Origin of the sequence: Streptomyces sp. NPDC087859 (genome assembly GCF_044742595.1) — a bacterium.
Classification (GTDB): domain Bacteria; phylum Actinomycetota; class Actinomycetes; order Streptomycetales; family Streptomycetaceae; genus Streptomyces; species Streptomyces canus_F.
The window spans coordinates 226,815-340,785 of the sequence record NZ_JBIUUU010000007.1 but is presented as its reverse complement, the minus strand read 5'-3'; the positions used below and the strand labels follow the sequence as shown (position 1 = coordinate 340,785).

The window sequence follows — 113,971 nt, the reverse complement described above, 5'->3', positions numbered from 1 at the left end:
CAGGGCCTTCTCGACCGCGGCCGCGTCGGCCCGCGGATCGCCCAGCTCCTCGCGCACCTGCACGACGGCCCGCGCCACGTCCGGATCGTCGGCCCGCTCGTTCAGCAGCGCGCCGAAACGCGCGCGCGAGTACGGGTAGAGCACGTCGACGACGAAGCCCGTGGCGCTCGTGGTGCCCTCGATGTCGAGCACCACGGCGTCCACGTCGTACGTCAGGCCCCGCTGCGTCACGCCGCGCCCTCGCCGGCCGCGTAACCCGCCGCGATCGTGTCGTAGTCCGGGAAACGGGAGGCGATCGTCGAGCCGGTGAAGTTGCCGATCCAGCCGTCCTCCTCGTGGAAGAAGCGGATCGCGGTGAACGACGGGCTGGTGCCCATGTCGAACCAGTGGGTGGTGCCGCGCGGCACGCCCAGCAGGTCGCCCTTCTCGCAGAAGACCGCGTGGACCTCGCCGTTCACGTGCAGATAGAAGATCCCGGAGCCGGAGACGAAGAAGCGGACCTCGTCATCGTCGTCGTGCGTGTGCTCCTGGAGGAACTTCGCGCGCGCGGCCGCGGCCTTCGCCGGGAACTCCGGGTCGTCGCTCGGGTGCAGGCCGAGGACGTCGACGGTGGTGAAGCCCTCCTCGGCGTTCAGCTTGTCGATCTCCGGGCCGTACGCGGCGAACACCGTGTCGCTGTCGGCGTCGAACGGGACGTCCTCACGGACGGGCCACTGCTCGTAGCGCACACCGAGCGGCTTGAGGGCCTCGGCGATCTCGGCGGGGTCCGAGGTACGGCGGACCAGCGTCTCGGGGCCGGACTCGGACCAGGTCGTCAGCAGGGTCATGGGAACAACTCCAGGCGTCTGGAAGGGATGTCCGGATACCGAGACAAGCACCGGACGGGCAGGGCAGGAAGAGGGCGGCGACGGACAGTCGGTCAGCCGCGACACGCGGCGCCGGGACAGCGGCGAGGCATGCGGGGCATGCGCAGCGCTGTCGCGTGTGGTGTCGTCATCAGGGCCTCACTGGTCCGGGTGGGGTGCCGGTTCCGCGATGGTAACTCGACCCGGCAGGTCAACCCGGTGTGACGAAGTTGTTGTCTCAAGCAGTGAGAAAGCGTGTTCAGTGCTTTGACGAATGGCCGGAATCGTTCCCATGATCTGTGCATGAAGACGCTGCTGCTCGTGCGGCGGCTGCACGTGGATCTGCTCCGGACGGCCACGGCCAGCTGTCGCTGACCCCACCCGGAGCCCCGCACACCCTTGTCACCGCGGGCCACCGCCCCTGCTCGGGGTGGCGCATTCCTTTCCCTCGCTCCGGGTCGCGCGTTCCCCTCCGCTTCACCCCCCTTCGCACCACCCCGCACCTGGAGCCCCTCATGTCCCGTGTCCGCCTCCCCCTTGCCGCGCTCTCGCTGGCCTCCGTCTCCGCACTCCTGCTCGCCGGCTGCTCGCAGTCCACGGACGCCTCGAAGGACACCGGCAGCACCGCCGCCTCCGCGTCGGCCGCCACCGGCAAGAAGCCCGCCCCCTTCAGCGACGGCGCGGTCAAGGTCGCCCTGGTCCGCCAGAGCGGCGCCGGCGACTACTTCGAGCAGTGGGGCAACGGAGCCAAGGCCCAGGCCAAGGCCCTCGGCATCGACCTGACGGTCTACGACGCGCAGGCCGACAACGCCAAGCAGGCCACCGACCTCTCCTCGGCGATCAACTCCGGCGCCAAGGCGATCATCATCGACCACGGCTTCCCGGCGACCATCCAACCGGAGATCGACAAGGCCGTGAAGAAGGGCATCAAGGTCGTCGTCTACGACGTCGAGACGGCCACGAAGGGTGTCGTCTCGACCAAGCAGGACGACGCGAGCATGGCCCAGGCCGTCCTCGACGTGATGGCCAAGGAGGTCGGCAAGGACGCCAAGGTCGGCTACGTCAACGTCGCCGGCTACGCGGCCCTCGACAAGCGGAACACCGTCTGGACCAAGGAACTCGCCGCGCAGGGCTGGAAGCAGGAGTTCAAGGTCGGCAAGGTCACCGACTCCACGGCCACCGACAACGTTCCCCTGGTCTCCGCCGCGCTCACCCAGCACTCGGACGTGGCGGGCGTGTTCGCCCCCTACGACGAGCTGGCCAAGGGCACCGTCCTCGCCGTCCAGAACAAGAAGCTCCAGGACAAGGTGAAGGTCTTCGGCGCGGACGTCTCCAACGCCGACATCCAGCAGATGACCGCCGCCGACAGCCCGTGGGTCGCCACGGCCGGCACCGACCCGTCCGCGGTGGGCGCCGCCGTCGTCCGTACGACCGCCCTGGAGCTGGCCGGACAGCTGAACAAGACCTCCGTCGAGTTCCCGGCCGTCGCCATCACCCAGGACTTCCTGAACAAGAACAAGATCGAGAACATGGACCAGCTCCGCACGGCGCTGCCCGCGCTGAACCTGTCCCAGGTCTCGACCGCGGACTGGATCTCGAATGTCGCCCACTGAGACGACCCGGACGCCCGCGGTCGGCCTCACCGACGTCAGCATGGCCTTCGGAGGCAAGACCGTCCTCGCCTCCGTCTCCCTGGACATCGCACCGGGCAGCGTGGTCGCGCTGCTCGGTGCGAACGGCGCCGGCAAGTCCACGCTGATCAAGATCCTGTCCGGCGTGCACACCGACCACGGCGGCGAGGTGCGGGTCGCGGGCGAAACCGCCGCTCTCCAGTCGCCGCTGGCCGCACGCCAGCTGGGCATCCAGACCGTGCATCAGCGCATCAGCGAGGGCATCGTGCCCGGCCTCACGGTCGCCGAGAACCTGGTCTTCGAGGAGCTGGCCCAGAGCCGGGGCAACCCGTTCCTGAACGGGGGCAGGCTGCTGGCCCGCGCCCGCGAGATCCAGGCCGGCCTCGGTCTGGACTGGAGCGACAGCCTCCTCAAGCGCGATGTCACCGAACTCGGCATCTCCGACCGCCAGTTGCTCATCCTCGCCCGCGCCCTGGCCACCCGGCCGCGCTTGCTCATCCTCGACGAGCCGACCTCCGCCCTCTCCGCCGCCGAGGCGGAGCGCCTGTTCGCGTTGGTCGAGAAGATGCGCGACGACGGCATCGCGGTGCTCTACGTCTCCCACCGGCTCGGCGAGATCGACGCGCTGGCCGACCGTCTGGTCGTCCTGCGGGACGGACGTCTCACCGAGGACCAGACCAAGCCCTTCGACTGGGACGCGGCCCTGCGGGCGATGCTCGCCCAGGCCCACGAGACGACCACGGCCCGCCCGGTCCGGGAGGGAGCGGCCGGCGCTGCCGTGCTCTCCCTTCGGGGGGTACGGCTCTTCGCGGGCCGCGCACCTCTCGACCTGGACCTCCGCGCCGGCGAAGTCACCGGTGTCGTGGGCCTGTTGGGCGCGGGCAAGACCGAGCTGGCCCGCGGCCTGTTCGGCGCCGAGCCCTTCGCGTCCGGCTCCGTCGAACTCGACGGCAAGGACTTCGCGCCCCGGCGGCCCGCCGACGCGATCCGGGCCGGCATCCACCTGGTCCCCGAGGACCGGCACGCCGACGCCCTCGTGCCCGGCTGGTCGCTGGCGCAGAACATCTCGCTGCCGTTCCTGAAGTCCCTGTCGAGAGCAGGGCTCGTCCAGCGCGGGAAGGAGGACGCCCTCGGCCGCGCCACCATCGAGGCCCTCGGCGTCGTCGCCCGCGACGAACACAGCACCGTGGAGGAGCTGTCCGGCGGCAACCAGCAGAAGGTCGTCGTCGGCCGCTGGCTGGCACACCCACCCCGAGTCCTCATCCTGGACGAGCCGTTCCGAGGCGTGGACATCGGCGCCCGGCGCGACATCGGCCGCCGCGCCCGGTCCCTCGCCGCCGAGGGTGCCGCCGTCCTCGTCCTGTCCGCCGACGTCGACGAGATCCTCGAGATCGCCGACCGGGTCGTCGTCCTCGCGTCCGGTGAGATCCATCTCGACGCGTACGGCGAGGACGCGGAACGCGACCGTGTGATCCAGACCATCGCCGTGTCCGTCTAGCCCCGGCTGACACCGGCCGCCGAAGGAAGCAGTCCCCCCATGACCACCCAGCAGAGCACCGAGGTCCCGGTCAAGGCGGCGATCCCGCCCGCCACCACCACCGCCGCGCGCGCCCAGAACGCCGTCATCAAGTACGGCTTCATCTTCGTGACGGTCGCGCTCTTCCTCTACTTCGCGCTGAGCGAGGGCTCCTTCCGTGAGTCGGCCACCCTCCTCGACACCCTGCGGTACGTCTCCGTCGCCGCCATCCTCGGCCTCGGCGTCACCCTCACCATGGCCGTCGGCGGAATGGACATGTCCGTCGGCGCGGTCGCCGGACTGGGTGTCTCCGTCGCCGCGCAGACGATGGTCGTCCACAACCAGGTCGGCACGGTCGCGATCATCGCGGTGATCGCGGCGGGCGCCGTGGCAGGTCTGCTGAACGCGCTCCTCATCGTGGTCCTGAAGATCCCCGACATGCTGGCCACGCTCGGCACGATGTTCGTCATCCAGGGCACCAAACTCATCCTGGTCGACGGCCAGTCCATCACCCCCGGCATGACCCTCGACGACGGCTCCACGGCACCCGGCAAGTTCACCGAGGGCTTCCTGAAGATCGACCGGGGCACGGTCCTCGGCATCCCCATCTCCGTCCTCGTCTTCGGCGGCCTGACGATCGCCGCCTGGGTCTTCCTCGCCCGCACCCGCTGGGGCCGCGTCCTGTACGCCATCGGCGCCAACCCCGAGGCCTCCCGGCTGGCCGGCATCCGCGTCGGCGCGTACCGCTCCCTCGCCTACGTCCTCTCCGGCGTCCTCGCCTCGATCGGCGGCCTGATCCTGGCGTCCCGCATCGGCCAGGGCGATGTGAGCGCCGGAACGTCCCAGCTGCTGGAGGCGGTGGCGGTCGCGCTGGTCGGCACCTCGGTCCTCGGCCGCGGCCGCCCGAACGTCTGGGGCACCGCCCTCGGCGCCGTGCTGATCGGCATCATCACGACCGGCCTCACCATCAAGGGCCTGCCGTACTACACGCAGGACGTCGTCGAGGGCGCGGTCCTCATCCTCGCCCTCGTCTTCAGCTTCACCCTGTCCAAGCGCCGCACCGCATAGGGGAGTTCACCGACCATGGGCTACCGCATCCTGGAGACCGACGACATCCCCGCGTACCTGCGCGAGCGGGGCCACTGGGACGAGGCGGCCGATCCGCAGGTCCGCGAGGTCTCGGACGGCAACATGAACAGGGTGTTCCTGGCGTCCAACGCCGACGGCACCCGCAGCCTCGCCCTCAAGCAGGCCCTGCCCTGGGTCCGCGTCGCGGGCCCCTCCTGGCCGATGAACCCGGACCGCGCCGACGCCGAGGCACGGGCCTACGAACAGGTCGCCCGTGTCGCCCCGGACAAGATCCCGGCGATCCACGGCTACGACCCCGAGAACTACGCCCTCGTCATGGAGGACATGTCGGACCTGGAGGTGCTGCGGACCCTGCTGAACGAAGGCGCGTCCTACGGTCCGCACACCTCGGCCAGGACCGGCGAGTTCGTCGCCCAGTTCTCCTTCGCGACCAGTGACTTCGGCATGGCGTCGGCCGACCGCAAGGCGCTGATCGCCGCCTCGGTCAGCCCCGAGCTCTGCAAGATCACGGAGGACGTGGTCCTGTCCGAGCCGTACATCGAGCACGAGCACAACCACTGGCACGAGGGCCTGGACGACCTGGCGAAGGAGTTCCGCGCCGACACCCGGCTGCGCACGGAGGTCGCCGACCTCCGCCACACCTTCATGACCAGCGCCCAGGCCCTCCTCCACGGCGATCTGCACACCGGCAGCATCATGGTCGGCGAACGCGAAGGCGCCCCCGTCATACGGGTCTTCGACCCCGAGTTCTCCTTCGTCGGCCCGATCGGCTACGACCTCGGCCTGTACTGGGCCAACGCGCTGGTGTCGGAGGAACGAGCCCGCGCGCTCGGCACGCTGTCGGACCACCCCGACCAACTCCGCCTGTCCTGGGAGGCGTTCGAGACGGAGTTCCGCCGCCTGTGGCCGGCCCGTGTCGACACCTTCTTCGACGACGCCTATCTGGACCGCTTCCTGCGCCGGGTGTGGACCGAGTCCGTGGGCTACGCCGGCACGGAGATCATCCGCCGCATCATCGGCTTCGCCCACCTGACCGACCTGACGACTCTCGCGGACCCGGTACCGGCGTCCCGCCGGGCACTGCTGCTGGGCCGCGAACTCGTCGTGCGGCGCGAGGAGCTGACATCACCGCAGGCCGTGCGCGACGCCGTGGCCTCACTCGGCTGACTCGGCGTCGAACCACTCCTTGCCGGCGGCCCAGTGCCCCACCCAGCCGGCGAAGCCGGGCGCGGAGGTCGTGAAGCCGAACTCCGCGCCGAAGGGCATGGCGCCGACGTCCGTGACGTGCCAGATGTGCCCTCGGTGCGGGCCGGTGACGACGAGATGCCAGTTCATCGCGCACCCGTCCGTCCCGAGCACGATCGAACCGTGGTTGAAGACCTGGTCGGTGACGGCTTCGGGGTCCTCGTAGGGCCCCTCGTCCTCCTCCCAGAGCCACGGCTCCGTCAGCGGGAACGGCTCGGCCGGCCTCCGCTCCGCACCGTCGTCACCCCAGTCGGACGGCAGCTCGGCCAGCCCCACCAGCCCGTACTCCGGCGGCCCCTGCAACGAACCGTCGGATATCTCCGCCACGAACGTCCGGTACGGCTCCGGCAGCACGATCCCGTGCTCCGCCTCGAAGGCATGCACCGCCTCCCACCCGAGCGCCGACGCACCGTCATCGTCCACGCCGAACGCCTTCCGGAGCGCGTCGAGATCCTCAGGTGCGGCCTGTTCCAAGTTCATACGCCCATGAGAACACCCGCCACTGACAACGCGGGCACACGAAAGGGGCGGCTCCGTCGGCGCGGAGTCGCCCCTTTCGCGTGCGGGCCCCCATAGGGGAGAGGGGCCGTTTCCCGGTGGTGCCGGCCAGGTCAGGGAGAGGCCGGCCCGAGGTCTACTTCTTGTCGAGCAGATCCTGCACCTTCGCACGGACGTCGTCGCCGGCCAGACCGCGGATCGTCAGCGTCGTACGCCGCCGCAGCACGTCGTCCTGCGTCTCGGCCCACTCGTTGTCCCGCGCGTACACGACCTGCGCCCAGATCTCCGGCGCGTCCGGGTGCACACGCTCACCCAGCTCCGGGTTCTCGTTCGCCAGCCGCGCGATGTCGAACGCCAGCGAACCGTAGTGCGTGGCCAGGTGCTTCGCCGTGTCAGCCGCCATCCGCGGACCCGGCGCCGGGTTGTCCACGAGCAGCCGGTGCGCCACCGCGCGCGGGTTCGCGACACCCGGCAGCGGCAGCTTCTTCGGCAGCGAGGAGATCGGCTCGTAGTCGTCACCCAGCGGAGCGCCCGGCAGCGACTCCAGCTGCTTCATGACCGTACGGCCGATGTGCCGGAAGGTCGTCCACTTGCCGCCCGCGACGGACAGCATGCCGCCCTTGCCCTCGGTCACCACCGTCTCCCGCTTGGCCTTCGCGGTGTCGCCGGGACCACCCGGCAGCACGCGCAGACCCGCGAAGGCGTACGTGATGAGGTCACGGTCGAGCTGCTGGTCCCGGATGGAGAACGCGGCCTCGTCGAGTATCTGGGCCGTGTCCTTCTCGGTGACCGAGACGTCCGCCGGGTCGCCCTCGAACTCCTCGTCCGTGGTGCCGAGCAGCAGCATGTCCTCCCAGGGGAGGGCGAAGGTGATGCGGTACTTGTCGATCGGGGTGGCCAGCGCGGCCTTCCACGGCGCCGTCCGCTTCAGGACCAGGTGCGCGCCCTTCGACAGACGGATCGAGGGGGCCGCGTTCGGGTCCTCCATCTTGCGCAGGTGGTCGACCCACGGGCCGGTCGCGTTGAGGACGAGGCGGGCGCTGACGCCGAACTCGTCACCGGACTGGCGGTCGCGCAGCTCGGCGCCCGTGACCCGGCCCTTGGTGAACCGCAGACCGGTCACCTCGGCGTGGTTCAGGACCACCGCGCCCGCCTCGACGGCCGCGCGGACCGTCATCAGCGCCATGCGCGCGTCGTTCATCTGGTCGTCGCCGTACACCGCGACGGCCTTGAGGTTGTCGGTGCGCAGCTCGGGCACGTCCTGCGCCGCCTTGGCCGGCGAGAGGAGGTGGCCGACGCCGTCACCGAACGCGGAGAGCGCGGAGTAGGCGAAGACGCCCGCCCCGAGCTTCGCGGCGCCGTGCGGCCCGCCCTTGTACACGGGGAGGTAGAACGTGAGCGGGTTCGCCAGGTGGGGAGCCACCTGGCGGGAGACCGCACGGCGCTCGAAGTGGTTCTCCGCCACCAGCTTCACCGCGCCGGTCTGCAGATAGCGCAGACCGCCGTGGAGAAGCTTGGAGGAGGCGGAAGAGGTGGCACCGGCGAAGTCGCCGGCGTCGACCAGGGCCACCCGCAGGCCGGACTGCGCGGCGTGCCAGGCAGTGGAGATGCCCAGGATGCCGCCGCCGATCACGAGAAGGTCGTACGACGCCTTGGAGAGCTGCTCCCGGGTCTCGGCGCGGCTCGGGTTGGAGCCGGAGGCCGGGCGCGTACCGAGGGCAGGCACGGACTGCAGGGTGGTCTGACTGGTCATTTCGGGTTCTTACTCCTCATCAGAGCGTGCTGAGCCTACGAGTGGCTCTCGTCAGCTCTCTTCGTCCTCGAGCCAGCCCATCGTCCGCTCGACGGCCTTGAGCCAGCTCTTGTACTCGCGGTCGCGCTTCTCCGCGGCCATGTTGGGGGTCCACTCGGCGGCTCGGCGCCAGTTGGCGCGCAGGTCGTCGGTGCTGGTCCAGAAGCCGACGGCGAGACCGGCGGCGTAGGCGGCACCGAGGCAGGTCGTCTCGGCGACCATCGGACGGACCACGGGGGCGTCCACGAAGTCGGCGAGGGTCTGCATCAGCAGGTTGTTGGAGGTCATACCGCCGTCGACCTTGACGGCCGCGAGCTCGACACCGGAGTCCTTCGTCATGGCGTCGGTGATCTCACGGGTCTGCCAGGCCGTGGCCTCCAGGACGGCGCGCGCGAGGTGCGCCTTGGTGACGTACCGGGTCAGGCCGGCGATCACACCGCGGGCGTCGGAGCGCCAGTACGGGGCGAACAGACCGGAGAAGGCCGGCACGAAGTAGGCGCCGCCGTTGTCCTCGACCGAGAGCGCGAGCGTCTCGATCTCGGCGGCGGTGGAGATCAGGCCCATCTGGTCGCGCATCCACTGCACCAGCGAACCGGTGACGGCGATCGACCCTTCGAGGGCGTAGACCGCCTTCTGGTCGCCGATCCGGTAGCCGACCGTGGTGAGCAGGCCGTTGTACGAGTTGACCGGCTTCTCGCCGGTGTTCATCAGCAGGAAGGTGCCGGTGCCGTACGTCGACTTGGCCTCGCCCTCGGCGAAACAGGTCTGGCCGAACAGGGCCGCCTGCTGGTCACCGAGCGCGGACGCGACGGGGATGCCACCGAGGATGTCGCCGAGCTTGCCGCCGCTGACCTCGCCGTACACCTCGGCGGAGGAGCGGATCTCGGGCAGCATCGCCAGCGGCACGCCGATGGACTCGGCGATCTTCTCGTCCCACTCCATGCTGTGGAGGTTCATCAGCATGGTGCGGGAGGCGTTGGTGACGTCGGTGACGTGCCGGCCGCCGTTCACGCCGCCGGTCAGGTTCCAGATGACCCAGCTGTCCATGGTGCCGAAGAGGATGTCGCCGTTCTCGGCGCGCTCGCGCAGACCCTCGACGTTGTCGAGGAGCCAGCGGGCCTTCGGGCCGGCGAAGTACGAGGCGAGCGGGAGGCCCGTCTCGCGGCGGAAGCGGTCCTGGCCGACGTTGCGGCCGAGCTCCTTGCAGAGCGCGTCGGTGCGGGTGTCCTGCCACACGATGGCGTTGTGGACGGGCTCACCGGTGTTCTTGTCCCACAGCAGCGTGGTCTCACGCTGGTTGGTGATGCCGATGGCCTTGATGTCGTCGCGGGTGATGCCGGCCTTCTGGATGGCCCCGGCGACGACCTCCTCGACGTTGGTCCAGATCTCGTTGGCGTTGTGCTCGACCCAGCCCGGCTTCGGGAAGATCTGCTCGTGCTCCTTCTGGTCGACGGAGACGATACGTCCGTCGCGGTCGAAGACGATGCAGCGGCTGGAGGTGGTGCCCTGGTCGATGGCGGCGATGAAGGGGCCGGCGGTGTGCGCGTCGGTCACGGTGTGCTCCTGGGAGGTCCTAGGTCGGAAAGCTGTGGGTACCGCGTGCTGCGAGGCTTGTGCTGCGAGGCTTTTCTAAGCAAAAGCGACGTTGTAGATACCCGCAGCGATCGCGCCGCCGATCAGCGGACCGGCCACCGGGATCCACGCGTAGCTCCAGTCCGAGCCGCCCTTGTTGGGCAGCGGAAGGAGGGCGTGCACGATACGCGGACCGAGGTCACGGGCCGGGTTGATGGCGTAGCCGGTCGGGCCACCGAGGGACAGACCGATCGAGACGACGACCAGCGAGGTGATCAGAGCGCCCAGGGTGCCCAGGCCGTTGCCGCCGTCGTTGAGGCCCTGCGTGAGGACGGCGAGCACCAGCACGATGGTGCCGATGATCTCCGTGGCGACGTTCTGCCAGGCGACCCGGATCTCCGGACCGGTGGAGAAGATGCCCAGGACCGGGCCCGCGCCCTTCTCCTGTGCCTCGACGGCCTTGGCCGTGGTGGCCTGTGCGCCCGGCGCGCCGACGATCTCCTTGTCGGTCAGGTGCGCGTGGAACTGGCCGTAGTAGGCGATCCAGACCAGGGCCGCGCCGATCATGGCGCCGAGCAGCTGCCCGCCCCAGTAGATCGGGACGTCACTCCAGGAGATGCCGTTCTTCTTGAGCGCGAGCGCCAGGGTGACGGCCGGGTTCAGGTGCGCACCGGAGAGCGGTGCGGAGGTGTAGACGGCCGTCAGTACGGCGAAACCCCACCCGAAGGTGATGGCGAGCCAGCCCGCGTTGCGGGCCTTGGAGGCCTTCAGCGTGACGGCGGCACAGACGCCGCCGCCGAGCAGGATGAGTATGGCGGTACCGATGGTCTCGCCGATGAAGATGTCGGAGCTGGACACCCGCGACTCCTTTGTCCTTCGTCCAGGGGACCGAACCCCGGGTCCCTCCGGAGGTTCGAGCTGCTCTCGGATGAGAGCTGTGCCGGCCCTTGGCGTTGTCACACTCTAGCGCGTATTGCCGGTAGGTGTTCGACAATGCCGACCGATGGACGGGAGTCTCGCTCCGGCGCGACATGTGCGTCAAGGGTTCTGTTATCGAAAGTGCGATCGTTATTGACGCTGTGAGCTGTCGATCTTCACGGGGGGCTGCTATGAGACCCCGTCCGATATGTCCGCTTCAGGGTACGACCAGAACCGGAACGCCGTCAGGGCGTCCCGGTGTGCTCTTACCGACTTCTAGAAGCGCCCGGCACCCAGGTCCCGCGACACCGCGCGGGCACAGTCCCGTACCGCCGCGATCAGCTCGGGACGCAACTCGCCGTCCCGGCACAGCCGTTCCACGGCCCCCGTGATGCCGACCGCGCCCACCGGCATCCGCCGCCGGTCGTGGATGGGGGCGGCCACACCGGCCACGCCCTCCCAGGTCTCCTCCACGTCCACGGAGTAGCCACGCGCGCGTGTGATGTCGAGGACGTTCTCGAAGGCGTCCAGCTCGGACACCGTGCGATCGGTGAACGCCTTGCGGTCCGCCTCGATGACCTCACTGTGCGCCACCGGGTCGTACGCCGACAGCACCTTGCCCAGCGCTGTGGAGTGCAGCGGCTGCATGGCCCCGATCTCCAGCACCTGCCGGCTGTCGTCGGGCCGGAAGACGTGGTGCACGATCAGCACGCCCTGCTGGTGCAGAACGCCCAGATAGACGCTCTCGCCGCTGGACCGGGCCAGATCGTCGGTCCACACCAGGGCGCGCGCCCGCAGCTCGTGCACATCGAGATAGGTGGTGCCCAGGCGCAGCAGCTCGGCGCCCAGCTGGTACCGCCCGGACGCATCGTCCTGCTCGACGAACCCCTCCAGCTGCAGAGTGCGCAGGATGCCGTGCGCGGTGCCCTTGGCGAGGCCCAGGGCCGAGGCGATGTCCGAGAGGCCGAGCCGCCGCTCGCCACCCGCGAGCAGGCGCAGCATCGCGGCCGCCCGTTCGAGCGACTGGATGTTCCGTGCCATCGCCGTTCTGCCTCCGTCCCCTTCGCCGTCGACCCGCGACGTCGCTGCCGCCGTTCGGCAATGTCGAACACTACTAGTCCATGCCGACCAACCGCCAATGGTCGTGCGACACCTTTAAGTCACTCCCGCTGCACGCGCGCGTCACTCGTATCCCAGGAACGAGCCGCCCAACATCCTCGTCCGTCCCGTGGACGCTCTGACCGTCCGGGTCGGGTCCCGGCTACCCTGACGGCGTGCGCCCGCTGTGGGAAGCCCCGCGGCAGGACGCAAAGCCGACAGCCGTCGCACCCACAGGGAGCCCTTTCATGGCCTCGTTGCCACCGACCCCTTCCGCCGACAGCCGGACCCGCGCGTCCGCCCTCCGCGAGGCACTCGCCACCCGTGTGGTGGTCGCCGACGGGGCGATGGGCACCATGCTCCAGGCCCAGGACCCCACGATGGAGGACTTCCAGCAGCTCGAGGGCTGCAACGAGATCCTCAATGTGACCCGGCCCGACATCGTGCGCTCGGTGCACGCCGAGTACTTCGACGCGGGCGTCGACTGCGTCGAGACCAACACCTTCGGCGCCAACCTGAGCGCCCTCGGCGAGTACGACATCCCCGAACGCATCACCGAGCTGTCCGAGGCCGGTGCCCGCATCGCCCGCGAGACGGCCGACGAGTACGCCGCCCGCGACGGCCGCCAGCGCTGGGTCCTCGGCTCGATCGGCCCGGGCACCAAGCTGCCCACGCTCGGCCACACCACCTTCGGTGCCATCCGTGACGCGTACCAGCAGAACGCCGAGGGCCTGCTCGCCGGCGGCGCCGACGCGCTCCTGGTGGAGACCACGCAGGACCTCCTCCAGACCAAGGCCTCCGTCATCGCCGCCCGCCGGGCCATGGAGACGGCCGGGTACGACGTCCCCCTGATCGTCTCGGTGACGGTGGAGACGACCGGCACGATGCTGCTGGGTTCGGAGATCGGTGCCGCGCTGACCGCGCTGGAGCCGCTCGGCATCGACATGATCGGTCTGAACTGCGCGACCGGGCCCGCCGAGATGAGCGAGCACCTGCGCTATCTCGCCCGCCACTCCCGCATCCAGCTGTCCTGTATGCCGAACGCCGGCCTCCCGGTCCTCACGAAGGACGGCGCCCACTACCCCCTGACCGCGCCCGAACTGGCCGACGCGCAGGAGAACTTCGTCCGCGACTACGGCCTGTCCCTCATCGGCGGCTGCTGCGGCACCACTCCCGAGCACCTGCGTCAGGTCGTCGAGCGGGTACGCGACCTCGCGCCCACCGAGCGCAACCCGCGCCCCGAGCCGGGCGCCGCCTCCCTGTACCAGACGGTGCCGTTCCGGCAGGACACGTCGTACATGGCGATCGGTGAGCGGACGAACGCCAACGGGTCGAAGAAGTTCCGTGAGGCCATGCTGGAGGCCCGCTGGGACGACTGTGTGGAGATGGCGCGTGACCAGATCCGCGAGGGCGCGCACATGCTGGACCTGTGCGTGGACTACGTCGGGCGCGACGGTGTCGCCGACATGCAGGAGCTGGCCGGCCGGTTCGCCACCGCCTCCACCTTGCCGATCGTCCTTGACTCCACCGAGGTGCCGGTCATCCGGGCCGGGCTGGAGAAGCTCGGCGGGCGTGCGGTCATCAACTCCGTCAACTACGAGGACGGCGACGGCCCCGAGTCCCGCTTCGCCAAGGTCACCAAGCTCGCCCAGGAGCACGGTGCCGCGCTGATCGCGCTGACCATCGACGAGGAGGGCCAGGCCCGTACGCCGGAGCACAAGGTCGCCATCGCCGAGCGGCTCATCGAGGACCTGACCGGGAACTGGGGGATCCACGAGTCGGACATCCTCATCGACACCCTGACCTTCACCATCTGCACGGGGCAGGAGGAGTCGCGTAAGGACGGCATCGCCACCATCGAGGCGATCCGCGAGCTCAAGCGCCGCCACCCGGACGTGCAGACCACGCTGGGCCTGTCGAATATCTCCTTCGGGCTGAACCCGGCCGCCCGGATTCTGCTCAACTCGGTGTTCCTGGACGAGTGCACGAAGGCGGGTCTGGACTCGGCGATCGTGCACGCCTCGAAGATCCTGCCGATCGCCCGGTTCAGTGAGGAAGAGGTGCAGACGGCCCTCGATCTGATCTACGACCGGCGTGCCGAGGGCTACGACCCGCTGCAGAAGCTGATGGCCCTGTTCGAGGGCGCCACCGCGAAGTCGCTGAAGGCGGGCAAGGCCGAGGAACTGGCCGCCCTGCCGCTGGAGGAGCGCCTCAAGCGCCGCATCATCGACGGCGAGAAGAACGGCCTGGAGGCCGACCTCGACGAGGCCCTGCAGTCCCGTCCGGCCCTCGACATCGTCAACGAGATTCTCCTGGACGGCATGAAGGTCGTCGGCGAGCTGTTCGGCTCCGGCCAGATGCAGCTGCCGTTCGTGCTCCAGTCCGCCGAGGTCATGAAGACCGCCGTCGCCTATCTCGAACCGCACATGGAGAAGACGGACGACGAGGGCAAGGGCACGATCGTGCTGGCCACCGTCCGCGGCGACGTGCACGACATCGGCAAGAACCTCGTCGACATCATCCTGTCCAACAACGGCTACACCGTGGTCAACCTGGGCATCAAGCAGCCGGTCTCCGCCATCCTGGAAGCCGCCGCGGAGCACCGCGCCGACGTCATCGGCATGTCCGGGCTCCTGGTCAAGTCCACGGTGATCATGAAGGAGAACCTGGAGGAGCTCAACCAGCGTGGCCTGGCCGCCGACTTCCCGGTGATCCTCGGTGGTGCGGCCCTGACCCGTGCCTATGTCGAGCAGGACCTGCACGAGATCTACGAGGGCGAGGTCCGCTACGCCCGCGACGCCTTCGAAGGCCTGCGCCTCATGGACGCCCTGATCGGCGTCAAGCGCGGCGTGCCCGGCGCGAAGCTCCCCGAGCTGAAGCAGCGCAGGGTGCGTGCGACCGCCGCCGTCGAGGTCGAGGAGCGACCCGAGGAGGGACACGTCCGTTCCGACGTCGCCGTCGACAACCCCGTGCCCACCCCGCCGTTCTGGGACACCCGCGTCATCAAGGGCATCCAGCTCAAGGAGTACGCGACCTGGCTCGACGAGGGCGCCCTCTTCAAGGGCCAGTGGGGCCTCAAGCAGGCCCGCGCGGGCGACGGACCGACGTACGAGGAACTCGTCGAGACCGAGGGACGGCCCCGGCTGCGCGGTCTGCTGGACAAGCTCCAGACGGAGAACCTGCTCGAAGCGGCCGTCGTCTACGGCTACTTCCCGTGCGTGTCCAAGGACGACGACCTGATCATCCTCGACGACCAGGGCAACGAGCGCACCCGTTTCACCTTCCCGCGCCAGCGCCGCGGCCGCCGACTGTGCCTGGCGGACTACTTCCGCCCGGAGGAGTCGGGGCAGACGGACGTCGTCGGCCTCCAGGTCGTCACCGTCGGCTCCCGGATCGGCGAGGAGACGGCGAAGCTGTTCGAGGCCAACGCCTATCGCGACTACCTCGAACTGCACGGCCTGTCCGTCCAGTTGGCCGAGGCGCTCGCCGAGTACTGGCACGCGCGCGTGCGTTCGGAACTGGGCTTCGCCGGTGAGGACCCGGGCGACATCGAGGACATGTTCGCCCTGAAGTACCGGGGCGCCCGCTTCTCCCTCGGCTACGGCGCCTGCCCGAACCTCGAGGACCGCGCCAAGATCGCCGACCTGCTCCAGCCCGAGCGCATCGGCGTTCAGCTGTCCGAGGAGTTCCAGCTGCACCCCGAGCAGTCCACGGACGCGATCGTGATCCATCACCCCGAGGCCAAGTACTTCAACGCACGCTGAAGCACCCCTCCACCGTGACTCCGGTGTGCCCCTGGGCACACCGGTTAAACAAGGCATGTCGTCGTACCGCGACGTACACTGGTCGGTCCACCGCAGGCCGGCTCCCTTCGTGGGAGCCGGCCTGATCGTCCCTCAAGGAGGTGCGCCAGGATGACCAGCACGGTCCCCGCGCCAGTAACCCGTACGGCCGAAGGCTCAGCCCTGCAGGCGGTGCTCCTCGACATGGACGGCACCCTCGTGGACACCGAGGGGTTCTGGTGGGACGTCGAGGTCGAGGTCTTCGCCCGCCTCGGTCACACCCTCGACGACTCATGGCGCCATGTGGTGGTCGGCGGCCCCATGACCCGCAGCGCGGGGTTCCTGATCGAGGCCACCGGTGCCGACATCACCCTCGCCGAGCTGTCGGTGCTGCTCAACCAGGGGTTCGAGGACCGCATCGGCCGCACCCTGCCGCTGATGCCGGGCGCCGCCCGGCTGCTGGCCGAGCTCGCCGAGTACGAGATCCCCACGGCCCTGGTCTCCGCCTCGCACCGGCGCATCATCGACCGGGTGCTCACCACGCTCGGCCCCCAGAACTTCGCGCTCACGGTGGCGGGGGACGAGGTGGCCCGGACCAAGCCGCACCCCGACCCGTATCTCTTCGCCGCCGCCGGTCTCGGCGCGGATCCGGCCAGATGCGCGGTCGTGGAGGACACCGCGACCGGTATCGCGGCGGCCGAGGCCGCGGGCTGCCATGTCGTGGCCGTGCCCTCGGTCGCCCCCATCGCCCCGGCCGCCCGGCGCACCGTCGTCACCTCGCTCGAGGAGGTGGACCTGGCATTTCTCCGCGGTCTGATGACGGAAATGCGCTGAGCGTTCACCCAGCGTGCGGCATCGATAGGGGGCGCATTTCCCGGGTCCGCACGCAAAGGAATTCGCGCCTCGACGGATGGCCGAATTCCGGTACGGGAACAAACCGTTGATGATGTGACGTTCCCCACGCGACGGGGGATCGACACTCGATGAGGTGTGTGCATCGACGCCCGGTTCGGGTGGCTTGCGCGTGCCCTTGTGTCCCGATTGATGGGACCCTGCACGAATCCTTCCCCGGTCGGGTTTTCAATGCGTCCACGCCCGGTTTCGCTGCGTGATGGCAGCTCAACTCCGGTGGCCGTCAACCCTCGTGCAGGTGCGGACTAATCTCGTCGCGAGAACATCGACGAAACCCCCGTGATCCGCCGCACCACCCATGCATGCCGGGTACACGGACTCAACAGCTCTGGAGAAACTCGAGCATGAACCGCAAGACTTTGGTGCTGCCGGCCGTCATCGGTCTGCTCGCGCCGGTCCTCGCCGCGTGCGGTGGGTCCGACGGCGGCAGTGGCGGCGGGGACGGAATCGTCGTCGGCACCACGGACCGGTTCACCGCCTCGCAGGAAGCACCCGCGCCGCTCGACCCGGCGTACGCCTACGACGTCGGCACCTGGAACATCCTGCGCCAGACCGTGCAGACCCTGATGATCCAGCCGCGCGGCGAGGGCGAACCCGTGCCCGAGGCCGCCGAGAGCTGCCGCTTCACCGACACCGGCAACGAGCGCTACGCCTGCACCCTGCGCAAGAACCTGCAGTTCGCGAACGGCGACGCCATCACGGCCGAGGACGTCAAGTACTCCATCGACCGCGCCCGTTCCCTCAAGGCCGACAGCGGTGTCTTCGCCCTGCTGTCCACCATCGACACCGTCGAGACCAAGGGCGACCGCGAGGTGATCTTCCACCTCAAGACGGCCGACGCCACGTTCCCGTACAAGCTGTCGACCCCCGTCGCCGGCATTGTCAACCCCGACGACTACCAGCGCGGCAAGCTGCGCGACGGCTTCGACGTCGACGGCTCCGGCCCGTACACCATGTCGGCCGACGTCAAGAACGACGAACTCGTCGATGCCGTGTTCACCAAGAACCCCCACTACACGGGGACGCTGAAGGTGAACAACGACAAGGTCGAGCTGCGCTCCTTCGAGGACGCCGACGCCATGGGCAGCGCCCTGAACGACGGTGACATCGACGTCATGTCCCGCACCATGTCGCCGGAGCAGATCGAGAAGCTCTCCCTCTCCTCGGACGACGACGTCGACCTCGTCGAGATGCCCGGCCTGGAGATCCGCTACCTGGCCTTCAACACCGACGCCGCGACCGTCAAGACCAAGGCCGTGCGCCAGGCGATGGCCCAGATCGTCAACCGCAGCGAACTCGTCTCCAAGGTCTACGGCTCCGAGGCCGAGCCGCTGTACTCGCTGGTCCCGGCGAGCATCACCGGCCACTCCAACTCGTTCTTCAACAAGTACGGCGACCCGAGCAAGGCCAAGGCCCAGGCGCTGCTGACGAAGGCGAGCATCACCACCCCGGTCAAGCTGACCCTGCACTACACGACCGACCACTACGGCGCCGCCACCAAGAACGAGTTCGAGCAGCTGCAGAAGCAGCTCAACGACAGCGGCCTGTTCGACGTCAGCATCAAGGGAACGCCCTGGGCGACCTTCCGCCCCGCCGAGCAGAAGGGCGAGTACGACGTCTACGGCATGGGCTGGTTCCCCGACTTCCCGGACGCCGACAACTACATCGCGCCCTTCCTCGACAAGGACAACTTCCTCGGCTCGCCGTACGCCAACAGCGAGATCCGCAACACCCTGATCCCGGAGTCCCGCCGCGAGGCCGACCGGCTGTCCGCCACCAGCAGCCTGACGGACATCCAGGACATCGTCGCCGACGACGTCCCCGTGCTGCCGCTGTGGCAGGGCAAGCAGTACGTCGCCGCCCGCGACGACGTCACCGGCACCGCCTATGTCCTCAACTCCTCCTCCACCCTTCAGCTGTGGGAGCTCAGCCGTGGCGTGAGCGGCTGATCCGACCCCTGCCCGGGCCGCGGACGACGGCCGGGATTCGCCAACCGACGACAAGGCATCCGTAAGTGAACATGCGTAACCAGTGGCCGGTCCTGCCGATGATGGCGGGGCTGGCCTCCGGCCTGCTGACCGGCTGCGGTACGGAGAGCGGGGGCTCGGGGAGCGACGGCTCCAACGTGGTGATGGGAATGTCGGACGACGTCCTGGCCACCGACCCCGCGTCCGGCTACGACCCCGGATCCTGGCTGTTGTTCAACAACGTCTTCCAGTCGCTGCTGAGCTTCCCCAAGGGCGGCACGGAGCCCGAGCCCGAGGCCGCGGAGAGCTGCGAGTTCAGCGACACCGCGACCAGGGTCTACACGTGCACGCTCAAGGACGGCCTGCAGTTCAGCAACGGTGACTCGCTCACCTCGGAGGACGTCAAGTTCTCCTTCGACCGCATGCTGAAGATCAACGACGACGCCGGTCCCGCGATCATGTTCCCCATGCTCGAAAAGGTCGAGACGCCGAACGAGAAGACGGTCGTCTTCAAGCTCAACACGCCCGACGCCACCTTCCCGAGCAAGATCGCCTCCGGTGCCGGATCCATTGTCGACCACCGGCAGTACGACGCCGACGGGCTGCGCAAGGACGGCGAAGCGGTCGGCTCCGGCCCCTACAAGCTGGACTCGTTCGGTGACGACGAGGCCGTCTTCTCCGTCAACGAGAACTACAAGGGCACCGCCGAGGTACAGAACTCCGGCGTCACCCTGAAGTTCTTCCACGGCAAACAGGACGAGCTCAAGCAGTCCCTGATCGACAACAAGATCGACATCGCCTACCGAGGCCTCAGCGCGGGCGACATCGCCGACATCGAGGCCGCCGGCACCGATGCCGGCGTCGACCTCGTCGACGGCACCAGCGCCGAGGTCCAGCACCTGGTCTTCAACATGGACGACCCGGTCGCCGGACAGCTCGGAGTACGCAAGGCCATCGCCTACCTGCTCGACCGCGACGCCCTCATGACAGAGGTCTACCAGGGCACCGCCACCTCGCTGTACTCGATCATCCCGGCCGGTATCGCGGGCCACAACACGGCCTTCTTCGACACCTACGGCGCCAACCCGTCCAAGACCAAGGCCGCCGCGGCCCTGAACGCCGACGGCATCACCGGCAAGGTCAAGCTCACCCTCTGGTCCACCCCGACCCGCTACGGCCCGGCCACCGACCAGGAGCTCAAGGCGATCGCAGGACAGCTCAACAAGAGCGGCCTGTTCGACGCCGACGTCAAGTCCGTCGACTTCGAGCAGTACGAGAAGGACATCGCCGACGGCAAGTACGGCGTCTACGTGAAGGGCTGGGTGCCCGACTACCCGGACCCCGACAACTTCACGGCCCCCTTCTTCGGCAAGGGCAACGTGCTGGCCAACAACTACGACAACAACACGATCACCGGCACCCTCATCCCGCGCACAGCCGCCCAGAGCGACCGCGCCGCGACCGACAACGACTACGGCCGCCTCCAGGACCTGGTCGCCGAAGAGGTCCCGGTCATCCCGCTCTGGCAGGCCAAGCAGTACGCGGTCGTCCGCGAGGACGTCTACGGACTGGAGTACTGCCTCGACGCCTCGACCGTCTTCCGCTTCTGGGAGATCAGCAAGGGCTGACGCCGGACCTCCGGACACGACGAAGGGCGCCTCTTCTCACGAAGGGGCGCCCTCGGCCGTCGTACGACATGCACCTACTGCGCGCCGGGGCGCACCAGACCGCTCTCGTACGCGTACACCGCCGCCTGCACCCGGTCGCGCAGCCCCAGCTTGGTGAGGACGTGACCCACATGCGTCTTCACGGTGGTCTCGCTCACGAACAGATCCGCGGCGATCTCGGCATTGGACAGCCCACGCGCCACCAGCTTCAGCACCTCGACCTCACGGTCGGTGAGCGTGTGCAGGGTGTCCGGGACGGGATCGTCGCCCGAGGGCAGATGCGTGGCGTACTTGTCGAGGAGCCGGCGCGTGATGCTCGGCGCCAGCATCGCCTCACCGGCGGCGACCACGCGGATCGCCTGCACCAGCTCGTTGGCCGGGGCGTCCTTGAGCAGGAAGCCGCTGGCCCCCGCCCTGAGCGCCTCCACCACGTACTCGTCGAGGTCGAAAGTGGTCAGCACCAACACCTTCGCCGGGCCGTCCCGCCCGGGGCCGGTGATCTGCCGGGTCGCCTCCACACCGTCCATCCGCGGCATGCGGATGTCCATCAGGACCACATCGGGCTGCAAGGCCCGCACCTGGTCGAGCGCCTGGAGCCCGTCACCGGCCTCGCCGACCACGGCGATGTCCTGCTCCGCCTCCAGAATCATCCGGAAGCCGGTGCGCAGCAGCGGCTGGTCGTCGACCAGTAGGACGCGGATGGCCACGTAAGTCTCCTTCGCCTAGTCCCGGCCCATTCTGCCCTGCGAGCCGTCCCCGGACTCGGCCGCCCTCACCGCCAGCGGATACGGCGGGGGAGTGCCGCCGAACTCCGGGCAGTGGGCCTGGTGGTCGCACCAGCCGCACAGCTTGGTGGGGCGGGGGCGCCAGTCACCCGTTTCCGTCGCCTCCCGGATCGCCTCCCACAGCGCGAGCAGCTTGCGCTCGACACGCTCCAGGTCGGCGAGGACCGGGTCGTACGTCAGGACGTCACCACTACCGAGGTAGACGAGCTGGAGACGGCGCGGGATCACATTCTTCAGCCGCCAGACCACCAGGGCGTAGAACTTCATCTGGAACAGAGCGCCCTCGGCGTACTCCGGCCTGGGCGCCTTGCCCGTCTTGTAGTCGACGATGCGGACATCCCCCGTCGGCGCCACATCCACCCGGTCGATGATCCCGCGCAGCTTCAGCCCCGACTCAAGCACCGCCTCCACGAACAGCTCGCGCTCGGCGGGCTCCAGCCGGGTCGGGTCCTCCAGGCCGAACCACCGCTCGACAAGCTGCTCGGCCTCACCCAGCCACCGCGCCAGCCGCTCGCCCTCCGGATCGTCCGCGAACAGCTCCACGACCTCCGGCCGGGTCTCCCGCAGCCGGTCCCATTGCCCCGGGATGAGCGACTTGGCCCGCGGCGGCGTCCGCTCCGCCGCCGGGGCGTCGAAGAGCCGCTCGAGGACCGCGTGCACCAAAGTGCCCCGCGTCGCCGCCTCGCTGGGCTTCTCCGGCAGCCGGTCGATCACCCGGAACCGGTACAGCAGCGGGCACTGCATGAAGTCACTGGCACGCGAGGGCGACAGGGACGCGGGCGCTATGGCGACACGCGCCTCGACGACGGCCGCCGTGGCCGCCGCCTCCCGCGTCGTCGCCTGCTCGTCCGGGACCGGCTGATCCACTTCCGCGATCCCGCCGCCGGGGGTCTCGGCCGCGCCCTCTGTGCTCGTCTCCATGACCCCAGACCTTACGGCCCACCACTGACAGTGACCCAGTCGCGGCCGAGACCCCCGCGACAACAGAGAAAACAGAGGGGGTGCCGGGGCGGAACGCGTGACGACCGACGCATACCATCGTCCCGAGACCCTTCCGCCGGCAGGCGCGGAAGACGCTTCGAACGAGGGGACACCGTGGACGAGAGCGGCGGGAGCGGGCAGCCGCGGTCCGGCAACGACGACCCGGCCCAGCACCACGCAGGCCCTGCGGCCCCGACTGCCGACCCCGAACACCCCGACGTGGACGCCCCCGAGCAGGGCGCCGACGCCGCCGGTGCCGTCCGCGCCGAGGAAGACGCCGCGGACGCGCCCAAGCACGACAGCGAGACCGCGGAGACCACCGCGACGGCGCCTGCCGCAAAATCCCCGGCCTCACGCGAGGACACCACGCCGGACGAGGAGGAGCGGCCCGCCGGCGACGACACCCCCTCGCAGCACACCCCGCAGCACCCCGCCGCCGACGGATCCGGCACGGAAACAGCACCCGAGGACCGCCCCACCCCTCCCGCCGGCGCCCCCCACACCCACCCCGACCGCACCCTCGCCCACTCCGGCACGGCCAGGAACCGCCCGCCCCGCCGCCAGAAGGACCCCGGCGGCGGGCTCCTCATGGGACGCCCCTTCGGCGTGCCCGTGTACGTCGCACCCAGCTGGTTCCTCGTCGCCGCCCTCATCACCTGGGTCTTCGGCGGCCAACTCGACCGCGTCCTGCCCGAGCTCGGAGCCGCCCGGTATCTCGTGTCGCTCTTCTTCGCGGTCGCCTTCTACGCCTCCGTGCTCGTGCACGAACTCGCCCACACCGTCGCCGCCCTCCGCTTCAAGCTCCCCGTACGCCGCATCCAGCTCCAGTTCTTCGGCGGCGTCTCCGAGATCGAGAAGGAAGCCGAGACCCCGGGCCGGGAGTTCGTCCTGGCCTTCGTCGGCCCACTCCTCTCCCTCGTCCTCGCCGGCCTCTTCTACCTCGCCATGCAGCCCGTGGAACCCGGCACCGTCCCCGGCGTCCTGCTGGCCGGCCTGATGATCTCCAACCTCATCGTGGCCGCCTTCAACCTCCTGCCCGGCCTGCCCCTCGACGGCGGCCGCATGCTCCGCGCGGTCGTCTGGAAGATCACCGGCAAACCCATGAGCGGCACCATCGCCGCCGCCTGGGTCGGCCGCGCCCTCGCCGTCTCCGTCCTCATCGGCCTCCCCCTGCTCACCCAGTCCGGGGCACTCGGCTCCAACGCCGAGGACAACGTCGGCATGGACACCGTGATGGACGCCCTGCTCGCCGCCATCCTCGCCGCGATCATCTGGACCGGCGCCGGCAACAGCCTCCGCATGGCCCGCCTGCGCGAACACCTCCCCGAACTGCGCGCCCGCAACCTCACCCGCCGCGCCGTCCCCGTCGAGACGAACACCCCCCTGTCGGAAGCCCTGCGCCGCGCCAACGAAGCCGGAGCCCGCGCCCTCGTCGTCGTCGACGCCGACGGCGAACCCCTCTCCCTCGTCCGCGAGGCCGCCATCGTCGGCGTCCCCGAACACCGCCGCCCCTGGGTCGCCGTCAGCGGCCTCGCCCAGGACCTCACCGACGGCATGCGCGTCTCCGTGGAACTCGCCGGCGAGGACCTCCTCGACACCCTGCGCGCCACCCCCGCCACCGAATACCTGGTGGTGGAGGAGACCGGAGAGATCTACGGCGTCCTGTCCGCCGCCGACGTCGAGCGCGCCTTCGTCAAGGCCATGGCCCGCCCCAGCTGAACTCCAAGTGGTCGGCGCCCTCCACAAACCCCGGTAGGCTGTTCACATGTCCGAACCGACCGGTGCCGCCCGCAGGCGCGGGCCCTTCAAGGTCGGGGACCAGGTTCAGCTGACCGACCCCAAGGGCCGCCACTACACGTTCACGCTCGAGGCCGGGAAGAACTTCCACACCCACAAGGGTTCCTTCCCCCACGACGAACTGATCGGCGCTCCCGAGGGCAGCGTTGTCCGCACCACCGGGAACGTCGCCTACCTCGCGCTGCGCCCCCTGCTCCCCGACTACGTCCTGTCCATGCCCCGCGGGGCAGCCGTCGTCTACCCGAAGGACGCGGGGCAGATCCTCGCCTTCGCCGACATCTTCCCCGGCGCACGCGTCGTCGAAGCCGGCGTCGGCTCCGGCTCGCTCAGCAGCTTCCTGCTGCGCGCCATCGGCGACCAGGGCATGCTGCACAGCTACGAGCGCCGCGAGGACTTCGCGGAGATCGCCCAGCAGAACGTCGAGCGCTACTTCGGCGGCCCGCACCCCGCCTGGCAGCTCACCGTCGGCGACCTCCAGGACAACCTGTCCGACACCGACGTCGACCGCGTCATCCTCGACATGCTCGCCCCCTGGGAATGCCTGGAGGCCGTCTCCAAGGCACTCGTCCCCGGCGGCATCCTCTGCTGCTACGTCGCGACCACCACCCAGCTCGCCCGGACCGTCGAGTCCATCCGCGAGATCGGCAGCTTCAACGAGCCGAGCGCCTGGGAGTCGATGATCCGCAACTGGCACGTCGAGGGCCTGGCCGTCCGCCCGGACCACCGCATGATCGGCCACACCGGCTTCCTGCTCACCGCCCGCCGCCTCGCCGACGGCGTCGAGCCGCCCATGCGCCGCCGGCGCCCCGCCAAGGGCGCCTACGGCGAGGACTACACCGGTCCCAACGCCGACGGAGGCTCCGGCCGCTGAGGCGACCCCTGCCGCGTACAACGCAAAGGCGCCGTGACCGAGTTCCCGACAGTCGTCCGGAACGCGGCCACGGCGCCCTTTCATTGACACCGCACCAGAAAACGCAAGGCCGCAAGCCGACAAGCACCGACCCCGCCGTTCCGCCACGCCGAACCGTGTGGCACCATGCTGGCCACCCCCACCGGCACCAGCCCTCTCGGGAGTCACCCTCAGTGCAGCAATCCGCGGTCCCGGAACTCGCTCACACCCACACCCGCCCCATCCACTGGGTCGCCACCGCCACGGCAGTCGCCGGCGTCATAGCGCTCTCCTCGGTACTCCAACCGAATCCGGCCACGGCCGCCCAGGCCGCCGGCCCCCGGTCACACAGCGCCCCCACCACCGTCACCGCCCCCGACCCCACCGACGTCGACTTCCCGATCGACTGCGGCCCGGTCAAGGCACTCGTGGTGAAGAAGGCCAGCGGCGACCTCGACGGCGACGGCAGGCCCGAGAGCGTGGCGGTCGTCCACTGCGACGCCCCCATGGGCACCCCGCCCGACGGCGTCTACGTCCTCACCCAGGCCGCCGACGCCAAGACCCCACGCGTCGTGGCGACCCTCGTGGCCCCCAAGGACCGCATCACCGTCAAAACCCTCACGGTCTCCGACGCGACGGTCGCCGCCGACATGGTCGGCTACTCCTCGGACTCCGTACCCAGTTGCTGCCCCGACGTGACCACGAGCGCCAAGTGGCAGTGGAAGAACGGCGCGTTCGTCCGCTCCACACCCGCGGGCGCCCACAGCGTCTGATACGCACGCAGGGCACCCGACGACTCAGTCCGCCTCGGGCCCGTAGACCTCGACCAGGTCCGACACCCGGCGCACATGGATGCACTCGCCAGGACACTCCTTGGCCGAGTCCACCACGTCCGTCAGCAACGTCAGCGGCACCGGCGTCGTCGCGCCCTTGTCCTGCAGCAGCTCGTCGCCCGTGCCCTTCACATACGCCAGACCGTCGATGTCCAGCTCGAACACCTCGGGCGCGTACTGCGCACAGATGCCGTCGCCGGTACAGAGATCCTGATCGATCCAGACCTCGAGAGCCTCACCGTCGGCCACGGCTTCCTGCTGCACGCTCATGTCTCCTGCCCCATCGGGTGCTGAACACCCACGACCCTACCCCCGGCCACCCGCGCCCGACGGCCCCGCGGAGGGCGCCCCGGACCGTGACACCGCCCGCCCGTCCGTACACGCTCCGTCAACGAACTCAAGACCCGATCGAGCCGGACCGCAGCCCCGGTGGAGCGGGCCGCGGGCGCCCGAGCCCCAGTTCCGCGGGCCCCCGACCGGCGACGCTGTGGGCAACTCGGGCCCACCGTGGAAGATTTCGAGCACTCCGACCTTGGAACAGTCCGCTTCTGAAGCACGTTCACTGGGTATCCACACGGCGTAGAGGGATGGCGCAGGGTGACCGACGACACACCTTGACACTCTTTGTGATCTAGGGGTTTCAATCGACACCCACCCAGGTAGGGTCTGGAAGCGTCCAGCTCCCCTTGGAGGAGGTGAGGACCGTGGCAGCCCACGACGACGACATGAACCGCGGCATCCGCCCGGGACGAGGGTCCGACGACCCGGCCGGGCAGATTGCCTACCTTGAGCAGGAGATCGCCGTCCTGCGACGCAAGCTCGCCGACTCTCCGCGGCACACGAGAATTCTCGAAGAGCGGATCGTCGAACTGCAGACCAATCTGGCCGGCGTGTCCGCCCAGAACGAGCGACTCGCCAACACGCTCCGCGAGGCCCGCGACCAGATCGTGGCCCTCAAGGAGGAAGTCGACCGGCTCGCACAGCCCCCGGCCGGCTTCGGAGTCTTCCTGCAGGCGAATGAGGACGGCACCGCCGACATCTTCACCGGAGGACGCAAACTCCGGGTGAACGTCAGCCCCAGCGTCGAGCTCGAAGAACTCCGGCGCGGCCAGGAACTGATGCTCAACGAAGCACTCAACGTGGTCGAGGCCATGGAGTTCGAGAGCGTCGGCGACATCGTCACCCTCAAGGAGATCCTCGAGGACGGCGAACGCGCACTGGTGCAGGGGCACACCGACGAGGAAAGGGTGGTGCGGCTCGCCGAGCCGCTCCTGGACGTAGTCATCCGTCCCGGCGACGCCCTGCTCCTCGAACCCCGATCCGGATACGTTTACGAGGTCGTTCCCAAGAGCGAGGTCGAGGAACTCGTCCTCGAAGAGGTCCCGGACATCGGCTACGAGCAGATCGGCGGTCTGGGCGGCCAGATCGAGGCGATCCGCGACGCGGTCGAGCTCCCGTACCTCTACCCCGACCTGTTCAAGGAGCACGAACTGCGCCCGCCCAAGGGCGTGCTGCTCTACGGGCCCCCCGGATGCGGAAAGACGCTCATCGCCAAGGCCGTCGCCAACTCGCTGGCCAAGAAGGTCGCCGAGGTCACCGGCCAGGCCACCGGCAAGAGCTTCTTCCTCAACATCAAGGGCCCCGAACTCCTCAACAAGTACGTCGGCGAGACCGAGCGGCAGATCCGCCTCGTCTTCCAGCGTGCACGTGAGAAGGCCTCCGAGGGCACACCCGTCATCGTCTTCTTCGACGAGATGGAATCCCTCTTCCGCACCCGCGGCTCCGGTGTCAGCTCGGACGTGGAGAACACCATCGTCCCGCAGCTGCTCGCCGAGATCGACGGCGTGGAAGGCCTGCAGAACGTGGTCGTGATCGGCGCCTCCAACCGCGAGGACATGATCGACCCCGCCATCCTGCGCCCCGGCCGCCTGGACGTGAAGATCAAGATCGAGCGTCCCGACGCCGAGGCCGCCAAGGACATCTTCGGCAAGTACCTGACCGAGCGCCTCCCGCTGCACTCCGACGACGTCGGCGAGCACGGCGGCAACAGGACCACCACGGTCCAGAGCATGATCCAGACCGCCGTGGAACACATGTACGCCGAGTCCGAGGAAAACCGCTTCCTGGAAGTCACCTACGCCAACGGCGACAAGGAAGTCCTCTACTTCAAGGACTTCAACTCCGGCGCCATGATCGAGAACATCGTGGGCCGCGCCAAGAAGATGGCGATCAAGGACTTCCTCGACCACAACGCCAAGGGCCTTCGCGTCTCCCACCTCCTCCAGGCCTGCGTGGACGAGTTCAAGGAGAACGAGGACCTGCCCAACACCACCAACCCGGACGACTGGGCCCGGATCTCCGGAAAGAAGGGCGAACGGATCGTGTACATCCGTACCCTCATCACCGGAAAGCAGGGTGCCGACACCGGACGCTCCATCGACACGGTGGCCAACACCGGTCAGTACCTGTAAAAGCAGGGCGGCTGCGGGTGCCCTCACCGGGTACCCGCAGCCGACTGTTTTTCAGGCAACTAACCGGAACAAGAGGCGTGCAAGGCAATGACGCAAATGATCTCCCCACCAGCGCAAAGCCGTTCTAGGCTCTTCGGTACCGCCGAGTCGCGCAGTGCGGGGACGGGCACCGCACACGCACCGGAGCGCCAGCGGTACTTGAGCGCCGCCCCCGACCGAGGGCGCCGCCGGGCAAGGAGGGCCGCATGACTGTACGGCGAGTAATGGGCATCGAGACGGAGTACGGGATCTCCGTCCCCGGCCACCCCAACGCCAATGCCATGCTCACCTCGTCCCAGATCGTCAACGCCTACGCGGCGGCGATGCACCGGGCCCGACGGGCCCGCTGGGACTTCGAGGAGGAGAACCCGCTGCGGGACGCGCGGGGCTTCGACCTCGCCCGCGAAACCGCCGACTCCAGCCAGCTCACCGACGAGGACATCGGCCTCGCGAACGTCATCCTCACCAACGGCGCACGCCTGTACGTCGACCACGCACACCCCGAGTACAGCGCCCCCGAGGTCACCAACCCACGCGACGCCGTCCTCTGGGACAAGGCCGGCGAGCGCATCATGGCGGAAGCCGCCGAACGCGCGGCCCAGCTCCCCGGCGCCCAGCCGATCCACCTCTACAAGAACAACACCGACAACAAGGGCGCCTCCTACGGCACGCACGAGAACTACCTGATGAAGCGGGAGACCCCCTTCTCGGACATCGTGCGCCACCTCACGCCCTTCTTCGTCTCCCGCCAGGTCTTCGCCGGAGCGGGCCGCGTCGGCATCGGCCAGGACGGCCACGAACACGGCTTCCAGATCAGCCAGCGCGCCGACTACTTCGAGGTCGAGGTCGGCCTCGAGACCACCCTCAAGCGCCCCATCATCAACACCCGCGACGAGCCGCACGCGGACGCCGAGAAATACCGCCGCCTCCACGTGATCATCGGCGACGCGAACCTCTCGGAGATCTCCACCTACCTCAAGCTCGGCACGACCGCCCTGGTCCTGTCCATGATCGAGGACGGCTTCATCGCCGTCGACCTGGCGGTGGACCAGCCCGTACGCACCCTCCACCAGGTCTCCCACGACCCGACGCTCCAGCGCCTGGTCACCCTCCGCAGCGGCCGCACACTCACCGCGGTCCAACTCCAGATGGAGTACTTCGAGCTGTCCCGCAAGTACGTGGAGGAGCGCTTCGGCGCGGACGCCGACGAACAGACCAAGGACGTCCTGGCCCGCTGGGAGGACACTCTCAACCGGCTCGAGAACGACCCGATGAGCCTCGCCGGCGAGCTGGACTGGGTCGCCAAGCGCGAGCTCATGGAGGGCTACCGGCGCCGCGACGACCTCGACTGGGACGCCGCGAAGCTCCACCTCCTCGACCTCCAGTACGCCGACGTACGGGCCGAGAAGGGCCTCTACAACCGTCTCGCCGCCCGCGGCAGGATCAAGCGCCTCCTGGACGAGCCCGACGTCGAGCGGGCCCGTACGAAGCCGCCGGAGGACACCCGCGCGTACTTCCGGGGCCGTTGCCTCGAGCAGTACGCCGACGACGTCGCCGCGGCCTCCTGGGACTCGGTGATCTTCGACCTGCCGGGGCGGGACTCTCTGCAGCGCGTTCCAACCCTGGAACCGCTTCGCGGAACGCGTAATCACGTCAAGGAGCTCCTGGACCGCTGTCGCACCGCGGAAGACCTGGTCAGGGTCCTCTCCGGCGGCTGAGCGGGTACCCGGAACGAGACCTCCGGACAGGGTGGAAATCCCGACGTCCGGGAATCATCGAGATGGCCCCCGTACGTTGAGGAAACTGCGGGGCCGATGTCAGACCGGGCTTGTAGGGTCTGATCATCACCGATCGGCGGATAGCCGACCTGGCGACCATGTCGGGCGAAACGAGCGGGGTGAGGGTTATGTCAACCAAGGACACCGGCGGCGGCCAGCAGAAGGCCACACGCTCCACCGAGGAAGTCGAGGAGGCGGCGCCGGAGGCGGCAGCCACCGAGGACCTCAAGGAGCGCCAGGAAAAGCTGAGCGACGACGTCGACTCGGTTCTGGACGAAATCGATGATGTGCTCGAGGAGAACGCAGAGGATTTCGTTCGCTCCTTCGTGCAAAAAGGTGGGCAGTAGGTCACTTTTTCCTTGAAATCGAAGGCTGCTGGCTAGCGGGGGATTCGAGTGCAAGGCGAGCAAGATCTGAAGCGCTGTCCGCGGTGCAAGGAAGACAAGCCGCGGGCAGCCTTCGCAAGCAACAAGTTGATGCGCGATGGACTTCAGGTCTATTGCCGGGAGTGCGCGTCCGCATACCACCAGGCGCGGCAGGTGGCCAAGGGGCGTAACGTGCGGCCGCGGGTGGAAGTGCCTCCGGGGCACAAGTACTGCCGAACGTGCGGCGAGATCAAACCGCACAGCGAGTGGACGCGTAATCGCAGTGCATCGGACGGTCTCGCGACGCTCTGCAAGTCATGTAAGGCAATCAAGGGGCGCGCTGGCCATCTGAAGCGGCACTACGGCATCACCGAAGCCGAGCGTGACGAGTTGATCGCCTCTCAAGGGGGCGTCTGCTGCATATGTTTGGCGGCGTTGCCCGAACATGTGGATCACTGCCATGAGACGGGTAGGGTCCGAGGCGTACTGTGCTTCAGCTGCAACGCGGCGCTGGGGCAGTTCAAGGATCGGCCCGACGTCATAAGGCGGGCTGCAACGTATGTGGAAGGAATCGCGTGGAAGCCAACACTCGTAGCACCGGGCGTCTACCAGCTGCCTTCCTGACGCCTGGGTCCGCCTCCTTCATGGACTTCCTGTCCGCGCATCAGCCGGAGATGCTGCCGGGCAACCGCCAACTGCCGCCGACCCAGGGCGTGATCGAGGCGCCGCACGGCACCACGATCGTCGGCGTCACCTTCCCGGGCGGAGTGGTCCTCGCCGGTGACCGGCGGGCCACGATGGGCAATGTCATCGCGCAGCGGGACATCGAGAAGGTGTTCCCGGCGGACGAGTACTCGGCCGTCGGTATCGCCGGCACGGCTGGTCTGGCCGTGGAGATGGTGAAGCTGTTCCAGCTGGAGTTGGAGCACTTCGAGAAGGTCGAGGGGGCGCAGCTCTCGCTGGAGGGCAAGGCGAACCGGCTGTCGACCATGATCCGTTCCAACCTCGGTATGGCCATGCAGGGCCTGGCCGTGGTGCCGCTGTTCGCGGGGTACGACGTGGACCGCGGCAGGGGCCGTATCTTTTCCTATGACGTCACCGGTGGCCGCTCCGAGGAGCACAACTTCGCCGCCACCGGCTCGGGCTCGGTCTTCGCCCGGGGTGCGATGAAGAAGTTCTTCCATGACGGTCTGTCCGAGGCGGAGGCCACCATGCTGGTGGTGCAGGCCTTGTACGACGCGGCTGACGACGACTCGGCGACCGGTGGTCCCGATGTCGCGCGCCGGATCTATCCGATCGTCACCGTGATCACCGAGGACGGCTTCCGCCGGCTCACGGACGAGGAGTCCTCCGAGATCGCCCGCTCGATCCTGGAGCGGCGTCTGGAGCAGCCTGACGGTCCGCGGGCCGCGCTGCTGTAGCGGCGGATCCGGTGCTTGCAAGGTGATCGCAGTGACTTCGACAGAAAGGGACGGATAACCGGTGTCGACGCCGTTCTATGTCTCCCCCCAGCAGGCGATGGCCGACCGGGCGGAGTACGCCCGCAAGGGCATCGCTCGCGGTCGCAGCCTGGTCGTGCTGCAGTATGCCGACGGCATTGTCTTCGTCGGTGAGAACCCGTCCCGTGCGCTGCACAAGTTCAGCGAGATCTATGACCGGATCGGCTTCGCGGCCGCCGGTAAGTACAACGAGTACGAGAATCTGCGGATCGGTGGTGTGCGCTACGCGGATCTGCGGGGCTACACCTATGACCGTGATGACGTGACCGCCCGTGGTCTCGCGAATGTCTATGCCCAGACGTTGGGCACGATCTTCTCCAGTGCGGCCGAGAAGCCGTACGAGGTGGAGCTGGTCGTGGCCGAGGTGGGGGAGACGCCCGAGGGTGATCAGATCTATCGGCTGCCGCATGACGGTTCGATCGTGGACGAGCACGGCTCGGTCGCGGTGGGTGGCAATGCCGAGCAGATCAGTGGTTACCTCGATCAGCGTCATCAGGACGGCATGAGCCTCGCCGAGGCCCTCAAGTTGGCCGTGCAGGCCTTGTCCCGGGACACCAACGGCACGGAGCGGGAGATCCCCGCCGAGCGCCTGGAGGTCGCGGTGCTGGACCGTACGCGTCCGCAGCAGCGCAAGTTCAAGCGCATCGTGGGCCGTCAGCTCGACCGGCTTCTCGAGGCGGGCGGCGCGGCCACCGAGGCGGAGAGCTCCGAGGAGGAGTAGTCCCGCGTCTCGCTTCGCCCTTGTGTGTGCCCCGGCCGTCGATTCGGCCGGGGCACAGGGCGTTCAGGGGGCGGTGGGGGGTGCCGTGGAGCCTCGTACGACGAGTTCGACGGGGATGTCCCCGGCGTCGGGTGTACGGCCCTCCAGGACCGCCAGGAGGGCGCGCATGCCGTGCTCGCCGAAGAGTTCGGCGTCGAGTCGTACGGTGGTCAGTTCCGGGTCGAGGGCGGCGGCGAGGGCGATGTCGTCGACGCCGGTGACGGAGACGTCGTCGGGGATGCGCAGGCCTCGTCGGCGCAGGGCTTTGTAGGCGCCGGCCGCCAGTTTATCGTCGTCGCAGACCACGGCGGTGGGGTGGGGGCCGGGTGTGCTCAGGGCCGTTTCCATGGCCGCCAGGGCGCCTTCGATGGACATGGCGGTGTGTGCTGTGCGCAGCGTGGTCCCGGGGACCGTTCCGACGCGTTCGGCGAGTTCGCGTGCGCGTACTTCGAAGGTCCAGGAGGGGATGTCGGCGGCCAGGTGCAGGAAGCGTCGGTGTCCCAGGTGCAGCAGGTGGTCGGCGACCTGGCGGGTGCCGTCGGCGATGTCCAGGTTCACGGTCGCGGCGCCCAGGCTGCCGTGGGGGTCGCTGTCGAGCATCACGAGGGGGAGTTGGTCGCCGCGGATGGCGGTGAGGGCGTCTGCGGCCATGGAGGAGGCGAGGATGCCGTCCAGGGCGGCCTGGGCGGAGGCGAAGGGGTCTCGGGCGGGGCCGACGCCTTCGGGGGAGGGGTAGAGGAGGACGCCGAAGCCGTGTGCGGCGGCGATGCGTGCGGCGCCGGTGTAGACGCCGGCGAAGAACTCCGTGGTCAGGGCGGGTACGACGAGCAGGACGGTGCGGGTGCGGCCGAGGCGGAGGTTGCGGGCGGCGAGGTTGGGGCGGTAGCCGAGTTCATGGGCGGCCCGGCGTACCCGTTCGGCCGTGGCGTCGGCGACCCGGCCTCGCCATTTGTCGCCGAGTACCAGGGAGACGGTGGCCTGGGAGACGCCGGCGGCTTGGGCGACGTCGCGGCTGGTGGGGCGTGCGCTGCCTCGTGCCACCGGTTGCCTGCTCCTTCGTCTGGACTCGTCAACAGCGCACATGGTACGTATGACGGAGGACGTTATACGTAAAACCTCATGCGTCACCGGAGCACGTCACGGCACGGGAAGGGCGGGACATGGCCGCGGGATACCTGGAGATCCTCAGGGCGAGGCACGCCACGCGGCTGCTGGTCGGCACCCTCGTGGGCCGGCTGCCGAACGCCACCGCGGCCATCGCGATCGTGCTGTTCGTGCGCGCGGAGGGCGGCTCGTACAGCCTCGCCGGAGCGCTCGCGGCGGTCTACGGTGTCGCCAATGCCGTCGGTCAGCCGGTGCTGGGCCGGCTGGTGGACCTGCACGGCCAGCCCCGCGTCCAGCTGCCCGCGGCGGTGGCCTCGGCCCTCGCGATGGCCGCCTTCGCCTTCACCGGCCCCGACAGGCTCGCGGCCGCCTATGTCGCCGTGGCCGTCGCCGGGCTCTTCACACCGCCGCTGGAGGGCGGACTGCGGGCGCTGTGGCCGAGTGTCCTGCGCAAGGAGGGTCAGGTGCACACGGCGTACGCGATGGACGCCGTGGCGCAGGAAGTCATGTTCACCCTCGGGCCGTTGCTGGTGACGGTGTGCACGTCGCTGTGGTCGGCCCGGGCCGCCCTGCTGGTCCTGAACGTCATCGGGGTGCTCGGCGCGCTCTCCGTGGTCGTCTCGCGCCCGTCGCGCGCGTGGCGCTCGGCACCGCGCGAGGCGCACTGGCTCGGCGCGCTGCGCTCACCGGGGCTGCTGGCGCTGCTGGGCGCGTTCCTGTTCGTCGGTATGGCGCTCGGGTCCATCACGGTCGCCTCGGTGCCGTACGCCGACGACCACGGGGGCGATGTGGTGTACGGCTGGCTGATGGCGGCGATCGGTCTGGGCGCTCTCATCGGCGGCACCGTGTACGGCGCGCGGCAGTGGACCGGTGAGCCGGCGCGTCGACTGCGGGTGCTGGTGGCCCTGCTGGCGGTGTGTTATCTGCCGCTGCTGCTGATGCCCGGCGCGGTCGCCATGGTGCTGCTGACCGTGGTCGCGGGGGTGTTCCTGGCGCCTGCCATCGCGTGTGCTTTCGTGCTGGTCGACCATCACGCGCCGCGGGGCACGGTCACGGAGGCTTTCTCGTGGCTCGTGACGACGTTCACCGTGGGTGCCTCGGTCGGAACGGGCGTCGCGGGGCCGGTCGTAGAGGCCGGAGGGGCCGGGTGGGGGTTCGCCGTACCGGGTGTGGCGGGGGGTGTCTCGCTGCTGGTTCTGCTGGCCACCGGACGGGTCCTCGCAGCTCCCGGTGGGCGGGGGGTGGTTGCGGCTTCATCGGAAAATGATCCAAACCGTGCCGTCGAACCCCGTTTCAGCACAGGGGATCGGGCGTAATGTTCAGTCATGGACCGCCGCATTTTCGGGCTGGAGAACGAGTACGGCGTCACGTGTACGTTCAGGGGACAGCGACGCCTGTCTCCCGACGAGGTGGCGCGGTACCTCTTCCGCCGTGTCGTGTCATGGGGCCGCAGCAGCAATGTCTTTCTGCGAAACGGCGCCCGCCTCTATCTCGATGTCGGGTCACATCCGGAATACGCGACTCCCGAATGTGACAACGTGACGGAACTGGTCACGCACGACAAAGCAGGCGAGCGCATTCTCGAAGGACTCCTGGTGGACGCCGAACGACGCCTGCACGAGGAAGGAATCGCGGGCGACGTCTACCTCTTCAAGAACAACACCGACTCGGCGGGCAACTCCTACGGGTGCCACGAGAACTATCTCGTCGCCCGCCACGGGGAGTTCTCCCGGCTCGCGGACATCCTCATTCCCTTCCTTGTCACCCGCCAGCTGCTCTGTGGCGCGGGCAAGGTTCTGCAGACCCCGCGTGGCGCCGTGTACTGCGTCAGTCAGCGGGCCGAGCACATCTGGGAGGGCGTCTCGTCGGCGACGACGCGTTCCCGGCCGATCATCAACACGCGCGACGAACCGCACGCCGACGCCGAGCGCTACCGTCGCCTGCATGTGATCGTGGGCGACTCGAACATGTCCGAGACGACCATGCTCCTCAAGGTCGGCGCGACCGACCTGGTGCTGCGCATGATCGAGGCGGGCACCGTGATGCGCGACCTGACGCTGGAGAACCCGATCCGGGCGATCCGCGAGGTCAGCCACGACATCACCGGCCGGCGCAAGGTGCGTCTGGCCAGTGGCCGGGAGGCCTCCGCGCTGGAGGTGCAGCGCGAGTACTACGAGAAGGCCGTGGACTTCGTGGAGCGCCGCGGCATCCGTACCGGAACGGTCGAGCAGGTCCTGGAGCTGTGGGGCCGGGTGCTCGACTCGATCGAGGCCGAGGACCTCGACCGGATCGGGACCGAGATCGACTGGGTCATGAAGTACAAGCTCATCGAGCGGTACCGGGCCAAGCACAACATGACCATGTCCCACCCGCGGGTCGCGCAGATAGACCTCGCGTATCACGACATTCACCGTCGTCGTGGTCTCTACTACCTTCTGGAGAGGAAGGGCCAAGCCGCCCGTATCTGCAACGACTTGAAGATCTTCGAGGGCAAGTCCGTGCCCCCGCAGACCACTCGGGCCCGTCTTCGCGGTGACTTCATCCGCCGGGCTCAGGAACAGCGCCGGGACTTCACCGTCGACTGGGTCCATCTCAAGCTCAACGACCAGGCCCAGCGCACGGTGTTGTGCAAGGACCCGTTCCGTTCCGTCGACGACCGGGTCGAGAAGCTGATCGCCGGTATGTGAGCAATGCGTTCCGGATCGCCTTCCGGAACGCCACACGGGCGCCGTACGTTATCCGTACGGCGCCCTTCTCACGCCGTAGAGTTGCGCGCACGCCATCCACAAGATCGACCGATTACGAGGCTCTTACCGTGCGCCGACGCTCACTACTGATTGCCGTACCCGCAGGAATGGCCACGCTCGCCGCGTGCAACGACGACGACGGGGCGAGTTCCGCGGAGAGCGGCGACAGCGCGTCGCCGTCCGCCTCGGCCACGTCCGGTGCGCCGGCGCCGAAGATCGTGGACGGTCCGCTGCCGGCGATCACCGCGGGTGCGAAGTTCGGTGAGAAGCCCACCGTCGCCAAGGGCAGTGGTGACCCGTCCAGCCAGCTCGCGGTGAAGACGGTCATCGCGGGCAACGGCCGGACGGCCGCGGAGGGCGACTTCCTCGTGGCGAACTACCTCGGCCAGATCTGGGACACGGCCAAGGTCTTCGACAACTCCTTCGACCGGGGTTCCGCGCTCGCCATCCAGCTCGCCCAGGCCAGTGTCATCGACGGCTGGCGGTACGCCCTCACGGGCAAGAAGGTCGGCAGCCGCGTCGAGTTCGCCGTCCCGCCCACCTGGGGCTATGGCAAGGAGGGCTACGCGGAGGGTGGCATCAAGGGCACCGACACGCTGGTGTTCGTGGTGGACATGAAGGGTGTGTACCCGGTCACGAGCTCCGCCAAGGGCTCGGACGTGGCGCAGGACAACGCGGATCTGCCCAAGGTGGGGACGAACACCGACGGCAAGGCGCCCTCCATCGAGATCCCCAAGAAGGACGCGCCCACCAAGCTTGTGTCGAGCTACGTCATCGAGGGTGACGGCGAGAAGGTCGCCGCCGACAGCGGCCTGCTCGTTCAGTACAAGGGCGTGCTGTGGGACTCCGGAAAGGAGTTCGACTCGACGTATGCCAGGAAGACGCTGACGTCGTTCTCGCTGGACGGTGTCGTCAAGGGCTGGAAGCAGGGTCTGACCGGCAAGAAGGTCGGCAGCCGCGTCCTCATCGTCATCCCGCCGGCCCTGGGATACGGCGACAACCCGCCGAGCGGCAGCGGCATCGAGAAGGACTCGACGCTGGTCTTCACGGTCGACATCCTGGCGAAGCTCTGACCGCTTCGGGGTGTAAGACTGTGTGCGTTGCCTTTCCGCAGACAAGCAGGAGCTAGAGACGTGAGCATCGAGAAGCCCGAGATCGACTTCCCCGGTGGCGAGCCCCCGGCGGACCTCGAGATCAAGGACATCTGGGAGGGCGACGGCGCCGAGGCGCAGGCGGGCCAGACCGTCACCGTCCACTACGTGGGCGTTGCCTTCAGCACCGGCGAGGAGTTCGACGCCAGCTGGAACCGTGGTCAGGCGTTCCGCTTCCCGCTGGGTGGCGGTCGCGTCATCAAGGGCTGGGACCTCGGCGTGCAGGGCATGAAGGTCGGCGGCCGTCGTCAGCTGACCATCCCCGCGCACCTCGCCTACGGCAACCAGAGCCCGACCCCGGCCATCAAGCCGGGCGAGACGCTGATCTTCGTCGTCGACCTGGTCGGCGTCTGATCGTCGTACGATCACTGTCGATCACCTGGGGTCCATGCCTGTCCGGGCATGGGCCCTCGGCTTTTGCCACGCCACCGCGGGGCGGTACGGTCATCGTCCGTAAGCACCATAGGGAGGCGAAGGGCGTCGATGGCCATTGCCAAGGCCGAGCGGCTGATGAACCTGGCGCTGTGTCTGCTGGGGACGCGCAGGCCGCTGAGCAAGCGTGAGCTGCGCCAGTCCATCGAGGCCTACCTGGAAGCGAACTCGGACGACAGCTTCAACCGGATGTTCGAGCGCGACAAGGACGATCTGCGCGAACTCGGGCTTGTCATCGAGACCGTGGAGAACCTCGACGGCGACGTCGGCTATCTCGCCCGCCGCGACAGCAACCGGCTGCCGCCCGTCACCCTCGACGCCGAGGAGGCCGCCGCCCTCGGGCTCGCCGCCAAGGTGTGGCAGCAGGCACGGCTCGCGGGCGCGGCCAGCGGCGCCCTGCAGAAGCTGCGGGCGGCCGGGCTGCCCGAGGACTTCGACCCGTACGAGGCGCATGGCGCCCTCGAGCCGCGGATCCCCGTGCACGAGGCCGCGTTCGAGCCGCTGATGCTGGCCTGCCGCGACCGCCGTCCGGTCGTCTTCGAGTACCGCAAGGCCACCGCCGCGCACCCCGAGACCCGGCATGTCGAGCCGTGGGCGCTGGAGTGCTGGCGCGGCCACTGGTATCTGGCGGGCTGGGACCGCGACCGCGGTGCGGAGCGGGTCTTCAGGCTGTCCCGGATCACCGGCAAGGTCCGTTCGCGCGGCGCCCGTTTCACCGCCGAGGTGCCCGACGTGGTGACCGTCCGCGAGACCGTCGCGAGCTGGGCGGGGGAGAGCGCCGACCGCAGCGCGCTGATCCGGCTGCGCACGGGCGCCGGCTACCCGCTGCGGGCGAAGGCCACCGCGGTGCGGGAACTGGGCGACGGGTGGGATGAGTTGGAGATTCCGTACGGCCATGGGCTGGACGCCTGGCTGGTGGAGTTCGGGCCGGACGTGGTCGTCCTGGAACCCGCCGAACTGCGGGCCGACGTGGTGGACCGGCTGCGTGCCGTGGCCAAGGGCTGAGGGGGAGCGAGCAACACAGTGGCAGGCAAACCGGTCAGGCCCGTCAACGCCATCGACCAGACCCGGCGGATGCTCTCCCTGGTGACGTATCTGAAGGAGCGGCCCGGCGCCCGCGTCGAGGATGTCGCCCGTGCCTTCGGGATCACCGAGGACGAGCTCGTCTCCGACCTCGATGTGCTGCCCATGTGCGGCACCAGCTTCCGCGGCGGGGACCTCCTCGACATCGACACCGACGGCGAGCGCATCTGGTGGCACAACCCCGATGACGTCGCCGAGCCGCTGCGGCTCGCCGCCGACGAGGCCACCGCGCTGCTCGTCGCCGCCCGGGCCGTCTCGACCCTGCCCGGGCTGCGCGAGGGCGACCGGCAGGCGCTGCTGCGGGCCACGGCGAAGGTGGAGACCGCGGCGGGGGAGCAGGCGGGGGCCAGCTCCCGGCTGTCGGTGACCTTCGAGTCCGAGGGCGGGGTCTTCGCGGACGTCGACCGTGCGATCTCCGAGCGGCGCCGGCTGTGGATCCGCTACTACTCACCGGCCCGCGACGAGGTCACCGAGCGCGAGATCGACCCGATCCGCCTGGTCAGCGTCGGTCACACCTACGTCGAGGCCTGGTGCCGCCGCTCCGAGGCGCGCCGCACCTTCCGGCTCGACCGGGTCGCCGAGATCAAGATCCTCGACGAGCCGTCGGCGCCGCCCGAGATAGAACTGCGGGACCTCTCGGAGGCGCTGGTGCAGCCGGCCGCCGAGGACCCGGAGGTCGTCGTCGAGGTGAGCCCGGGCGGGCGCTGGGTCGCCGAGTACTACCCGCACGACAGTGCGGATGAGCTCGCCGACGGCGGACTGCGTATTACTCTGCGCACCCCCGATCCGACGTCCCTGCGGCGCCTGGCGCTGCGGCTCGGCCGCGACGGCCGTATCGTCTCGCCGCCCGAGCTCGCCGACAGCGCCCGGCAGGCGGCCCGGGAGGCGCTGGCGGCGTACGACGGGGTCGAGACGCCGGGTTCACACCGAACTCACACGAACGACGACAGGCAGGAGCAGGAGCTTTGAGCGAGTCGGCGACGTCTGGTGTCAAGGGGATGTCGGTGTCGTCCGCGTTCTCGGGAATGCGGAGCGTGTCCCCGATGGTGTTCCGGGCGGGCTGCCCGGACTGCCGCGGCCGGTTCGAGCTCGCGGCCGGGGCCCTGCGGCTGGTCGTCGGTGCCACCAGCAAGACCACCTTCTACTCCTTCACCTGCCCAGACTGCGCCGCCTCCGTCCGCAAGCCCGCGGGGGAGCGGATCGTGGAGCTGCTGACCGGGGGCGGGGTCAGCACCCTGCGGCTCCACTCCACCCTCTAGGCTCGGCACCATGTTCTGGCCGATGTTCGCGATCGCTGTGGGTTTCCTGGGTCTCGTCGTGCTCGGCGTGCTCGCCGTGCGGGTGTTCCTCGAGGCGCAGCGGCTGGGACGGCAGGTCGCGGAGTCGGCGCAGCGCATCGGCAGGGCCGCGGAGGATCTGGAGCGGGCCGCGGTGAGCACCGCCCGCTCTGTGGACACGTTGTGAGTCCCGCTGTGCGCGGGATGTGAGTCCTGCGCCGGAAGCGTTTTGGGTCACTTCGCCCTGTCATCCCGGGGGGCCGGGCAGGTACGCTGCTGGTCGCGGACCGGAGAACGAGGCCCGGCTCGCGGACCGGGAGTACGCACGGGGATTGCCTCACGTTCACCCCTGAGCGTTACGATCGCTGACAACACGATCGTTCGGACACCTGTCCGACCGGTCGGACAGCACAGCACCCCACCCCAGCCGCCTCGGTGAGAAGGTAAAGACTTATGTTCGGAAGGCTCGGCGCCCCCGAGATCATTCTCATCCTCGTCGTCATCATTCTGCTGTTCGGCGCGAAGAAGCTTCCCGACATGGCGCGCTCGCTCGGCAAGTCCGCCCGCATCCTCAAGAGCGAGGCGAAGGCGATGAAGTCCGAGGGCCAGGACAACGCGACCGCCGCGTCCGCCCCGCCCCAGGACGACCAGCAGCCCCAGGTCCAGCGCACCATCCAGGCCGCCCCCGGCGACGTGACCAGCTCCCGCCCGGTCACCGAGCCGACGGACACGACCAAGCGCTGACGCAGGGCCGGTGACCTCCGGCCCGCTGCATGAGATGGGAACGTGGGTTGCTGAAGTCTGCCCGCAATGAGGAGAAGGATCCCGAGGGGCGGATGCCCCTTGCGGATCACCTTCGTGAGCTCCGCAACCGGCTCGCGAAGGCACTGCTGGCCATCGTCGTCGTGACGATCGTCGCCGCCTTCTTCTACAACGACATCATCAACTTCCTGACGGATCCGATCCTGAAGTCGATCGGCTGCGAGCAGAGCTTCGCGGAACTCGCCAGGTCGTCGACTCCCGACGAGGCCGCCGAGAAGTGCGCCCGGATCACCATCAACGGTCTGCTCGCGCCCTTCAACCTGGCCCTTCAGGTCTCGTTGATGGCCGGTATCGTGATCGCCTCGCCGATCTGGCTGTACCAGCTCTGGGCGTTCGTCGCCCCGGGTCTGCACCGGCACGAGAAGAAGTACGCCTACGCCTTCGTCTTCACGGGTGCCCCGCTGTTCATCGGCGGCGCCTACTTCGCGTACTCGGTGCTCCCCACCACCGCGAAGGTGCTGATCGAGTTCACGCCGAGCGGCAGCATCGACAACCAGCTCCCGCTCGACGATCTGCTCCAGCTCGTCACGCGCATGGTGATCGTCTTCGGCCTCTCCTTCGAGCTGCCCCTGCTGCTGATCTTCCTGAACCTCACCGGGATGATCACCGGCAAGCGCATGCTCGGCTGGTGGCGCGGAATGATCATGGGTATCACCGTGTTCGCCGCCGTCGCGACACCGAGCACCGACCCGCTGAGCATGCTGGCACTGGCCGGCCCCATCTGGGTGCTGTACTTCGGCGCGACGCTGTTCTCCCTGATCAACGACAAGCGTCGGCGCCGCCGCGATGCCGAGGGCCCCGCCGACGACGAGGCCTCCGACCTCGACCTCACCCCCGAGGACATCGGGGAGATCGAGACGGTCTCCGCCAGCCGGGCACTGCCCGAGCAGGCGTCGGCACCGGACCGGGTCAACGGTTATGACGACGTGACCTGAAGATCGGGCGGCCGCTCGTAGGGTCAGTGACGTGACCAGCGAGATCACCCTCTTCGTCAACCCCACCGCGGGTCGCGGCCGGGGCGCCCACGCGGCGCAGCCGGCCGCTTCCGCTTTGCGGGCGGCCGGATTCTCCGTGCGTACGGTCCTCGGGGAGAACGCCGAGGACGCCCTCACACGCGCGCGTGCCGCCGTCGCGGACGGCACCGGCGCCCTGGTCGCCGTCGGGGGCGACGGCATGGCCAACCTGGCCCTCCAGGCCGTCGCCGGCACCCGCACCCCACTCGGCCTGGTCGCCGTCGGCACCGGCAACGACTTCGCCCGCGCCCTGGGCCTGCCCGTGCGGGACCCGGCCGCCGCCGGCCGACGGATCGCCGAGGCGCTCAAGGGCGGCGACCTGCGCGACATCGACCTGGGGCGGGCCGAGGGCCGCTGGTTCGGCACCGTCCTGGCCTCCGGCTTCGACTCCCGGGTCAACGACCGCGGCAACCGGATGCGGTGGCCGACGGGCCGGTTCAAGTACGACCTCGCGATGATCGCCGAACTGGCCGCCTTCAAGCCCTTCCCGTACCGGATCAGGCTGGACGACGGCGAGGTCCGGGAGATCGAGGCGACCCTCGTCGCGGTCGGCAACGGATCGTCGTACGGCGGCGGCATGCGGATCTGTCCCGGCGCCGACCTCACCGACGGACTGTTCGACATCACCGTGGTCGGGGACTGCAGCCGGGCCACGCTGCTCAGGGTGTTCCCGAGCGTGTACCGGGGCACGCACGTCGACCATGCCAAGGTCACCGTGCACCGGGCCGCGAAGGCCGAGATCAGGGCCGCGGGGATCACCGGGTACGCCGACGGGGAGCCGCTCGGGCCGCTGCCGCTGACCGCGCGCTGCATTCCGGGGGCCGTGCGCGTCGCGGGGCTCTGAAGTGCACGGACCCGGTGTTTGACAAGACGGGATCCGGATAATGATCGTCCTGTTGTCAGTGGGGCCCGGTACGCTCGAAAGCACGATGACAGAGGACCTCTCACCGGCCGAGCGGTACGCGGCCGCGCGCGTGCGCGCTGCCGAGCAGGCCACCGCGCTCGCCGACTTCCGCGAGATGTACGACTTCGGCCTCGACCCTTTCCAGATCGAGGCCTGTCAGGCGCTCGAGACGGGCAAGGGCGTGCTGGTGGCCGCCCCCACCGGTTCGGGCAAGACGATCGTGGGCGAGTTCGCCGTCCACCTCGCCCTGCAACAAGGCAAGAAGTGCTTCTACACGACACCCATCAAGGCGCTGTCGAACCAGAAGTACGCCGACCTGTCGCGTCGTTACGGCGCCGACAAGGTCGGTCTGCTCACCGGCGACAACAGCGTCAACTCCGACGCCCCGGTGGTCGTGATGACCACCGAGGTGCTGCGCAACATGCTGTACGCGGGTTCGCAGACCCTGCTCGGGCTCGGGTACGTGGTCATGGACGAGGTGCACTACCTCTCCGACCGCTTCCGCGGTGCCGTCTGGGAGGAGGTGATCATCCACCTTCCGGAGTCGGTCACCCTGGTCTCCCTCTCGGCGACCGTGTCCAACGCCGAGGAGTTCGGCGACTGGCTCGACACCGTCCGGGGCGACACCGAGGTGATCGTCTCCGAGCACCGGCCCGTGCCGCTGTTCCAGCACGTGCTCGCCGGGCGGCGGATGTACGACCTGTTCGAGGAGGGCGAGGGCCAGAAGAAGGCCGTCAACCCCGACCTCACGCGGCTGGCCCGCATGGAGGCGCAGCGCCCGTCCTACCAGGACCGCAGACGCGGCCGTGCGATGCGCGAGGCCGACCGGGAGCGGGAGCGCAGACAGCGCTCGCGGGTGTGGACCCCGGGGCGGCCCGAGGTCATCGAGCGCCTCGACTCCGAAGGGCTGCTGCCGGCGATCACCTTCATCTTCAGCCGGGCCGCCTGTGAGGCCGCCGTGCAGCAGTGTCTGCACGCCGGTCTGCGGCTCAACGACGACGAGGCGCGGGGCAGGGTGCGTGCCCTCGTCGAGGAGCGCACCGCCGCCATTCCGACCGAGGATCTGCACGTCCTGGGCTACTACGAGTGGCTGGAGGGCCTGGAGCGCGGCATCGCGGCCCATCACGCGGGCATGCTGCCGACCTTCAAGGAGGTCGTGGAGGAACTCTTCGTCCGGGGCCTGGTGAAGGCCGTGTTCGCCACCGAGACGCTCGCGCTGGGCATCAACATGCCCGCGCGGTCGGTGGTGCTGGAGAAGCTCGTCAAGTGGAACGGCGAGCAGCACGCGGACATCACGCCGGGCGAGTACACGCAGCTGACCGGGCGGGCCGGGCGGCGCGGTATCGACGTCGAGGGTCATGCCGTCGTGCTGTGGCAGCGCGGGAGCAGCCCTGAGCATCTGGCAGGGCTCGCGGGCACGCGTACGTATCCGCTGCGGTCCAGCTTCAAGCCGTCGTACAACATGGCGGTCAACCTCGTCGAGCAGTTCGGGCGGCACCGCTCGCGTGAGCTCCTCGAGACGTCCTTCGCGCAGTTCCAGGCCGACAAGTCGGTCGTGGGGATCTCGCGGCAGGTGCAGCGCAACGAGGAGGGGCTCGAGGGCTACAAGGAGTCCATGACCTGCCACCTCGGCGACTTCGAGGAGTACGCGCGACTGCGGCGCGAGCTGAAGGACCGCGAGACCGAGCTGGCCCGGCAGGGCGCCAACGAGCGGCGGGCCGAGGCGGCCGTGGCGCTGGAGAAGCTCAAGCCGGGTGACGTCATCCATGTGCCGACGGGCAAGTTCGCCGGGCTGGCCCTGGTACTGGATCCGGGGCTGCCCGCCGGGCGTTCCAACGGGCATCGAGGGTTCGAGCACCACGACGGGCCGCGCCCGCTGGTGCTGACCGCCGAGCGGCAGGTCAAGCGGCTCGCCTCGATGGACTTCCCGGTGCCGGTCGAGGCGTTGGAGCGGATGCGGATCCCGAAGTCCTTCAACCCGCGCTCGCCGCAGTCACGTCGGGACCTCGCCTCCGCGCTGCGTACCAAGGCGGGGCACATTCCGCCGGAGCGGGCTCGCAAGAAGCGGGCGCAGGCCGCGGACGACCGCGAGATCGCGCGGTTGCGGACGGCTATTCGGGCCCATGCGTGCCATGGGTGCGACGAGCGTGAGGATCATGCGCGGTGGGCCGAACGCTACCACCGGCTGCTGCGGGACACCTCGCAGCTGGAGCGGCGTATCGAGGGCCGTACCAACACCATCGCGCGGACCTTCGACCGGATCGTCGCGCTGCTGACCGAGCTGGACTATCTGCGCGGCGACGAGGTCACCGAGCACGGGAAGCGGCTGGCGCGGCTTTACGGCGAGCTCGACCTGCTGGCCAGTGAGTGTCTGCGGGCCGGGGTGTGGGAGGGGCTTTCTCCCGCTGAACTCGCGGCGTGCGTCTCCGCGTTGGTGTACGAGGCGCGGGTCGGTGACGATGCGATGGCGCCCAAGCTGCCGTCGGGCAAGGCGAAGGCCGCGCTCGGGGAGATGGTGCGGATCTGGGGGCGGCTCGACGCGCTGGAGGAGGACTTCCGGATCACCCAGACCGAGGGTGTGGGGCAGCGGGAGCCGGATCTCGGGTTTGCCTGGGCCGCGTACATGTGGGCCTCCGGGAAGGGGCTCGACGAGGTGCTGCGTGAGGCGGACATGCCGGCGGGGGACTTTGTGCGGTGGTGCAAGCAGGTGATCGATGTGCTGGGGCAGATCTCGGCCGCGGCACCGGTTTCCGGTGGGCAGGGGTCCACGGTCGCGAAGAACGCGCGTAAGGCTGTCGACGAGTTGCTGCGGGGGGTTGTCGCCTACTCGTCGGTGGGGTGAGCGGTGCGCCGACGGGCGCGGGGTGGCTGTGGCTGGTCGCGCCCACGCGGCGGAGCCGCACATCGATACAGCCCCGCGCCCCTGAAGGGGCGCTGCCCTACTCGGCGTTCACATATGACCGCCAACTGCCGTATGACGTGATGTCCTCGGCGTCCTTCAGTGCGCTTGGTTCGCACAGGAAGCCGGGGACCGCGGATCCGTCCGCCAGTTTCACGCTGCCCAGGGTCATCGGGCGGGGGAGGGTGGCCAGTAGGCGGCCCAGGCCCTCTGCCGGTAGACGCCACACCTCTGCCTCGACCGCGGCCCCGCCCTCACCGACATGCTCCAGGCCCGGCTTCGGTGGGGTCGTGCGCAGTGCGTGCAGCCGGTAGACGGGGGCTGTCGTGGTCGTGCGGTCCAGGCGGGCGCCCAGGGCCAGGAGCTGGGGGTTCAGTGGCTGGCCGGAGAGGTGGGCGCCGACCACGGCCAGTTGAGTCTGCGGCTGGAGCAGTGCGGCGATCCGTGTCAGTCGCTGGTCCGTGAACGCCGGGCCGATCAGCATCACGCCGAAGGGGAGACCGGTCACCTCGCCCGCGGGGACGGCCACCGCCGCCAGGTCGAAGAGATTGGTGGAGTTGGTGAAGCGGCCGAGGCGGGCGTTGGCGCCCAGCGGGTCGGCGGCGACCTCGGCGAGGGTGGGGTGGCCCGGCGTGGTGGGCAGCAACAGCGCGTCCGCGTAAGCGAGTTCGGCCTCGGCCCGGGTCCGCAGGGCCGCGAGCCGCTCCTGGTCGGCGTAGAGCTGGTGGGCCGGGATGTCGCGGGCGCGGGTGATGATGCCGGCGACGGTGGGGTCCAGGCCGGCGCCGCCTTCCGAGGTCAACTTGTCGACAAAGCTCCCCACCGCGGTGTAGCGCTCGGCGACGAAGGCGCCCTCGTAGAGCATCGCGGCGGCCTCGGTGAAGGGGGAGAGGTCGATGGGGTGGATCGACGCGCCGGCCATGACGAGCTGCTGCACCGCCGCCTCGAACGCCTCCGCCCACCCCTCGTCCAGTTCGCCGAGCTGGTCGCGCGACGGGACCGCGACGCGCCACGGTCCCGGCTCTCGCTGGGGGAGTGGGGGGAGGTCGCGGTCCGGCGGCGAGGTCATGAACGACAGTGCCTGTTCGGCTTCCGGGAGGGTGCGGGCGAAGACCGTCACGCAGTCGATGGAGGCGCAGGCCGGGACGACGCCGGCCGTCGGTACCAGGCCCCGGGTGGGCTTGAGGCCGACGATGCCGTTGAAGGCGGCAGGCACCCGGCCCGAGCCCGCGGTGTCGGTGCCGAGGGCCAGGTCGACGATGCCGAGGGCCACCGCGACGGCCGAGCCGGAGCTGGAACCGCCGCTGATGCGTGCCGGGTCATGGGCGTTGCGTACCGCGCCGTGCGGGGAGCGGGTGCCGACCAGGCCGGTCGCGAACTGGTCCAGGTTCGTGGTGCCCAGGACGATCGCGCCCGCCGCCCTCAGCCGTGCCACCGCCGGTGCGTCGGCCGCGGGACGGTAGGCGTACGCAGGACAGCCCGCGGTCGTGGGCAGCCCCGCGACATCGATGTTGCCCTTGACGGCGAGGAGACGACCGGCCAGCGGGAGGTGGTCACCGGCGGCCACGCGTTCGGCCAGGGCGTGTGCCTCCGCCTCGACCTCGTCCTGTGGGCGCAGGTCGATCCAGATCTCGGGGCGGTCCACCGCCTCGATACGTGCGTAGGCGGCTCGGACTCTGGACAGCATGTGTTCCTCTTTCAGTTCACGGGAGCGAGGACGACCAGCGCCGTTCCCGCCTCCACCTGGTCGCCCGGCCTCGCCAGGATCTCCGCCACCACGCCGTCCATCGGCGCGTGCACCCTGGACTCCATCTTCATCGCCTCCAGCGCGAGCAGCGGCTGGCCGACGGTGACCTCGTCACCCGGCTCGACGTTCAACTGCCAGACGGAAGCCGTGAATTCTGCTTCGACGATCCGGCCGCCCTCGGGGATCTCGACGGACGCCGCGGGAGGGGCCGGAGCGCTCACCGCGTCCGCTCGGGCGAACTCGCCCGCCGCCTCCCAGGCGTTACGCTCGGCCGCGAAGGCCGTCTGCTGGCGGGTCCTGAACTCCGCTATGGAATCGGCGTTCTCGGCGAGGAACGCCTGGTAGGCGGAGAGGGAGAAGGTTCCCTCCTCGATGCGTGGCACGAACCGCCCGGACGTGATGTCGGCCCGCAGTTCCAGGAGTTCGTCGGCGTCGACCGGATACCACTTGATCCGGTCGAAGAATCTGAGCAGCCAGGGCGCCCCCGGTTCGAACGCGCCGCGCTGCTGCCACCCCGACCACACCTGGGTCGTACGGCCCACGAACTGGTAGCCGCCGGGCCCCTCCATGCCGTAGACGCACAGGTAGGCGCCGCCGATGCCGACGGAGTTCTCCGCGGTCCAGGTACGGGCCGGGTTGTACTTGGTGGTCACCAGACGGTGCCGTGGGTCGAGGGGCGTGGCCACGGGCGCGCCCAGGTAGACGTCACCCAGGCCCAGGACGAGGTACTCCGCGTCGAAGACCGTGTCGTAGACGTCGTTCACCGAGTCCAGGCCGTTGACCCTGCGGATGAACTCGATGTTCCACGGGCACCAGGGCGCGTCGTCCCGTACCCCCGCCATGTAGCGGGCGATCGCCTCGCGGGTGGCCGGGTCGTCCCAGGACAGCGGGAGGTGGACGGTCCGGGAGGGCACGACGAGTTCGTCGCTCGGGGGGAGGGACGCGGTGATCTCCCGTACCGCGGCGAGGAGTTCGTGTTGCGGGAGCCGCCGTGGGTCGGTCCGGATCTGGAGGGAGCGGATACCGGGAGTGAGGTCGGTGACCCCGTCCGGACAGGCGTCGGACACCGCCTCCATCAGCGCGTGGACGCGCATCCGCAGCGCCAGGTCGAGCTGCATCGGGCCGAACTCGACGAGCAGGTTGTCGTCGCCGCTGCGACGGAAGGTGACATCGCCGTCGCGGGCGAGGACACCACCGTCGACGATGGGAGGCCGGGGCTCTCCGTCGGCGTCCACCGGAACGAACCGCACGGTGTCGCCGGGCCGCAGCTGGCCCAGCTTCCAGCGCTCGCCGCTGAGCACCGTCGCCGGGCACACGAAACCGCCGAGCGACGGACCGTCCGGGCCCAGCAGCACCGGCATGTCACCCGTGTAGTCGACGGCGCCGACGGAGTAGGGGGTGTCGTGGATGTTGGACGGATGCAGGCCCGCCTCACCGCCGTCGGTGCGCGCCCAGCGGGGCTTGGGACCGATGAGGCGGACTCCGGTGCGGGCCGAGTTGAAGTGGACCTTCCAGTCGGCGGCGTAGAAGTCGTGGATGTCGTCCTCGGTGAAGAACTCCGGTGCCGCATGGGGGCCTTCGGCGGCGCCGATGTGCCAGGTCCGGGTGAACAGGGGCGGGTCGTCGACCGGCCTGCCCTCGACCCGGCCTCCGCCGTGCAGGACGTCCCCCGTCCGCAGGGCGCGCCCGCCGTGCCCGCCGAAGCGGCCCAGTGTGAAGGTGCTCGCGCTGCCCAGGAACGCGGGTACGTCGAGACCGTGGGCGAACAGCACATAGGTCCGCAGACCGTGCTCCACCGGCGCCCCGATGTCCAGGACGGCTCCCGCGGGCACGGTCACCGGCTCCCACTGGGCGACCGCGGAGCCGTCCACGGTCACCGGTGCGGGTGCTCCCGTCACACACACGGTGGTGGCGTGGCTGAACCTCAGTGACGGGCCCTGGAGGGTGCATTCGAGGCCCGCCGCGCCCTCGTGGTTGCCGAGTGCCCGGTTGCCGAGCCGGAAGGACAGGTCGTCCATCGGGCCGCACGGGGGCACCCCGACCTGCCAGTAGCCGGTGCGGCCCGGCCAGTCCTGCACGGTGGTGAGGGTGCCGGCGGAGACGACCTCGATCCGGGGAGTGCGGTCGCGCACCCCGGCGAGGGTGGCCGTCGAGTGGGTCGCGCCGGTGAAACGGGAGTTTGCGAGCGCCGCCCTGAGCAGGCCCAGGTTCGTCTCGATGCCGTCGACGCGGGTGCGGGCCAGCGCCTCGTCGAGCCTCCGCAGCGCATGGGCCCGGTCCGAGCCGTACGCGATCACCTTCGCGAGCATCGGGTCGTACGACGTCGTCACCTCGGTACCGGTCTCCACCCAGCCGTCGACGCGCACGCCCGGCGGGTACTCGACCCGTGTCAGCAGGCCCGCGCTGGGCCGGTGTTCGCGGGACGGGTCCTCGGCGTAGATCCGCGCCTCGACGGCGTGACCGCGCGGGGCGTCCGGCTCGCGCACGACGCCCTCCTCGCCGCGGGCCAGCCGCAGCATCCAGGCGACCAGGTCGACGCCGTAGATCTCCTCGGTGACCGGGTGCTCCACCTGGAGGCGGGTGTTGACCTCCAGGAAGTACGCCTCCTCGCGGGCGGCGTCGTAGACGAACTCGACGGTTCCGGCGGAGCGGTAGCCGACCGAGGCGCACAAGTCGCGCGCTGATCGAGCGAGTTGCCCGCGCACGTGGTCCGGCAGTCCCGGTGCCGGCGCCTCCTCCAGCACCTTCTGGTTGCGGCGCTGGAGGGAGCAGTCACGGTCGCCGAAGGTGACGACCCGGCCCTCTCCGTCGCCGAAGACCTGCACCTCCACATGGCGGGCACGTTCGACCAGGCGCTCCAGGAAGACACCAGCGGAGGAGAAGGAGGCGGCAGCGACGCGCTGCACCCGCTCCCAGGCGTCCGCGAGCTCCTCGCCGGAGCGGCACGCCGACATGCCGATACCGCCGCCACCGCCGGTCGCCTTGAGCATGACGGGATAGCCGATGGCCTCGGCCTGCGCGAGGGCCTCCGTGAGCGAGGCCAGCAGTCCCGTCCCCGGCGCGAGCGGGACCCCCGCCGTCTCGGCCGCCGCGCGTGCCGTGTGCTTGGCGCCGAAGAGCTCCAGCTGCTCCGGCGTCGGGCCCACGAACACGATCCCGGCCTCCTCGCAGCGCCGTGCGAAGGCCGCGTCCTCGGACAGGAAGCCGTATCCGGGGTGGATGGCCCCCGCCCCCGTGTCCTTGGCCGCCTTCAGCACCAGATCCGCGTCCAGGTACGACTCCTTGGCGGGCGCGGGCCCCAGCCGTACGGCCTCGTCCGCGAGCCGCACATGGGGTGCCGAGCGGTCCGGGTCGGAGTACACGGCGACCGTGCGCAGGCCCAGTTCGCGGGCGGTGCGGATGATCCGTACCGCGATCTCGCCCCGGTTGGCGACGAGGAGGGTGTCGAAGGTCATCCGGTGGCCCCGATCGTCATCTCCACCGCGGTCGGCTCGAAGCCGTTGCAGGGGTTGTTGATCTGCGGGCAGTTGGAGACGAGGACGAGGACGTCGCACTCGGCGCGCAGGGTCAGCTTCAGGCCGGGTGCCGAGATGCCGTCGACGATGCCGAGGGTGCCGTCCTTGTCGACCGGCACGTTCATGTACCAGTTGATGTTGGAGACCAGGTCGCGCTTGCCCAGCCCGTGACGGGCGCCCTCCGCGAGGAAGTTGTCCACGCACGCGTGCTGGGACCAGGTGTGGTGGCCGTACCGGAGCGTGTTGGACTCCTTGGAGCAGGCGCCGCCGACCGTGTCGTGGCGGCCCACCTCGTCGTCGACCACGGTCATCAGCGGGGTGTGCTCGTTCGACATCAGCACGGTGCCCGTGGTCAGGAAGACGTTGCCCTGGGCGTGGATCGTGTCGGGCGCGCTGTAGCGGACGGAGGTGTCGTGGGCGTCGTAGACGAGGAAGTCGACGGCCTGGTTGCCGTGCAGATCGGTGACGGTGAGGGTCTGTCCGGCGCGGACGACGGAGGACCAGGCGGCACGGGCGGGAACGACGGTGGTGGTCATACGAGCCCCCTCGCGGCAAGGAATTCGGCGGTGTTGAGGAAGGCGCGGCGGCCCTCGGGGGTGGCGTCCCACAGCGGGTCGCCGGGGGCGGTGGCGGCGGCCCGCCAGGCGAGCACCTCCAGCGGGGTGCTGACGTAGGCAGGGCGCGGGTCGGCGGGGTGCGCCGCGTTGGCGAGGAGCACGGTCACGTCCTGCTCGGCCCGCAGTGTCACGCTCGCGCCCGGGCCCGCCGAGCCGGTGAAGTCGAGGGCGCCGTCCTCGCGGACCTCCACGCCCTGGAAGAAGGAGAGCGACGGCGGCAGATCGCGCGGGGCGAGCCCGTTCTTCGCGGCCGCCAGCTTGAACAGCTCCCGTCCGGCGGGGGAGCCGGACTGCGGGGTGCCGTCGCCGTACCGCTCGGTGTTCCGTACCAGGGTGGAGGTGCCGCACAGGGCGTCGTGGCGGCCGGAGGTGTCGGCCACCAGCGAGGCGAGGACCCGGCCCTGGTCGGACAGGAGCAGTACGCCCTCACCCAGATAGGCGTTCCACTGCACCTTCACCGTGTCGGCCACGTTGAGCCGCTCCCAGGGCCGGTCCGCGGCGTACAGCAGCAGATGCGCGCAGGCGTCGCCGTGCGGGTCGGTCAGGCGCAGCTCGGTGCCGCGGGCGAGTACGCGGTGGGTGTAGTTGCCGCCCGCGACGGTCTCGGCCCAGACCAGGGGCCCCGCCTCACGGGGCGGGCGCGGCCAGTCCGCGGCCGGCACCACGGGCATGGCCTCGGCGTGGGCGCCCTCCTGGGCGCGGGCGTGATCGCGGGCTCCGTAAGTGGTCGATGTCGCCATCGCGGGACCTCCGGCTCCGGTGCTATTTCTGTCGTGCGACAGAAATTAGGAGCGGGGTGGGTCGCGGGGATTGCCCGGGGGTTGCGGGGTGGTTACCGAGCCCTCACCCGTGCCCGCCGTGCGCTGCCGAAGATCACTGGATGGTGCCCTGTGCGAGGATCGGCGTATGGGAACGACGGGTGGACGGCGGGTCGGCAGGCCGCGTGCCGCACAGCGGCCGGACAGCGGGCTCGAGCCGCGTGACGAACTGCTCGCCGCGGCCGCCGAGTTGTTCACCACCCGGGGCTACGCGGCCACCACCACCCGGGCCGTCGCCGAACGCGCGGGCATGCGTCAGGCCTCCATGTACCACTACGTCTCCGGCAAGGAGGAGCTGCTCGCCCGGCTCCTGGAGTCCACGGTCACCCCGTCGCTCGGGTACGCCCGCGAGCTCCTCGCCGACGACGCGACCGCGGCCGAGGACCGGCTGTGGGAGCTGTGCCGTGCGGACGTGGAGCTCCTGTGCGGCGGCCCGTACAACCTGGGCGGTCTCTATCTGCTGCCCGAGGTGCGCGCCGAGCGGTTCGCCGGCTTCCACGCCGTGCGCGCCGAACTCAAGGACGCCTACCGGCAGTTGCTCGCCGCGACCGGCGCCGGTGGCGCGCTCGCCAAGAGCGAGCTCGATCTCCGTACGGACCTGCTGTTCGGGCTGATCGAGGGGGTCATCCTCGTCCACCGCTCGGACCCCGACCGCCCGGTGGCGGTGTTTGCGGAAGCCACCGCGGACGCGGCGCTGAGGATCGCGGGCACCTGACCTTCACCCGTCACAGTGAGTGGTTTTCGCATGCCCGTACGCCGTGACGCAACGTGTGCGAACAGCACCTCTGCGTGTAAATGGAGCCGAGAGTACTCCTTGTTCGCGTCCCGTTTCAGGCGCTTGCTGAATATGACACGGCGATGATCCGGTCGGACTAAGCTCGCCCGCGGCGCACCGAGTTGAGATGTATTCGTGCGCTTGTTCCCTATGTATGCGCATCCAAGCCGATTCGTTTTCGAGGGCCTTACATGGTGAGTGTTCAATCCCCACCCGTACGCCGTGAACTTCCCTACGCGCGCGTGCTGTTGTTCCCCGCGATACTGATGGCCGCGGCCACCGGAGCCGCAGCCGCCGTGGTCCAGGAGCCGGCCCGCACGGCCGTCGCCTGGTGCGGCGCCGTCGCCACGCTCCTGGTGCTCGCGGCGGCTTCCGAAGTGGTGCGTCGCGGCCGGGCCCTGCGTGACCTGCGTGCCGAATACGCCCGTAACAGCGCGTATCTGGAACGACGGGTCGGCGCGCACGAGGAGGAGATGCTCCGCCTCGCGAAGGAGATCACACCCGCCGCCATCTACCGGTTGCGATCCGGAAATTCCCCCGGGGAGGTGATTCGCCAACTCGGCGACATCGACCCCTCCTACCGCGAACTCCCCGAGTCGCAGATCATCCTGATCCACTCGGTGCTCGACATCATCGACCGCGAGGAAGCCCTCCGCGACTCCACGCAGCGCTCCTTCGTCTCCATCGCCCGCCGCGTCCAGGCGATCGTGCACCAGCAGAACAACGAACTCCGCGAGATGGAGGAGGACCACGGCCGCAACCCCGAGGTCTTCGACGACCTCCTGCGCATCGACCACGGCACCGCGCTGATCGGCCGCCTCGCCGACTCCATCTCCGTCCTCGGCGGCGGCCGCCCCGGCCGTCAGTGGCCCGACCCCGTCCCGCTGTACAGCGTGCTGCGCGGAGGCATGTCCCGCATCCTGGAGTACCGCCGCATCAAGCTGGACTCCATCGCCCAGGTCAACATCCGCGGCATCTCCGTCGAGCCGGTCATCCACGCCGTCGCGGAGCTCCTGGACAACGCCACCCGCTACTCGCCGCCGCAGACCAAGGTGCACGTCACCGCCAGCGAGGTGCAGACCGGCGTCGCCGTCGAGATCGAGGACGCCGGAGTCAGCTTCAGCGAGGAGGCCCGGGCCAAGGCCGAGGCCATGCTGGAGCGGGCCAAGGCCGGTGTCGACCTCCAGGACCTGGGTGACTCCCCGCGCCTGGGCCTGGCCGTCGTCGGCCGGCTGTGCACCCAGTTCAACATGCAGGTCTCGCTGCGCTCCTCGGCGTACGGCGGTGTCCGCGCCGTCCTGATCGTGCCGCGCGAGATGATGACCAGCGATCCGGCCCCCGGACTCGCTCACGGCATCGGCGCCGGCGCCGTACCGAAGACCGAAGGTGCGCTCGAAGGTCCCAAGCGCGCACCGAAGCGGCGGCGCCCCACCAGCCCGCGCCTCCCCGTCGGCATGTCCATGGAGGACGACGTCCCCGAGGTCACCGAGTGGACCGCCGGCGGGCTGCCGCAGCGCCGCAGCCGGGTCAAGACGCCGCTGCACCAGCGGTTCGCCGAGCAGGCGGCCATCGAGAAGGCCGAGCGGGAGGGCAAGCCGACCATCTGGTCGACGCCCGCCCCCGCCCCCGAGCCGGACAAGAAGGAGCCCGAACCCGGACTGTGGGTCGAGGCCTTCTGGAACGGACTCAAGGGCGACCCCGACCCGGGCGCACCCACCCAGCAGACCACCGAGCCGGCCCGGACCGAGGCCGACGACGAGAGGGACCACACGTGATCCAGCAGCGCGCCAACTTCGACTGGATGCTCAAGGATCTCGCCGACGGGGTACCAGGTATCGAGATGATCGTGGTGCTCTCCGCCGACGGCCTGCGCATCGCGCGCTACGGCGGCGACCCGGACGCCGCCGACCGAGTCGCCGCGGCCTGTGCGGGGCTCCAGAGCCTCGCCCACGCCGTCGCCCACGAGATTCCGGACAGTGACGGCCGGATGAAGATGGTCATCATCGAGATCAACGGCGGCTACTTCTATCTGATGGCCGCGGGCGCCAACGCGTATCTCGCGGTGCTGTCCGACGTGGTCGCCGAACCCGGCCTGATGAGCAACCGCATGCGCGACCTCGTCGTCAGAATCGGCGCCCATCTCACCAGTCCGCCCCGGCGGAACGGGCAGACCGTATGACTCCTCCGCAACGCCGGCGGCGATACCCCAGTCAAGCGCCCGAGGAACCGCCCCCGAAACCCGAGGGCGAGGGCACCGGAAAGCGCCCCCCGGAACGGCTCTACGTGGTCGCCGGGCCGGACGGGGAGCGGGCCGACCTCGACCTGGTCGCGTTAATCGTGGCGCGCGCCGACCCGCCTCCCTCCGCCACCCCTGAGCAGACGGCGATCCTCCGGCTCAGCACGGCCCCGATCTCGGTCGCCGAGCTCTCGGCCTATCTGAGCCTGCCGTTCAGTGTGATGACCGTCCTGCTCACGGAGATGCTGACGGCCGAACTGGTGACGGCGCGCGCCCCGATCGTCCGTCAGGCGCTCCCCGACCGTTCCCTTCTCGAAGCGGTGATGCATGGACTTCAAAGGCTCTGACACCATCCCCGGACCACGCTCGGAGGATCAACTGCCGCACACGGCCCAGGCCGCGGTGAAGATCGTGATCGTGGGCGGCTTCGGAGTCGGCAAGACGACGATGGTCGGGTCGGTGAGCGAGATCAGGCCGCTGACCACCGAGGAGACCATGACCCAGGCCGGGATCGGGGTCGACGACAACTACGGCTCCGAGACCAAGACCGCCACCACCGTGGCCATGGACTTCGGACGCATCAGCATCACCGACCAACTCGTCCTGTATCTCTTCGGCACCCCCGGCCAGCAACGCTTCTGGTTCCTGTGGAACGGCCTGTTCGAGGGCGCGCTCGGCGCGGTGGTGCTGGTCGACACCCGCCGTCTGGAGGTCAGCTTCGACGTCATAGGCCGGCTCGAGGAGCGTGGCGTGCCCTTCATCGTCGCCGTCAACTCCTTCCCCGACGGGCCCCGTTACCCCATCGCCGACCTGCGCGGCGCGCTCGACCTGGACGAGGGCATCCCCATCGTGGAGTGCGACGCACGCCGCCGGGCCTCCAGCCGCGACACCCTGATGACCCTGATGCGCTTCCTGCACTCGCTCGCGCTGACGGGCCGGCTCACCTGACCGGCCGGAGAGCTCACCCGGCCCCAACTCCCCAGCAACCGGATCCACTTCGGAGCGATCACCGTGACGCCTGAACCCCAGTCCCTGACCGGTGCCGACCCCACGGCCGGCCCGCCCCCCGGCTGCCCCGCCCACGGCCGTGGCCCCGGCGGGCTGCACCGGCTGTACGGCCCCGAGGCGGAGGACCTCGAAGGTCTCTACGAACAACTCCGCGAGGAACACGGCCCGGTGGCGCCCGTGCTGCTCCACGACGACGTGCCGATGTGGATCGTCCTCGGCCACGCCGAGAACCTCCACATGGTGGGCACCCCCTCGCACTTCTGCCGGGACAGCCGCATCTGGACGCCGCAGATCGAGGGCATGGTCAAGCCCGACCACCCGATGATGCCGCACATCGCCTGGGCGCCCATCTGCTCCTACGCCGAGGGCGACGAGCACCTGCGGCTGCGCGGCGCCGTCACCGGCGCGATGTCGACCATCAACTACCGTGCCATCCGGCGCCACATCAACCGCTACACCCAGCGCCTGGTCAACGAGTTCTGCGAGCAGGGCGACGCCGACCTCATCGGCCAGTTCGCCGAACACCTGCCGATGGCCATCATGTGCGAGATCTTCGGCATGCCCGAGGAGTACAACGACCGGCTCGTGCAGGCCACCCGCGACCTCCTCAAGGGCACCGAGACCGCCAACACCAGCCAGGCGTACGTCATGGGCGTCCTCCAGGGGCTCGCCGCACGCCGCCGTGAGCAGCCCGAGGGCGACTTCGCCAGCCACCTCGTGCTGCACCCGGCGAAGCTCACCGACGACGAGGTCACCACCCACCTGTGGCTCGTCCTCCTCGCGGCCTACGAGGCGACGGTGAACCTCATCGGCAACGTCCTGCGCGCCGTGCTCACCAACCCCGGCTTCCGCGCCCAGCTCAACGGCGGTCAGATGACGGTGCCGCAGGCGGTCGAGCAGTCGCTGTGGGACGAGCCGCCGTTCAGCACGGTCTTCGCCTACTACGCCAAGCAGGACACGGAGCTGGGCGGCCAGCGCATCCGCAAGGGCGACGGTCTGCTGTTCGGCATCGCGCCGGGCAACGTCGACCCGCGGGTCCGGCCCGACCTGGAAGCCAACATGCGGGGCAACCGCTCGCACCTCGCCTTCGGCGGCGGCCCGCACGAGTGCCCCGGTCAGGACATCGCCCGTGGCATCGCCGACACCGGTGTCGACGCGCTGCTGATGCGGCTGCCGGACGTCCAGCTCGACTGCGACGAGGACGAGTTGGAGTGGCGGCAGTCGATCTCCTCGCGCCACCTCGTGGAACTGCCCGTGCGGTTCGCGCCCAAGCCGCAGCAGGACATCATGCAGCAGCCGGGCCACGCCCCGGTTCCGCAGCAGCGGCCCGGCTGGCAGGTCGGCACCGAGCGGCCGCAACCCGCGGCCGTCGAACCCCAGCCCCAGCCCGCCGCCCCGCCGCCGCCCGTGCCGACGCCCGAACCGGCCCGTCCGATGGGCGCCTGGCGCCGCCTCCTGCGGTGGTGGCGGGGTTACTGACCGGCCCGGTCGCCGTCACGCGCCCAGGCCTCCAGCACCCGAGTGCTCCGGAACCGGTGTTCCACCCCCGTGACCGGATCGGTGAAGTCCAGCGCCCGCGCCAGCAGTTGGAGCGGATGCCGGAACTCACCGGCCGGCACGGGGGCGGCCACCTCGGGATACAACGGGTCACCGAGGATGGGTACGCCGAGGGCGTTCATGTGGACGCGCAGCTGATGTGTCTGGCCGGTGGTGGGTGTGAGCCGGTACCGGCCCAATCCCGCACGCCGGTCGACGAGTTCGACATGGCTGACGGCATTCGGCTCGCCCTCGACCTCATAGGCGGCCAGCACCCCGCGCTCCTTCACGATCCGGCTCCGCACGGTCCGGGGCAGGGCGAGCGCGGCATCGTAGGGCGCGACGGCCTCGTACTCCTTGCGCACCTGCCTGTCGCGGAACAGCGACTGGTAGGCGCCCCGCTCCTCGGGCCGCACCGTGAACAGCACCAGACCGGCGGTGAGCCGGTCGAGCCGGTGCGCGGCCCCGAGCTCCGGGATGCCGAGCTCCCGGCGCAGCCGCGCGAGCGCGGTCTCGGTGACATGGCTGCCGCGCGGGGTGGTGGCGAGGAAATGCGGCTTGTCGACGACGACGATGTGTTCGTCGCGGTGCACGAGCTCCAGGGGGAAGGGCACGGGCACCTCGTACGGCAGCTCGCGGTGGAACCACACGTACATGCCGGGCACGTACGCGGCATCGGGTGCCACGGGGATGCCGTCGGCCCCGACGACCAGCCCTCGGCCGAACATCCCCTCGACGACTCCGGCGCCCGCACCCCTGAGCCGCTCCACCAGGTGCTCCCGCACGGTGGCCCAGTCGCCTTCCCCCGGCAGCCGCACGCGCACCGGGTCCACCCCGTCGCGCTGGGGCAGCGGGGAGGGTGGGGGAGCGGTGCGGCGTCTCATCGGGATCAAGGGTACGGGGGCCTCCGGCGGTGGGCGGGGGCGACTCAGGGGGTGCCGGGACGTGTCGGTGGTCGGGTGCTGCGCTGTTGTGGCTGGTCGCGCAGTTCCCCGCGCCCCTTCAGGACGCGACCGCCGACGTACGCCTGTGGTGGAGCCGCCAGCCCACTCCTAGTACCAGTGTCACTCCCAGGAACAGCACCGTGAACCACTGGAAGTACCAGTGGCCGCCCGCCGGGTCGTACACCTCCGCCCGCGGCCAGGCCAGGTTGACCGTCATGAACAGGCCGTAGAGCAGGGCGAGGGCGTTGACCGGGACGCCCCAGCGGCCCAGGGAGAAGAGCCGGCCGCCCCTTTCGTCCGTGCCCTCCGAGGTGAAGCGGCCGCGGAGGCGGGCGACCAGGAGGGGGCCGGTGACCATCGCGTACGCCAGGTACAGCATCACGATGCAGGTCGTGCCGATCGCCAGGAACGCCTCGGGGGAGGCGAAGTTGAGGAGCAGCAGGGCCGCGGCGAGAAGACCGACCACCAGGGCGGGAGCGGTGGGCATACCGGTGCGGGGGTGGACGCGGGCCAGGCGTGCCGCGAACGGGAGCTGACCGTCGCGGGCCATGGAGAACAGCATCCGGCAGGCCGCCGTCTGGATCGCGAGGGTCGCCACCGCGATCGCCACCACCACGTCCGCCAGCAGCGCCTTGCCGACGCCGTCGCCCAGGCTGCTCGTGAGGACGTAGCTCAGCCCGTCGACCGCCAGGCGTCCGTCGGTCAGGCTCGGCGCCGCCAGCAGGCCGCCCAGCACGATCAGACCCCCCAGGAGGCCGGCCGCGCCGAGCGCCGTGAGGATCGTGCGGGGTGCGGTGCGCCGTGGATCGCGGGTCTCCTCGCTCATCTCGCCCGCGCTGTCGAAGCCGATCATCACGTACGCCGCCGTGAACGAACCCACCAACAGCGCCCCGAACAGGCCGGACTGGGCCGCGCCCTCGGTGTGGAAGGTGATGCCGGGCGTGCGCTCGGAGTGGGTGAGCAGCAGGACGACGATCAGTACCGCGCCGATGATCTCGGCGGTCACCCCGACCCGGTTGATCACGGACATCACCCGGTTGTCGAGCACGTTCACGAGCGTCGTCAGCGCGAGCAGGAAGACGCCCAGGAGCGCCGCGTTGGCCGCGCCGTCCGCCGACGTCGGCGCCGGATCGGTGCCGATCAGCTGGAAGCCCGACCAGATCGCCGGCAGCACCATCTGCAGTGCCAGCGCGGCCGCCGCGACCACCACGATCTGCCCGATCACCATGATCCAGCCCGCGAACCACCCGAAGGTCAGGTTCGACAGCCGCGACGACCACTGATAGATCGCGCCCGAGATCGGATAGCGCGCCGCCAGTTCCGCGAAGCAGGCGGCCACCAGCAACTGCCCGACCAGCACCGCGGGCCAGGCCCAGAAGAAGACGGGGCCGCCGAACGCGTACCCGAAGGCGAAGAACTGGAAGACCGTCGTCAGGACGGAGATGAAGGAGAACCCGGCCGCGAACGACGCGTACCGGCCCAGGCTGCGGTGGAGTTCCTGGCGGTAGCCGAACTCGGCGAGCGAGCGGTCGGTGGGGGAGTGCGGTGGATCGGGGCGGACTTCGGAGGGGCTGGTTGTCGTCACGGCGGCACCTGCCTTCGGCGGCGGAAGAGCGGGACAGCGGTGCGGGCGCTGAATTCCTGTCGGGCGACAGAAATTAGGGAGCGGCTGTTTCACCCGCATGACGCGGCCATGTCGAAGGTGGGCCCAAGTCCTCACTCCCTTGCGCGGGGCCGCCAAACGCGATACATCGTGTCTATTGACGGCCTGTCGTAGATCGCGATATGTTCGGCTGCGGATATTCGGATCGAAGTAGAGATGCGAGGTGAATCGGCCCATGAGGCGTCGCAAGCTCCGCAATCCCTTGGCGCTCGCCGTGCTGGCGACCCTGTGGCAGAAGCCGATGCATCCCTACGAGATCGCCCAGACCCTGCGCCGCCAGGGCAAGGACTCCAGCACGAAGATCAACTACGGCTCGCTCTACACGGTCGTGCAGAACCTCCAGAAGCATGGCTTCGTCGAGGTCACGGACGTGGAGCGGCAGGGCAACAGGCCCGAGCGGACGGTCTACGGCATCACCGAGGCCGGCCGCCGGGAGACCACCGAGTGGATGTCGGACCTGGTCGCCTTCCCGGCCAAGGAGTACCCGATCTTCGAGACCGCGCTCTCGCTGCTCGGCGTGCTGCACCCCGACGACGTGGTCCCCCTGCTGGAGGAACGGCTCGACGCCCTGGAGGTCCGGATCGCCTCCGGCCGGGGCGCACTGGAGAAGCTGTACGAGACGCTGCCCCGGCTCTTCCTCGTGGAGAACGAGTACGAGCTCCACATGATCGAGGCGGAAGCGGCGTGGGTCCGCGGCTTCCTCGACGAGATCAGGAAGGGCGAGCTGCCCGGCATCGAGGAGTGGAAGGCGTTCCACGAACCGTGACCTGACGAAGAACAGGCCCCGGCAGGGCTGTTGGAGCAGCCCGCCGGGGCCTCGAACCCCGAGCTGAATCCGCCGTGAGGCACATCCAGGCGATCGAGGTGCGGCACACCCAGGATAGCCCGGTGCTCCTCACGCGGATCAGCTGTCATCCGCTCACCCAGGAGAGCACCTGTCATGAACACCCGTGCGCCCGCAGTCGAGGCGCGTCAGCTGATCAAGACCTATCCGGGTGGTGTCACCGCCCTCAACGGCATGGACATCACCGTCGAACCCGGCACCGTCTTCGGCCTTCTCGGCCCCAACGGCGCCGGCAAGTCCACCACCGTCAAGATCCTCACCACCCTGGCCCGCCCCGACTCCGGCACGGCCACCGTCGCCGGCCACGACGTGCTGCGCCACCCGGACCGGGTGCGCCGCGCGATCGGCGTGGTCGCGCAGAACTCCGGCGCCGACCCCGGGGCCACCGGCCGCGAGAACCTCCGACTGCAGGGCAGGCTCTACGGGTTGAGGGGAGTCGGCCTCGACAGGCGTCTCACCGAACTCCTGGACCGCTTCACCCTCACCGACGCCGCGGACCGTCGGGTCAAGGGCTACTCCGGCGGTATGCGGCGCCGCCTCGACGTCGCCCTCGGTCTGGTGCACCGGCCCGAGGTGCTCTTCCTCGACGAGCCCACCACCGGTCTCGACCCCCAGGCCCGCGGCGCGATGTGGGACGAGATCGGCCGGCTCTCCGGTGAGGAGGGGCTGACCATCCTGCTCACCACGCACTATCTCGAAGAGGCCGACCGGCTCGCCGAGCGCGTTGCCATCGTCGACCGCGGCCGGGTCGTGGTCGAGGGCACCCCGGACTCCCTCAAGGGTGAACTCCGCGGTGACGCGGTCCGTTTGGAGCTCCGCTCCGGCGTCGGCGAAGCCGGTCGTACGCTGCTCAGGAGCGCCCTCGGCGGACTGCCGGGCGTGCATGAGGTCCTGGTCGACGGGCGCCGGGTCAGCGTCCGCGCCGACGACGGAGCGGCAGCGGTGCCCGCCCTCCTGGGCGCACTCGAGCGCGCGGGAGTCGGTGTCGCCGCCGCGACCGTGGCCCGCCCCTCGCTCGACGACGTGTACCTGCGTTACACCGGCCGTCGCTATTCCGAGGCCGAGGCGGCCGAGGAAGCGGGGGGAGCCGGGGAGACCGGACGGCCTGACGACCTCGCCCTCGCGGGAGGTGCCCGATGAGCGCCGCCGTCTCCCAGACCTGGTACATGACACAGCGTCAACTCATGGTGTTCGTACGCCAGCCCGCGTACGCGGTCATCACCCTGATCCAGCCGGTGATCTGGCTGTTCCTGTTCGGGAGCCTGTTCCGCGAGGTCGTCGAGCTCGGCGGCTTCGGCACCACCTCGTACCTCGACTACCTCGTCCCCGGCGTGGTCGTGATGAGCGCGCTGAGCTCCAACATGTGGGCCGGGATGACCACGCTCGACGAGATCCAGCGCGGCACCCTGGACCGCTTTCTGACCACCCCGGTCAGCCGGGCCGCGCTGATGAACGGCAACGTCGTCAACAACGGCCTGGTCACCGCCGCGCAGTCGGTGATCATCGTGCTGCTCGGGCTGCTGGGCGGGGCGGACTACCCGGGCGGGATCGTCGGGATCGCGGTCCTGGTGCTCGCCTCGGTGCTGCTGGGCACGGTCTTCGGGGCGCTGTCCAACGCGCTCGGCATGCTGGTGCGGGAGCGGGAGTCGATCATCGGCATCAACACGTTCCTGCTGCTGCCGCTGACGTTCCTGTCCTCCGCCTTCATGGCGCCCGCCCAGATGCCGGGGTGGATGCGGCACGTCGCCGACGTCAACCCGCTCGACTGGGCGATGGTGGCGGGGCGTTCGGCGCTGTCCGAGAACCCCGACTGGGGTGATGTGCTGATCCGGAGCGGGGCGCTGCTGGCGCTGGCGGTGGCGGCGGTGTGGCTGTCGATCCGGACGTTCCGGTCGTACCAGCGGTCCGTGTAGCGGTGTGGGAGGGCGCCGCCGCGCCCTCCCACACTTCGTATCCGTCCCAGGGAACTAGGCGGGCGTGTTCTCCTGCTCCGCCTCGATCCGCGCGTTCCAGTCCCGCTTCGAGGCCTGCCAGCCGTCCTCGTTGTGGCCGAGCCGCCAGTACCCGGAGATCGACAGGTCCTCGCGGGCGATCTCGCGCTCGACGCGCAGCAGGTGCCGCAGCTGCTTCACGAAGTGCGCCTCGCCGTGGACGAAGGCGTGCACGCGGCCCGCCGGGAAGTCCAGTGCCCGCACGGCCTCGGTCAGCGCCTCGCCGACCGGCCGGTCCCCGCGGTGCAGCCAGACGACCTCCACATCGGAGTCGATCTTCTGCTCCTCCTCGGGCCCGGAGACCTCGATGAAGGCGTACGCCGTGGCGCCGTCGGGCAGCACCTCCAGGGAGCGGGCGATCGCGGGCAGCGCGCTCTCGTCCCCGGCGAACAGATGCCAGTCGGCGGTCGGATCAGGGGTGTAGGCGCCGCCCGGGCCGTTGAACCGCACGGTCTCGCCCGGCTGCACGCTCGCCGCCCAGGGACCGGCGAGGCCCTCGTCGCCGTGGACCACGAAGTCCAGGGTCAGCTCACGGTGTTCGGCGTCCCAGTGGCGCACGGTGTACGTCCGCGTCACCGGCCACTGCTCGCGCGGGAACTCCTCGCGAATGCGCTCCATGTCGAAGGGCTCCGGGTAGGTCGCACCCCCGGCCGGGAACAGCAGCTTCACATAGTGGTCGGAGCAGGTGTCCGCCGCGAAATCGGCGAGCCCGTCACCTCCGAGCACCACACGCTGCATATGGGGGGTCAGCCGCTCGGTGCGGACGACCTGGGCGGAATACGGCTTCCGCGGCTTGCGTGCCGGTCGTTCTGCCATGGCGGCCTCCCTGCCTTTTCGCTTAGGCTTACCTAAGTTAGCATCTCCCCCTACTTAACACCCCTTGTATGAGGGCAAGATTAAGCCATTGTGGAGAGCGCGGATCCCTCCTGAAGAGAATCTCATTCACTTGCCAGAGAACATGATTTACGGAGCCAGGGTCGTCAGCAGTCGCTGAAGCGAACCGCCCAGCCCCCAGCGCGCCGCCAGCCGCTCCACCGCCGCCGGATCACGCGGGCCCCGCGGTACCGCCGTGTCGACGTCCGGCAGCGGTACGTCGTCCGCGACCCGCACGACCTTGGGCGCCACCGCGACATAGGGCCGCGATTCGTCCAGCCGCTTGCGCTGCGAGGGCGTGAGCTTGGCCTTCGGGTCGTCGACCGCCGCCATGATCCCGGCGACATCGCCGAACTCGGCCAGCAGCTTGGCGGCCGTCTTCTCCCCGATGCCGGGCACCCCCGGCAGACCGTCGCTCGGGTCGCCGCGCAGCAGCGCCAGATCCGCGTACCCCGGCCCGTCGACCCCATACTTCTCGCGCAGCCACGCCTCGTCCGTGAGCTGGAGGGTGCCCACGCCCTTGAGCGGGTACAGCACCCGCACCCCGCGCGCGTCGTCCACCAGCTGGTACAGATCGCGGTCGCCGGTGACGATGTCCACCGGGCCCTTCGCCCGCGCGGTGAACGTGCCGATCACATCGTCCGCCTCGTACCCCGCGACGCCCACGCGCGCGATGCCGAGCGCGTCCAGGACCTCCTCGATGACCGGGACCTGCGGCGACAGCGTGTCCGGCACCTCCTCCTCGTCCGGCCCCGCCTCGCGCTCCTCGGCGACGCGGTGCGCCTTGTAGGAGGGGATCAGATCGACCCGCCACTGAGGACGCCAGTCGGCGTCCATGCAGGCCACCAGCTCATCGGGACGGTGGTCCCTGACCAGGCGGTCGATGAATTCCAGCAGCCCGCGCACGGCGTTCACCGGCGTGCCGTCCGGGGCCTTCACGGACTCCGGGACGCCGAAGTAGGCGCGGAAGTAGAGGGAGGCGGTGTCGAGGAGCATGAGTCGTCCGGTCACGCCTCGCATCATGCCGTACGCCGCCGACAGTCACCGGTCCTCAGCGTTGTGAAGCCGCTACGGCGATCCCACGGAATGGTTGTGAACTGAACCACTTCGGCGTTTGCCCTGGTCGGTCGAGGGCAGGCGCCGCCACTGACCCCCGCCCCCGAGTCAAGAGGTACGCGTGTCAGCCAGCCTAGAGGCCGAACATCTCTACAAGGTGTTCGGCAGACGACCGAGTGAGGCAGTCGAGAGACTGCGCGATGGAGCCGACCGGGAGGAGCTGCGCGCCGACGGCACCACCGCCGCGGTCGTCGACGCCTCCTTCACCGTGGAACCCGGCCAGATCTTCGTCGTCATGGGCCTGTCGGGATCCGGCAAGTCCACCTTGCTGCGCATGCTCAACGGCCTCCTCGAGCCCACCGCCGGACACGTCCGCTTCGACGGCCAGGACCTGACCGCGCTCGGCGACCGCGAACTGCGCGCGGTCCGGGCGAGGAAGATCAGCATGGTCTTCCAGCACTTCGCGCTCTTCCCGCACCGCAGCGTCCTGGAGAACGCCGCCTACGGCCTCGCCGTACAGGGCGTCCCCCGCGCCGAGCGCGAGAAGCGCGCCACCGAGGCCCTGGCCCTGTGCGGTCTGGCCGGCTGGGAGAAGTCCTGGCCCGACGAGCTGTCCGGCGGTATGCAGCAGCGCGTCGGCCTGGCCCGCGCGCTGGCCACCGACGCCGACCTGCTCCTCATGGACGAGTCGTTCAGCGCGCTCGACCCGCTGATCCGCCGTGACATGCAGGACCAGCTCCTGGAGCTTCAGAAGACCCTGAAGAAGACCATCGTCTTCATCACCCACGACCTCAACGAGGCCATGCGCCTGGGCGACCGCATCGCCGTCATGCGCGACGGCCGTATCGTCCAGATCGGCAGCGCGGAGGACATCCTCGTCCGGCCCGCCGACGACTACGTGGCCTCCTTCACCCAGGACGTCGACCGCTCGCGGGTCCTGACCGCGGGCGCCGTCATGGACCCGGACGTCGTCGGTGACGAGGTCGGCTGCCGCTGCGAGACCGCGACACCGGACACCCCCTTCACCGAACTCTGCGCGATCAGCGCCCGGCTGACGCACCCCGTCGCCGTCCTCGACAAGACCGGGAAACTCGTCGGCCGCGTCCCGAGGCAACGCCTCGTCGCGTTCCTCGGCGACGAACAGTCCGACCCGGTGGCCTGCGACTCGCCCCGGGACAAGGGCGGCGACAAGGCGGTGGCCCGTGCCTAGGATCCCGCTCGGCGACTGGGTCAACGACGCGGTCGACTGGCTGCTCGGCCACATGGCCTGGCTCTTCGACTTCCTCAAGACCGTCTTCACCGGCACCTACGACGGTATCGACGCCGTCCTCCAGGCGCCCCAGCCCCTGCTCCTCGCGGGCATCTTCGCCGTCATCGCCTTCTGGCTGCGCGGCACCACGGCCGGCGTCCTCACCTTCGCGGGCTTCGCCTTCATCGACTCCCTCGAACTGTGGGACGACGCGATGGTGACCCTCTCGCTGGTCCTCGTCGCCACGATCATCGCCCTGGTGATCTCCGTGCCCGTCGGCATCTGGGCGGCCCGCTCCGACCGCGTCAGCGGACTGGTCCGGCCGGTCCTGGACTTCATGCAGACGCTGCCCGCGATGATCTACCTCATCCCGGCGATCCTCTTCTTCGGCACCGGCGCCTCCGCGGGCATCGTCGCCACCCTGATCTTCGCGCTCGCCCCCGGCGTGCGCATGACCGAGCTGGGCATCCGCCAGGTCGACAAGGAACTGGTCGAGGCGGCCGAGGCGTTCGGCACGACTCCCAGGGACACCCTCCTGCGGGTCCAGCTCCCGCTCGCCCTGCCCACCGTCATGGCCGGCGTCAACCAGGTCATCATGCTCGGCCTGTCCATGGCCGCGATCGCCGGCATGGTCGGCACCGGCGGCCTCGGCGGACGCGTCAACGAGGCCATCGGTCAGCTCGACGTGGGCCTCGGGTCCGAGGCGGGCGTCGCCATCGTGATCCTCGCGATCTACCTCGACCGCATGACCGGCGCCCTGGGCACCCAGGTCTCCCCGCTGGGCCGCCGCGCCGCCGCCAAGGCGCGTGCCGCACGGGGGCTGAGGATCTGGTCGTACCGCCCCCGTCCGCAGGTCGCCGTCATCGGCGTGGTGGTCCTCGCCCTCGTCGCGGGCGGCATGGGGATGTTCGGCGGCAAGGGCGACAGCGCCGCCCCGGTCGGCGAGAACGTCGGCCAGGGCAAGAAGGTCAGCATCGGCTACATCCCCTGGGACGAGGGCGTCGCCTCCAGCTTCCTCTGGAAGGAGCTCCTGGAGGAGCGCGGCTTCGAGGTGGAGGCCAAGCAGCTCGACGCCGGCCCGCTCTACACCTCCCTGGCCTCCGGCAACGTCGACTTCCAGACCGACGCCTGGCTGCCGACCACCCACGCCGAGTACTGGAAGAAGTACGGCGACCAGTTGGACGACCTGGGCTCCTGGTACGGCCCGACCTCCCTGGAGCTGAGCGTCCCCTCGTACATGAAGGGCATCGACTCCCTGGAGGATCTCAAGGGCAGGTCCGCCGAGTTCGGCGGGAAGATCACCGGCATCGAGTCCAGCGCCGGAATGATGGGTCTGCTCAAGAGCAAGGTCCTCAAGGACTACGGCCTCGACAAGGAGTACAAGGTCGTCGACAGCTCCACGCCGGCGATGCTGGCCGAGCTGAAGCGGGCGTACAGCAAGCAGGAACCCGTCGTGGTCACGCTCTGGTCGCCGCACTGGGCGTACAGCGACTACAAGCTGAAGAAGCTCAAGGACCCCAAGGGGGCCTGGGGCAAGGGCGACGGTGTGCACACGGTGGCCCGCAAGGGCTTCGCCGACGACAACCCGGTCGTCGCGAAGTGGCTGAAGAACTTCACGATGAGCGAGAAGCAGCTCACGGGTCTGGAAGCCGAGATCAACAAGGCGGGCAAGGGCAAGCAGCAGGACGCCGTACGCGCCTGGCTGAAGGCCAACCCCGGTGTGCTCGACAAGCTCGCACCGGTCGCGGACACCGCCGCCCCGGCCGAGGCGAAGCGGCCCGTCGACGTGGCCTGGTTCCCCTGGGACGAGGACATCGCCGTCACCTACCTCTGGAAGAACGTCCTGGAGCGGCGCGGCTACCAGCTGAACCTCAAGCAGATGGACGTCGGCCCGGTCTACACGGGCCTCGCCTCCGGCGACCTCGATCTCAACTTCGACGCCTGGCTGCCGTACGCACAGGCGAACTACTGGGACAAGAACAAGGACAGACTCGCCGACCTCGGCACCTGGTACGAGCCGACCTCGCTGGAGGTCGCGGTCCCCTCGTACGTCAAGGGCGTGAAGTCGTACGAGGACCTCAAGGGCAAGGCGGACCTCTTCGACGGGAAAATCATCGGTATCGAACCGGGCACCGGCGAGATGAACCTCCTCAAGAAGAAGGTCCTGCCGGGCTACGGCCTGGACAAGGAGTACGACGTCGTCGACGGCTCCACGCCCGCGATGCTGGCCGAGCTCAAGCGCGCCTACGCCAAGAAGCAGCCCGTGGCCGTCGTGCTCTGGTCGCCGCACTGGGCGTACAGCCAGTACGACCTCACCAAGCTGAAGGACGACAAGAAGCTGTTCGGCGAGGGCAACACGATCCGGACCATCGCCAACGAGGAGTTCCCGGCGCAGTACCCGCAGCTCACCAAGTGGATCAAGAACTTCCGGATGAGCGAGGACGAGCTCGGCACCCTGGAGGCCGAGATCAACCAGCGGGGCCAGGGCCACGAGGAAGAGGCCGTCACCGCCTGGCTGAAGGAGCACCCGGACGTGGCGGAGCGGATGACACCGCGGTAGCCGCCCTGGCGAAGCCGCCCGAGGGGCGGGCTCCCCACGTGACCTGACGGCGTGTGGCGAGGCCCGCCCCTCGGGCATGTCCGGGGCCCGCGTATCCGTACGCGGTCCAGGAGAAGGATTCGGACAACCACATAGAGCTATGCCGCCCCCTGAGCCTCATGGGGCGGTCGTGGTCAGCCGGTTCGTCCTGACGGCGCAAACCCCGCACGAGGCGGGTGGAGAGCTGATCTACTGGCCGGAGTTGGCGAGATGGCCCGCACGGGGTTTACGGCAATGTGACCGGCGCGTGAAACGGTTTGCCGAACATGCGTAGGGTGCAGACAACTCCTCAGAGAGTGTGAACGGACCGACGAGCGAAGGAGGGAGCCGGAGCGATGGGCGACCACAAAGAACAACCCTTGCGGGTGGGCGCGGCCGTCAGGCGGCGACGCCGTGCGCTGGAGCTCACCCTCGCCGTCGTGGCCGAACGCAGCGGCCTGTCGGTGCCCTTCCTCAGCCAGATCGAGAACGAGCGGGCGCGGCCCAGCCAGAGCTCCCTGGAGAAGGTGGCCGACGCCCTGCGCACCACCGCCGTGGAACTCCTCGCTGCCGCCGACCCGGCGTGCAGCGTCGACGTCGTCCGCGCCGACGACGCCGAGCCGGAGTGCCGGACCCGGGTGCGTTCCCTGGTGCGTGGCCACCACCAGATGCACGCCCAGGAGTTCACCGGCGACCATGACGCCGGCCGTGAATTCCAGTTCCGCAACGACCAGTTGATGTACGTCGCCGACGGCGCGGTGGAGATCGAGGCGGAGGGCCGGGCGTACCGGCTCGGCCGCGCCGACACGCTCTACCTCACCGGCGGAGTACGGCACCGGTGGCGGGCGACCGTGCCCGAGACCCGGGTCGTGGTGGTCGCGGTGGCCGAGCACATCGAGGCGGTCCGGGACCGGCCACGCACGTGACCATGAGGGTCGTTTCCCTCGTCCCGTCCCTGACGGAGGCGGTGGCCCGTTCCGTCCCCGGGGTTCTGGTCGGTGCCACGGACTGGTGCACCCACCCGGCGGGCCTCGACGTGGTGCGCGTGGGCGGCACCAAGAACCCCGGGACCGACCGCGTGCTCACCCTCGCCCCCGACCTGGTGATCGCCAACGAGGAGGAGAACCGGGAGCCGGACCTCGCCGCTCTGCGCGAGGCGGGCGTCGAGGTCCTGGTGACCGAGGTGAGGAACGTCCCGCAGGCCTTCCGGGAACTGGCCCGGGTCCTTGAGGCGTGCGGCGCGCGGGGACGGCCGCGCTGGCTGGACGAGGCGGAGGCGGCGTGGTCGGCCCTGCCGGAACCGCGGTCCGCCATGACGGCGGTGGTCCCCGTCTGGCGCCGCCCCTGGATGGTGCTGGGCCGCGACACCTTCGCCGGCGATGTGCTGGCTCGCCTGGGCGTGGACCAGGTGTACGCGACGCACCCCGAGCGCTATCCGCGGATCCCGCTCGACGACCTGAACGCGGCCGCACCGGACGTCGTCGTCCTCCCGGACGAGCCCTACCGCTTCACCGCGGACGACGGCCCGGAGGCGTTCCCCGGACTGCCCTGCGCCCTCGTCAGCGGCCGGCACCTCACCTGGTACGGCCCGTCCCTCACCGAAGCGCCGCGGCTGCTGACGCGGGCCCTGCGAGCAGCGCACCGCTGAGCAGTCCGCGCGCGGTGTGCAGGGCGGCGACGGCCCACGCGGCCACGAGAACGACGTACAGCACGACCGCGAGCCACTGGAAGGCGAGCAGCCCGGTGTGCCGGGCCAGCCCCTCCGCCCCGGTGACACAGGTGCCGACCGGGAAGGTGAGGGCCCACCACGTCATCGCGAACCCCATGCCCTCCCGCCGGGCATGCAGGACGTGCGCGGTGGCGAGCGCGAACCACAGCAGCGCGAACCCCATCACGGGCACGCCGTAGAGCAGGGCGAGGACGCCGAAGCCGCCGCTGTAGGGCGTCGGTACGACACCGGGCGCGACGTCCGCGAACTTGGTGACGGCGGTGGTGGACTGCCCGAGGGGGCCCAGCACCAGGAACAGGGTCGGGGTGAGGGCGAGGGGCAGCGGACCGCGGGTGACGAGCCGTCCGAATATCAGCGGCAGCATGAGCAGGGTCGCGAGCAGGCTGATCCCGAACAGGGCCACGCACGCGAGCAGCAGGGTCTCCCGCGCCTGCCCGGCCGGGAGATGGGGCACGAGCAGCGGCCCGAGCGCCGCCGACACCATGGGCGCGACGAGCGGCAGCAGCCACACGGGAGTGGCTTGTGACGGCTCGACGCGATGGCGTACGGCCATGAGGTACGGGACGGCGACGGCGACGGTGAGTCCGATGGCCGTGCCGGCGGTGAAGAGCACGGCGTCGAGAGCGACCGCGGCTCGTGTGCCGATCCAGTCGGTGCCGACGGTGAGGGCGCCGCCGCCGACGGCGAGGAGGGCCATGGAGAGACAGCCGTAGAAGGGCGCCATGGCCGGGTCGAGGAGATGGGCGCGGGCCTGGTCCCGATGGTGGGTCCAGTGCAGGGCGCGGGCGCAGAGCAGGACGGCGAGGAGGGCGAGGGAGAGCGCCCAGACGCCGGTGAGGGCGGTGCGCAGACCGGGAACGGAGACCGGCAGTCCGGCTCCGGCGGTGGCGACGATGGCGGTGCCCATGACGGTGGCGTACCAGTTGGGTCCGAGGTGACGGACGGCGATGGCACGCGGGGGTCGTGCGGTGGCACGGGGGAGAAGGGGCTGGGCTGTGGTGACCATGATTCGACGATCCCGTGATGGTGCGGCTGCCACCAGGGACGACGCCTCTATGAGGACATAAACTGGATTTATGAGCAGTGAGCGGGAGGGCTCTCCCTCGACCCCCGGTGGCATGCTGGCGCACCGCGTCCCCGACCTGGGGGCGCTGGAACTGCTGCTGGCGGTGGCCCGGCTCGGCAGCCTGGGCGCGGCGGCGCGGGAGACCGGCATCACCCAGCCGGCGGCCAGCAGCCGCATTCGCTCGATGGAACGTCAGCTGGGGGTGGCGCTGGTGGACCGCTCACCGCGCGGCTCCCGTCTCACGGACGCGGGCGCGCTGGTGACGGACTGGGCGCGGCGGATCGTGGAGGCGGCGGAGGCGTTCGACGTGGGGGCGCAGGCGTTGCGGGACCGGCGGGACTCGCGGCTGCGGGTCGCGGCGAGCATGACGATCGCGGAGTATCTGCTGCCGGGCTGGCTGTTGGCGTTGCGCGCCCAGCGTCCGGACACGGCGGTGTCGTTGCTGGCCGGCAACTCGGCGGCGGTGGCTGCCCGGCTGCTCTCGGACGAGGCGGACCTGGGGTTCGTGGAGGGTCTGAACGTACCGACGGGTCTCGACTCGGTCGTGATCGCCCACGACCACCTGATCGTGGTGACCGCCCCGGCCCACCCCTGGGCCCGCCGCCGACGACCGCTGGCGGCGGACGAGCTGGCGGTGACGCCGCTGATCCTGCGGGAGAAGGGCTCGGGAACGCGGCAGGTCCTGGACGCGGCACTGGGCGGTCTGGCACGGCCGTTGATCGAGCTGTCGTCCACCACCGCGGTGAAGGCGGCGGCCGTGAGCGGCGCGGGACCGGCGGTACTGAGCGAGCTGGCGGTGGGCGAGGAACTGGCGATGCGCCGACTGGTGCGGGTGCCGGTGGAAGGGGTGTCACTGGCACGGGACCTGAGAGCGGTGTGGCCCACGGGACACCGCCCGGTGGGTCCGGCCAGGGAACTGCTGTCGCTGACGCGGGGGTAGGGGCCGCGGCGGCGAAAAACTCCTGGCCTGCCACCGTGGCCGACCCGCACCATGCCGTACATGCCACCCACCGCCCCGCCCGCCGCAGGCGCCCGCACTCCGTGGGAAGAGCTCCCACCCCAGGTCCGCGACGCCGTGGCCGACATCCTCGGTGAACCCGTCACCCACGCCACCACCCAACCCGGCGGCTTCTCCCCGGGTGCCGCGGCGCGCATCCGCACCGCCCGAGGCCGCCGTGCCTTCGTCAAGGCCGTCAGCGCGGACACCAACGCCACGGGACCCGTGTTCCACCGCCGAGAAGCCCGCTACGCCGCCGCCCTCCCGCCCGCCGTCCCCGCGCCCCGCCTCCTCGGCACCTACGACGACGGCACCTGGGTGGCTCTGGTCTTCGAGGACGTGTCAGGCCGCCAGCCCCATGTCCCCTGGCGGCAGCCGGAGTTGAGGCGTGTCCTCGACGCGGTGACGGACCTCGCCCGGGCCCTCACCCCGTCCCCCGTGCGCGACGCGCCCCCCGCCTCCGAGTCCGCTCTCGGCACGTTCAGCGGCTGGCGACGGCTCCTGGAGGAGGCACACCCGGACCTCGACCCCTGGACCGCCGCCCACCTCCCGTACCTCGCCGACCTGGCCGCCCCCTGGCCCGAGGCCGTCGCCGGCGACACCCTCGCCCACGGCGACCTCCGCGCCGACAACATGCTGCTCACCGACGACACCCGCGTCGTCTTCGTCGACTGGCCGCACGTCGTCCGCGGTGCCCCATGGCTCGACCTGCTGCTCATGCTCCCGTGCGTCAGGGCCCAGGGAGGCCCCGATCCCCAGGAACTCTTCACCGCGCACCCACTGGGCCGCGACGCCGACCCGGACGCCGTCACCGTCGCCCTCGCGGGTCTCGCCGGCTACTTCGTCCACCAGTCGCTGCAGCCCCCGCCGCCGGGCATCCCGACCGTCCGCGCCTTCCAGCGCGCGCAGGGCGAAGCGGCGTCGGAATGGCTGCGAGGCCGGATCCGATAGCCCCGGCTCAGGCTCCCGCCGCCTCCACCAGTCCCCGTACCACTCGCAGATCCTCACCCATCTCCGGATGCCACTGCACCCCCAACACCCAGTCGGAGGAGGGGAGTTCCACGGCTTCCACCGTTCCGTCCGACGCGTGTGCCGATACCAGGAGGCCAGCGCCCAGGCGGTCGACGGCCTGGTGGTGGTAGGTGGGTACGGACGTCTCCTCCGGGACGACACCGGCGTACAACGTCCCCGGCACCGGTTTCACGGTGTGCCACCCGAAGACGCCGACCACCTCCGCGTGCCCCTCGATGTGCTGGACGAGGGTGCCGCCGACGGCGACGTTCAGCAGCTGCATGCCCCGGCAGATCCCGAGCAGGGGGATGCCCGCGGCGAGGGCGGCGTCGATGAGGGCGAGCTCCCAGGCGTCGCGCTCCCGTGCCGGCGGCCCGGTACGGGGCTCGCGCTCGGCGCCGTAGTGCACCGGCTCGACGTCCGGGCCGCCCGCGATCACCAGCCCGTCGAGGCGCGCCACGGCCTCGGTGGCATGACCGGGCGCGTCCGGCGGCAGCATCGCGGCCAGCCCGCCCGCCCGCTGCACGAGCCGCGGGTACCCGACGGGCAGCAGCGCCGCCGCCAGCTCCCAGACGCCCCAGCGTGCCCCGGCCTCCAGGTACGTACTGATGCCGATCAGCGGTCTGCCCGCCATGCGCCCTCCCGGTCCGGCAAAGGATTGTTTCCATACCTTTGTCGAGAGGTGCCCGCGGAGGCAAGACCCCCGGGCCGCACGGAGGCCGCCGTCACGCCAGGAACCCCCTGAGCAGCGCCGCCGTCCCCCCGCAGTGCTCCCGCATCATCTCCCGCGCCCCGTCCGCGTCCCCGTCCAGCACCGCCTCCACCAGCGCGGTGTGCTGGCGTTGGGAGTGCTCGAGGTTGCGGACGAGGAGCGGGATGCAGTCCAGCAGGTCGTTCACCGTGGCCCGGACCGCCGCGTACTGCGCGGTCAGCGATGGTGAGCCGCACAGCTCGGCCAGCGTCAGGTGCAGCATCGTGTCCAGGCGCCGGTAGTCCGTCAGCGGAGCGTCCTGCGTGCGGGCCAGCGCCTCGCGCAGCCGCTCCGCCTGGTCGTCGGCGAGCCCGTGCGCCGCGCACAGACCCGCCGCCCCCACCTCCAGTACCTCGCGGAACCGCAGCACGTCCTCGATGTCGACCGCGGAGATCCGCCGCCGCAGCTCGTCCTCGCCGCCGGCGTCCGACTTCCGCAGCACGAACGTCCCGCCGTACCGCCCGCGCCGCGACTCCACCAGCCCCTGGTCCTGGAGCACCTTCAACACCTCGCGCAGCGTCACCCGGCTGATCCCGAGCCGCTCCGCCAGCTCCCGCTCGGCCGGCAGCCGATCACCCCCCGGCACCAGACCGAGCCGTACGACCTGCAGGATCTGCTCCAATGCCTCCTCGAAGCCGTTGCCCGCCCGTACCGGCCGCAGCACCGGCGTCAACCGGTCCTCCAGGTCGTCCTCCGGATCCAGCGACATCCCGTCGTACCCCCTTCCCAAGCAATGGTTCTCCGCAATACCTTATGGCTTCCGGCCCGGCCGAAAAAAGCGCAGAAGCCCGAAGGAGCCCTCCCGTGGCAGAACGCACACCCCCGCTGAGCGTCGAGGAACTTCACGCCCTCGTCGCGAGCGGCGAGATCGACACTGTCGTCCTGGCCTTCCCCGACATGCAAGGGCGGCTCCAGGGCAAGAGGTTCGCCGCCCGCTTCTTCCTCGACGAGGTGCTCCACCACGGCACCGAGGGCTGCAACTACCTCCTCGCCGTCGACACCGAGATGAACACCGTCGAGGGCTACGCCATGTCCTCCTGGGACCGCGGCTACGGCGACTTCGCCATGCACCCCGACCTGTCCACCCTGCGCCGCGTCCCCTGGAACGCCGGTACGGCCATGCTCATCGCCGACCTCGCCTGGGACAACGGCTCACCCGTGGTCGCCGCCCCGCGCCAGATCCTCCGCCGCCAGCTGGAGCGCCTCGCCGAACTCGGCTACACCGCCATGGTCGGCACCGAGCTGGAGTTCATCGTCTTCAAGGACACCTACGAACAGGCCTGGGACGCGGGCTACCAAGGGCTCACCCCGGCGAACCAGTACAACATCGACTACTCGGTGCTCGGTACCGGTCGCATCGAGCCTCTGCTCCGCCGTATCCGCAACGACATGACCGGCGCCGGCCTCGTCGTCGAGTCCGCCAAGGGCGAGTGCAACCCGGGCCAGCACGAGATCGTGTTCAAGTACGACGAGGCCGTGGTCACCTGCGACCAGCACGCGATCTACAAGACCGGCACCAAGGAGATCGCCGCCCAGGAGGGCGTCTCGATCACCTTCATGGCCAAGTACAACGAGCGCGAGGGCAACTCCTGCCACATCCACCTCTCGCTCACGGACACGGCCGGCAACAACGTGATGGCCGACAACGGCGGCATGTCCGAGGTCATGCGGCACTTCCTCGCCGGACAGCTGGCCGCCCTGCGGGACTTCTCCCTGCTCTACGCCCCCAACATCAACTCGTACAAGCGGTTCCAGCCCGGCTCCTTCGCCCCGACCGCCGTCGCCTGGGGCCACGACAACCGCACCTGCGCCCTGCGGGTCGTCGGCCACGGCCGCTCGATGCGCTTCGAGAACCGGCTGCCCGGCGGCGACGTCAACCCCCACCTGGCGGTCGCCGGACTGGTGGCCGCGGGCCTGTACGGCATCGAACAGAAGCTGGAACTGCCCGAGGCCTGCGCCGGCAACGCCTACACCGCCGACTACGCGCACGTCCCCACCACGCTGCGCGAGGCCGCCGAGCTCTGGGAGAACAGCCCTATCGCCAAGGCCGCCTTCGGTGACGAGGTCGTGGCCCACTACCGCAACATGGCACGCGTCGAGCTGGACGCCTTCGACGCCGCGGTGACCGACTGGGAGCTGCGCCGCTCCTTCGAACGCATGTGAGGCATCTCTTGTCGCAACCGTACGAACTGGACGTCCTCAACCCCGCGACGGAGGAGGTCATCGCCACCGTCCCGGGCGCCGTCGAGCAGGACGTCGACGCCGCCGTCCACCGGGCCGAGCGGGCCCAGCACGCGTGGGCCGCCGTCGCGCCCGCCGACCGGGCCAGGCTGCTGCGCCGCTTCGCCGCCGTCGTCGACGAACACGTGGAGGAACTGGCTCGGTTGGAGGTGCGCGAGGCGGGCCACACCATCGGCAACGCCCGCTGGGAGGCCGGCAACGTCCGTGACCTCCTCGACTACGCCGCCGGTGGAGTGGAGCGGCTCGCCGGCCGGCAGATCCCCGTGCCCGGCGGCCTCGACATCACCCTCCTGGAACCGCTGGGCGTCGTCGCGGTGATCGCGCCCTGGAACTTCCCCATGCCGATCGCGGCCTGGGGCACGGCCCCGGCCCTCGCGGCGGGCAACGCCGTGATCCTCAAGCCCGCCGAGACCACCCCGTTGACCGCGCTGCGCCTCGCCGAACTCGCCCTGGAGGCCGGGCTCCCGCAACACCTCTTCCAGGTCCTGCCGGGCCGCGGCGACATCGCGGGCGACTCCCTCGTACGGCACCCCGGCGTCGCCAAGATCGTCTTCACCGGCTCCACGCGGGTCGGCAAACGCGTCATGGCCCTCTGTGCCGACCAGGTCAAGCCGGTCACCCTCGAACTCGGCGGCAAGAGCCCGAACATCGTCTTCGCCGACACCGACCTCAGGACCGCCGTCGACCCCTTCTCCTTCCTCGACAACTCCGGCCAGGACTGCTGCGCCCGCACGCGCATCCTGGTCCAGGAGTCCGTGTACGACGAGGTCCGCGAGCTGCTCGCCGACGCGCTGGCCGCCGTCGTCGTGGGCGACCCGGCCGACGAGAAGACCCAGATGGGACCGCTGATCTCCCGTCAGCAGCTGGACCGCGTAAGGTCGTTCGTGCCGGACGACGCCCCGGCCCTGCGCGGCAGCGCCCCCGAGGGGCCCGGCTTCTGGTTCGCGCCGACCGTCCTCACGGGGGAGCGGCACGACTCCGAGGCGGCCCGGGAGGAGATCTTCGGACCCGTGGCCGTACTCCTGCCCTTCACCGACGAGCAGGACGCGATCCGGCTCGCCAACGACACCCCCTACGGCCTCTCCGGCTCCATCTGGACCCGGGACGTCGGCCGCGCGCTCCGTGTCTCCCAGGCGGTCCGGGCCGGCAACCTGTCCGTCAACTCCCACTCCAGCGTCCGCTACTGGACGCCCTTCGGCGGCTACAAGCAGTCCGGCGTGGGCCGGGAGCTCGGCCCGGACGCCCTGGCCGCCTTCACCGAAACCAAGAACGTCTTCATCAGTACGGAGGGCCCGACACCGTGACCGAAGAGATTGTCTGCCGACGCCTGGTAGGCCGTACCGCCGTCATCACCGGCGCCGGCAGCGGCATCGGCCTCGCCACCGCCCGACGGCTCGCCTCCGAGGGCGCGCGCGTGGTCTGCGGCGACGTCGACGAGCAGCGCGGCAAGGCGGCCGCCGAGGACGTCGGCGGGATCTTCGTGAAGGTCGACGTCACCGACCCCGAGCAGGTGGAGGCGCTGTTCAGGACGGCGTACGACACATACGGCAGCGTCGACATCGCCTTCAACAACGCGGGGATCTCCCCGCCCGACGACGACTCCATCCTGGAGACCGGCCTCGAGGCCTGGAAGCGGGTCCAGGAGGTCAACCTGACCTCCGTCTACCTGTGCTGCAAGGCCGCGATCCCCTACATGCGGCGGCAGGGCAAGGGCTCCATCATCAACACGGCGTCCTTCGTGGCGAGGATGGGCGCGGCCACGTCCCAGATCTCCTACACCGCGTCCAAGGGCGGTGTCCTGGCCATGTCCCGTGAGCTGGGCGTGCAGTTCGCGCGGGAGGGCATCCGCGTGAACGCCCTCTGCCCCGGCCCGGTCAACACCCCCCTCCTTCAGGAGCTGTTCGCCAAGGACCCCGAGCGCGCCGCCCGCCGCCTCGTCCACATCCCGCTCGGCCGCTTCGCCGAGGCCGAGGAGATCGCCGCCGCCGTCGCCTTCCTGGCCAGCGACGACTCCTCGTTCGTGAACGCCAGCGACTTCCTCGTCGACGGCGGGATCTCGGGGGCTTACGTCACACCGCTCTAGGCCTGCGGCCCAGGCCCTGTCGGCCTAGAGTGCCGGGATGAGCATGACGCCCCCGCCCGGCTGGTACCGCGACCCCAGGCATCCGCATCTGGAGCGCTGGTGGGACGGCACGGCCTGGACCGAGCACCGGCGCGAGCCCGCACATTCGGGCCCGCCGCCGGTGCCTGCGGTGCCGGGGCGGGCGCCGGGCGGCGAGGCCCCGGGGCGCGCGAAGGTCATCGCCCTCATCACGGCCGGGGCGGTCCTGGTCGCGGCGATCGTGACGGGAGCGTTCGTCCTGCGGGACGACGAGGGCACCGAGGACGGCACGACGGTGACCGAGTCCATCACGCCCACCTTCGCACCGACGAGCCGGACCCCCACGCCCACGCCGTCGGAGTCCACCAGCGAGCCCTCCGCCGACGACCCGGCCGTCGTCGAGGACCAGCTCAACGGCATCACCGTGCCGCTGCTCGACGGCTGGGTGCGACCGCAGTTCATCGTCGACGACGACGTCCTCATGTCCACCGACGGCACCTACGACTGCCCCGGCGACCCCGGACTGTGCCGGCACGGTCTCGTCATCTCGCGCACGGTGACCTCGAACGACGAGACATCCCCCGAGGCCCTCGCCAAGGCCGACATCTCCGACGCGGCCGACGACGCCTACGACCGCGACCTCGTCGGCAGGCGGCCCTTCGGCGGCATCGAGTCGCACGAGGTCGTGAAGTCCGGCCCGGTCGCCGTGGCGGGCCGTGCCGGGTATCTCGTCCGCTGGCGCGTCAGGACGGCCAAGGGGCCCGGCGGTTACGTCCAGTCCCTCGCCTTCCAGTCCAGCGTCGGCACCGAGTCCCCGGTCGTCGTGCGCTACGTCTTCGACGCCGGCGAGGACGGGCCGCCGCTCGCCGACATGGACCGGATCACCAAGGGCATCCGGTCCGGCGACGCGAACGGCGGCGGTGTGGGCAGCAGCGTCGGCCCGACGGACTGACCTACAGGAACGTCCGGCCCTCGCCCCGATACGTCGGGACGGTCGAGGTGACGGTGTCGCCCTCGATCAGATGCAGCACGTCGAACCGCTCGCACAGCTCCCCGGCCTTCGCGTGCCGGAACCACACCTTGTCCCCGAGGAGGAGATCGTCGGCGGGGGAGCCGAGGAGCGGCGTCTGCACCTCGCCGGGCCCCTCCTGAGGGTCGTACTTCAGCCCCTCCGGCAGATAGGGCACCGGGAGCCGGTCGGGCCCGGGCGCACCGGAGGCCGGATAGCCGCCCCCGAGCACCGTGACGACACCGACGCCGGGCCGCCGCACGACGGGCTGGGCGAAGAGCGCGGCCGGACGCCCGCTGAACGACGTGTAGTTGTCGAAGAGCCGCGGCACGTACAGCCCCGACCCGGCCCCGATCTCGGTCACGGCGTCCTCGGCGGCGGTGGTCTGGACGCTGCCGGTACCGCCGCCGTTCACGAACTCCAGGTCGGGCACGACCGACCGGACGGCACGCACCACCGCCGCCCTCCGCTCGGCGAGCTCCTTGCGGGCGGTGGCCTGCATCAGCCGCACGGCACGGGACCGGAACGGATGCCCGGCGACGGAGTCGCCCACACCGGCGATATGACCCTCGTACGCCATGATCCCGACGACCTTGAACCCGGGCCGCCGGGCGATCGCGCGGGCGAGGTCGGCGACCTGGGCGGGGGAGTGCAGCGGGGAGCGCCGGGCGCCCACCCGCACCCGGCCGCCGAGGAGCTTGAGGGAGGTGTCCAACTCCAGGCAGACGCGGACGACTTCACTTCCGCCGTCCCGGGAGCGGTCGATGAGGTCGAGCTGTGAGACGTCGTCGACCATGACGGCCACGGCGGCGGCGAGCTTGGGGTCCGAGGTCAGCTCGGCGTACCCGGCGCTGTCGGCGGAGGGGTAGGCGAGCAGGATGTCGTCGAAGCCGGAGCGTGCCAGCCACAGGGATTCGGCCAGGGTGAAGGACATGAGGCCCGCGAAACCGTCCTTGGCGAGAACGCGTTCGAGCAGCGCCCGGCACCGCACGGACTTGCTGGCCACACGGATCGGCTTGCCGCCGGCCCGGCGGACGAGATCGTCCGCGTTCGCGTCGAAGGCGTCCAGATCCACGATCGCCAAAGGGGCGTCGAGGTGAGCGGTGGCCCGGTCGTACCGGGCCCGGTCGGCGGCGCGCGCAGTCATGAACGAAGCCTGCCAGACAGGATTACCGCAGGGTAGGGGGACGTTCCGGGCTAAAGCCCCGGGCTCGTGGACTGGTTCCCGTCCGGCCGGGGACAACCCGTAGAGTGACGCGCACGCATGTGAGGACGGCAGGGGCCCGAGTCAGGGGATGCCGGTCCGTCCGTGCGGGTATGCGTGCCCGGGCGGGCCTGTTCGCACCGGGGACGACGACGGACCCGGGCACAAGGGAAACGGGGGGCGCATGAGTACGGAAGCGCGGCACGCCTCCATCCCTCCGCGCCCCACGACACCTCCACGCCCCACGGACCCCCCGAAAACGGACCCCCAGGCCACGGACCACGAGGAGCCCGGGCGCACCCCGGGCCCCACCGAGGAACGGCCACCGGCCCAAGGATCGGCCACGCGGCCGACGACGGCCCTGCCCCCGTTGCCGGGTACGCGACCGGGAGAGCGGCAGGGGGCCCGTACGGTGCCCGCGGGTGGCGTGGGTTCGCCCCGGCGCGGCGATACCGCGGAACCGGCCCGTGACACCCCCCTGGACACGCCTCCCCGCTTCCCCCGCCTGCGCGCCCCGTCCTCCGACGGCTCCGCCCCCTCGACCCCGCCCCCGCCGAAGGCCTCCGCCCGCTTCCCGGACACACCACCGGCCCCCGGCCAGGACATCCCGGGAACCCCCGCGACACCCCCGCGCCGCAATGGCACACCCCCGGAAACGTCCTTCGAGACCACCTTCCGCCTCCGCCCGGTACCGGTCGATCCGGACGCCTCCTCCCCGGGTCGCCCCGCGCCCCCCGCCGCACCACCGCGCCCGTCCTCCGGGCCCCACCCGACGACGCCCGCTGGTGCACCGCCCAGGCCAGGCATACGCCCGTCTTCGGAGCCCGGTCCGACGGCGCCCTCGGGCGTACCGCCCAGGCCGGGCACCCGTCCGTCCTCTGCCCTTGGCCCGACGGCGCCCGCCGGCGCTTCGCCCGGGTCAGGTACCCGCCAGTCCTCTGCGCCCGGTCCGACGGCGCCTTCCGGCGTACCGCCCAGGCCGGGCACCCGTCCGTCCTCTGCCCTTGGCCCGACGGCGCCCGCCGGTGCTTCGCCCGGGTCGGGTACCCGTCAGTTCTCTGCGCCCGACCCGACGGCGCCCTCCGGCGCCCCGCCCAGGCCAGACACCCGTCCGTCCTCTGCGCTCGGCCCGACGGCGCCTGCTGGCGCTCCCCCCGGGTCGGGTACCCGCCAGTTCTCTGCGCCCGGCTCGACGGCGCCCTCCGGCGCCCCGGCCGGTGTGCCGCCGCGGCCCGGCTCTCGGCCGGTGTCGGCGTCGGACGGTGTGTCCGGGACCGGGCATCGGTCGGAATCGGTGGCTGCCGATGCCTTCGGCCACACCGCACCCTCCGGAGGGGGCACGTCCCCCCGGCAGCCCGATCCCTCTCTCTCCTGGAGCGCCCCCCTGGCACCCGGTGACACCCCTGGATCCGGGCGGCCCGTCGTGTCGTTCGGGCAGCCCGAGGGGTACGACGAGCGGGCGCGGCCGCGAGTGCTCCGTGGGCGAGGACGGCTGCGGGCCGTCGGTGTGGCCGTCTGTCTCGTGCTCGGCCTTGGCCTCATCGGCGGTGCCGTGACCGGGAGTTGGCTCGTCGGGGACTCGGCCGCTGCCGGGTCCGGGGACGCCTTCGCGGCGGCCGCCGAGATGTGGCACGGCGTTCCGGTCGACCAGCTCTTCCCGCGCACCGTCGAGGGACAGGGCGCGGGCCCCGGCGGCGCCGACCGGACCTGGACGCGGATCGCCGTCGCCCCGGACAGCGGCTGCAAGGACGCCTTCGACCCCCTGCTGCGCAAGGCACTCGCCCCCGTCGGCTGCCAGCGGCTGCTCCGCGCCACCTACACCGACGCCACCCAGAGCTATGTCACCACCGTCGGCCTTCTCTTCACCAAGGCAGACGCCGCCGGAATGACCGCCCTCGACACCCGGTTCGGCAAGGAGAAGCTGGGCGACCGCAGCGACCTCATGCCCCGGACCTACGCCGCCAAGAACACCGTCGCCGCCGCCTTCGGCAGGAAGCAGCGGGCCTCCTGGGCCGTCTCCGTCCTCACCGACGCCCCCGTCGTCGCCTTCGCCGTCTCCGGCTGGGCCGACGGCCGCAGCGTCGACGAGCCGGAACCCGCCGAGAAGGCCATGGCGTCCGACGCCACCACGGACATCGCCCAGGCCGGTCTCGGCCACGAGGCCCAGGGCCTCGCCGACCGCATCGAACGCGGCTTCCGCAAGACCGTCAGCTCGGCCACGGAGAAACCGTCGTGAACGCCATGACCCGCCGCGCCGGCCTCCTCAGCGCCCTTCTCGCCGCCTCCCTCGCCCTCGTACCGCCCACCGCGGCGCACGCCGACGGCATACGCGCCCAGCAGTGGGCCCTCGAGGCCATGCACACCCAGGAGGCCTGGCAGACCACCAAGGGCAAGGGCATCACCGTCGCCGTCCTCGACACCGGCGTCGAGGACGACCACCCCGACCTCGTCGGCAACGTCCTCGACGGCAAGGACATGGTCGGCTTCGGAGCGAGCCGCGGCGACCGCGCCTGGGCCCGCCACGGCACCGCGATGGCCGGCATCATCGCCGGCCACGGACACGGGATCGGCGACGCCGACGGCGTGATGGGCATCGCCCCCGAGGCCAAGATCCTCCCCGTCCGCGTCATCCTGGAGGACGGTGACTCGGCCCGCGGCAAGGCCCGCAACACCCGCGGCAACGCCCTCGCCGAAGGCATCCGCTGGGCCGCCGACCACGGCGCCGACGTCATCAACCTCTCCCTGGGCGACGACTCCAAGTCCGCCCACCCCGAACCCGCCGAGGACGAGGCCGTCCAGTACGCCCTCAAGAAGGGCTCCGTCGTCGTGGCCTCGGCCGGCAACGGCGGCGAGAAGGGCGACCACATCTCCTACCCGGCCGCCTACCCGGGAGTCATCGCCGCGACCGCCGTCGACCGGTACGGCACCCGCGCCGCCTTCTCCACCCGCCGCTGGTACTCCACGGTCAGCGCCCCCGGCGACAAGGTCGTCATCGCCGACCCCGACCACAAGTACTACGAGGGCTGGGGCACCAGTGCCGCCGCGGCCTTCGTCTCCGGCGCCGTCGCCCTGGTCAAGGCGGCCCACCCCGGCCTGACTCCGGCCCAGATCAAGAAGCTCCTGGAGGACACGGCCCGCGACGCCCCCGTCGGCGGCCGCGACGACTCCCGCGGCTACGGCCTGGTCGACCCGGCCGCCGCGATCAAGGCAGCCGCAGAGCTGAAGCCGGAAGGCCTGCAGGCAGCGTCCTACGGCGAGAAGTACTTCGGCTCGGGCCCGGACGCGGCCGAGCAGGAGGACGACGGGGCAGGCTGGGCGGCCCCGCTCGCGGGCGGCGCCGGCGGTGTCCTGCTGATCGCGGCGGTGGTGCTGTGGCGGGGCCGTCGGGAGAACCACGACGAACTCTGAGCCGCCGGCCCGGGTTCGGACAACGCCGGTAGGGGCGCGGGGCTGTGTCAAGGTGCGGCTACCGCCGCGTGGGCGCGACCGGCCACCACGCTGCCCCACCCCGCCCGACGGCCTGTCGCGGCACTCTCAACCCGTGAACACCGACACCGCGGCCCGAGAAGCCGACTCCACGAGCGACACCCCCTTCTCCTTCGTCGCGTTGCCGTTCGACAGCGCGACCACCAGATACGCGCGACCGTCCGACGCGGTGACCCGCCCGATGCTGTTGATGTCCCACAGCCCGGTGGTCGACCGCGGCAGCCAGCCGTTCTTCAAGGCCCACGCGGACCCGTCCGCCGCGGCCGACACTCCCCAGTCCTGGCCGACGGCTATCCGGCCCATCAGCCCCCGCACATACTCGCGCGACGCCGAGCTCAACTCCGAGTCGTCCCCGAACACCTGCCGAAGCAACGTGAGCTGATCCGCCGCCGTGGTCCGGGTCAGCCCCCACAGCATCCCGTCACCGCCCTCGGTGCCCGTGAGCCCGAGCCGCTCGTTCGCCGCGTCGAGCCCCTCGGCCTGCCCGATGATCCGCCACAGCGCCGACGCGGAGGCGTTGTCACTGTTCTCGATCATCGCGGTGGCGTACGACCTCTCGGCCGCCGTGAGATGCCGGTCCTCGTCCTGCGCCCGGAGCAGCAGCGCCGCCAGGATGTCGACCTTGACGATGCTCGCCGTGTCGAAGGCGGCATCCCCGTACGTGGCGCTCTCCCCGGAGTCCAGGTCGAGCACGGCGACCGAGACGTCCGCGTCGCCCGGCACGGTCACCGACTCCATGGCCGTGGCGAGCAGCTTGTCGTGGTCCACCGTCGGCTGCGTCACGGGCTCCACCGATGCCTCCTCGCTCGTCGCCGCCGCGGCCGGCGACGGGGCCGACGACGGGGCCGACGATACGGAGGGAGCGCCGGAGTGCGCCTGCGCCTTCACGTACACGGTCCCCCCGGCCGTGGCACCGACGATCGCGACGGAGGCGAGGGCGGTGTACATCAGCGGGCGCCGCCGGGACGGGCGCGGGCGGCGGCTTCGGCGGGCTCTGGAGGACTCCATGACCGTGATGGTCGGGCCTCCGGCTGTGCCTGCCGTTAGACGAAAGTTAGATGTGTGTCAGGGAAATCTGAGATTCCGGTGAAGAGGGTCACGGTGAGGTTTCCGGGGCCGCACAAGCCCAGCAGCATCCCCCCTATAGGGTCGGTGACCGTGGCGAACAAGAACATTCCCGACTCCGGCTTCTCCGACGACGACGGCTCCGCCGACCCCGGGCTGAGCGCGGCGCTCGCCGCCTGGGCCGAGGACCGCACCGCCGTGGGACCCGTCCTGGAGGCCCTGAAGGGCGCCCGACTGCTCGTCCCCGTCGTGGCCGTGCTCGGCGAGGTCGAGGAGGACGAGAACGGACTGCGCCGCGAGAAGACCAGCGACATGGCCGTCCCGACCCTGAAGGCCGGCGGCCGCACCGCCCTGCCAGCCTTCACGTCCACCGACTCGCTGGCGCGCTGGGACCCGGCGGCGCGCCCCGTCGCCGTACCCCTGCACCAGGCGCTCCAGGCCGCCGCGCACGAGAAGGCGGACACGGTCGTCCTGGACCTGGCCGGCCCCGTGGCCTTCGAGCTGACCGGCCCCGCGCTGCTCGCCCTCGCCGAGGGGCGTACGTCGACGGACCCGCTGGCCGACCCCGCGGTCGTGGCGGCGGTGCGGGCCGCCGTCGCCGACGTGCGTGCGGTGGAGCGGGCCTATCTCGGTCCCGGCCAGGGGGACGGCACCCTCGCCCTGGTCCTCGACCCCGTCGTCCCGCACGACGCCGGTGTCCACGCGGTCGCCCGGCGGCTGGCCGCCGACGAAACGCTGAGGGCCCGCCTGGTGCGCGGCCTCGACCTGGCACTGCTGCCGGCCGGGGCGACGCCTCCGGGCGAGCCCTTGTACGTGCGGTAGGGATTCAGCCGTAGACCGGGCCCGTGTACTTCTCGCCCGGGCCCTGGCCCGGCTCGTCCGGGACGATCGACGCCTCGCGGAACGCCAGCTGGAGGGACTTCAGACCGTCGCGCAGCGGGGCCGCGTGGAAGGAGCTGATCTCGGTCGCGCTGCCGTCCAGCAGACCGGCGAGGGCGTGGATCAGCTTGCGGGCCTCGTCCAGGTCCTTGTACTTGTCGCCCTCCTCGGTCAGACCGAGCTTCACTGCGGCGGCGCTCATCAGGTTCACGGCGACCGTCACGATCACCTCGACGGCGGGGACCTCGGCGATGTCGCGGGTCATTTCGTCGAAGTCGGCGGGGGACTCAGGAGGGGTGTCACTCATGGCCCACACGATAGGCGGTCCGTGCCGTCGTTCCCCCAATTGGTCCTTGTCAAGCGATCCTGCTAATCTGTTTGACGACCGGCTGGACACTCGCGTGCCCGGCCCACAAGTGGAGGCTCCGATCTCCCACCTGACCGTCCCCCGGGACGGCGGGTCACCCCGGTCAGGCGGCCACCATCGTTCCGTACGGACGATGGAGTCGCCCGAATGCGCGCCCCGCGATCATCGCGGCGGTGCTCCGGCAGTGTTTTGGAGCCCCGTCTTGTGATCGTCCGGGGCATTTTTTGTGCTTCGGCGCGGTTAGGTCTGTCGAAAAGAGACAAACGCGGCTGTCCGCCAGACTGCCGTGTGGTGCTAACCGAGGAGGATCCATCAGCGCCGAGCCCCGCATCAACGACCGGATTCGCGTTCCAGAGGTGCGACTTGTCGGTCCCAGTGGCGAGCAGGTGGGCATCGTCCCCCTGGCCAAGGCACTGGAGCTTGCGCAGGAGTACGACCTGGACCTGGTCGAGGTGGCGGCAACCGCCCGTCCGCCTGTGTGCAAGCTCATGGACTACGGGAAGTTCAAGTACGAGTCGGCCATGAAGGCCCGTGAGGCGCGCAAGAACCAGGCGCACACGGTCATCAAGGAGATGAAGCTCCGGCCGAAGATCGACCCGCACGACTATGACACCAAGAAGGGTCACGTCGTCCGGTTCCTCAAGCAGGGCGACAAGGTCAAGATCACGATCATGTTCCGTGGTCGCGAGCAGTCCCGGCCGGAACTCGGCTACCGACTGCTGCAGCGTCTCGCGTCGGACGTCGAGGACCTCGGTTTCGTTGAGTCGAACCCGAAGCAGGACGGCCGAAACATGATCATGGTTCTCGGTCCGCACAAGAAGAAGACCGAGGCGATGGCCGAGGCGCGGCAGGCGCAGGAAGCCCGCAAGGCTGAAGCGAAGGCCAACCCCGGCAAGTCGCAGAACGCCGCGGACCCCGACGCCGTGAACGCGGACGGCGAGGACGCCGAGGTCGCCGAGGCTGCTGCCGAGGCCCCTGCCGAGGCTCCCGCCGAGGCGTGATCCCAGGGGACGCGAGTCCCCCAGGACGTAACCGATACAAGAGCGACGCTCCACCGTGTGCCCGGTTTCACGACCGGGCACCGGAGCGCCACCCAGAGGAGAGAACGGCGCTATGCCGAAGAACAAGTCGCACAGCGGTGCCAGCAAGCGCTTCAAGATCACCGGCTCCGGCAAGGTGCTCCGCGAGCGTGCCGGCAAGCGCCACCTGCTCGAGCACAAGTCGTCCCGCGTGACGCGCCGCCTCACCGGCAACGCCGAGATGGCCCCGGGCGACGCCGCGAAGATCAAGAAGCTTCTCGGCAAGTGACGTACGCGGCGCCCTGACTGAGCGCCGTACGTCTGGACCGGGACCCCATCGATTCCGGGCCGTGTGAGTCCAACCACGGCCCCGCTACAAGGAGTTAACAAGTGGCACGCGTCAAGCGGGCAGTCAACGCCCACAAGAAGCGCCGGGCGATCCTCGAGGCGGCCTCCGGCTACCGCGGTCAGCGTTCGCGCCTGTACCGCAAGGCCAAGGAGCAGGTCACCCACTCGCTGGTCTACAACTACAACGACCGCAAGAAGCGCAAGGGTGACTTCCGTCGGCTGTGGATCCAGCGCATCAACGCTGCTGCCCGCGCCAACGGCATCACGTACAACCGCTTCATCCAGGGTCTGAACGCGGCGAACATCGAGGTCGACCGCAAGATCCTGGCCGAGCTGGCCGTCAACGACGCCACCGCGTTCGCCGCGCTGGTCGAGGTTGCGCAGAAGGCCCTGCCGGCGGACGTCAACGCCCCCAAGGCGGCCTGACGCCTGGCTTTGAGCCGACGTGACATGAGGGACCCGCAGGCTTTTGGGCTTGCGGGTCCTGTTGTGTAGTTCTGAAAGTGAGCCTCATGCACTCCGCAACCCCCGAGCTGATCTCCCCCCGTTCCCCCCGCGTCTCCGCCGCCCGGCGGCTCGCCAGGCGGAACTTCCGGGGCAAGGAGCGACTGTTCCTGGCCGAGGGACCGCAGGCCGTGCGGGAGGCTGCCGGGCACGGGCTCGTGGAGTTGTTCGCCACCGTCGAGGCCGCCGAGCGCTACGCGGAGATCATCGGGGAGGCCCGTGCCGTCGGGGCGCGTGTGCATCTCGCCTCCGAGGACGTCATCGCCGACATCTCCACCACCGTCACCCCGCAGGGGCTCGTCGGTGTGTGCCGGTTCCTCGACACCCCCTTCGAGGAGATCCTCGCCGCCCGCCCCCGGCTCGTCGCCGTGCTCGCGAACGTTCGCGACCCCGGGAACGCCGGGACCGTCCTGCGGTGCGCGGACGCCGCCGGGGCCGAGGCCGTCGTACTGACCGACGCGTCCGTGGATCTCTACAACCCCAAGGCCGTACGTGCCTCCGTGGGCTCCCTCTTCCATCTCCCCGTCGCCGTCGGAGTCCCCGTGGAGCAGGCGGTCCAGGGGCTCAAGGACGCCGGTGTGCGGATCCTCGCCGCCGACGGGGCCGGGACCGACGACCTCGACGACGAGCTCGACAAGGGGACCATGGGCGGACCGACCGCCTGGATCTTCGGGAACGAGGCGTGGGGGCTTCCGGAGGAGACCCGCGCGCTCGCGGACGCCGTCGTGCGCGTCCCGATCCACGGGAAGGCCGAGAGTCTGAACCTGGCGACCGCCGCCGCCGTATGTCTCTACGCGTCGGCCCGTGCACAGCGCGCCTCCGGAGGGTGCCGCTCCGTCACCGAGAGCTAGTAGGGTGACCAGCTCGGGGGCCCTCCGTCGAAGAGGTGGGGTACGGGGATATGAGCGTCGGCACGAGCAGCGCACCGGGAGCACGGGACGTGCGGCACGGGTCCGCGTCCGGCCCCGGTGAGCCGGCCGGGCTCGGCATCGACCCCGACCTCCTGCCCGACGGACTGGTCGTCGCCGACGAGCACGGCCGGGTCGTCTGCTTCAACGCCGCCGCCGAGCGCATCACCGCCGTACCGGCCGCCGAGGCCCTCGGACAGCGGCTCGACAAGGCGCTGCCGTTAGAGGACCTGGAAGGCCGACGCTGGTGGCAGGTGACGGACCCCTACGGGGGACTCGCCATCCGGCGCCGCCAGCCCGAGCGGAATCTGCTCCTTCCCGGCGGACATGAGGTCCTCGTCTCCGCGCAGTACGTACGCACCGAGCCCACCGGGCCCGTCCACCGCGTCGTCGTCTGCCTCCGCGACACCGAGGCCCGGCGCCGCACCGAACGCAGCCACGCCGAGCTGATCGCCACCGTCGCCCATGAACTGCGGTCACCGCTCACCTCCGTCAAGGGCTTCACCGCCACGCTGCTCGCCAAGTGGGAACGGTTCACCGACGACCAGAAGCGGCTGATGCTGGAGACCGTCGACGCCGACGCCGACCGGGTCACCCGGCTCATCGCCGAGCTGCTCGACATCTCGCGCATCGACTCCGGACGCCTGGAGGTGCGGCGCCAGCCCGTCGACATCGGGGCCGCGGTGGGGCGGCACATCCAGGCCTACGTCGCCGCCGGGCAGACCGCCGACCGGTTCCTGCTGCGCATCGAGCAGCCGCTGCCCATGCTGTGGGCCGACCCGGACAAGGTCGACCAGGTGCTCAGCAACCTGCTCGAAAATGCCGTGCGCCACGGCGAGGGAACGGTCACGATTGACGTCACGCCCTCGGCGTCGCCCCGGGAAGGGGAGGACGTCGGTACGTCGGTCACGGTGAGCGACGAGGGGTCCGGCATCCCGGAGGAGTCCATGAACCGCGTCTTCACCCGCTTCTGGCGGGGCAGCAAGCGCGGCGGCACGGGCCTCGGGCTGTACATCGTCAAGGGCATCGTCGAAGCCCACGGCGGCACCATCACCGTCGGCCGCGCCCCCGAGGGCGGCGCGGAGTTCCGATTTACGTTGCCCGTGGCGGCGCCGGCGTATCTCGCCTAGCGGCCCACGGGCGCATTCGTACACCCCCACCCCGTTAGACTCGGCCTTTGGCACCTTTGTGTCCCATGGACGGCCCTCTGACCTCTGTGTGAGTCGGTGACGGGGACCTTCAGCCAGCCAATCGGAAGCACGGGAAGAGATGTCGGCACCGAACAAGTCGTACGACCCTGTAGAGGTCGAGGCGTTGAAGCCAGAAGAGATCGAGCGCATGCGGGACGAGGCGCTCGCCGCCTTCGCCGCCGCGGACTCCCTCGACGCGCTCCAGGAGGCCAAGGTCGCCCACACCGGCGGCACCTCGCCGCTGGCCCTCGCCAACCGCGAGATCGGCGCCCTGCCCCCGCAGGCCAAGGCCGCCGCCGGAAAGCTCGTCGGACAGGCCCGCGGCGCCGTGAACAAGGCGCTCGCCGCTCGTCAGACCGAGCTCGAGGCCGAGCGCGACGCGCGTGTCCTGGTCGAGGAGTCGGTGGACGTCACACTGCCGTACGACCGTGTACCGGCCGGCGCCCGCCACCCGCTCACCACCCTGTCGGAGCGCATCGAGGACGTCTTCGTGGCCATGGGCTACGAGGTCGCCGAGGGCCCGCAGGTCGAGGCCGAGTGGTTCAACTTCGACGCCCTCAACATCGGCCCGGACCACCCGGCCCGCGGCGAGGCCGACACCTTCTTCGTGCAGGGCCCCGAGGGCGGCACCGAGTCCGGTGTCGTGCTGCGCACCCACACCTCGCCCGTGCAGATCCGCTCGCTGCTCGACCGTGAGCTGCCGGTCTACGTGATCTGCCCCGGTGTCGTCTACCGCACCGACGAGCTGGACGCCACGCACACCCCGGTCTTCCGCCAGGTCGAGCTGCTGGCCGTCGACGAGGGCCTCACCATGGCCGACCTCAAGGGCACGATGGACCACATGGTCCAGTCCCTGTTCGGCGAGGGCATGAAGACCCGGCTGCGGCCGAACTTCTTCCCCTTCACCGAGCCGTCCGCCGAGATGGACATGGTCTGCTACGTCTGCCGCGGCGAGTCCGTCGGCAACCCCGACCGCCCCTGCCGTACCTGCTCCAGCGAGGGCTGGATCGAGCTCGGCGGCTGCGGCATGGTCAACCCCAAGGTGCTGACCGCCTGTGGCGTCGACCCGGAGAAGTACAGCGGGTTCGCCTTCGGGTTCGGGATCGAGCGGATGCTGATGTTCCGCCACAACGTCGAAGACATGCGAGACATGGTCGAGGGTGACGTCCGGTTCACTCGGCCGTTCGGGATGGAGATCTGATGCGGGTCCCGCTTTCCTGGCTGCGGGAGTACGTCGACCTGCCGGCGACCGAAACCGGCCGAGACGTCCAGGCCAAGCTCATTTCGGCCGGCCTCGAGGTCGAGACCGTCGAGCACCTCGGTGCCGACCTCAAGGGCCCCCTCGTCGTCGGCCAGGTGCTGACCATCGAGGAGCTGACCGAGTTCAAGAAGCCCATCCGCTTCTGCACCGTGAACGTCGGCCAGGCCAACGGCACCGGCGAGCCGCAGGAGATCGTCTGCGGCGCCCGCAACTTCGCCGTCGGCGACAAGGTCGTCGTGGTCCTCCCCGGCGCCACCCTGCCGGGCGGCTTCTCGATCTCCGCGCGCAAGACGTACGGCAAGACGTCCCACGGCATGATCTGCTCCGGCGACGAGCTGGGCATGGGCGACGACGGCAGCCACGGCATCATCGTGCTGCCGCCGGAGACCGAGGTCGGCAAGGACGCCATCGAGCTCCTGGAACTGGTCGACGAGGTCCTGGACATCGCCGTGACCGCCAACCGCGGCGACTGTCTGTCCATCCGCGGCGTCGCCCGCGAGACCGCCATCGCCTACGGCCTGCCGCTGCGCGACCCGGCGCTCCTGGACGTCCCGGGTCCCAACGCGTACGGCTACCCGGTGCAGGTCTCCGAGCCGCTCGGCTGCGACCGCTTCACGGCCCGTACGGTCAGCGGTCTCAGCCCCGAGGCCCGCTCCCCGCTCTGGCTCCAGCGCCGGCTCCAGAAGGTCGGCATGCGTCCGATCTCGCTCGCCGTCGACATCACCAACTACGTGATGATGGAGCTCGGCCAGCCGCTGCACGCCTACGACCGCAAGCTGGTCCAGGGCACCATCGGCGTCCGCCGGGCCGGCGAGGGCGAGGAGATCGTCACCCTCGACGGCGCCAAGCGGAAGCTGCACGCCGAGGACCTGGTCATCACCGACGAGCGCGGCCCGATCGGCCTCGCGGGTGTCATGGGCGGCGCGAACACCGAGATCGCCGACCACGAGGAAGGCGAAGGCACGACCGACGTGGTCATCGAGGCCGCGCACTTCGACGCGGTCTCCATCGCCCGGACGGCCCGGCGCCACAAGCTCTCCTCCGAGGCGTCCCGGCGCTTCGAGCGCGGTGTCGACCCGGCGGCCGCCGCGGCCGCCGCCCAGCGCACCGTCGACCTCCTCGTGCTGCTCGCGGGCGGCACCGCCGACGCCGGTGTCACCGAGGTCGCCGCACCGTCCGCGCCGCACACCATCGCCGTCGCGGCCGACCACCCGGACAAGGTCGCGGGTGTGGAGTACGGCCGCGAGACCGTCGTACGCCGTCTCCAGCAGGTCGGCTGCGACGTGTACGGGCAGGACGAGCTGATCGTCACCGTGCCGTCCTGGCGTCCCGACCTCACCGAGGTCAACGACCTGGCGGAAGAGGTCATCCGCCTGGAGGGCTACGAGAACCTGCCCTCCACGCTGCCCAAGCCCCCCTCGGGCCGCGGCCTCACCCACCGGCAGCGGCTGCACCGCCGCGTCGGCCGGGCGCTGGCCGGTGCCGGATTCGTCGAGGCGCCGAACTACCCCTTCCTCGGTGAGCAGGTCTTCGACCAGCTTCTGCTGGAGGCCGACGACCCGGCCCGCCGCGTCGTCAAGCTGACCAACCCGCTCAACGACGAGGAGCCCGCGCTCCGTACGTCGCTGCTGCCGGGACTCCTCGGTGCGCTGCGGCGCAACGACGGGCGGGGCTCGCACGACCTGGCCCTCTTCGAGACGGGCCTGGTCTTCAACCCGCGCGAGGAGCAGCGCGTCGCCGTCCCGCTGCCCGTCGACCGGCGTCCCACGGACGAGGAGCTCGCCTCGCTGAACGCCGCGCTGCCCGCGCAGCCGCGGCATGTGGCGGCCGTTCTCGCGGGCGCCCGTGAGCAGGCCGGCTGGTGGGGCAAGGGCCGTCCGGCGGACTGGGCCGACGCGATCGAGGCGGCACGGGCCGTCGCCCGTGAGGCCGGTGCCGAACTGGTCGTCCGCGGTGGGCAGTACGGGCCGTGGCACCCGGGGCGGTGCGCCGAGCTCGTGGTCGTCGCCGAGGGCGTCGAGAAGGTCGTCGGGCACGCCGGTGAGCTGCACCCGCGGGTCGTGAAGGCGTTCGGGCTGCCCGCGCGTACCTCCGCGATGGAGCTGGACCTGGATGCGCTGGAGGCCGTCGGCGACGACACGCCTCGGGCGCCGGGCATCTCCACGTTCCCTGTCGCCACGCAGGATGTGGCGCTGGTCGTGGACCAGTTCGTGCCGCACGCCGATGTCGAGGACGCGCTGCGCGAGGGTGCGGGGCCGCTTCTCGAGGCGATCCGGTTGTTCGACGTGTACGAGAACGCGGAGCAGCTGGGGGACGGCAGGAAGTCGCTCGCGTATGCGTTGCGGTTCCGGGCGGCGGATCGGACGCTGACGGTCGATGAGGCGTCGGCTGCCAGGGACGCTGCGGTCGCCCTGGCGGGCGAGCGTACGGGAGCGGTCCTGCGCGGCTGATGTCGTGTGCCGGGTGCGGGTGGGCTGTGGCTGGTCGCGCAGTTCCCCGCGCCCCTTGGGGGCACCTGCGGTCATGTCACTCAATTGAGTGACATTTCCTGGTGATCTGGTCCTACCGGGTCATGCTGTCGACAGAATCGGACCGGCCTCTCGGGGTCGGTCCTTCTGTGCTGTCTGGGCCTATTGGGGGGCCATCGGCATGATCCGTATCAGGGGTCGGGTTCCCCGTAGGGTGGTCTCGCTGGGGTTACCCACCGCGTGGGGGGCCGTGGCGGTCACGTACAAGCTGACCTGCCCGCTCGCCCAGCAGACCGGCTTCGAGGCACGCCTCGCGACCAGCGCCGTGTTCTTCGCCGTCGGCACCGGGCTGATACTTCACGTCCGGCATGCGCTGCTGCGCGAACTCCGGCAGATCCGGCAGGTCGCCGGTGCCGCGCAGAGTGCCCTGCTGCGACCGCTGCCGCCGCGCGTCGAGGGGCTGGACATCGCCGCCGCCCAGCTCTCCGCGGACCGCGGCGCCTCTGTCGGCGGTGACCTGTACGAGGTGATCGCCACCGAGCACGGCGTACGCGTCGTCATGGGTGACGTCCGTGGGCATGGCCTCGCCGCTCTCGGTACCGTCGCCGCCGTCCTCGGCAGCTTCCGTGAGGCCGTCCATGACGAGCCCGAACTCGGCGGTGTGCTGCGCCGGTTGGAGCGCGCGCTGGGCAGACATCTGCGCGAACGGGCCCGGGACGACGAGCCGGTCGCCGAGGATTTCGTCACCGTGCTGCTCCTGGAGATCGGCCGGGACGGCGACGTGTGCGCACTGAACTGCGGGCACCCGTGGCCGTACCTGCTGAGCGGCGCACGGGTCGACCCCCTGACCCGAGCGGACCCCCTCCCTCCGCTCGGGCCGTTCCCGCTCCCGCCCGAACTGCCGCCCATGCACTGCGGATACCTCCTCCCCGGCGAGACCCTGGTCCTCCACACGGACGGGGCGGAGGACACGAGAGACGCTCATGGCCGGTTCTTCTCCCTGCCGGGGGCTTTGGCGAAAGCCGCCGACGACGCTCCTCAGGCTGTACTCGGTTCGGTCTTCGCAGGCCTGTTGCGCCATGCGGCGGGAGCCCCCACGGACGACATCGCCCTCCTGGTACTGCGAAACGAGCGTTGCCAGGGGCATGCCTCAGGGGCGCGGGGAACTGCGCGACCAGCCACATCACAGCCGCAGCCGACAACACACCTTTAGACACCCGGCGATGAGTCGTGCGGCCAAGCCGGCGGCAGCCGTCCGCCCCGCCACGGAGTGTCGGGCAGGCAGCTGGGCGGACGGCGCGGAGACGGGCCGCCGCACTGTACGAGGGGGAGCCGGCGGCCCGGCCGGCCTCTTGCGAGGCATTTCAGTCAACCGGCTGGAAACTCTCCGCGACAGTGCGCGCACGCTACGGATTCGAGCACTCCGTTCACACCCCGTGTGAAGCCACACCCACTACTCTGACGGCACCGAGCCACCCGGGGGGCATATATGCAGCCCAATACTCTGCTCGACGCGATCCTGGACGAAGCGGGAATATCGCACGCGGGGTTGGCCGCACACGTGAACCAGGCCGGACGTGCGCGCGGGCTCGCGCTCCGGTACGAACACACCGCCGTAGCGCGATGGCTGAAGGGCCAGCGCCCCCGCGGCCAGGTGCCCGACCTGATCTGCGAGGTGCTCGCCGCCCGGCTGCACCGCACCGTCAACCTCGACGACATCGGCCTCGGTGTCCCCGGTGAGCCCAACGCCCCGCATGTCACCTCGCTGTCCGGGTTCGTGGAGCGGGCCACCGCCCTGTGGCGCTCCGACGAGCAGCAGCGGCCGCACATACTGGGCGCCCCCGCGGTCACCGGCACGCCCGCCGTCATGCCGGTGTGGGAGTGGGAGAACCCGCCCGAGGACGTCGATGTGTCGCGCGGAGGACGGCACCGGGTCACCGCCGGCGACCTGGAGATGCTGCGCGCCGCCCGTACGCACTACGAGCAGATGTACCGCAAGGCCGGCGGCATCGCGACCCGCACCCGGATCGTCGGTTTCCTCAACGCCGAGGCCGCCCCGCTGCTGCGCGGCAGCTACACCGACGAGACCGGCCGTCAACTGCACCGGGCCACCGGCGGGTTGGTGGCCGTCGCCGGGATCTGCGCCTACGACTCCGACGCGCACGGTCTTGCCCAGCGGTACTTCCATCAGGCGCTGCGCCTGGCGAAGGCCAGTGGGGACAGGGGGCTCGGCGCCTATGTGATCGCGCTCCTCGTCAACCAGTCGCTGTTCATGCGGGAGAACCGGCAGGCCGTCGCCTTCGCGGAGGCCGCGCTGCGTGCCGCGGGCCGGCACATCACCCCCGCGCTCGCCTCCGACCTGTACGCGATGCAGGCGAAGGCGTACGCGCACCTCGGCGACGGCACGAGCGCGCTGTCCTGCATCCGGCGTGCCGAGCAGGCCGCCGAACGCATCCGGCGGGGATACGAACCCGACGAAACCGGCTATGTCCAGCCGGGGTTGGTCAATGTCCAGGTGGCGGAGGCGCTGCTCAGCCTCGGCGAGCTGGTGGCGGCGCGGGAGCATGCCTCCCTGGCCGTCGACAATCCGGCCCATGACCGGGGCCGGGTGCACCGGCTCGCGATGCTCAGCACGATCGAGCTGCGTCAGGGCAACGCCGACAAGGCGGTGGCCACCGCGGTGCAGATGGCCGAACAGGCCCGCGGGATGGAGTCCCAGCGTCTGCGCGACAGACTCCGCGCGGTACGCGAACACCTGGTCCGCAGCGGCTGTGCGGGCACCTCAGAGGCGGCCGAACTCATCGACGGAGCTCTGCGCGTACCGCTGTAAATCCCTGTCAAGACACTGCGCCGCGGCGGTGAGAGGTCGTTCTGCGTCTGCTGTCGAACTGCTCCTGCTGCGATATTGCCACTTACTCAGCGGAAGGTGGCAGAACCGTGCAGTGGACGAAACAGAACGAACAAACTGTGTATGAAAACCGCTGGTTCAGCGTCAACCTCGCGGATGTCGAGCTGCCGGACGGTCGGCACCTCGATCACTTTTTGATACGGCTGCGGCCCGTCGCCGTGGCCACGGTGGTGAACGAGGCCAATGAGGTCCTGCTCCTGTGGCGCCACCGCTTCATCACCGACAGTTGGGGGTGGGAACTGGCCGCGGGCGTCGTCGAGGACGGCGAGGACATCGTGCGCGCGGCCGCCAGGGAACTCGAGGAAGAGACCGGCTGGCGACCGGGACCTCTGCACCACCTCATGAGCGTGGAACCGTCCAACGGACTCACCGACGCCCGGCACCACATCTACTGGGCCGAGGAGGGCGAGTACATCGGACACCCCGTGGACGACTTCGAGTCGGACCGCCGGGAATGGGTCCCCCTCAAGCTCGTCCCCGACATGGTCGCCCGAGGGGAGGTCCCGGCCGCCAACATGGCGGCCGCGTTACTCCTGCTGCACCATCTCAGGCTCGGGCAGGACGCTGTGCCCTGAATCCCCCCACCGCGCCCCATGCCCGGCCTGATCCGCCGGGCAGGCCCTAGTGTCCGATGGCCTGCCAGACCGTCGCGATCAGCGCGCCCACGGCCGTGACGGCCGCGACGGCGGGCAGGGGCCAACGGGCGTGCTCCAGTACGACGATGCGTGCGCTGAGGTCGTCCAGTTCCTTGTCCGTCTCCTCCGTGCGATGGCTGAGCAGAGCGAGCCCTCCCTCGACGCGCGCGTACGCGACATCGAGTCGGCGGCGTAACTCTGCGAGTTCTCCCTTGACCACGGGATGCTCCGGGTCGGCGGTCACGAGTCCGCTCCTTTCCGTAGTCGTCACATCCCTTGCATGCGCATGAAGAGTCAACTCGCCTGGTGGGCGCGTGGGGAGCGTGTGCGACGGGCATATGCGGGCCCGGCGCGCACACGGTGTGTGAATACGGCGGGCCCGGCGCTCCGAAGAGTGCCGGGCCCGTGTTCGTCGCACTGTGTCATCAACACCCTGTAACGGGCACTGTGCACGCGGCCGCGAGATGTCAGGCGACGCGGTCAGCCGTAGGTGTAGAAACCGGAACCGGTCTTGCGGCCCAGGCGGCCGGCGTCGACCATGCGCTGGAGCAGCGGGGGAGCGGCGTAGAGCGGCTCCTTGTACTCGTCGTACATCGAATTGGCGATGGAGACGATCGTGTCCAGACCGATCAGGTCCGACAGCTTCAGCGGGCCCATCGGGTGGGCGCAGCCCATCTCCATGCCGTTGTCGATGTCCTCGCGGCCCGCGATGCCCGACTCGAACATCCGGATGGCGGAGAGCAGATACGGCACGAGCAGCGCGTTGACCACGAACCCGGAGCGGTCCTGGGCGCGGATCGCGTGCTTGCCGAGCAGCTTCTCGGCGAAGGCCTGGGCCCGGCTGATCGTGCCCTCGGACGTGGTGAGCGCCGGGATCAGCTCGACGAGCTTCTGCACCGGGGCCGGGTTGAAGAAGTGGATGCCGATGACGTGGTCGGGGCGCGAGGTGGCGACCGCCAGCTTCACCAGGGGGATGGAGGAGGTGTTGGAGGCGAGGATCGCGTCCGGGCGCGTCATGACCTGGTCGAGCACCTGGAAGATCTCGGTCTTCACCTGCTCGTTCTCGACGACGGCCTCGATCACCAGGTCGCGCTCGGAGAACTCGCCGAGGTCGGTGGTGAAGGACAGGCGCGCCAGGGTCGCGTCGCGCTCCTCCTCGCTGATCTTGCCGCGTTCGGCGGCCTTCGTCAGCGAGTTGAACAGCCGGGTCCGGCCGATCTCCAGGGCTTCACCGGTGGTCTCGGCGACCTTCACGTCCAGTCCGGAACGGGCGCAGACCTCGGCGATGCCGGCCCCCATCTGGCCGCAGCCCACTACTCCGACGTGCTGGATGTCGGTCACATCGTCCCCTTCGCTGGTCTACGGACTGTCCAGGGGTCTCTTTGTGGAGATGCCCTGCTCCGTTCGTGCACGTTACTGGAAAGTATCGATGATCGATCGACGGGGTCGTGCATCCTGGGCGCGAACGGTCCGCGGTCGGGCGGATCCGCCGTGTTTCGGGGTGTACAGATGGGGCGTTTGTCACGTCGGGCGTTCGGGCTCGCCGTGCTTTCCACGGTCACGACGGCGTCGGGCACCGCGTCGGCAGCACCGGCCAGCCGGTCGCGCGAGGTCCGGGAGATGCGGGGCGTGTGGATCGCCAGTGTGGCCAACCGCGACTGGCCCTCCAGGACCGGGCTGACCGCCGCCCAGCAGCGCGCCGAGCTGATCGCGCACCTCGACAAGGCGGTGGCGGACCGTCTCAACACGGTGATCCTCCAGGTACGGCCCACCGCGGACGCGCTCTGGCCCTCGCCGTACGAGCCCTGGTCGCAGTACCTCACCGGCACCCAGGGCACGTCCCCCGGCTGGGACCCGCTCGGCACGGCCGTGCGGGAGGCGCACGAGCGGGGCCTGGAGCTGCACGCCTGGTTCAACCCGTACCGCGTCTCCACCCAGGCGGACCCGACGAAACTGGTCGCCTCCCACCCCGCCCGCCGGAACCCGGAGTGGGTGGTGACGTACGGCGGGAAGCTCTACTACAACCCCGGGCTGCCCGAGGTCCGCTCCTTCGTGCAGGACGCGATCCTGGACGCGGTGGAGAAGTACCCGGTGGACGCCGTCCACTTCGACGACTACTTCTATCCGTACCCGGTGGCGGGCCAGACCTTCGACGACGACGCGGCCTACGACGAGCACGGCGGCGGCTTCGCCACCCGGGCCGACTGGCGCCGGGACAACATCGACCGGCTGGTGCGCGAGACCGCGGCCCGCATCCGGGAAATCCGGCCCGCCACCCGGTTCGGCATCAGCCCCTTCGGGGTGTGGCGCAACGTCGCCACCGATCCGCTCGGCTCCAGCACACAGGCGGGCGTGCAGTCGTACGACGACAACTACGCGGACACCCGCAAGTGGGTCCGCGAGGGCTGGATCGACTACCTCGTGCCGCAGCTCTACTGGAACATCGGCTTCGCCGCCGCCGACTACGCGAAGCTGGCGCCCTGGTGGGCCGATGTGGCGCGGGGGAGCAGGACGAAGCTGTACCTGGGCGAGGCCCTTTACAAAGCGGGGGATCCGGCCCAGCCGGCCGCCTGGCAGGACCCCGCCGAACTGTCCCGGCACCTCACCCTCGCCAAGGACCACCCGGAGCTGTGCGGGCATGTCTTCTTCGCGGCCAAGGAGGTGTCGGCGGATCCCGTCGGCGCGATGGCGCGCGTGGTCGCCGACCACTACCAGCAGCCGGCGAGGCCTTCACGCTGACCTAGTGCGCGGTGTCCTTGTGACGGATCTCGGTGTCGGGGCCGGGCGAGCACACGCCCATGTGCCCGTCCTCGAAGCGGACGCGGTACGGGGGGTTGCCCCCTTGCCCCATCACTTCGACGATCTCGCCGATCTTGTCGTGCTGTCCGACCACCCTGCCGTGCTGCACAAGCTGGTCGCCCACGGTTGCACGCATCTGTGGGTCCTCCTCACGAGGTGCGGGAGCAGCGGTCCGTGGCCTTGAGTTTACGGCGCGGCGGCCCGGTTGGGACCGTCCCGTGCGCGCCGCTCAGCCTCGCGCCCGTTGGGTGACGGCGATGCAGACGAGCACCGCCGCGGCCGTCAGCGGGGCGGCCACCGTCAGGTGCTCACCCAGCAGCAGCACCGACCACACCAGTGTGAGCAGGGGCTGGGCCAACTGCAACTGGCTGGCCTTGGGGATGCCGATCATCGCCATGCCCCGGTACCAGACGACCAGACCGAGGAACTGCGAGCCCGCCGCGACCCACAGCAGTCCGGTCACGCTGTGCGCGGTGAGGTGCACGGGTTCGTACGACAGGGCCACCACGGTCGCGGGCACCGAGAACGGCAGGCACAGCACCAGCGCCCAGCCGACGACCTGCCAGCCCGGTATGACCTTGGCCAGCCGGCCGCCCTCGGTGTAGCCGGCCGCGCACACCAGCAGGGAGCCGAAGAGATACAGGTCGGCGGAGGAGAGGCTGCCGCCGCTCTGCTGCACGGTGAAGGCGAGGACCGCGGCCGCGCCCGCGAGGGCGGCCGTCCAGAAGGTGCGGGACGGGCGGGTGCCCATGCGCAGGGCGGAGAACAGCGCGGTGGTGAGCGGGAGCAGACCGACCACCACGGCGGCGTGGGAGGTGGTCGAGGTCCGCAGCGCGAGAGTGGTGAGCATCGGGAAACCGACGACGACACCGCCGGCGACCACCGCGAGCCCCGCCCAGTGGCGGCGGGCGGGAACGGGAACGCGCAGCGCCAGCAGACAGGATCCGGCGATCAGCGCGGCGAGCACGCTCCGCACCCCGACCAGCGACCAGGGCCCGAAGCCCTCCAGGCCCCATGCCGTCGCGGGGAAGGTGAGGGAGAAGGCGACGACGCCGAGGGCGGCCACCAGGGTGCCGGCAGTGGTGTTCGGCTTCCTGCCGACCGCTATCGTGATCGGCTCAGTAGCGCTACTCTGTACTCTCATGCAAGAGCGTAGCAGCGTCGATGAGCTGGCGGAACGGCTGAGAAGCGAACTCAACCGCTACTCTGCTGGTGGAAAGCTCCCGTCCAGTCGGGCCCTGGTCGAGCAGTACCGGGTGAGCCCGGTGACGGTCTCCCGGGCGCTGGCGCAGCTGGCCGCCGAGGGGCTTGTCGTCACCCGGCCCGGTGCCGGGGTGTTCCGGGCGGTGCCGCGGACGACGGCCGCGCCGGTGGGGGACACCTCCTGGCAGGAGGTGGCGCTGAGCGCGGACGCGTCCACCGACCTCGTGCCGCGCTCGGTGGACGCGAGCGGTGTCCTGGTCTCCCTCACCGAGCCGCCGCCCGAGGTGATCGAGTTCACCGGCGGCTATCTGCACCCCTCGCTCCAGCCCGAGCAGGCACTCGCCGCCGCGCTCTCCCGCGCCGCACGCCGTCCCGGCGCGTGGGGCAGGCCGCCCATGGAAGGGCTGACGGAGCTGCGCTCGTGGTTCGCGCGGAGCATCGGCGGCTCCGTCACGGCGGCGGAGGTGCTGATCGCCGCCGGCGGGCAGTCGGCGCTGACCATCGCGCTGCGTGCGCTGGCCTCTCCCGGGGCGCCGGTGCTCGTCGAGTCGCCCACCTATCCCGGCATGCTGGCGATCGCCCGAGCGGCCGGGCTGAGGCCCGTGCCCGTCCCGGTCGACCCGGACGGGGTCAAGCCGGAGCTGCTGGCCGACGCCTTCCGGGCCACCGGCGCCCGGGTGTTCGTCTGCCAGCCGCTGTTCCAGAACCCGACCGGTGCCGTGCTCGCCCCCGAACGCCGGGGCGAGGTGCTGCGCATCGCGCGCGAGGCCGGCGCGTTCGTCGTCGAGGACGATTTCGTACGACGGCTCGTGCACGCGGACGCGGGCGAACTGCCGCGTCCGCTGGCCGCCGAGGACGCCGACGGGGTCGTCGTCCACGTGTGCTCGCTGACCAAGGCGACCTCGCCCAGCTTCCGGGTGTGCGCGCTCGCCGCGCGGGGTCCGGTGCTGGAACGGCTGCGCGCGATCCAGGTCGTCGACACCTTCTTCGTGCCCCGCCCCTTGCAGGAGGCGGCGCTGGAACTCGTGGGGTCGGCCGCCTGGCCCCGCCATCTGCGGGCGATCTCCACGGACCTGAAGACACGCCGGGACGCCATGACCACCGCGCTCGGCCTCCACCTCCCCGAGCTCGCCCTCCCGCACATCCCCTCGGGCGGCTACCACCTCTGGCTGCGCCTTCCGGACGGTTCCGGGAGGGAGGCCGCGCTGACGGCGGCCGCCCTGCGCGCGGGGGTCGCGATCACCCCGGGCCGCCCGTACTTCAGCGCGGAGCCACCGGCGGGGCATGTGCGGCTGAGCTTCGCGGCGGTGGCGGGGTCGGGGGAGATCGCGGAGGGGGTACGGCGGTTGCGGCGGGCGGCGGACGAGGTGCTCTAGCCGATCGGGGCGATACCGCACCTGAACTCGGCGGAGGCGAACAGCCCGGGCGTCAGGCGTACGCCGGTGAGGCGGTGCGCCAGCGCGAAGGACGCCTCGGTGTGCAGGCCGAACTCCCGGTCGTCGGCGTCGCGCAGGTCGAAGCCCGACTCCCGCATCTCCGCGAGGAGTTCGTCGGGGCGGCTGCCGTCGCGGGCGTAGGGGAAGAGCGGCTGGAAGTGCAGGCGTATGTCGCCGTCCTCGAACCAGTAGAAGTGGTCCACCGCGTTGACGTTGCGGAAGTGGGAGACCGCTCGACGCCCGCGCGAGACGGGGAGCATGGCCTCGGGAGTGACGCCCAGGTAGCCGTTGAACTCGACCATCAGCGCCCAGCCGTCCAGGGTCGCCGCGCCCACGAACAGCCGGTCGTGGTCGGACAGGTCGTAGCACGGGTCGTACAGCAGGTCGACCCCGGTCAGCCATCCCGCCGGCTCGGCCTTGAGCTCCTCCAGCAGTTCGTCGGCCGTGAGCCCCCGGACCAGGGTGACGCAGTACGCCTGCATCAGGAGCTCGTACCGCTCCTTCAGCCATGTGTAGTCGGCGGGTCCCGTGATCTCGGTCATGGGCTCAGCGTCGCATCCGGCACTGACAACGCCTCTGGAAACCGTTCGACCCCGCCCTTCGTCCCTGCGAAGATCCCGGCATGAACGACCTCGCCGCCGGCTACGAGATCTCCACCGACCCCGACCGCATCGACGCCGCCCGCGTCCATCACTGGCTCTCCACCGACGCGTACTGGGCGCTCGGCCGCTCCCGGGAGAAGCAGGACCGGGCGATCGGGGGATCGCTCAACTTCGGTGTCTATGAGACGGCTTCGGGGGAGCAGGTGGCGTATGCCCGGATCATCACCGACCGGGCCACTTTCGCGTGGCTGTGCGATGTGTACGTCGATCCGTCCGTGCGGGGCAAGGGGATCGGGAGCGCGCTCGTGGAGGCCGTACGCGAGGAGCTGCGGCCGTACGGGCTGCGCCGCATCCTGCTCGCCACGCATGACGCGCACGGGGTGTACGAGAAGGCGGGCTTCGCGCCGCTCGCGAACCCGGACCAGTGGATGGCGCACCTCTACTAAGGCCCCTCGTTTCAGGTGAGTTGTCCGGCAGGTCCTGACCTTGCGGTAAGTTCTTGCCAACCCTGCGTAACTCCCGGATAACACCTCTTGACCTGCGCACTTTCACCGCTCACCATCGCCGCATGTCACTTCGGGTCACATTCGTCGCCGCCGCCCGCAGCTCCCCGCTGCTCGCGGAGCGCTTCGAGGACGACCGGCCGCTCGACCAGGCCGGCTGGGACGAGGTGCAGCGCGCCGCGGGACAGTTGCTGCCGCTGGCCGCGGCCGAACTGCGCTACTGCTCACCGACTCCGCGCAGTCGCGCGACCGGGGACGCGCTCGGCTATGCCCCGCTCGTGCAACTCGCCCTGCGGGACTGCGACATGGGCCGCTGGCGCGGGCTGACGCTGGGCGAGGCGATGGCGCGCGAACCGGAGGCGGTGGACGCCTGGCTCGCCGACCCCCGCAGCATTCCGCACGGCGGTGAGTCACTGCTGGCGTTCATCTCCCGCGTGGGCGGCTGGCTCGACACCCGGCCCGTGGACGACGGCGGCCGTATCGTCGCCGTCGCCGAGCCCTCGGTGGTCCGCGCCGCCCTGGTGTACGCCCTGAAGGCACCGCCGTCGACGTACTGGAACATCGACGTCCGCCCCCTCTCCACGACCACCGTCACCGGCCACGCGGGCCGCTGGAACCTGCGCTTCGACGGGGCCCAGGCCCAGCCGTCACGGACGTGAGCCGGCGAGTGTGCTGCGCCCCCAGATGCCGTGTCCTGAGCCGTCGCGGGCGTTGGCTCGGAGCCTCGGGAATGCGGTCCTGGTTCCGTCCGGCGGCTTGTGTGCGCTGGCCTGGTGGGCGTGAGGCCGGGCCTTGTGGGCGTGGTTCGGGCCCTTGGGGATGCGGTCCTGGTTCCGCCTGACGGCTTGTGCGCCCTGGCTTCGCGGGCGTGAAGCGAGGCCTTGTGGGCGTGGCTCGGGTCGTCGCGGGTGGGGTCCGGGGCCCCGTTCGGGGCGGTGTCGGTCCGGCCCTCGCGGGTGTGAAGCCGGGCTGGTGAGTGCGGCCTCGGCCCTTTGGGACGTGACCCGGGCCGCGTGGTTGAGGCCCGGGCCTGATTAGGAGGCGCCCCGGGCCGCGAAGCGTGCCCGTGAGTCCGGCGCTCAGTCTCCGCGTGATCCGTCCGGTGTCTCGCGTGCGTACTCGGTCGTGAGGACGAGGTCCTTGGCGGGGCCGCCCACCCGCCACACCGTCCGCCAGCGGTGCTCGTCGAGGACGGTGAACTCGCCGCGGTAGAGGTCCGCCGCGCAGGGGTGGTCGGTGACGTGGTGGCCGGAGGTCAGGTCCAGGTCGTGGAAGAAGCGGCCGTCGGCGAAGCGCACCTCGGCCTCGGCTGCCGAAGTCCCGGGCAGGAAGCGCAAGGTGCGCTCGGCGGGTCGGGCGACGTCCTGCCAGGTGAAGGTGCCGGATTCCTGGTGCAGCAGCCCTTCGCCGTCCCAGGGGCCGAAAACCGTCGTGCCCGAGAAGCGCCCGGCCTCCCCACTCGCCAGGTCCCGCACGGCACGTTCGACCCGCCAACTCCCGGCCAGGTACGTCAGTACCTCCGGCACTGGCCAGAATCCGCCCACTCGTTCCTCCCTTCCGACACTTTCGGTACCGCGCGACCCGTTGACCTCGCGAATCCCCCTCCCTATCTTGCCGTTCGAAGTGTTGATCAGCGTCTGATATCTCGAACAACACCCCCGATCGAGCCGCGGAGCATCCATGTCACGCACCCGCTGGAGATTCGGCCTCGCCGCCACCGCGTTCCTGGTGACGGCCGGTCTCATGCCGGCCCCCGCCCATGCCGAGGACACCGCCGACTACGCCATCACCGTCGACCCCACCGCCAAGGGCGCGAAGATCGACGACACGATGTACGGCGTCTTCTTCGAGGACATCAACCGGGCCGCCGACGGAGGCCTGTACGCCGAGCTCGTCCAGAACCGGTCCTTCGAGTACTCCACGGACGACAACCGCTCGTACACCCCCCTCACCTCCTGGACCGTCGACGGCACCGGACAGGTCGTGAACGACGACGGCCGGCTCAACGCGCGCAACCGCAACTACCTCTCCCTCGCCGCCGGTTCGGCCGTGACCAACGCCGGATACAACACCGGCGTCCACGTCGAGGAGGGCAAGAAGTACGACTTCTCCGTGTGGGCCCGCGCCGAGAGCGGCACGACCCTCACGGTCTCGCTCCAGGACGCCGACGGCAGCCTCGCCACCGCCCGCCAGGTCGCCGCGAAGGGCGGCTGGGCCAAGTACAAGGCGACCTTCACCGCCACCCGCACCAGCAGCGACGGCCGTCTGACCGTGGCCTCCTCGGCCGCGGCCGCCCTCGACATGGTCTCCCTCTTCCCGCGCGACACCTACAAGCACCAGGCGAACGGCCTGCGCAAGGACCTCGCCGAGAAGATCGCCGCCCTGCACCCGGGCTTCGTGCGCTTCCCCGGCGGCTGCCTGGTCAACACCGGCTCGATGGAGGACTACAGCGAGGCCTCCGACTGGCAGCGCAAGCGCTCCTACCAGTGGAAGGACACCGTCGGGCCGGTCGAGGAACGCGCGACCAACTCCAACTTCTGGGGCTACAACCAGAGTTACGGCCTCGGCTACTACGAGTACTTCCGCCTCTCCGAGGACATCGGCGCCATGCCGCTGCCCGTCGTCCCCGCCCTGGTGACCGGCTGCGGCCAGAACCAGGCCGTCGACGACGAGGCACTGCTCAAGCGGCACATCCAGGACACCCTCGACCTCATCGAGTTCGCCAACGGCCCGGTCACCTCGACCTGGGGCAAGAAGCGTGCCCGGATGGGCCACCCCAAGCCCTTCCACCTCACCCACATCGAGGTCGGCAACGAGGAGAACCTCCCGGTCGAGTTCTTCGCCCGGTTCAAGGAGTTCCGCGCCGCCATCGCGGCCAAGTACCCGGACATCACCGTCATCTCCAACTCCGGCCCCGACGACGCCGGTTCGACCTTCGACACGGCCTGGCAGCTGAACAAGGACGCCAAGGTCGACATGGTCGACGAGCACTACTACAACAGCCCGCAGTGGTTCCTGCAGAACAACGACCGTTACGACTCCTACGACCGCAGCGGCCCGAAGGTCTTCCTCGGCGAGTACGCGTCCTGGGGCAACGCCTTCAAGAACGGTCTCGCCGAAGCGGCCTTCATGACCGGCCTGGAACGCAACGCGGACGTCGTCAAACTCGCCTCGTACGCCCCGCTGTTCGCCAACGAGGACTACGTCCAGTGGCAGCCGGACCTCGTCTGGTTCAACAACCACGCCTCCTGGAACTCCGCCAACTACGAGGTCCAGAAACTCTTCATGACCAACGTCGGCGACCGCGTGGTGCCCTCCACGGCGACCGGGACACCGTCGCTGACGGGCCCCATCGCGGGCGCGGTCGGACTGTCGACCTGGGCGACCACGGCGGCGTACGACGACGTGAAGGTGACGGACGCCGACGGCAACTCCCTGCTGAGCGACGACTTCTCCGGTGATGCCTCGCAGTGGACCCACACCGGCGGCGGCAGCTGGAGCGTCCAGGACGGGCAGTACGTCCAGACCGACGTGGCCGCCGAGAACACCATGGTCTCGGCCGGCGACACCGATTGGCACGACTACGACCTTCATGTGAAGGCGACCAAGAAGTCCGGCAAGGAGGGCTTCCTCGTCGCCTTCGGCGTCAAGGACACCGGCAACTACTACTGGTGGAACCTCGGCGGCTGGAACAACACCCAGTCCGCCGTCGAGCAGGCCGTGGACGGCGGCAAGTCGACGCTGATCTCCAAGGCCGGGTCGGTCGAGACGGGCCGCGCCTACGACATCGACATCAAGGTCAGAGGCCGCCAGGTCACTCTGTACCTCGACGGACAGGAGTGGGGCAGCTTCACCGACGACAAGCCGGCCGAGCCGTTCCGCCAGGTCGTGACCAAGGACAAGAAGACCGGCGACCTGATCGTCAAGGTCGTCAACGCCCAGTCCACGGCGGCCCGCACGGCGATCGACCTGGGCGGCGCCAAGGTCGCGTCCAAGGCCCGCGTCACCATGCTGACGGCCGACCCGGACGCGGTGAACTCGGAGACCGAGACACCGGTCACCCCGGTCACGTCCACGTTCGAGGGGGTGGCGGACCGGTTCGCGTACACCTTCCCGGCGAACTCCGTCACCTTCCTGCGGATCAGGCAGCGGTAGCGGATCCCGGCGGGTGCGGGCGACACCGGCCCGCACCCGCCGGGCCTCCCGTGTCCCTCAGGCGTCCTTGCGGCGCCGGAACCAGCCGCGCCCGGGCGGCGGCGGGTGGGGGAGTGACTGCGGGGCGCCCGGCCCGTCGAACGGCGGCAGGGCCTTGAAGCGGTCGTCGAAAGTGATCGTGGGCGTGATCCGGTACAGGGCGGCGCGCACGAGGGTGAGCGGATGGTCGGGAAACTGGGCGTCCCACTGCTCGTGGTCGCCGACGTGGTACGGCAGACCGCCCGTCTGTCCCCCTGTATAGGGGTGGGGCCGGAAGTACTCGGCCGGGCCCACCTGCGCCATGATCATGGCCTCCCGCATCCCGGTCGTGGCCCCCTCGGCGGCCTGCACCTTCACGACCGTGCCGGCCCCTGCCCTCGGCACGGTCCAGGAGCCGAGGAACGCCTGCCCGGGCCGGCTGCCCAGCGGCATCTTGACCAACTGGCGCACCGCCGGGATGCCGTCCACGGAGCCGGGCACCGCCTCGATCAGCCCGCCACCGGCCCCGGCCACGAGCTGGGCGAGTCCCGCCCCGAGCCGTTGCGGCTCGTCCAGCGCGGCGGGCAGGTCCGGGACCAGCGGGAAGAAGTGGACCGACAGAACGAGCCCCGCCGCGTCGGTCCACACCCCCGGCTCACGCTCGGTGAAGCCGGTCAGGTCCAGGCCGGTTATCGGTGTCATGGCGATCACCGGGCCGAGGTTACGCGGCCCCTCGGCCAGGGCAAAGATCGCTCCGGACCATGCATGGATTGCATAAACGTGCATCGAAACGTATAGTCATGCCATCCAAGAGGAGGATTCCATGGCGGTACGTGCGGCAGTGGCCGGAGCGAGTGGGTACGCGGGCGGCGAAGTCCTGCGGCTGCTCCTGGCGCACCCCGAGGTCGAGATCGGCGCCCTGACCGGCAACTCGAATGCCGGGCAGAAGCTGGGCGCGCTCCAGCCGCATCTGCTGCCGCTGGCCGACCGCGTACTCCAGGAGACCACGGCCGACGTTCTCGCCGGTCATGACGTCGTCTTCCTCGCCCTGCCTCACGGCCAGTCCGCCGCCGTCGCCGAGCAGCTCGGTCCGGACGTCCTGGTCGTCGACATGGGCGCCGACTTCCGGCTGAAGGAAGCCGCCGACTGGGAGAAGTTCTACGGCTCCCCGCACGCCGGCACCTGGCCGTACGGCCTCCCCGAACTGCCGGGTGCCCGCGCCGCGCTGGAGGGGTCCAAGCGCATCGCGGTGCCCGGTTGCTACCCGACCGCCGTCTCGCTCGCGCTCTTCCCGGCGTACGTCGCCGGACTCGCCGAGAACGAGGCCGTGATCGTCGCCGCCTCCGGGACGTCCGGCGCGGGCAAGGCGCCCAAGGCCCATCTGCTGGGCTCCGAGGTCATGGGCTCCATGTCGCCGTACGGCGTCGGCGGCGGCCACCGGCACACGCCCGAGATGATCCAGAACCTCAGCGGGGCGGCGGGGGAGCCGGTCTCCGTCTCCTTCACGCCGACCCTCGCGCCGATGTCCCGCGGCATCCTCGCCACGTGCACCGCCAAGGCGAAGCCCGGCGTCACCGCCGAGTCCGTCCGCGCCGCCTACGAGAAGGCCTTCGCCGACGAGCCCTTCGTCCATCTGCTCCCCGAGGGGCAGTGGCCGGCCACGGCGTCCGTCCACGGTTCCAACGCCGTTCAGGTGCAGGTCGCGTACGACGAGGCCGCCGGCCGCATCATCGCCATCAGCGCCATCGACAACCTGACCAAGGGCACCGCGGGCGGTGCCCTGCAGAGCATGAACATCGCCCTCGGACTCGACGAGTCCACCGGGCTTTCCACGATCGGAGTCGCACCGTGAGCGTCACGGCAGCCAAGGGATTCCAGGCGGCGGGCATCGCCGCCGGGATCAAGGAGAACGGCAACCCGGACCTGGCCCTCGTGGTCAACACCGGGCCGCGCCGCGCCGCCGCCGGCGTCTTCACCTCCAACCGTGTGAAGGCCGCCCCGGTCCTGTGGTCCGAGCAGGTGCTGAAAGCCGGCCAGTTGACGGCCGTCGTCCTCAACTCCGGCGGCGCCAACGCCTGTACGGGTCCCAAGGGCTTCCAGGACACCCACGCCACCGCCGAGAAGGTCGCCGACGTCCTCGGCATCGGCGCGGGCGAGGTGGCCGTCGCCTCCACCGGCCTGATCGGGGTGCTGCTCCCCATGGACAAGCTGCTGCCGGGCGTCGCCACGGCCGCCGAGGCCCTGAGCGAGCACGGCGGTGAGAAGGCCGCCATCGCCATCAAGACCACCGACAGCGTCCACAAGACGTCCGTCGTCACCAAGGACGGCTGGACGGTCGGCGGCATGGCCAAGGGCGCGGGCATGCTCGCCCCCGGCCTCGCCACCATGCTCGTCGTCCTCACCACCGACGCGGACGTCGAGAGCGACGTGCTGGACAAGGCGCTGCGCGCCGCCACGCACACGACCTTCGACCGCGTCGACTCCGACGGCTGCATGTCCACCAACGACACCGTGCTGCTGCTCGCCTCCGGCGCCGCCGAAGTCACCCCGGGGTACGACGAGTTCGCCGAGGCCGTACGGGCCGTCTGCGACGACCTCGGACAGCAGCTCATCCGGGACGCCGAGGGTGCCAGCAAGGACATCAAGGTCGAGGTGATCAACGCCGCGACCGAGGCCGACGCCGTCGAGGTGGGCCGCTCCATCGCCCGCAACAACCTCCTCAAGTGCGCCATCCACGGCGAGGACCCCAACTGGGGCCGGGTGCTCTCCGCGATCGGCACCACGCAGGCCGCCTTCGAGCCGGACCGGCTCAACGTCGCCATCAACGGCGTCTGGGTCTGCAAGAACGGCGGGGTCGGCGAGGACCGCGACAAGGTCGACATGCGCTACCGCGAGGTGCACATCGTCGCCGACCTGGCCGCGGGCTCCGAGACCGCCACCATCTGGACCAACGACCTCACCGCCGACTACGTCCACGAGAACAGCGCGTACTCGTCATGAGCACCACTCGTAAGCACACGGCACTGCCGAAGGCCCAGATCCTCATCGAGGCGCTGCCCTGGCTGGTCCGGCACAACGGCAAGACGGTCGTCATCAAGTTCGGCGGGAACGCCATGATCGACGAGGACCTGAAGGCCGCCTTCGCCCAGGACGTCGTGTTCCTGCACCACGCCGGCCTCAAGCCGGTCGTCGTGCACGGCGGCGGCCCGCAGATCAGCGCCGCCCTCGACCAGGCCGGCATCGTCAGCGAGTTCAAGGCCGGCCTGCGGGTCACCACCGAGGACGCGATGGACGTCGTACGCATGGTGCTGGCCGGGCACGTGCAGCGCGAGCTCGTCGGGCTCCTCAACCAGCACGGGCCGCTCGCCGTGGGACTCACCGGCGAGGACGCGCACACCATCACCGCCACCAAGCACCAGCCCGAGATCGACGGCGAGTTGGTCGACATCGGGCGGGTGGGCGAGATCACCGCGATCGACACAGGTGCCATCGAGGCGCTGCTCGCCGACGGCCGGATCCCGGTCGTCTCGTCGATCGCCCGTAGCCAGGACGACGGACATGTCTACAACGTCAATGCTGATACGGCGGCTGCGGCACTCGCTGCTGCTCTGGGCGCCGAAACCCTCATGGTCCTCACGGACGTCGAGGGTCTCTACGAGGACTGGCCCAACAGCGACGAGGTGATCAGCCGCCTCACGGCTTCCCAACTGGAGAAGCTGCTGCCGGAGTTGAGCTCCGGCATGGTCCCGAAGATGGAGGGCTGTCTGCACGCCGTACGAGGCGGCGTCACCACGGCCCGGGTCATCGACGGGCGGGTCCAGCACTCGATCCTGCTGGAGATCTTCACCGACGAAGGCATCGGCACGATGGTCGTGCCGGACGCCGAAGAGGGGGATGGGGAATGACCGGCACCGCGACCAACACAGAGCTCACCCAGCGGTGGCAGGGCTCGCTGATGAACAACTACGGCACCCCCCGGCTGCCTCTCGTCCGCGGTGAAGGCCTCAAGGTCTGGGACACCGAGGGCAAGCAGTACTACGACTTCGTCGGCGGCATCGCCACCAACGCGCTCGGCCACGCCCACCCGGCGATCGTCGAGGCCGTCAGCAAGCAGATCGCCTCCCTCGGCCACATCTCCAACTTCTTCATGGCCGAGCCCACCGTCGCCCTCGCCGAACGGCTCATCCAGCACTTCGGGCGGGACGGCAAGGTCTTCTTCTGCAACTCCGGCGCCGAGGCCAACGAGGCCGCCTTCAAGATCGGCCGGCTGACCGGGCGGACCCACATGGTCGCCACCAGCGGAGGCTTCCACGGCCGGACGATGGGCGCCCTCGCCCTCACCGGCCAGCCCGCCAAGCAGGAGCCCTTCCTGCCACTGCCCGGCGACGTCACGCACGTGCCGTTCGGCGACGCGCAGGCGCTGGCCGCCGCGGTCACCGAGGAGACCGCCCTCGTCGTCATCGAGCCGATCCAGGGCGAGAACGGCGTGATCGTCCC

Annotated in this window: 101 protein-coding genes and 1 pseudogene (2 of these 102 only partly in view); 70 read left to right on the top strand and 32 right to left on the bottom strand. The window is 70.2% G+C overall.

Annotated features, from left to right (window positions below; translation table 11 throughout):
- Together mtnC and ACIOHP_RS19270 are read right to left on the bottom strand one after the other, a co-directional pair.
- Window positions 1–231, bottom strand: partial view of an acireductone synthase gene (mtnC, locus tag ACIOHP_RS19275; RefSeq protein ID WP_401888845.1) — the start only. It extends 504 nt beyond the left edge of the window; 231 of the gene's 735 nt are visible here — the first part of the coding sequence; the start codon lies at window positions 229–231; its stop codon lies off the left edge, out of view.
- On the bottom strand, window positions 228–827 hold the full coding sequence (locus ACIOHP_RS19270) for a cupin (RefSeq protein WP_351690382.1): 600 nt from the start codon (window positions 825–827) through the stop codon (window positions 228–230). The genes mtnC and ACIOHP_RS19270 overlap by 4 nt, the downstream gene beginning before the upstream one ends.
- Window positions 828–1,360: 533 nt before the next feature.
- On the opposite strand from ACIOHP_RS19270, the gene ACIOHP_RS19265 reads away from it, so the two are divergent.
- Genes ACIOHP_RS19265 through mtnK form a run of 4 tightly spaced genes read left to right on the top strand, consistent with a single transcriptional unit; the run spans window position 1,361 to window position 6,248 of the window.
- Window positions 1,361–2,458: a substrate-binding domain-containing protein gene (locus ACIOHP_RS19265; RefSeq protein ID WP_401888841.1), complete on the top strand. Its 1,098-nt coding sequence runs from the start codon at window positions 1,361–1,363 to the stop codon at window positions 2,456–2,458.
- Entirely contained in the window at window positions 2,445–3,974 is a 1,530-nt protein-coding gene (locus tag ACIOHP_RS19260) for a sugar ABC transporter ATP-binding protein (protein WP_401888838.1), read from the top strand. Before ACIOHP_RS19265 ends, ACIOHP_RS19260 begins: the two co-directional genes overlap by 14 nt.
- A 39-nt stretch (window positions 3,975–4,013) precedes the next feature.
- Entirely contained in the window at window positions 4,014–5,060 is a 1,047-nt protein-coding gene (locus ACIOHP_RS19255; RefSeq protein ID WP_401888835.1) for an ABC transporter permease, read from the top strand.
- A gap of 15 nt (window positions 5,061–5,075) precedes the next feature.
- Window positions 5,076–6,248, top strand: a complete 1,173-nt coding sequence (gene mtnK / locus ACIOHP_RS19250; protein WP_401888833.1) for an S-methyl-5-thioribose kinase — start codon at window positions 5,076–5,078, stop codon at window positions 6,246–6,248.
- Here the strand turns inward: mtnK and ACIOHP_RS19245 are convergent.
- The 5 genes from ACIOHP_RS19245 to ACIOHP_RS19225 all read right to left on the bottom strand — a co-directional run bounded on the left by ACIOHP_RS19245 (window position 6,237) and on the right by ACIOHP_RS19225 (window position 12,147).
- Window positions 6,237–6,806 carry an SMI1/KNR4 family protein gene (locus ACIOHP_RS19245; RefSeq protein WP_361549089.1) on the bottom strand — a complete coding sequence of 190 codons (570 nt, stop codon included), beginning with the start codon at window positions 6,804–6,806 and terminating at the stop codon, window positions 6,237–6,239. The two genes, mtnK and ACIOHP_RS19245, sit on opposite strands and share 12 nt — an antisense overlap.
- Before the next feature lie 154 nt (window positions 6,807–6,960).
- Complete coding sequence (locus ACIOHP_RS19240; RefSeq protein ID WP_361549091.1) at window positions 6,961–8,577, bottom strand: glycerol-3-phosphate dehydrogenase/oxidase; 1,617 nt, start codon at window positions 8,575–8,577, stop codon at window positions 6,961–6,963.
- Between the two features lie 51 nt (window positions 8,578–8,628).
- A complete protein-coding gene (gene glpK, locus ACIOHP_RS19235; RefSeq protein ID WP_361549095.1) occupies window positions 8,629–10,170 on the bottom strand; it encodes a glycerol kinase GlpK in 1,542 nt (513 codons plus the stop codon).
- Between the two features lie 75 nt (window positions 10,171–10,245).
- The gene (locus tag ACIOHP_RS19230; protein WP_362409221.1) at window positions 10,246–11,046 is read right to left on the bottom strand and encodes an MIP/aquaporin family protein; all 801 of its coding nucleotides are present in this window, start codon (window positions 11,044–11,046) and stop codon (window positions 10,246–10,248) included.
- A gap of 336 nt (window positions 11,047–11,382) precedes the next feature.
- Window positions 11,383–12,147, bottom strand: a complete 765-nt coding sequence (locus ACIOHP_RS19225) for an IclR family transcriptional regulator (RefSeq protein WP_327716067.1) — start codon at window positions 12,145–12,147, stop codon at window positions 11,383–11,385.
- Window positions 12,148–12,452: 305 nt separating this feature from the next.
- Here ACIOHP_RS19225 and metH point away from each other — a divergent pair, with 305 nt between their 5' ends.
- From metH to ACIOHP_RS19205, 4 genes are all read left to right on the top strand, one after another.
- Window positions 12,453–15,968: a methionine synthase gene (gene metH, locus ACIOHP_RS19220; RefSeq protein WP_401888828.1), complete on the top strand. Its 3,516-nt coding sequence runs from the start codon at window positions 12,453–12,455 to the stop codon at window positions 15,966–15,968.
- A gap of 150 nt (window positions 15,969–16,118) precedes the next feature.
- Window positions 16,119–16,820 (top strand): HAD family phosphatase, encoded by a 702-nt coding sequence (locus ACIOHP_RS19215; RefSeq protein WP_361553308.1) that lies wholly within the window; start codon window positions 16,119–16,121, stop codon window positions 16,818–16,820.
- 422 nt (window positions 16,821–17,242) lie between these two features.
- On the top strand, window positions 17,243–18,847 hold the full coding sequence (locus tag ACIOHP_RS19210) for an ABC transporter substrate-binding protein (RefSeq protein ID WP_361553305.1): 1,605 nt from the start codon (window positions 17,243–17,245) through the stop codon (window positions 18,845–18,847).
- A gap of 65 nt (window positions 18,848–18,912) precedes the next feature.
- Window positions 18,913–20,493: an ABC transporter substrate-binding protein gene (locus ACIOHP_RS19205; RefSeq protein ID WP_401888825.1), complete on the top strand. Its 1,581-nt coding sequence runs from the start codon at window positions 18,913–18,915 to the stop codon at window positions 20,491–20,493.
- Window positions 20,494–20,567: 74 nt separating this feature from the next.
- On the opposite strand, the gene ACIOHP_RS19200 is transcribed toward ACIOHP_RS19205, so the two are convergent.
- Together ACIOHP_RS19200 and ACIOHP_RS19195 are read right to left on the bottom strand one after the other, a co-directional pair.
- Window positions 20,568–21,239 (bottom strand): response regulator transcription factor, encoded by a 672-nt coding sequence (locus ACIOHP_RS19200; RefSeq protein ID WP_046263744.1) that lies wholly within the window; start codon window positions 21,237–21,239, stop codon window positions 20,568–20,570.
- Between the two features lie 15 nt (window positions 21,240–21,254).
- Entirely contained in the window at window positions 21,255–22,238 is a 984-nt protein-coding gene (locus ACIOHP_RS19195; protein WP_401888823.1) for a RecB family exonuclease, read from the bottom strand.
- Between the two features lie 174 nt (window positions 22,239–22,412).
- On the opposite strand from ACIOHP_RS19195, the gene ACIOHP_RS19190 reads away from it, so the two are divergent.
- The 3 genes from ACIOHP_RS19190 (at window position 22,413) to ACIOHP_RS19180 (ending at window position 25,757) form a co-directional block, all read left to right on the top strand.
- Complete coding sequence (locus ACIOHP_RS19190; RefSeq protein ID WP_401888820.1) at window positions 22,413–24,017, top strand: site-2 protease family protein; 1,605 nt, start codon at window positions 22,413–22,415, stop codon at window positions 24,015–24,017.
- A gap of 46 nt (window positions 24,018–24,063) precedes the next feature.
- A complete protein-coding gene (locus ACIOHP_RS19185; RefSeq protein WP_361486931.1) occupies window positions 24,064–24,966 on the top strand; it encodes a tRNA (adenine-N1)-methyltransferase in 903 nt (300 codons plus the stop codon).
- A 212-nt stretch (window positions 24,967–25,178) separates the two neighbouring features.
- Window positions 25,179–25,757, top strand: a complete 579-nt coding sequence (locus ACIOHP_RS19180) for a hypothetical protein (protein ID WP_401888817.1) — start codon at window positions 25,179–25,181, stop codon at window positions 25,755–25,757.
- Window positions 25,758–25,781: 24 nt separating this feature from the next.
- Here the strand turns inward: ACIOHP_RS19180 and ACIOHP_RS19175 are convergent, their stop codons facing one another.
- Entirely contained in the window at window positions 25,782–26,087 is a 306-nt protein-coding gene (locus tag ACIOHP_RS19175) for a ferredoxin (protein ID WP_266894705.1), read from the bottom strand.
- 434 nt (window positions 26,088–26,521) lie between these two features.
- On the opposite strand from ACIOHP_RS19175, the gene arc reads away from it, so the two are divergent.
- The 6 genes from arc to prcA all read left to right on the top strand — a co-directional run bounded on the left by arc (window position 26,522) and on the right by prcA (window position 32,690).
- Window positions 26,522–28,288: a proteasome ATPase gene (gene arc / locus ACIOHP_RS19170; protein ID WP_307032994.1), complete on the top strand. Its 1,767-nt coding sequence runs from the start codon at window positions 26,522–26,524 to the stop codon at window positions 28,286–28,288.
- 245 nt (window positions 28,289–28,533) lie between these two features.
- Complete coding sequence (dop, locus tag ACIOHP_RS19165; RefSeq protein ID WP_361553289.1) at window positions 28,534–30,045, top strand: depupylase/deamidase Dop; 1,512 nt, start codon at window positions 28,534–28,536, stop codon at window positions 30,043–30,045.
- A 188-nt stretch (window positions 30,046–30,233) separates the two neighbouring features.
- Complete coding sequence (locus tag ACIOHP_RS19160) at window positions 30,234–30,452, top strand: ubiquitin-like protein Pup (protein ID WP_046261815.1); 219 nt, start codon at window positions 30,234–30,236, stop codon at window positions 30,450–30,452.
- A 48-nt stretch (window positions 30,453–30,500) separates the two neighbouring features.
- Window positions 30,501–31,094, top strand: coding sequence for an endonuclease VII domain-containing protein (locus ACIOHP_RS19155; protein WP_401888813.1), 594 nt, complete (start codon window positions 30,501–30,503; stop codon window positions 31,092–31,094).
- Window positions 31,046–31,891: a proteasome subunit beta gene (gene prcB, locus ACIOHP_RS19150; RefSeq protein WP_307032996.1), complete on the top strand. Its 846-nt coding sequence runs from the start codon at window positions 31,046–31,048 to the stop codon at window positions 31,889–31,891. The genes ACIOHP_RS19155 and prcB overlap by 49 nt, the downstream gene beginning before the upstream one ends.
- 61 nt (window positions 31,892–31,952) lie before the next feature.
- A complete protein-coding gene (gene prcA / locus ACIOHP_RS19145; protein WP_046261817.1) occupies window positions 31,953–32,690 on the top strand; it encodes a proteasome subunit alpha in 738 nt (245 codons plus the stop codon).
- A gap of 63 nt (window positions 32,691–32,753) precedes the next feature.
- Here prcA and ACIOHP_RS19140 read toward each other — a convergent pair whose 3' ends face one another.
- Window positions 32,754–33,770 carry a LacI family DNA-binding transcriptional regulator gene (locus tag ACIOHP_RS19140; protein WP_401888809.1) on the bottom strand — a complete coding sequence of 339 codons (1,017 nt, stop codon included), beginning with the start codon at window positions 33,768–33,770 and terminating at the stop codon, window positions 32,754–32,756.
- Window positions 33,771–33,889: 119 nt separating this feature from the next.
- Between ACIOHP_RS19140 and ACIOHP_RS19135 the strand changes: the two genes are divergently transcribed.
- The 12 genes from ACIOHP_RS19135 to ACIOHP_RS19080 all read left to right on the top strand — a co-directional run bounded on the left by ACIOHP_RS19135 (window position 33,890) and on the right by ACIOHP_RS19080 (window position 46,104).
- On the top strand, window positions 33,890–35,149 hold the full coding sequence (locus tag ACIOHP_RS19135; protein WP_361553279.1) for an MFS transporter: 1,260 nt from the start codon (window positions 33,890–33,892) through the stop codon (window positions 35,147–35,149).
- 9 nt (window positions 35,150–35,158) lie between these two features.
- Entirely contained in the window at window positions 35,159–36,520 is a 1,362-nt protein-coding gene (pafA, locus tag ACIOHP_RS19130; protein ID WP_046261820.1) for a Pup--protein ligase, read from the top strand.
- Window positions 36,521–36,648: 128 nt separating this feature from the next.
- On the top strand, window positions 36,649–37,653 hold the full coding sequence (locus tag ACIOHP_RS19125) for an FKBP-type peptidyl-prolyl cis-trans isomerase (RefSeq protein WP_401888806.1): 1,005 nt from the start codon (window positions 36,649–36,651) through the stop codon (window positions 37,651–37,653).
- 60 nt (window positions 37,654–37,713) lie between these two features.
- Complete coding sequence (locus ACIOHP_RS19120) at window positions 37,714–38,085, top strand: FKBP-type peptidyl-prolyl cis-trans isomerase (RefSeq protein ID WP_361486950.1); 372 nt, start codon at window positions 37,714–37,716, stop codon at window positions 38,083–38,085.
- A gap of 129 nt (window positions 38,086–38,214) precedes the next feature.
- Complete coding sequence (locus ACIOHP_RS19115) at window positions 38,215–39,168, top strand: WYL domain-containing protein (RefSeq protein WP_361553273.1); 954 nt, start codon at window positions 38,215–38,217, stop codon at window positions 39,166–39,168.
- 18 nt (window positions 39,169–39,186) lie between these two features.
- A complete protein-coding gene (locus ACIOHP_RS19110) occupies window positions 39,187–40,215 on the top strand; it encodes a WYL domain-containing protein (protein WP_361486956.1) in 1,029 nt (342 codons plus the stop codon).
- Window positions 40,212–40,505 (top strand): hypothetical protein, encoded by a 294-nt coding sequence (locus ACIOHP_RS19105; protein ID WP_361553270.1) that lies wholly within the window; start codon window positions 40,212–40,214, stop codon window positions 40,503–40,505. The genes ACIOHP_RS19110 and ACIOHP_RS19105 overlap by 4 nt, the downstream gene beginning before the upstream one ends.
- Before the next feature lie 10 nt (window positions 40,506–40,515).
- A complete protein-coding gene (locus ACIOHP_RS19100) occupies window positions 40,516–40,710 on the top strand; it encodes a hypothetical protein (protein ID WP_327716051.1) in 195 nt (64 codons plus the stop codon).
- A 266-nt stretch (window positions 40,711–40,976) separates the two neighbouring features.
- On the top strand, window positions 40,977–41,267 hold the full coding sequence (tatA, locus tag ACIOHP_RS19095; RefSeq protein ID WP_266833442.1) for a Sec-independent protein translocase subunit TatA: 291 nt from the start codon (window positions 40,977–40,979) through the stop codon (window positions 41,265–41,267).
- A gap of 47 nt (window positions 41,268–41,314) precedes the next feature.
- Window positions 41,315–42,280 carry a twin-arginine translocase subunit TatC gene (tatC, locus tag ACIOHP_RS19090; RefSeq protein ID WP_361553266.1) on the top strand — a complete coding sequence of 322 codons (966 nt, stop codon included), beginning with the start codon at window positions 41,315–41,317 and terminating at the stop codon, window positions 42,278–42,280.
- Window positions 42,281–42,311: 31 nt separating this feature from the next.
- The gene (locus ACIOHP_RS19085) at window positions 42,312–43,202 is read left to right on the top strand and encodes a diacylglycerol kinase (protein ID WP_401888802.1); all 891 of its coding nucleotides are present in this window, start codon (window positions 42,312–42,314) and stop codon (window positions 43,200–43,202) included.
- Window positions 43,203–43,242: 40 nt separating this feature from the next.
- On the top strand, window positions 43,243–46,104 hold the full coding sequence (locus tag ACIOHP_RS19080; protein WP_401888799.1) for a DEAD/DEAH box helicase: 2,862 nt from the start codon (window positions 43,243–43,245) through the stop codon (window positions 46,102–46,104).
- A 97-nt stretch (window positions 46,105–46,201) separates the two neighbouring features.
- On the opposite strand, the gene atzF is transcribed toward ACIOHP_RS19080, so the two are convergent.
- From atzF to ACIOHP_RS19060, 4 genes are read right to left on the bottom strand one after another with little or no spacing between them, the layout of a single operon-like run.
- Window positions 46,202–47,848 (bottom strand): allophanate hydrolase, encoded by a 1,647-nt coding sequence (gene atzF, locus ACIOHP_RS19075; RefSeq protein WP_401888797.1) that lies wholly within the window; start codon window positions 47,846–47,848, stop codon window positions 46,202–46,204.
- Window positions 47,849–47,859: 11 nt separating this feature from the next.
- A complete protein-coding gene (locus ACIOHP_RS19070) occupies window positions 47,860–51,363 on the bottom strand; it encodes a 5-oxoprolinase/urea amidolyase family protein (protein ID WP_401888794.1) in 3,504 nt (1,167 codons plus the stop codon).
- Entirely contained in the window at window positions 51,360–51,959 is a 600-nt protein-coding gene (locus ACIOHP_RS19065) for an urea amidolyase associated protein UAAP2 (RefSeq protein WP_361553252.1), read from the bottom strand. The genes ACIOHP_RS19070 and ACIOHP_RS19065 overlap by 4 nt, the downstream gene beginning before the upstream one ends.
- Window positions 51,956–52,780 (bottom strand): urea amidolyase associated protein UAAP1, encoded by an 825-nt coding sequence (locus ACIOHP_RS19060; RefSeq protein ID WP_401888791.1) that lies wholly within the window; start codon window positions 52,778–52,780, stop codon window positions 51,956–51,958. Before ACIOHP_RS19060 ends, ACIOHP_RS19065 begins: the two co-directional genes overlap by 4 nt.
- A gap of 166 nt (window positions 52,781–52,946) precedes the next feature.
- Between ACIOHP_RS19060 and ACIOHP_RS19055 the strand changes: the two genes are divergently transcribed.
- From ACIOHP_RS19055 to ACIOHP_RS19030, 6 genes are all read left to right on the top strand, one after another.
- On the top strand, window positions 52,947–53,573 hold the full coding sequence (locus ACIOHP_RS19055) for a TetR/AcrR family transcriptional regulator (RefSeq protein WP_267018014.1): 627 nt from the start codon (window positions 52,947–52,949) through the stop codon (window positions 53,571–53,573).
- Between the two features lie 251 nt (window positions 53,574–53,824).
- Window positions 53,825–55,408 carry a sensor histidine kinase gene (locus tag ACIOHP_RS19050; protein WP_401888789.1) on the top strand — a complete coding sequence of 528 codons (1,584 nt, stop codon included), beginning with the start codon at window positions 53,825–53,827 and terminating at the stop codon, window positions 55,406–55,408.
- Window positions 55,405–55,812, top strand: a complete 408-nt coding sequence (locus tag ACIOHP_RS19045) for a roadblock/LC7 domain-containing protein (protein ID WP_046261836.1) — start codon at window positions 55,405–55,407, stop codon at window positions 55,810–55,812. The genes ACIOHP_RS19050 and ACIOHP_RS19045 overlap by 4 nt, the downstream gene beginning before the upstream one ends.
- Window positions 55,809–56,216, top strand: a complete 408-nt coding sequence (locus ACIOHP_RS19040; RefSeq protein WP_401888785.1) for a DUF742 domain-containing protein — start codon at window positions 55,809–55,811, stop codon at window positions 56,214–56,216. Before ACIOHP_RS19045 ends, ACIOHP_RS19040 begins: the two co-directional genes overlap by 4 nt.
- Window positions 56,197–56,817 carry an ATP/GTP-binding protein gene (locus ACIOHP_RS19035; protein WP_171143110.1) on the top strand — a complete coding sequence of 207 codons (621 nt, stop codon included), beginning with the start codon at window positions 56,197–56,199 and terminating at the stop codon, window positions 56,815–56,817. Before ACIOHP_RS19040 ends, ACIOHP_RS19035 begins: the two co-directional genes overlap by 20 nt.
- Before the next feature lie 63 nt (window positions 56,818–56,880).
- Window positions 56,881–58,356, top strand: coding sequence for a cytochrome P450 (locus ACIOHP_RS19030; protein WP_401888782.1), 1,476 nt, complete (start codon window positions 56,881–56,883; stop codon window positions 58,354–58,356).
- Here the strand turns inward: ACIOHP_RS19030 and ACIOHP_RS19025 are convergent.
- Together ACIOHP_RS19025 and ACIOHP_RS19020 are read right to left on the bottom strand one after the other, a co-directional pair.
- The gene (locus tag ACIOHP_RS19025) at window positions 58,350–59,297 is read right to left on the bottom strand and encodes an RluA family pseudouridine synthase (RefSeq protein ID WP_401888779.1); all 948 of its coding nucleotides are present in this window, start codon (window positions 59,295–59,297) and stop codon (window positions 58,350–58,352) included. The genes ACIOHP_RS19030 and ACIOHP_RS19025 overlap by 7 nt on opposite strands.
- A gap of 118 nt (window positions 59,298–59,415) precedes the next feature.
- A complete protein-coding gene (locus ACIOHP_RS19020; protein WP_401888776.1) occupies window positions 59,416–60,942 on the bottom strand; it encodes an amino acid permease in 1,527 nt (508 codons plus the stop codon).
- A 253-nt stretch (window positions 60,943–61,195) separates the two neighbouring features.
- Between ACIOHP_RS19020 and ACIOHP_RS19015 the strand changes: the two genes are divergently transcribed.
- The 3 genes from ACIOHP_RS19015 to ACIOHP_RS19005 all read left to right on the top strand — a co-directional run bounded on the left by ACIOHP_RS19015 (window position 61,196) and on the right by ACIOHP_RS19005 (window position 63,777).
- Window positions 61,196–61,786, top strand: a complete 591-nt coding sequence (locus ACIOHP_RS19015) for a PadR family transcriptional regulator (protein WP_401888773.1) — start codon at window positions 61,196–61,198, stop codon at window positions 61,784–61,786.
- A gap of 174 nt (window positions 61,787–61,960) precedes the next feature.
- On the top strand, window positions 61,961–63,004 hold the full coding sequence (locus ACIOHP_RS19010) for an ATP-binding cassette domain-containing protein (RefSeq protein ID WP_401888771.1): 1,044 nt from the start codon (window positions 61,961–61,963) through the stop codon (window positions 63,002–63,004).
- Window positions 63,001–63,777, top strand: a complete 777-nt coding sequence (locus ACIOHP_RS19005; RefSeq protein WP_361553224.1) for an ABC transporter permease — start codon at window positions 63,001–63,003, stop codon at window positions 63,775–63,777. Before ACIOHP_RS19010 ends, ACIOHP_RS19005 begins: the two co-directional genes overlap by 4 nt.
- A 54-nt stretch (window positions 63,778–63,831) precedes the next feature.
- Here the strand turns inward: ACIOHP_RS19005 and ACIOHP_RS19000 are convergent, their stop codons facing one another.
- Together ACIOHP_RS19000 and ACIOHP_RS18995 are read right to left on the bottom strand one after the other, a co-directional pair.
- On the bottom strand, window positions 63,832–64,671 hold the full coding sequence (locus ACIOHP_RS19000; protein ID WP_361553221.1) for a siderophore-interacting protein: 840 nt from the start codon (window positions 64,669–64,671) through the stop codon (window positions 63,832–63,834).
- 147 nt (window positions 64,672–64,818) lie between these two features.
- A complete protein-coding gene (locus tag ACIOHP_RS18995; RefSeq protein ID WP_401889181.1) occupies window positions 64,819–65,748 on the bottom strand; it encodes a 5'-3' exonuclease H3TH domain-containing protein in 930 nt (309 codons plus the stop codon).
- Between the two features lie 157 nt (window positions 65,749–65,905).
- Between ACIOHP_RS18995 and ACIOHP_RS18990 the strand changes: the two genes are divergently transcribed.
- The 4 genes from ACIOHP_RS18990 (at window position 65,906) to ACIOHP_RS18975 (ending at window position 71,259) form a co-directional block, all read left to right on the top strand.
- Window positions 65,906–66,994 carry a glycine betaine/L-proline ABC transporter ATP-binding protein gene (locus ACIOHP_RS18990; RefSeq protein WP_361553215.1) on the top strand — a complete coding sequence of 363 codons (1,089 nt, stop codon included), beginning with the start codon at window positions 65,906–65,908 and terminating at the stop codon, window positions 66,992–66,994.
- Window positions 66,987–69,593 (top strand): ABC transporter permease/substrate binding protein, encoded by a 2,607-nt coding sequence (locus ACIOHP_RS18985; RefSeq protein ID WP_401888767.1) that lies wholly within the window; start codon window positions 66,987–66,989, stop codon window positions 69,591–69,593. The genes ACIOHP_RS18990 and ACIOHP_RS18985 overlap by 8 nt, the downstream gene beginning before the upstream one ends.
- Window positions 69,594–69,967: 374 nt before the next feature.
- Window positions 69,968–70,537 carry a helix-turn-helix domain-containing protein gene (locus ACIOHP_RS18980; protein ID WP_361487017.1) on the top strand — a complete coding sequence of 190 codons (570 nt, stop codon included), beginning with the start codon at window positions 69,968–69,970 and terminating at the stop codon, window positions 70,535–70,537.
- A 2-nt stretch (window positions 70,538–70,539) separates the two neighbouring features.
- Window positions 70,540–71,259, top strand: coding sequence for a helical backbone metal receptor (locus tag ACIOHP_RS18975; RefSeq protein WP_401888765.1), 720 nt, complete (start codon window positions 70,540–70,542; stop codon window positions 71,257–71,259).
- On the opposite strand, the gene ACIOHP_RS18970 is transcribed toward ACIOHP_RS18975, so the two are convergent.
- Entirely contained in the window at window positions 71,207–72,346 is a 1,140-nt protein-coding gene (locus ACIOHP_RS18970) for a TDT family transporter (RefSeq protein WP_401888763.1), read from the bottom strand. The two genes, ACIOHP_RS18975 and ACIOHP_RS18970, sit on opposite strands and share 53 nt — an antisense overlap.
- Before the next feature lie 70 nt (window positions 72,347–72,416).
- On the opposite strand from ACIOHP_RS18970, the gene ACIOHP_RS18965 reads away from it, so the two are divergent.
- Both ACIOHP_RS18965 and ACIOHP_RS18960 read left to right on the top strand, forming a co-directional pair.
- Complete coding sequence (locus ACIOHP_RS18965) at window positions 72,417–73,346, top strand: LysR family transcriptional regulator (RefSeq protein ID WP_307033063.1); 930 nt, start codon at window positions 72,417–72,419, stop codon at window positions 73,344–73,346.
- A gap of 60 nt (window positions 73,347–73,406) precedes the next feature.
- Complete coding sequence (locus tag ACIOHP_RS18960; protein ID WP_401888761.1) at window positions 73,407–74,354, top strand: phosphotransferase; 948 nt, start codon at window positions 73,407–73,409, stop codon at window positions 74,352–74,354.
- A 7-nt stretch (window positions 74,355–74,361) separates the two neighbouring features.
- Here the strand turns inward: ACIOHP_RS18960 and ACIOHP_RS18955 are convergent, their stop codons facing one another.
- Both ACIOHP_RS18955 and ACIOHP_RS18950 read right to left on the bottom strand, forming a co-directional pair.
- Window positions 74,362–75,048 (bottom strand): gamma-glutamyl-gamma-aminobutyrate hydrolase family protein, encoded by a 687-nt coding sequence (locus tag ACIOHP_RS18955; protein ID WP_401888758.1) that lies wholly within the window; start codon window positions 75,046–75,048, stop codon window positions 74,362–74,364.
- 91 nt (window positions 75,049–75,139) lie between these two features.
- Window positions 75,140–75,874: a FadR/GntR family transcriptional regulator gene (locus ACIOHP_RS18950; protein ID WP_401888755.1), complete on the bottom strand. Its 735-nt coding sequence runs from the start codon at window positions 75,872–75,874 to the stop codon at window positions 75,140–75,142.
- 95 nt (window positions 75,875–75,969) lie between these two features.
- Here ACIOHP_RS18950 and ACIOHP_RS18945 point away from each other — a divergent pair, with 95 nt between their 5' ends.
- Genes ACIOHP_RS18945 through ACIOHP_RS18930 form a run of 4 tightly spaced genes read left to right on the top strand, consistent with a single transcriptional unit; the run spans window position 75,970 to window position 80,459 of the window.
- Window positions 75,970–77,328, top strand: coding sequence for a glutamine synthetase family protein (locus tag ACIOHP_RS18945; protein ID WP_401888752.1), 1,359 nt, complete (start codon window positions 75,970–75,972; stop codon window positions 77,326–77,328).
- A gap of 8 nt (window positions 77,329–77,336) precedes the next feature.
- Entirely contained in the window at window positions 77,337–78,710 is a 1,374-nt protein-coding gene (locus ACIOHP_RS18940) for an aldehyde dehydrogenase family protein (protein ID WP_401888749.1), read from the top strand.
- On the top strand, window positions 78,707–79,489 hold the full coding sequence (locus tag ACIOHP_RS18935; RefSeq protein ID WP_401888747.1) for a 3-oxoacyl-ACP reductase: 783 nt from the start codon (window positions 78,707–78,709) through the stop codon (window positions 79,487–79,489). The genes ACIOHP_RS18940 and ACIOHP_RS18935 overlap by 4 nt, the downstream gene beginning before the upstream one ends.
- Window positions 79,490–79,532: 43 nt before the next feature.
- Complete coding sequence (locus tag ACIOHP_RS18930; RefSeq protein WP_401889178.1) at window positions 79,533–80,459, top strand: DUF2510 domain-containing protein; 927 nt, start codon at window positions 79,533–79,535, stop codon at window positions 80,457–80,459.
- A gap of 1 nt (window position 80,460) precedes the next feature.
- Here ACIOHP_RS18930 and ACIOHP_RS18925 read toward each other — a convergent pair whose 3' ends face one another.
- Complete coding sequence (locus ACIOHP_RS18925; RefSeq protein WP_401888744.1) at window positions 80,461–81,663, bottom strand: amino acid deaminase/aldolase; 1,203 nt, start codon at window positions 81,661–81,663, stop codon at window positions 80,461–80,463.
- 1,480 nt (window positions 81,664–83,143) lie between these two features.
- Here ACIOHP_RS18925 and ACIOHP_RS18920 point away from each other — a divergent pair.
- Together ACIOHP_RS18920 and mycP are read left to right on the top strand one after the other, a co-directional pair.
- Window positions 83,144–83,956 (top strand): hypothetical protein, encoded by an 813-nt coding sequence (locus ACIOHP_RS18920; protein WP_361553182.1) that lies wholly within the window; start codon window positions 83,144–83,146, stop codon window positions 83,954–83,956.
- A gap of 5 nt (window positions 83,957–83,961) precedes the next feature.
- Entirely contained in the window at window positions 83,962–85,128 is a 1,167-nt protein-coding gene (gene mycP / locus ACIOHP_RS18915; protein ID WP_401889175.1) for a type VII secretion-associated serine protease mycosin, read from the top strand.
- A gap of 126 nt (window positions 85,129–85,254) precedes the next feature.
- Here mycP and ACIOHP_RS18910 read toward each other — a convergent pair whose 3' ends face one another.
- Window positions 85,255–86,214: a serine hydrolase gene (locus ACIOHP_RS18910; RefSeq protein WP_401888741.1), complete on the bottom strand. Its 960-nt coding sequence runs from the start codon at window positions 86,212–86,214 to the stop codon at window positions 85,255–85,257.
- Window positions 86,215–86,364: 150 nt separating this feature from the next.
- Between ACIOHP_RS18910 and ACIOHP_RS18905 the strand changes: the two genes are divergently transcribed.
- Entirely contained in the window at window positions 86,365–87,093 is a 729-nt protein-coding gene (locus ACIOHP_RS18905) for an SseB family protein (RefSeq protein WP_361487051.1), read from the top strand.
- A gap of 4 nt (window positions 87,094–87,097) precedes the next feature.
- On the opposite strand, the gene ACIOHP_RS18900 is transcribed toward ACIOHP_RS18905, so the two are convergent.
- Window positions 87,098–87,457, bottom strand: a complete 360-nt coding sequence (locus ACIOHP_RS18900) for a DUF1844 domain-containing protein (protein WP_046261477.1) — start codon at window positions 87,455–87,457, stop codon at window positions 87,098–87,100.
- Window positions 87,458–87,803: 346 nt separating this feature from the next.
- Between ACIOHP_RS18900 and infC the strand changes: the two are divergent.
- From infC to ACIOHP_RS18850, 10 genes and pseudogenes are all read left to right on the top strand, one after another.
- Window positions 87,804–88,518: pseudogene (gene infC / locus ACIOHP_RS18895) on the top strand (translation initiation factor IF-3).
- Window positions 88,519–88,630: 112 nt separating this feature from the next.
- Complete coding sequence (gene rpmI / locus ACIOHP_RS18890) at window positions 88,631–88,825, top strand: 50S ribosomal protein L35 (protein ID WP_003977225.1); 195 nt, start codon at window positions 88,631–88,633, stop codon at window positions 88,823–88,825.
- Between the two features lie 101 nt (window positions 88,826–88,926).
- Window positions 88,927–89,310: a 50S ribosomal protein L20 gene (gene rplT, locus ACIOHP_RS18885; protein ID WP_020132316.1), complete on the top strand. Its 384-nt coding sequence runs from the start codon at window positions 88,927–88,929 to the stop codon at window positions 89,308–89,310.
- Between the two features lie 86 nt (window positions 89,311–89,396).
- Entirely contained in the window at window positions 89,397–90,239 is an 843-nt protein-coding gene (locus tag ACIOHP_RS18880) for a TrmH family RNA methyltransferase (protein ID WP_401888738.1), read from the top strand.
- Window positions 90,240–90,289: 50 nt separating this feature from the next.
- Window positions 90,290–91,426: an ATP-binding protein gene (locus ACIOHP_RS18875; protein ID WP_361553171.1), complete on the top strand. Its 1,137-nt coding sequence runs from the start codon at window positions 90,290–90,292 to the stop codon at window positions 91,424–91,426.
- Between the two features lie 139 nt (window positions 91,427–91,565).
- Window positions 91,566–92,687, top strand: a complete 1,122-nt coding sequence (pheS, locus tag ACIOHP_RS18870; RefSeq protein WP_361553168.1) for a phenylalanine--tRNA ligase subunit alpha — start codon at window positions 91,566–91,568, stop codon at window positions 92,685–92,687.
- The gene (gene pheT, locus ACIOHP_RS18865; RefSeq protein WP_401888736.1) at window positions 92,687–95,197 is read left to right on the top strand and encodes a phenylalanine--tRNA ligase subunit beta; all 2,511 of its coding nucleotides are present in this window, start codon (window positions 92,687–92,689) and stop codon (window positions 95,195–95,197) included. The genes pheS and pheT overlap by 1 nt, the downstream gene beginning before the upstream one ends.
- A 199-nt stretch (window positions 95,198–95,396) precedes the next feature.
- Window positions 95,397–96,428, top strand: coding sequence for a PP2C family protein-serine/threonine phosphatase (locus tag ACIOHP_RS18860; RefSeq protein ID WP_401888733.1), 1,032 nt, complete (start codon window positions 95,397–95,399; stop codon window positions 96,426–96,428).
- Window positions 96,429–96,704: 276 nt separating this feature from the next.
- Window positions 96,705–98,045, top strand: a complete 1,341-nt coding sequence (locus ACIOHP_RS18855) for a transcriptional regulator (protein ID WP_361487068.1) — start codon at window positions 96,705–96,707, stop codon at window positions 98,043–98,045.
- A 107-nt stretch (window positions 98,046–98,152) separates the two neighbouring features.
- The gene (locus tag ACIOHP_RS18850; RefSeq protein ID WP_361487071.1) at window positions 98,153–98,698 is read left to right on the top strand and encodes an NUDIX hydrolase; all 546 of its coding nucleotides are present in this window, start codon (window positions 98,153–98,155) and stop codon (window positions 98,696–98,698) included.
- 46 nt (window positions 98,699–98,744) lie between these two features.
- On the opposite strand, the gene ACIOHP_RS18845 is transcribed toward ACIOHP_RS18850, so the two are convergent.
- Together ACIOHP_RS18845 and ACIOHP_RS18840 are read right to left on the bottom strand one after the other, a co-directional pair.
- On the bottom strand, window positions 98,745–99,002 hold the full coding sequence (locus tag ACIOHP_RS18845) for a hypothetical protein (RefSeq protein WP_401888729.1): 258 nt from the start codon (window positions 99,000–99,002) through the stop codon (window positions 98,745–98,747).
- A 236-nt stretch (window positions 99,003–99,238) separates the two neighbouring features.
- Window positions 99,239–100,099 (bottom strand): 3-hydroxybutyryl-CoA dehydrogenase, encoded by an 861-nt coding sequence (locus tag ACIOHP_RS18840; protein WP_361487075.1) that lies wholly within the window; start codon window positions 100,097–100,099, stop codon window positions 99,239–99,241.
- A gap of 168 nt (window positions 100,100–100,267) precedes the next feature.
- On the opposite strand from ACIOHP_RS18840, the gene ACIOHP_RS18835 reads away from it, so the two are divergent.
- On the top strand, window positions 100,268–101,497 hold the full coding sequence (locus ACIOHP_RS18835) for a glycoside hydrolase family 10 protein (protein ID WP_401888727.1): 1,230 nt from the start codon (window positions 100,268–100,270) through the stop codon (window positions 101,495–101,497).
- Window position 101,498: 1 nt separating this feature from the next.
- Here ACIOHP_RS18835 and ACIOHP_RS18830 read toward each other — a convergent pair whose 3' ends face one another.
- Window positions 101,499–101,693 carry a DUF1918 domain-containing protein gene (locus tag ACIOHP_RS18830; protein ID WP_361553155.1) on the bottom strand — a complete coding sequence of 65 codons (195 nt, stop codon included), beginning with the start codon at window positions 101,691–101,693 and terminating at the stop codon, window positions 101,499–101,501.
- 93 nt (window positions 101,694–101,786) lie between these two features.
- A complete protein-coding gene (locus tag ACIOHP_RS18825) occupies window positions 101,787–102,701 on the bottom strand; it encodes a DMT family transporter (RefSeq protein ID WP_401888724.1) in 915 nt (304 codons plus the stop codon).
- On the opposite strand from ACIOHP_RS18825, the gene ACIOHP_RS18820 reads away from it, so the two are divergent.
- Window positions 102,700–104,136, top strand: a complete 1,437-nt coding sequence (locus ACIOHP_RS18820) for a PLP-dependent aminotransferase family protein (RefSeq protein ID WP_401888721.1) — start codon at window positions 102,700–102,702, stop codon at window positions 104,134–104,136. The two genes, ACIOHP_RS18825 and ACIOHP_RS18820, sit on opposite strands and share 2 nt — an antisense overlap.
- On the opposite strand, the gene ACIOHP_RS18815 is transcribed toward ACIOHP_RS18820, so the two are convergent.
- The gene (locus ACIOHP_RS18815) at window positions 104,133–104,738 is read right to left on the bottom strand and encodes a DUF6461 domain-containing protein (protein WP_401888718.1); all 606 of its coding nucleotides are present in this window, start codon (window positions 104,736–104,738) and stop codon (window positions 104,133–104,135) included. The genes ACIOHP_RS18820 and ACIOHP_RS18815 overlap by 4 nt on opposite strands.
- A gap of 80 nt (window positions 104,739–104,818) precedes the next feature.
- On the opposite strand from ACIOHP_RS18815, the gene ACIOHP_RS18810 reads away from it, so the two are divergent.
- Together ACIOHP_RS18810 and ACIOHP_RS18805 are read left to right on the top strand one after the other, a co-directional pair.
- A complete protein-coding gene (locus ACIOHP_RS18810; RefSeq protein WP_361553143.1) occupies window positions 104,819–105,244 on the top strand; it encodes a GNAT family N-acetyltransferase in 426 nt (141 codons plus the stop codon).
- Between the two features lie 122 nt (window positions 105,245–105,366).
- On the top strand, window positions 105,367–105,960 hold the full coding sequence (locus ACIOHP_RS18805) for a histidine phosphatase family protein (RefSeq protein WP_401888715.1): 594 nt from the start codon (window positions 105,367–105,369) through the stop codon (window positions 105,958–105,960).
- Window positions 105,961–106,380: 420 nt separating this feature from the next.
- Here ACIOHP_RS18805 and ACIOHP_RS18800 read toward each other — a convergent pair whose 3' ends face one another.
- On the bottom strand, window positions 106,381–106,845 hold the full coding sequence (locus ACIOHP_RS18800; protein WP_401888713.1) for a DUF6314 family protein: 465 nt from the start codon (window positions 106,843–106,845) through the stop codon (window positions 106,381–106,383).
- Window positions 106,846–106,981: 136 nt separating this feature from the next.
- Here ACIOHP_RS18800 and ACIOHP_RS18795 point away from each other — a divergent pair, with 136 nt between their 5' ends.
- Window positions 106,982–109,456 carry an alpha-L-arabinofuranosidase C-terminal domain-containing protein gene (locus ACIOHP_RS18795; RefSeq protein ID WP_401888710.1) on the top strand — a complete coding sequence of 825 codons (2,475 nt, stop codon included), beginning with the start codon at window positions 106,982–106,984 and terminating at the stop codon, window positions 109,454–109,456.
- Between the two features lie 57 nt (window positions 109,457–109,513).
- On the opposite strand, the gene ACIOHP_RS18790 is transcribed toward ACIOHP_RS18795, so the two are convergent.
- A complete protein-coding gene (locus ACIOHP_RS18790; protein WP_401889172.1) occupies window positions 109,514–110,176 on the bottom strand; it encodes a hypothetical protein in 663 nt (220 codons plus the stop codon).
- 121 nt (window positions 110,177–110,297) lie between these two features.
- Here ACIOHP_RS18790 and argC point away from each other — a divergent pair, with 121 nt between their 5' ends.
- The 4 genes in view from argC to ACIOHP_RS18770 are tightly spaced (each overlapping or abutting the next) and all read left to right on the top strand, a layout consistent with a single transcriptional unit that may run on beyond the window.
- The gene (argC, locus tag ACIOHP_RS18785; RefSeq protein WP_401888708.1) at window positions 110,298–111,326 is read left to right on the top strand and encodes an N-acetyl-gamma-glutamyl-phosphate reductase; all 1,029 of its coding nucleotides are present in this window, start codon (window positions 110,298–110,300) and stop codon (window positions 111,324–111,326) included.
- Window positions 111,323–112,474, top strand: coding sequence for a bifunctional glutamate N-acetyltransferase/amino-acid acetyltransferase ArgJ (gene argJ, locus ACIOHP_RS18780; RefSeq protein WP_401888706.1), 1,152 nt, complete (start codon window positions 111,323–111,325; stop codon window positions 112,472–112,474). The genes argC and argJ overlap by 4 nt, the downstream gene beginning before the upstream one ends.
- A complete protein-coding gene (gene argB, locus ACIOHP_RS18775; protein ID WP_361553122.1) occupies window positions 112,471–113,379 on the top strand; it encodes an acetylglutamate kinase in 909 nt (302 codons plus the stop codon). The genes argJ and argB overlap by 4 nt, the downstream gene beginning before the upstream one ends.
- On the top strand, window positions 113,376–113,971 hold the 5' end (the start) of the coding sequence (locus ACIOHP_RS18770; RefSeq protein WP_401888703.1) for an acetylornithine transaminase. It continues 601 nt past the right edge of the window; the window shows 596 of its 1,197 coding nt (coding positions 1–596); its start codon is at window positions 113,376–113,378; its stop codon lies beyond the right edge, outside the window. The genes argB and ACIOHP_RS18770 overlap by 4 nt, the downstream gene beginning before the upstream one ends.

What these genes read in the sequence shown, in the direction of transcription:
- ACIOHP_RS19270 (WP_351690382.1), bottom strand. Translation starts at nt 827, where the DNA reads ATGACCCTGCTGACGACCTGGTCCGAGTCCGGCCCCGAGACGCTGGTC.
- ACIOHP_RS19265 (WP_401888841.1), top strand. Translation starts at nt 1,361, where the DNA reads ATGTCCCGTGTCCGCCTCCCCCTTGCCGCGCTCTCGCTGGCCTCCGTC.
- ACIOHP_RS19260 (WP_401888838.1), top strand. Translation starts at nt 2,445, where the DNA reads ATGTCGCCCACTGAGACGACCCGGACGCCCGCGGTCGGCCTCACCGAC.
- ACIOHP_RS19255 (WP_401888835.1), top strand. Translation starts at nt 4,014, where the DNA reads ATGACCACCCAGCAGAGCACCGAGGTCCCGGTCAAGGCGGCGATCCCG.
- mtnK (WP_401888833.1), top strand. Translation starts at nt 5,076, where the DNA reads ATGGGCTACCGCATCCTGGAGACCGACGACATCCCCGCGTACCTGCGC.
- ACIOHP_RS19245 (WP_361549089.1), bottom strand. Translation starts at nt 6,806, where the DNA reads ATGAACTTGGAACAGGCCGCACCTGAGGATCTCGACGCGCTCCGGAAG.
- ACIOHP_RS19240 (WP_361549091.1), bottom strand. Translation starts at nt 8,577, where the DNA reads ATGACCAGTCAGACCACCCTGCAGTCCGTGCCTGCCCTCGGTACGCGC.
- ACIOHP_RS19225 (WP_327716067.1), bottom strand. Translation starts at nt 12,147, where the DNA reads ATGGCACGGAACATCCAGTCGCTCGAACGGGCGGCCGCGATGCTGCGC.
- metH (WP_401888828.1), top strand. Translation starts at nt 12,453, where the DNA reads ATGGCCTCGTTGCCACCGACCCCTTCCGCCGACAGCCGGACCCGCGCG.
- ACIOHP_RS19215 (WP_361553308.1), top strand. Translation starts at nt 16,119, where the DNA reads ATGACCAGCACGGTCCCCGCGCCAGTAACCCGTACGGCCGAAGGCTCA.
- ACIOHP_RS19210 (WP_361553305.1), top strand. Translation starts at nt 17,243, where the DNA reads ATGAACCGCAAGACTTTGGTGCTGCCGGCCGTCATCGGTCTGCTCGCG.
- ACIOHP_RS19195 (WP_401888823.1), bottom strand. Translation starts at nt 22,238, where the DNA reads ATGGAGACGAGCACAGAGGGCGCGGCCGAGACCCCCGGCGGCGGGATC.
- ACIOHP_RS19185 (WP_361486931.1), top strand. Translation starts at nt 24,064, where the DNA reads ATGTCCGAACCGACCGGTGCCGCCCGCAGGCGCGGGCCCTTCAAGGTC.
- ACIOHP_RS19175 (WP_266894705.1), bottom strand. Translation starts at nt 26,087, where the DNA reads ATGAGCGTGCAGCAGGAAGCCGTGGCCGACGGTGAGGCTCTCGAGGTC.
- dop (WP_361553289.1), top strand. Translation starts at nt 28,534, where the DNA reads ATGACTGTACGGCGAGTAATGGGCATCGAGACGGAGTACGGGATCTCC.
- ACIOHP_RS19160 (WP_046261815.1), top strand. Translation starts at nt 30,234, where the DNA reads ATGTCAACCAAGGACACCGGCGGCGGCCAGCAGAAGGCCACACGCTCC.
- ACIOHP_RS19135 (WP_361553279.1), top strand. Translation starts at nt 33,890, where the DNA reads ATGGCCGCGGGATACCTGGAGATCCTCAGGGCGAGGCACGCCACGCGG.
- pafA (WP_046261820.1), top strand. Translation starts at nt 35,159, where the DNA reads ATGGACCGCCGCATTTTCGGGCTGGAGAACGAGTACGGCGTCACGTGT.
- ACIOHP_RS19115 (WP_361553273.1), top strand. Translation starts at nt 38,215, where the DNA reads ATGGCCATTGCCAAGGCCGAGCGGCTGATGAACCTGGCGCTGTGTCTG.
- ACIOHP_RS19100 (WP_327716051.1), top strand. Translation starts at nt 40,516, where the DNA reads ATGTTCTGGCCGATGTTCGCGATCGCTGTGGGTTTCCTGGGTCTCGTC.
- tatA (WP_266833442.1), top strand. Translation starts at nt 40,977, where the DNA reads ATGTTCGGAAGGCTCGGCGCCCCCGAGATCATTCTCATCCTCGTCGTC.
- ACIOHP_RS19080 (WP_401888799.1), top strand. Translation starts at nt 43,243, where the DNA reads ATGATCGTCCTGTTGTCAGTGGGGCCCGGTACGCTCGAAAGCACGATG.
- atzF (WP_401888797.1), bottom strand. Translation starts at nt 47,848, where the DNA reads ATGCTGTCCAGAGTCCGAGCCGCCTACGCACGTATCGAGGCGGTGGAC.
- ACIOHP_RS19070 (WP_401888794.1), bottom strand. Translation starts at nt 51,363, where the DNA reads ATGACCTTCGACACCCTCCTCGTCGCCAACCGGGGCGAGATCGCGGTA.
- ACIOHP_RS19065 (WP_361553252.1), bottom strand. Translation starts at nt 51,959, where the DNA reads ATGACCACCACCGTCGTTCCCGCCCGTGCCGCCTGGTCCTCCGTCGTC.
- ACIOHP_RS19060 (WP_401888791.1), bottom strand. Translation starts at nt 52,780, where the DNA reads ATGGCGACATCGACCACTTACGGAGCCCGCGATCACGCCCGCGCCCAG.
- ACIOHP_RS19055 (WP_267018014.1), top strand. Translation starts at nt 52,947, where the DNA reads ATGGGAACGACGGGTGGACGGCGGGTCGGCAGGCCGCGTGCCGCACAG.
- ACIOHP_RS19050 (WP_401888789.1), top strand. Translation starts at nt 53,825, where the DNA reads ATGGTGAGTGTTCAATCCCCACCCGTACGCCGTGAACTTCCCTACGCG.
- ACIOHP_RS19040 (WP_401888785.1), top strand. Translation starts at nt 55,809, where the DNA reads ATGACTCCTCCGCAACGCCGGCGGCGATACCCCAGTCAAGCGCCCGAG.
- ACIOHP_RS19035 (WP_171143110.1), top strand. Translation starts at nt 56,197, where the DNA reads ATGGACTTCAAAGGCTCTGACACCATCCCCGGACCACGCTCGGAGGAT.
- ACIOHP_RS19025 (WP_401888779.1), bottom strand. Translation starts at nt 59,297, where the DNA reads ATGAGACGCCGCACCGCTCCCCCACCCTCCCCGCTGCCCCAGCGCGAC.
- ACIOHP_RS19015 (WP_401888773.1), top strand. Translation starts at nt 61,196, where the DNA reads ATGAGGCGTCGCAAGCTCCGCAATCCCTTGGCGCTCGCCGTGCTGGCG.
- ACIOHP_RS19010 (WP_401888771.1), top strand. Translation starts at nt 61,961, where the DNA reads ATGAACACCCGTGCGCCCGCAGTCGAGGCGCGTCAGCTGATCAAGACC.
- ACIOHP_RS19005 (WP_361553224.1), top strand. Translation starts at nt 63,001, where the DNA reads ATGAGCGCCGCCGTCTCCCAGACCTGGTACATGACACAGCGTCAACTC.
- ACIOHP_RS19000 (WP_361553221.1), bottom strand. Translation starts at nt 64,671, where the DNA reads ATGGCAGAACGACCGGCACGCAAGCCGCGGAAGCCGTATTCCGCCCAG.
- ACIOHP_RS18995 (WP_401889181.1), bottom strand. Translation starts at nt 65,748, where the DNA reads ATGCGAGGCGTGACCGGACGACTCATGCTCCTCGACACCGCCTCCCTC.
- ACIOHP_RS18980 (WP_361487017.1), top strand. Translation starts at nt 69,968, where the DNA reads ATGGGCGACCACAAAGAACAACCCTTGCGGGTGGGCGCGGCCGTCAGG.
- ACIOHP_RS18975 (WP_401888765.1), top strand. Translation starts at nt 70,540, where the DNA reads ATGAGGGTCGTTTCCCTCGTCCCGTCCCTGACGGAGGCGGTGGCCCGT.
- ACIOHP_RS18970 (WP_401888763.1), bottom strand. Translation starts at nt 72,346, where the DNA reads ATGGTCACCACAGCCCAGCCCCTTCTCCCCCGTGCCACCGCACGACCC.
- ACIOHP_RS18965 (WP_307033063.1), top strand. Translation starts at nt 72,417, where the DNA reads ATGAGCAGTGAGCGGGAGGGCTCTCCCTCGACCCCCGGTGGCATGCTG.
- ACIOHP_RS18960 (WP_401888761.1), top strand. Translation starts at nt 73,407, where the DNA reads ATGCCACCCACCGCCCCGCCCGCCGCAGGCGCCCGCACTCCGTGGGAA.
- ACIOHP_RS18955 (WP_401888758.1), bottom strand. Translation starts at nt 75,048, where the DNA reads ATGGCGGGCAGACCGCTGATCGGCATCAGTACGTACCTGGAGGCCGGG.
- ACIOHP_RS18950 (WP_401888755.1), bottom strand. Translation starts at nt 75,874, where the DNA reads ATGTCGCTGGATCCGGAGGACGACCTGGAGGACCGGTTGACGCCGGTG.
- ACIOHP_RS18930 (WP_401889178.1), top strand. Translation starts at nt 79,533, where the DNA reads ATGACGCCCCCGCCCGGCTGGTACCGCGACCCCAGGCATCCGCATCTG.
- ACIOHP_RS18925 (WP_401888744.1), bottom strand. Translation starts at nt 81,663, where the DNA reads ATGACTGCGCGCGCCGCCGACCGGGCCCGGTACGACCGGGCCACCGCT.
- mycP (WP_401889175.1), top strand. Translation starts at nt 83,962, where the DNA reads ATGACCCGCCGCGCCGGCCTCCTCAGCGCCCTTCTCGCCGCCTCCCTC.
- ACIOHP_RS18910 (WP_401888741.1), bottom strand. Translation starts at nt 86,214, where the DNA reads ATGGAGTCCTCCAGAGCCCGCCGAAGCCGCCGCCCGCGCCCGTCCCGG.
- ACIOHP_RS18900 (WP_046261477.1), bottom strand. Translation starts at nt 87,457, where the DNA reads ATGAGTGACACCCCTCCTGAGTCCCCCGCCGACTTCGACGAAATGACC.
- rpmI (WP_003977225.1), top strand. Translation starts at nt 88,631, where the DNA reads ATGCCGAAGAACAAGTCGCACAGCGGTGCCAGCAAGCGCTTCAAGATC.
- ACIOHP_RS18880 (WP_401888738.1), top strand. Translation starts at nt 89,397, where the DNA reads ATGCACTCCGCAACCCCCGAGCTGATCTCCCCCCGTTCCCCCCGCGTC.
- ACIOHP_RS18875 (WP_361553171.1), top strand. Translation starts at nt 90,290, where the DNA reads ATGAGCGTCGGCACGAGCAGCGCACCGGGAGCACGGGACGTGCGGCAC.
- pheS (WP_361553168.1), top strand. Translation starts at nt 91,566, where the DNA reads ATGTCGGCACCGAACAAGTCGTACGACCCTGTAGAGGTCGAGGCGTTG.
- pheT (WP_401888736.1), top strand. Translation starts at nt 92,687, where the DNA reads ATGCGGGTCCCGCTTTCCTGGCTGCGGGAGTACGTCGACCTGCCGGCG.
- ACIOHP_RS18860 (WP_401888733.1), top strand. Translation starts at nt 95,397, where the DNA reads ATGATCCGTATCAGGGGTCGGGTTCCCCGTAGGGTGGTCTCGCTGGGG.
- ACIOHP_RS18855 (WP_361487068.1), top strand. Translation starts at nt 96,705, where the DNA reads ATGCAGCCCAATACTCTGCTCGACGCGATCCTGGACGAAGCGGGAATA.
- ACIOHP_RS18835 (WP_401888727.1), top strand. Translation starts at nt 100,268, where the DNA reads ATGGGGCGTTTGTCACGTCGGGCGTTCGGGCTCGCCGTGCTTTCCACG.
- ACIOHP_RS18830 (WP_361553155.1), bottom strand. Translation starts at nt 101,693, where the DNA reads ATGCGTGCAACCGTGGGCGACCAGCTTGTGCAGCACGGCAGGGTGGTC.
- ACIOHP_RS18820 (WP_401888721.1), top strand. Translation starts at nt 102,700, where the DNA reads ATGCAAGAGCGTAGCAGCGTCGATGAGCTGGCGGAACGGCTGAGAAGC.
- ACIOHP_RS18825 (WP_401888724.1), bottom strand. Translation starts at nt 102,701, where the DNA reads ATGAGAGTACAGAGTAGCGCTACTGAGCCGATCACGATAGCGGTCGGC.
- ACIOHP_RS18815 (WP_401888718.1), bottom strand. Translation starts at nt 104,738, where the DNA reads ATGACCGAGATCACGGGACCCGCCGACTACACATGGCTGAAGGAGCGG.
- ACIOHP_RS18810 (WP_361553143.1), top strand. Translation starts at nt 104,819, where the DNA reads ATGAACGACCTCGCCGCCGGCTACGAGATCTCCACCGACCCCGACCGC.
- ACIOHP_RS18805 (WP_401888715.1), top strand. Translation starts at nt 105,367, where the DNA reads ATGTCACTTCGGGTCACATTCGTCGCCGCCGCCCGCAGCTCCCCGCTG.
- ACIOHP_RS18795 (WP_401888710.1), top strand. Translation starts at nt 106,982, where the DNA reads ATGTCACGCACCCGCTGGAGATTCGGCCTCGCCGCCACCGCGTTCCTG.
- ACIOHP_RS18790 (WP_401889172.1), bottom strand. Translation starts at nt 110,176, where the DNA reads ATGACACCGATAACCGGCCTGGACCTGACCGGCTTCACCGAGCGTGAG.
- argC (WP_401888708.1), top strand. Translation starts at nt 110,298, where the DNA reads ATGGCGGTACGTGCGGCAGTGGCCGGAGCGAGTGGGTACGCGGGCGGC.
- argB (WP_361553122.1), top strand. Translation starts at nt 112,471, where the DNA reads ATGAGCACCACTCGTAAGCACACGGCACTGCCGAAGGCCCAGATCCTC.